Consider the following 115,343-nt stretch of genomic DNA (forward strand, 5'->3'; position numbering starts at 1 on the left):
TCTTCATAGTTGGCAATCGCCAGGTAGCGATACATCTCTTCGACCTGGGCCACGCTCAAGCCGACGTCCTTCAACACTTGCAGGTCCTGAACGCCATCGACTTGCTCGGAACGTTTGTAGGCGCGCATCGCCAGCAAGCGTTTAAGTGCGCGCTTGACCGGTTTTTCATCGCCCGCTGTCAGCAGGTTCGCCAGGTACTTCAGTGGAATACGCAGGCTGTCGACATCCGGGATCACCCCGTTCATGCCCACGGTGCCGGCAGTGGCGGCGTTCTGGATCGGCGACAGCGGCGGCACGTACCAGACCATTGGCAAGGTGCGGTATTCCGGGTGCAGCGGCAGTGCGAGTTTCCAGTCCACGGCCATTTTGTAGACCGGCGAACGCTGGGCGGAATCAATCACCGACTGCGGTACGCCATCGGCCAGGGCCTGGCGAATCACTGCCGGGTCATTCGGATCGAGGAAGATCTCCAGTTGTTTCTCGTACAGGTCTTGCTCATTGGCGGTGCTCGCCACTTCGCTGATGCGGTCGGCGTCATACAGCAGCACACCGAGGTAACGGATACGCCCGACACAGGTTTCGGCGCAAACAGTCGGCATCCCGGCTTCGATACGCGGGTAGCAGAAGATGCACTTCTCGGACTTGCCGCTTTTCCAGTTGAAATAGATCTTCTTGTACGGGCAGCCGCTGATGCACATCCGCCAGCCACGGCATTTTTCCTGGTCGATCAGCACAATGCCGTCTTCTTCACGCTTGTAGATCGCCCCGCTCGGGCACGACGCTGCGCACGCCGGGTTGAGGCAGTGCTCGCACAGGCGCGGCAAATACATCATGAAGGTGTTTTCGTATTCGCCGTAAATGTCCGCCTGGATCTTGTCGAAGTTCTTGTCCTTGCGGCGCTTGGCGAATTCGGTGCCGAGGATTTCTTCCCAGTTCGGGCCCCATTCGATTTTCTCCATGCGCTTGCCAGAGATCAGCGAACGCGGGCGCGCAGTGGGCTGATGCTCGCCCAGCGGCGCGGTATGCAGGTGCTGGTAATCGAAGTCGAACGGTTCGTAGTAATCGTCGAGGCTCGGCAGGTCCGGGTTGGCGAAAATATTCGCCAAGACCCGGAATTTACCGCCGATGCGCGGGTTGATCGTGCCGTTGGCATTGCGGATCCAGCCGCCCTTCCACTTGTCCTGGTTTTCCCATTCTTTCGGGTAACCGATGCCGGGTTTCGATTCGACGTTGTTGAACCAGGCGTATTCCATGCCTTCGCGGCTGGTCCAGACGTTCTTGCAGGTAATCGAACAAGTGTGGCAGCCGATGCATTTGTCCAGGTTCAGGACCATGCCGATTTGTGAGCGAATCTTCATCTCAGTTCTCCTCGATGTCGGTCGGCAGTGGACGCGGCAAGGCATCGCCGTCTGTGCCATCGAGCCAGTCAACTTTGGACATTTTGCGTACCACGACAAACTCGTCGCGGTTGCAACCGACGGTGCCGTAGTAGTTGAACCCGTAGGCCTGCTGTGCATAGCCGCCGATCATGTGGGTCGGCTTGAGCACTACCCGGGTAACCGAGTTGTGGTGGCCGCCACGGGTCTTGGTGGTTTCCGAACCAGGCACGTTCACGATCCGTTCCTGGGCGTGGTACATCATCACCATGCCGTCCTTGACCCGCTGGCTGACCACCGCTCGTGCGGTCAGCGCACCGTTGGCGTTGAAGCATTCGATCCAGTCGTTGTCTTCAATGCCGGCGCGTTTCGCGTCGTTCTCCGAGAGCCAGACAATCGGCCCGCCGCGGCTGAGGGTCAGCATCAGCAGGTTGTCGCTGTAAGTGCTGTGGATGCCCCATTTCTGGTGCGGAGTAATCCAGTTCAGGACGATTTCGGTCTCGCCGTTGCTGCGCTTGCCTTTCACCCCTGCAATGGTGCGGGTGTTGACCGGCGGGCGGTAACTCATCAGTTGCTCGCCGAATGCCTGCATCCACGGGTGATCCTGGTAGAACTGCTGGCGACCGGTGATGGTGCGCCATGGGATGGCTTCGTGAACGTTGGTGTAGCCGGCGTTGTAGCTGACGTGATCGTCTTCGAGACCCGACCAGGTAGGGCTGGAAATGATCTTGCGCGGCTGCGCCTGAATGTCGCGGAATCGGATCGCCTCGTGTTCCTTGGATAACGCCAGGTGGCTGTGATCGATGCCGGTAAATTCCGACAACGCAGCCCAAGCCTTGACGGCGACGTGGCCATTGGTTTCCGGCGCCAGGGACAGAATCACTTCAGCAGCATCGATCGCCGAGTCGATTTTCGGCCGGCCATGACTGATCCCGGCAGCCCCTTCGCGGTGATTGAGCGCACCGAGGAATTTCACTTCGGCGTCGGTGTTCCAGTTGATGCCCTTGCCACCGTTGCCGTGTTTTTCCAGCAATGGCCCCAGCGAGGAAAACTGCTTGTAAATGTTCGGGTAATCACGCTCCACCACATGCAGGTTCGGCGCGTTCTTGCCTGGCACCGGGGCCACGCCGGCGCTTTTCCAGTCGGTGCCGCCAAAAGGTTGAGCCAGTTCACCGACGCTGTCGTGCATCAGCGGGATGGTCACCAGGTCCTTCTCAACGCCCAGATGCCCTTCAGCCATGCTGGAAAAGGCCTTGGCGATGCCTTTGTAGATTTCCCAGTCGGAACGCGATTCCCACGCCGGGTCGATGGCGGCCGACAACGGGTGAATGAACGGGTGCATGTCCGAGGTGTTCATGTCGTCCTTTTCGTACCAGGTCGCGGTCGGCAAGACGATGTCGGAATAGACGCAGGTCGAGGACATGCGGAAATCCAGTGTGGTGACCAGATCGAGCTTGCCGATGGCGCCCTCGTCCACCCATTCGGCTTCTTCGGGTTTGCAATCCCCGACCTGGCCGATGTCTTCGTTCATCACCCCATTCTTGGTGCCGAGCAGGTACTTGAGCATGTACTCGTGGCCCTTGCCCGAGGAGCCCAGCAGATTGGAACGCCAGATAAACATGTTGCGCGGGAAGTTCACCGGGCTGTCCGGCTGTTCGCAGGAGAAGCGCAGCGAGCCGTCTTGCAGCGACTTGACCACGTAGTCTTTCGGGTCCATGCCGGCTGCCGCGGCATCGCGGCAAATGTGCAGCGGGTTGGTGTTGAGTTGCGGTGCGCTGGGCAACCAGCCGGCGCGTTCGGCACGGATGTTGTAGTCCAGGGCATGCTCGGGAAACTGTGATTTATCGGCCAGCGGCGAGAGCACGTCGTGCATGCTCATTTTCTCGTGGCGCCATTGCGAACTGTGGGCGTAGAAGAAGCTGGTGCCGTTCATCTGCCGTGGCGGACGGTTCCAGTCCAGGCCGAACGCCAGGGGCAGCCAGCCGCATTGCGGACGCAGTTTTTCCTGACCGACATAGTGCGCCCAACCGCCACCGGTCTGGCCGACACACCCGCAGAGCATGAGCATGTTGATCAGCCCGCGGTAGTTCATGTCCATGTGGTACCAGTGGTTCATCGCCGCGCCGACGATGATCATCGAGCGCCCCTTGGTCTTGTCGGCGTTATCGGCGAACTCGCGGGCGATCTGGATCGCTTTCTCGCGGCTGACGCCGGTGATCTGCTCCTGCCAGGCCGGGGTGCCGGGTACGCTTGCATCGTTGTAGTCCTTGGCGACGTTAGCGCCACCCAGGCCACGATCGATCGCCAGATTGGCGGCCGACAGGTCGAACACAGTGGCGACTTTGGCCACACTGCCATCGGCCAGTACCACGTTGTGCACCGGCACGCGGCGGTATTGCACGGCATCGCCAGCGACGTGCTGGAAGTGCTCGTGGGACTCGCCGGCAAAATACGGGAACGCCACTTCGGCAACGTCATCGCCGATCAGGCTCAGCTTCAGATCGATCTCACGCCCTTCGCCGCCTTCACGAGGCAGGATGTTCCACTTGCCCTTCTCGCCCCAGCGATAACCGATGGAGCCCTGAGGAGAAACCAGTTCACCGCTGACATCCAGCGCGATGGTTTTCCATTCCGGGTTGTTTTCCTGGCCGAGGTTGTCGGTAAGGTCCGAGGCGCGCAAGAAACGGTCCGGCTGGTAACCGGCGCCCGGCGCCTTGTCGACCATTTGTTTGAGCAGCACCAGCACCGGCAAATCGGTGAAGCGCTTGGCGTAGTCGGTGAAATACGCGCTCGGTTTGTCCAGGTGAAACTCTTTGAAGATCACATGATTGAACGCCTGGGCCAGCGCCGCATCGGTACCCTGCTTGGGGTTGAGCCACAGGTCGGTGAGCTTGGCGACTTCCGAGTAGTCGGGGGTGATGGCGACGGTCTTGGTGCCCTTGTAACGGACTTCGGTAAAAAAGTGCGCATCGGGGGTACGGGTCTGCGGGACGTTGGAGCCCCAGGCAATGATGTAGTTGGAGTTGTACCAGTCGGCCGATTCCGGCACGTCGGTTTGCTCGCCCCAGACCATCGGCGAGGCCGGTGGCAAGTCGCAGTACCAGTCATAGAAACTCAGGCACGCACCGCCGATCAGCGACAGATAACGCGAACCCGCGGCATAGCTGACCATCGACATGGCCGGAATCGGCGAGAAACCGACGATCCGGTCTGGGCCGCATTGCTTGATGGTGTAGACGTTGGACGCGGCAATGATCTCGTTGACTTCCTCCCAGTTGGAGCGAATGAAGCCCCCCATGCCGCGCTTGCTTTTATAGGAGTCGGCCTTGGCCTTGTTCTCGACAATGCTGGCCCAGGCTTCCACCGGCGCCATGGTCTGCCGCGCCTCGCGCCAGAGCTTGAGCAACGGCTTGCGGATTTTCGGGTACTTGAGGCGGTTGGCGCTGTAGATGTACCAGCTGTAACTGGCGCCACGCGGGCAACCGCGGGGTTCGTGGTTAGGCAAATCGTTGCGGGTGCGCGGGTAATCGGTCTGCTGGGTTTCCCAGGTGATCAGGCCGTTCTTGACGTAGATTTTCCACGAGCACGAGCCGGTGCAGTTCACCCCATGGGTGGAACGCACGATCTTGTCGTACTGCCAGCGCGAACGGTAGACGTTCTCCCAGTCGCGAGACTCTTTGCGAGTCTCTCCATGACCATCGGAAAACTCGTTTTGCTTGCGATTGAAAAACCGCAGTTGATCCAGTAAATGACTCACGGTGTGTCCTCTCAGGCTTGCTGCGGGGTTCTGCGCCCCGCCCACGCAATGGTTGGATTCAGGTCGTCTCAGCAGGGTGTCGCGGCGCCTTTGCGCGCGTACCACCACCAGGTCACCACGATGCAGCTCAGGTAAAAAACGACGAACATGTAGAAGGCCATCTCAGGGCCGCCGGTCTGGGCCATCGAAGTGCCGAAGGATTTGGGAATGAAGAACGCACCGAAGGCGCCCATGGCCGAACTGAAGCCCAGGACGGCGGCCGATTCCTTGCCGGCATCCTTGAGCGCCTGTTCACGCACGGCTGGCGATTTCCCGGCCGAGGCTTTTTCGTGCTGCGTGCGGAAGATCACCGGGATCATCCGGAAGGTGGAGCCGTTGCCCACGCCAGTGGTGATGAACAGCAGCATGAACAGGCCGAGGAAGCCGTAGAAGCTGCCGCCCGCGCCGTTCTGCGGCAAGAAGTGCATCACGCCGAAGACCATCGCGATCATCGCCACGAAGTTCCACAGGGTCACTTTCGCGCCACCGAGCTTGTCCGCCAGCCAGCCGCCCAATGGCCGTACCAGCGCACCGACCAATGGGCCAAGGAAGGCGAATTTCAAGGCGATGACATCCGGAAAGGAGGTTTTGATCAGCAGCGGAAACGCGGCGGAAAAGCCGATGAACGAACCGAAGGTCGCCAGGTACAACCAGCACATCAGCCAGTTGTGCTTGCGCTTGAAGATCACCGCCTGTTCGCTGAACGAGGCCCGGGCGCTGGACAGGTCATTCATGCCGAACCAGGCCAACACTGTCACCAGGACGATAAATGGCACCCAGATGAACCCGGCGTTCTGCAGCCACAACTGACCGCCGTCCGGCAACGCTTGCGGCGAGCCGCCCATGAAGCCGAACACACCGAAGGTAATCACCAGCGGCACGCAGAACTGCATCACCGAGACGCCCAGGTTGCCCAGTCCGGCGTTGAGGCCCAGAGCTGTGCCCTGTTGGGACTTGGGATAGAAGAAGCTGATGTTGGACATGCTCGAGGCGAAGTTGCCGCCACCGAAACCGCAGAGCAAGGCAATCACTACGAACACGCTGTATGAGGTGCTCGGGTCCTGCACGGCGAAGCCCATCCAGATCGATGGCAACAGCAGCGACGCGGTGCTCAGGGCAGTCCAGCGCCGGCCGCCGAAGATCGGCACCATAAAGGAATAGAAGACCCGCAAGGTCGCACCGGACAGCCCCGGCAATGCCGCCAGCCAAAACAGTTGGTCGGTGGTGAAGCTGAAGCCGATGGCGTTCAAGCGCACAATCACCGTGCTCCAGACCATCCACACCGCAAAGGCCAACAACAGCGCAGGAATGGAAATCCACAAGTTGCGAGTGGCGGTCTGTTTGCCGCTACTTCCCCAGAACGCGGGGTCCTCGGGGCGCCAGTCATGAATGACCGGGCCTTTGTCAGGCGTTTGCAGAACGGACATGTTCTTCTCCTTGGGCAATGCTGGAAATCGGGGACGGGATCAGCAGCGGCTCTTTACCAAGCACCGGGCTTTTGCGTATTTCGCTGAAGTACATCCAGGTGAGGGAGACCCAGACCACGCCGTACATCAACATGAAGCAGGAAGAGCGCACGCCGGTGAGGTCCACCAGGGCGCCGAACAGGATCGGCAGCACGAAACCGCCCAGGCCACCCGCCAGGCCGACGATGCCGGACACCGCGCCCATGTTTTTCGGGTAGTCATTGGCGATGTACTTGAAGACCGAGGCCTTGCCGAATGCGAAGGCGATGCCCATGACGAACAGCAGCACGGTGAACAGCGCAGGGCTCAGGCCAATGTGGAAATCCAGCGGGCCGTCGATGGTCTGCACTTGCAGTTGGGTCTGGGGATACGAGAGCAGGAACAGGCAGATCCAGCTGACCCACAACACCCACCAGGTCACGCTTTGCGCCCCCCAGCGATCCGACATCCAGCCGCCGACGGCGCGCAGTACGCCGCCGGGCAGGGAGAAACAGGCCGCCAGCAGCGCCGCGCTTTGCAAGCTGAAACCGTATTCCTGCACGTAGTACTTGGTCATCCACAGTGCCAGGGCAACGTAGCCGCCGAAGACGATCGAGTAGTACTGGCAGTAGCGCCACACCGCAGGATCTTTCAGTGAGCGCAGTTGCTCACGCAAGCTGGCGCCCGTGGCACTGCGATGGCCCTTGTTTTCTGAGGTCAGGAACCAGAACAGCAGCGCAGTGATAAACAAGATCGCACTGAAGACTTTCGGCACCAGCTGCCAGCTGCCGGCGGCGATCAGCGCCGGGGCCAGGAACTTGGTCACCGCCGACCCGGCGTTACCGGCACCGAAGATGCCCATGGCGAAGCCCTGGTTCTCCTTGTCGAACCATTTGGCGACGTAGGCAATCCCCACGGAAAACGAGCCACCGGCCAGGCCGACGAACAAACCCAGTACCAGGAACTGCCAGTAGGCGGTGGCGTGACTGATCAAGTACAGCGGCGTGACGCAAGTCAGCATCAGCAGGAAAAACACGCTGCGCCCGCCAAATCGGTCGGTCAGCAACCCCAGCGGCAAACGCACCAGCGAGCCGGTCAGCACCGGGGTCGCGGCCAGCAGGCCGAATTGGGTTTCGTTGAGCTGGAGCAATTCCTTGATCGGCACGCCGAGCACGGCAAACATCATCCAGACCATGAAGCACACAGTGAAGGCCAGCGTGCTCATGCCCAGCACCAAGCCTTGTCGTACACGCGGTTGGGTCACAATGCTCTCCCGTCAATTAGCCATGGCGGCAGACTAGAGAGGCAAACCCCGCAAAAACTTGACCCAGGTCAACGATGCCCATGTGGGCCTAAGCCTATGCTTAGCCCGCCTACCTCCAAGGAGGTAGTGCTAGAAAACCTTGAAAACCTTTATTTATCAGCTTGTTAAGGGTTTCAACCCACGCTTTTGCCGACAAGGAACTGTCGACAACTCTTTAGAGGTAGCTCGCCCAGGAACGGCGGCAAAACCCCACGCTGGAACGTGCATGCTCTGTTTTCTTATCGCTTTCCCGGACCTGCGCCGATGATCCGCTGGTTGCGCAGCTCCCTGCCCGCTCGCGCCGGGCTGGCGGTGATCCTGATCGCCGTGCTGGCGCTCGCCAGTTCATTGAGCGCCGGGCTGATCGCCTGGTTCAGCCAGGGCGATGCCGCTGCCATCAACACCGCAGGCTCGGTGCGCATGGAGACCTATCACCTGAGCTGGAAACTCGCCGCTGGCGTCGCCGACGAAGAAATCACCACCATCATCGACAGCCTGCAAAACCGCTTGGACAGCCACTCTCTCAAAGCGGTACTGGAAGATGGCCCGACCACCGCATTGCAACTCAGTTATGGGCAAATCCAGCAACACTGGAATGAGGATTTGCGTCCGGCACTGGAGCGCGGCGATGCGGCGGCCTTTCAGGCCCAGGCGCAGTCCTTCGTTGAGCAACTGAACCAGTTCGTCGATCTGTTGCAACGCCAAAGCGAACAAAAGCAAGGCTGGCAACAGGCGATCCAGGGCCTGGCCCTGTTCACCACCATGATCGTCCTGCTGCTCGGGCTCTACGAACTGCAGTACGGCGTCGTTACCCCTTTGAAGGAGTTGGTGGATGCAACCCAGCGCTTTCGTCGCGGCGACTTCAAGGTGCGGGTCAACCATCAGTCCGAGGATGAGCTGGGCCAGTTGGCCATGAGTTTCAACACCATGGCCGAGACGATCGAAGAGTCGCATCGCACCCTGGAAAGTCAGGTCCGGCAAAAAACCCTGAACCTGCAACAAGCCAATGCCGCCCTGGAGCTTCTGTATCAAAGCAGCCGAAGCCTGGCCACACGCCTGGCCAATGCCGAAGGCCTGGATGAGTTGATTCGGCGCTTCCAGCAACGCCTGCCCGGCTTGCGCCTGTCGCTGTGCCTGCAGGGACAAATGCAGGCACCGGCCCAGCAGTTGCTCGCCCTGCATGGCGCAAACATCCGGGAAGTCTGCGCCAGTAGCGACTGCGCCACGTGCCAGAGACACCCTAAAACCAACCCGCAAATCTTCAGCATCAGCAACCAGGGCAGTGAACTGGGGGAGCTCAAGGCGCACTTTGTCGACGGGCACCCCATGCAAGCCTGGGAAACCCAACTGATCCAGGCCCTGGCCAATCTGATCGGCACCTCGCTCTCGCTCAAGCGTCAACGGGAACAGGATCATCGCCTGCTGCTGCTCGAAGAACGCACGATCATCGCCCGCGAGCTGCACGATTCACTGGCCCAGGCCCTGTCCTACATGAAGCTGCAAGTCAGCCGCATGCAAACCCTGATGCGCCGGGGCGAACCGGTCCAGACCCTGGAAACCGTCACCAGCGAATTGCGCGAGGGACTGAACAATGCCTATCGCCAGTTGCGCGAGTTGCTGACCACGTTTCGCTTGCAGATTCACGACGCGGGACTGGTACAGGAACTCAAGGACACGGCCGAGGAGTTTTCCCGTCGCGGAGAATTCCAGGTGCACCTGCACGTCGACACGCTGGCCTTTCAACTATCGGCCAGCGAACAAATCCACATTTTGCAGATCACCCGCGAGGCGCTCTCCAACTGCCTGCGCCACGCCCATGCGCAAAACGCCTGGCTGCAACTGCGCCAGGACGGCGAGACTGTCAGGTTGTCGGTCGAAGACGACGGGCGTGGGTTCAGCGGCAACGTCGACCAGCGCGAACACCACGGCCTGAACATCATGGATGAGCGGGCTCGCAGCTTGCGCGGCCAACTGCAGATATTTTCCAGGGAGCCCCAAGGCACCCGTGTCCAACTGGAATTCCACCCGGAGTTTCTCGGGCAGCAAACAGAAGGTAGCGCCACATGACCCCGTCCCCACAACACAAAATCCTGCTGGTAGACGATCACCCGATGATGCGTCACGGCATTCGCCAGATGCTCGAACTCGAAGATGATTTTCTGATCGTCGGCGAAGCCAGCCAGGGTGAAGAAGCACTCAGTCTCATTGAGCCGCTTCAACCGGATCTGGTTTTGCTCGACAACAACATGCCGCAAATGAATGGCATCGAAACCCTGCGCCGACTACGAGCCATGCACTACACCGGCAAAGTCCTGCTGTTTACGGTATCGGACGCCGAAGACGATATTCGCGATGCGCTGCGCCTGGATGCCGACGGCTATCTGCTCAAGGACATGGAGCCCGAATTGTTGATTCAGTACATCCGCGATGCCCTGAACGGCGCGCTGGTGATCAGCCCGGGACTGACCCAAGTCATGGCGCAAGCGCTGCGTGCTCCTGCGCGTCAGGCCGTGGTGGAACTGACCGAGCGTGAGCGTCAGGTGCTGAAAACCATCGCCAGCGGCTTCAGCAACAAGGTCATCGGGCACAAGCTGGGCATCACCGAAGGCACGGTCAAGGTTCACGTCAAGAATCTGTTGCACAAACTCGGCTTGCGTTCGCGAGTCGAGGCTGCGGTGTGGGCCATGGAACATCTGCGCAACGCCGGCTGACGGGTATTCCTCTTTGGAGGTAGGCCTGCAGAGGCATAGGTCATCGAGCCTGCGCTCTCTACTATGGTCGTCAGCGGAGGTACGCCATGCTGACTCACCCTTCCATCGTTTTAACGTTGCGCCGTCATCATCTGTTCAGCCAACTGCCGGAGAAAGTCTTCGAGGAAGTCTGCGGCCTGGCCATGCTCAAGCGCCTGAGTTGTCACAGTACGCTCATGCATCAAGGGGATCCGGCCAGGCGTTTTTTCCTGCTGGTCAACGGCCAGGTCAAGTTGTACCGGCTCACCGGCGAAGGCCAGGAGAACCTGGTGGAGATCATTCAGCCCGGCCAGACTTTTGCCGAAGCCTTGCTGTTCAGCCAGGCTCGTCTGTATCCGGTGAGCGCCACCGCGCTGAAGGACAGCGTGCTGGTGAGCATCGACGGCAACCATTACCGCAATGCCCTGGAGGACCAGCCGAAAGTCTGCCTGGCCATCCTGGCGAGCATGAGCGCTCACCTGCACCTGCGTCTGCGCGATATCGATACCTTGACCATGGCCAGTGCGAGCCGTCGGGTGATCAATTTCCTGTTCCAGGAACGCCACCCGGTGACCGGCCAGATTGTCTTGCAGATGTCCAAACGCCTGGTGGCGTCGAAGCTGGGAATTCAGCCGGAAACCTTTTCGCGGATACTGCATCGCCTGGTGGAAAGCGGCCTGATTGCCATGGAACGACGCCACATCAGCATCCTCGCCGAAGAGGAACTGGCCGCTTTCCAATAGTCGGAATTGACCGTCATCAAGGCGTCCTGCCATGCCTCTTGCACACTGACAGAGCCCATCCACGGAGAGTGCAAATGCCCCATTCAACCCTGCCTTTGGTTTACTCCTGCTCAGGCTGCTCCAATGTCGCCCAACTGGCCAACACCCTGGCCGTGCGTCTGGATCGCAGTGGTCTCGCTGAAATGTCCTGCATCGTTGGTGTCGGCGGGCATGTGACAGCGCTGGTCAACAAAGCGCGCTCGGGGCGCCGGATCTTCGCGCTGGACGGCTGCCCGCTGCAATGCGTCGAGAACTGCCTCAAGCAACATGGCCTGCACGCCGACGTGCACCTGATTCTCAGCCATTACGGGCTGCGCAAACGCCATGGCGAGGACTGCACGCAGGCGCAGAGTGATGAGTTGTTTGAAGGGATCAGGCGGTTGATTGCCAGTGATGCCCGGCAGCATGAAAACCGTCAGGCAAGGATGGTCTGATGATCAACGCAATTTAACGCTTGCGCGTAATGATCGTTCCCAAGCTCCCGCGTGGGAATGCATCCCGTGACGCTTCGCGTCACCAGTGCGCAGGACTTACGCCTTGCGTCGACAGAGGGACGCGGAGCGTCCCCGGCGGCATTCCCACGCAGAGCGTGGGAACGATCAGTGTGGGAACGGCTGCTGTTGCTTTGGCATTTGATCTTGATCTGCCCCGTTGGAAGGCCCACAGAGCAGGACCGAACGATGTCGATTACCCCGCCGCCAAGCCCTTCCCCGCCCGCTCCAGATTGCGCCACAACCACACAGGCAGAACATCGGGATCAAGGCTGTCGATCAGGTTCTTCAGCGCCAGCCCCAGTTCGGTATCACCCTCGATGACCAGTCGCCGACGAAAGAACAACGTGTCCGGATCTTCCTGACGGCTGGCCAGCAATAAAAATTCGCGCCAGTTACCGCTGATGGTCACGTTCGCCGTAGCATGCTCGGCAATCCGCAAGCCCTGACGACTGAGCGTCAGGTACCAGGACAAACCCAGGTCCGGAATCCGCAAGCACAGCCAACGCCCGCGCAGCACTTCGAACTCGCCCTCGCGCAATGGCTCGGCGAGGCAGCGATTCAGCGCCTGCTGCAACGCCAGGCGCTGCACGGCAAAAGGCACCCGGCGCACCAATGGCAACAACCGGTCGGCACCTTTCAACAGCCACTTCTTTCGATTCAGCACAGGCCAACCTCCTCGACGCGCAGCATGCCGGCCTGACCATGCCAATAGCCATTGCAACCTTCGACGAACAGCGGCGGCGTTTCGCCCAGACGAACCCGTTGATAGGCCGCGATCACTTCGTCCATGCCCTGAGCACGAGGGCTTAAGCGCAACAGATCGGCACCGCAGGCCACCAGTCCGGCGTAATCGGCCAGCAGATTGGTCACCTCGGCCGACATCGTTTGAATACCGTTAAGGGTAAACAGTGGTTGCCCCTCCTGGCTGGTCAGCGCCAGGCCATCGGGGTAGTTGATGCAGCAGAACCGGCAGTCGTCCTTGGGCCGGTTTTCTGCACGGGCAGTGAAACAGCGGGCGGAATAGGCCAACGGCAGATGCCCATAGGCGAAGATTTCAACTTCCGGCACTGCACGGCCCAGTTCACGCACCTGCCCGATCACGTCGCTGATAAGGGCCGCCGAACACTCCACGGGCGGCACCCAGCGAGTCATTCCGCTGTCGAGCAATTGCGTCAATGAGTGGCCGTTGTACAGGTTGAGCGCCGGGCCGCCCACGAAAGGTAACTTGCGCTCGGCCAAGAACTGCACCGCACCCATGTCGTTGGCCTCCACCAGCAACTGGCCGTTGTCGCACAGCCGGCGCAGGCTGGAGAGTTCGGAGGCCGCCTCGATCAGCGTCAGGCTGGAAAGCACCAACTGTGCCTGGCTGCATTCCTGTAACTCGCGCCCCAGCCCCAGCCATTGATCCAGGGAAAAGGCCCGGCGTTTGGAGCACACGGTTTCCCCCAGATAAATCACGTCCAGGGGCAAGGTCGACATGTCGGCGTAAAAGTTGCTGAGTTGCTCTTTGTCCCAATAAAACAGGACCGGTCCCAGGCTGAGCTTCATGTCGCGTCCCTCATTGCCATGATCGATGATAAGCGCCCAGGGTGGTCTGGCTGCCTTCGGACAAACCGGCCAGCACCTGACGCCATTCTTCCTTGACCCGAAAACTGCCTGGCGCGCCACGGTGAGCGTCCAATGCCGCGCGCCAGACCCGGGTGACTTGTTCGACATACGCCGGGCTGCGTTGGCGGCCCTCGATTTTCACCGCTTCGACGCCGATGGCTGTCAGTTCCGGCAGCAAGTCCAGGGTGTCGAGGCTGGTGGGCTCCTCCAGCGCATGAAAGCGCTTGCCATCGACCAGAAAACGGCCTTTGCACAAGGTCGGGTAACCGGCCGATTCGTCTGGGGTGTAGCGATCGATCAGCACTTCGCTGAGGCGCGCGCTCAAGCCTTCGGCGTCCTCGCTCCAACGCACGGCTTTGGCTGGCGAACAGACACCGCACAGGTTCGGCGACTCACCGGTAATGTAGGAAGACAGGTGGCAACGCCCTTCGGCCATGATGCACAAGCTGCCGAAGCCAAAGACTTCGATGGGCACCGGGCTGCTGGCGGCGACTTGACGCACCTGCGCCAACGACAACACCCGTGGCAATACCGCGCGACGAATGCCGTAGCGCTGCGCATAAAATTCCAGCGCCGCGGCATGGGTTGCCGAACCCTGAACCGACAGATGCAGGGCCAATTGCGGGTGACGCTGACTGGCATAGTCGAGCACCCCGGGGTCGGCGGCGATCAGCGCATCCACGCCAAAATCGGCGGCACGATCCACCGCCCGCTGCCAGCGCTCCCAACCTTTGGGTTGCGGGTACGTGTTGACCGCGACGTAGAGTTTGCGTTGATGCTGGCGAATGTGAGCGACGGCGGCGTCGAACTGCTTGTCGTCCATGTTCAGCCCCGCGAAATGCCGGGCGTTGGTGTCATCGCGAAAGCCGACATAGACGGCATCGGCACCTTGGCGCACCGCCGCTTTAAGCGCAGGCAGGTTCCCTGCCGGGCAGACCAGTTGCATGGGTAATCCTCATGAAAAAACGCGTCTCGACCATCGCCCGGCGCTTGTGGCGCGCCGTTCGAAAAAAGCGCTGCCAGTCTAGCCAGACCGGCAGGCACAGCCTTGACGGCAATCAATTGCCATCACTGCATCAGGTCGGCGAAGGACAGGAACATCACGTTGTCGTGCTTGAGCACTTGCTGCTCACACTCGATCACCGCCAGCCCGTCGGCCCAGCACGCGGCGGTCAACATGGCCGAGCTTTGCTGAGGGTGCAGTTCCACACTCAACTGGCCATCGGCGCCGGGCGTCAATCGGGCCCGCAGGTACTGCCGACGCTTGTTACGCTGCAACCAGTCGAACCCGGCGGGTACAGCCAACGGCACTGGCAGCACGTCAGTCACACCCTGGGCCCGGAGCAGGAACGGACGCACCACCACCAACGCGGTAATCAGCGCCCCTGACGGGTTTCCCGGCATGCCGATCCAGGGTTTGCCGGCCACTTTACCAAAGGCCAGTGGCTTGCCCGGCTGGATGGCCAGCCGCCAGAAATCCACGCTGCCCAGCTCCTCGATGGCCTGCTTGAGATGGTCCTCCTCGCCCACCGACACGCCACCGGAACTCAACAGTAAGTCGCACTCCGAAGACGCCAGGCTCAAGGCATGCCGGCTGGCCGCCAACTCATCGACCATGACGCCATAGTCGTGCACCTCGACGCCCCAGCCGCGCAACAACGCGGCGAGGCAATACCGATTGCTGTTGTAAATCTGCCCCGACGCCAAGGGATCGCCCGGCTCACGCAGTTCGTTACCGCTGCTGAGCAGGCACACCTGCAACGGCCGATAGACCTCGACCCGGGCGATCCCGGCGCCGGCCAGCAACCCCAGCTCTTGTGCGCGCAGGCGCTTGCCGGCCTTGAGCAACAGGCTCCCGCGGCGAACTTCCTCACCCTCCTTGCGTACGTGATCGCCAACGGCTATGGGCGGGAACCAGACCCGCTCGCCTTCGACCCGGCAGCGCTCTTGCGGCACGACGGTATCGGCACCCGGTGGTAATGGCGCGCCGGTAAAGATCTGTACCGTTTGTTGCGCGAGCAAGGGCGAGCACGCCTGATCCCCCGCCGCAATTCGGCCGCCAATCGTCAAACAGCCACCTTCCGCCGGCAGGTCGGCAGCCCTGAGGGCATAACCATCCATGGCACTGTTGTCCCAGGCAGGGAGATTCACCGGGCAATGAATGTCCACCGCCAGCACCCGCCCCAAGGCTTGATCCAGACGAACCATTTGCGCCAGGGGTGGTGGCGGCGCCTGGTCGAGCAGACGGCTGATGGCCTCGTCCACCGGCATCAGGTTGCCGAGGTCGCACACCCGGCCGCTCATGAGCGTGTCTCGCAGGCGTCGATGACCCGCTGTGCTTGCGCTTTCAAATGCGGGGCGAAGTTACACGGGCCGGTGCGACTGTCCAGTTGCTCGAGCAGAATCTTGTTCCAGGCAGTCCGGCAGGCACCCGGCGAGCCAGGAACGCAGCACACCAGTACACCGTTACTCATCCCGGCCAGTGCCCGGGACTGCAGACTGGACATGCCAATCTCCTCCAGCGACACCTGGCGGAACAATTCGCCGAAGCCTTCCACATGTTTGTCCAGCAGTGGCAGCACCGCTTGCGGTGTGTTGTCACGAGCGGTGAAACCGGTGCCGCCAGTCATCAATATGACTTGCACCCGGGGGTCGGCGATCCACTGGGAGACCGTTGCGCGGATCTGATAAATGTCGTCCTTGACCAGGCCACGATCGATCAGCACATGCCCGGCCGTTTGCAGCAAATCCGCCAGGGTCTGTCCTGAAGTGTCGGTGTCAAAGGTGCGCGTATCGCTGATGGTCAGCACGGCAATGTTCAGGGGTTCGAAACTGCGTTGCGTCAGATGGGCCATATCCAGGCTTTCCCGTAGATGAGGGTATGGCCCAAAGCCTGAACCGGAATAGCGAACGAGCCTATTCCTCCAAGGAGGTACCTCGTCGGGGTCTATGGATTAATGGGGGACTCAAGCCCGTAGCAGCTGCCGCAGGCTGCTACGGGGGAACTTACTCGTCGCTCAAGGCGCCAAGCGGCGCCGTTGCCATGCACCATCTCGCAACCGGTAATCGAGACGGTCATGCAAGCGGTCGGCACGGCCCTGCCAGAACTCCAGACGTTCAGGGTGCAGGCAATAACCGCCCCAATGTTCGGGGCGCGAGACGGTCTGGCCAACGAAGCGCTTGATGGTCTGCGCCAGCATCGACTCCAGCGCGGCACGACTGGCCAACGGACGGCTTTGCGGTGAAGCCCAGGCGCCCAGGCGACTGGCCATCGAGCGGGAATCGAAGTATGCATCCGAGAGTTGCGGGTCGAGCCTGGACACCCGGCCTTCGATGCGCACTTGACGCTCCAGCCCCGGCCAGAAAAACGTCATGGCGGCATAGGGATTGGCGGCCAGTTGCCGCCCCTTGTCGCTCTGATAATTGCCGAAAAAAGTAAAACCTTCATCGCTCAAGCCTTTGAGCAACAGCACACGGCAGTGCGGCCGCCCTTCATCATCGACCGTCGCCAGCACCATGCTATTGGCCTCGACAGGTGCGCACTCGGTGTCGCGGGCCTGTTGCAGCCATTGCCGGAACATCGCCAGTGGATCGTCCAGCGCTGCCTCATCTTGCAGGCCATTAAGGGTGTAGTTACGGCGCATTTGGGCCAGGGACAGGGGCATGACGGTGATCTCCGGAAGGTTTTGCGCAGTGTGCGAGGCACTGCGCGATACCACCTTGACCGCCATCAACACCGAGCGTCGACACGGCAGCGCCCTGACCTACTTCAGACGCAGGCGTCGCGCCAGTTTGTGCAAATTGCTGGGGTCGACTTCCAGCATCCGCGCGGCGCTGGCCCAGTTGTCTCCGGACAGGCTCAGGGCCTCGAGGATCTTCTTGCGCTGGCAATCATCGACGGCTTCGCCCAGGGGCTGGAACGGCAGATCAACCGTAATGTCCCGGGATGGCTCGACCTCTGCCCCCGATGCTGCCACCGGGCTGTCGAGATCGAGAACCTCTGGCTCCAGCGTCATGATCGATGTGCGACTCGTCCCGCGACTGAGCTGCTTCAATGCGGCCCGACTGATGACGTGCTCCAGTTCGCGCACATTGCCCGGCCAGGTGTATGCCAGCAAAGCTCGCTCCGCCGCCGGCGACAAACGCAAACCTCGCAGGCCGAGCCGCGCCCGATTGAGCTCCAGAAAATGCCCGGCCAGCATCAACACATCGTGACCACGCTCGCGCAGCGCTGGAATCGGCACCGGGTACACCGAGAGGCGGTGATACAGATCGGCGCGAAACAAGCCATCGCGGATGCTGTCCGGCAGGTGCCGATTGGTGGCGGCGATGATGCGCACATCGACGTGCAACGGCTTGTCGGCGCCCAGGCGCTGGATCTCGCCGTTTTGCAGGGTGCGCAGCAATTTCGCTTGCACACTCAAGGGCAACTCCCCGACTTCATCGAGAAACAGCGTGCCACCGTTGGCGGCGTCGAAGCGTCCGGCACGGTCACTCGTAGCACCGGAAAAGGCGCCTTTGACATGCCCGAACAACTCACTCTCTGCCAGCGACTCCGGCAAGGCTGCGCAGTTAACCTGTATCAGCGGTTTGTGGTGGCGCCTTGAAAGACGATGCAAGCGCCGTGCGAACAGCTCTTTGCCGACGCCGGTCTCGCCCAGCAGCAATACCGGCAGATCGGAATCGGCCAGTACATCCAGCTCATTGAGCAACTGATGCAACACCTCACTTTGCCCAAGGATCTCGCCTTCTCCGACGGGCACGCGCAAGTCCTGAGGATCGCTGCGGGACAGGCGCAAGCTGCGGTTTTCCTGCTCCAGGCGGGTGACCCGCACGGCGGCTTCGATCTGCAAAGTGCAACGCTTGAGTTCTTCCCGCGCCCGGTTGTCAAAGGTCCCGGCGTGCAGCGCATCGAGGGTGATCGCGCCCCAGATCCGCCCCTCGACATAGAGGCTCACGCCCATGCAGTCATGCACCGGCAGCGGTTCGCCGACATGGTTGTCGAGCAAGCCGTCGTAGGGGTCCGGCAGGCGGCTGTCGGGCTCGAACCAGGTCGGCTCGCGCGACGCCATGATTGCCGCCAGCCGAGGATGCTGGGCAATGACGAACCGGCGCCCCAACGCTTCATGAACCAGCCCCACCGTTGCAACGGGCCTGAGGCTGTCGTCATCCAGACGCAGCAAGCCCACGGCGCCACTGTTGAAGTATTCGCGCAGGGTCTGGACCAGTCGTTGCAACCGCACGGCATTGGGCAACTCGACGATCAGGTCGGCCGCCAGGCTTTCTCGCAGCATGGTAGTCATCACCCTCTATGGTTGTATTTACCCTGAAGCATCAGGGTGAATATCACCACAACTAAAAATTAATCCATGTTTTTCAATACGTTAAAAATGGCATGCCGAGTGCAACGAGCCTGGGGAACCGTTGAAACCCAAACAAGGAACCCTGATGAGCCAGCCCCTATTGGAACAAAGCCTCGGCCAACTGGCCTGCGACATTCCCGGTGCCACCCGGATCTTTCACACCTTCAAACTGGACTTCTGTTGCGGCGGGCATAAAAGCCTGCGTGAAGCGGCCCTTGGCAAAAACCTCGATCCGGTCCTCATTGCCGACGCCCTGCAGATTCTGCAAGACGCCGGCGAAACCCAGCACGACTGGCGCAACGAACCGTCGGAACTGCTGATCGCCCACCTTCTGACGCGCTACCACGCCCGCCACCGCGAGCAACTGCCGGAGCTGATCCGACTGGCTCGCCGCGTCGAGCAGGTCCATGGCGCGCGCAGCAGTTGCCCCAACGGCCTGGCCGATCTGCTGACAGACATGCAGCAGGAACTCGAAGGCCACATGCTCAAGGAAGAACAAGTGCTCTTCCCGATGTTGCAACAAGGCGTTGGCCCTCAGGCCGCACCGCCGATCCAGGTGCTGCGTTTCGAACACGATCAACATGGTGAAGCGCTGGAGAAGATGCTCGCCCTGACCAATCACATCATCCCGCCCGCCGATGCCTGTAACACCTGGCGTGCGCTCTACCGTGGGCTGCTGGAGTTCAAAGACGACCTGATGCAACACATCCACCTGGAAAACAACGTGCTGTTCATTAATGCCCTGAACCCCCGCCATTGATCGATTACCGGCCACCCCCAACCCGCGCCATCCAACCGGATGACGCGGGTTTTGTTTATGAGGGACGTATTGCGATCAGCCGTGCCAATAGAACATGGCCTTGGCCAGGATCACGATCAACACCATGTGCCCGAGAATGCTGCGGCGAATCCAGCTTGCGCGGGTCGCGGTCAGGCGCCCGTGGGTCAGCCAATAGGCCAGCAGCAAGTAATGACCAATGATGCTCAAGGCCAACAGGATTTTCAGGCTCAGCAACGTACCAAAACTGCTGGCCAGCGGCTGACTCAATGCGCCACGGTACTGCCACGCCAAACCGATGCCGGCGCCATACAACAGCAACACCACGCCGTGCAGAACCTTACGCGAACGCAGGGCAATCGCCTGATCCGCCGTCACTTGCGCAATCTCCGTCAACGGCTGGCGGGCGCGATGCCAGATGACCACCTCGAAAAACAGCGTGCCAATGAAGGCGATTGCCGCCAGCAGGTGTGCGACCAGAAAAAACGGATACATCAGTGGTAGCCTCTGTCAGTGTGCGTGCTCATCCCGGATGACCGTCAACCCGGGCCCGCAGCAGCATCGGCCCGTAGCGCCAGGCATACAGCGCAAACGCCAGCGCCCAGCACAGACCGGCCAGCCACAATGCGGCCAACGGGAAGAACAGGATCAACACCACCCGGCTCAGACACGCCAGGTTGAGCAGAATGAAGGCCAGGGTCATGCCCGATGGCGGTTCCAGGGGGCGACCGGTGTGGCCGAGGCTGACCCGCGCGATCATCGCCAGCACCAGGCCAGCCATGGCCCCGATGGTCAGGCAATGCACCGCCAGACTCGGGTTAACCGGCACACCGAAATGCCACAGCGCCATCCCGAGACACGCCACCGCCAGCCAGCCATAGGCCAGATGCAGCGACCACAACAACGGCACGCGCCAGAGTGCCCGGTCATGCCAGCGCACCAGGCGCACCAGATGCCCTGCCGCCAGCACCGCGAACAGCAGGCCCACCCAGACATTGGGGTTGAGCGCCGGTCCTGCGGCATACAACAACGCCACCAGCGGCGAACCGACCAACAGCAGGCGATCCAGCCAGGGCCAGGCGGCAACGCCTTCAACCCGACCAAGGCCGCGCTGGGTGAAGAACGGAATGACCCGCCCGCCGATCAACCCCATCATCGCCGCCACCAGCCAGAGGCCGCTCAGCACGCCCTGGCGTTGCCAGCCTTCATGCCCCTCGACCAAGCCATACAGGGACAACCCGTCGGCCCCGGCCAACAACAGCAGAACCACCACAATCGGGTAGTTACGTTTCTGCCGCACTTTCCACAAGGTGAAGCCCATGAGTACCGCCACCGCCAACGGGAACGCCAGTTCCAGCACGGCGAGCAACGGCCATGGCGCATTGGCCAGCCAGACCACCCGCGCCAACAACCACAGCAACGCCAGCGCGGCCAACGGTTTGCTGCTGAGGCCGGGGCGACCGGTCCAGGTCTGCACCGCCGTCAACAGAAAGCCCGCGATAATCGCCAACCCGAACCCGAACAGCAATTCATGCCGATGCCAGCCCAGCCAACCGCCCGCCGGCTGCCAGTTGGAAATCGAACCACTGAAGGCCGCCAGCCAGAGTGGAATGACCAGCACTGCCAAAAGGCAACCGGCGAGGAAAAATGGCCGAAAGGCCAGCCGAAACAGCGGCGTGATTGCCATCGCTTTACGGCGGTCAAGCACTTGCATAAAACCACTCCTCTACCTTGTTGCCGACCTGACACCAACCCGCAGGCGCCGAGGTAAATCCAGGGGCAATCATCGGGTATTACCGATCCATTGCCGTTGTCGCAGATCAAGTGTGCAAGGGGCGTGCCCTGATGCTTTCTCGTATTCCTGTGGCGAGGGAGCTTGCTCCCGCTCGGGTGCGCAGCAGCCGTAAAACCGGCGAATGCGTTCTATCAGACATACCGCGTAGATCGATGTTGGGAGTGCTTCGCACTCCAGCGGGAGCAAGCTCCCTCGCCACAGGGCATTCCGGATCAGGGTACAAATGACCATTAAAGGGTTATTTTAACCCTAATCCTCAGGGTCTTTTTTACCCTCACGCCTGAGAACCCCGCTAAATAAAGGCCTCCAAGCCTGGCCCATGTCTTGCTCAAGCTTGTGGAAATCAAACAAACCGATCCCAGGAGTCGTCATGAAAAAAGTCATCCAGCCACTGGCCTGGTTCGTGGTGTTGACCTCAATCCTGGCCGTGGCCAGTGGCGTTTCCCTGGGCCTCGTCTGACTTGATCACCAGCCCCCCTTCTCAATCTTCAGGATGAATTCTCATGGTGCTTCACCGCGTCCATCACCAGATTCTGCGCAGTCATCATCTGTTCGAGCCGTTGAACGAAGAACAGCTGGACGAATTGATGAGTACCAGCCAATTGCTGAGCATCGACAAAGGCGAGCCGTTGTTCCGTCAGGGCGAGCCGGCCGATGCGTTCTACTTCGTGATTGCCGGCGCGGTAAAAATCTACCGGCTGACACCGGATGGGCAGGAGAAAGTGTTCGAGGTCATCAGCGAGCGGCAAACCTTCGCCGAGGCGATGATGCTGATGGACACCCCAAACTATGTGGCCTCGGCCGAAGCGATCTGCCCCACCCAGCTCTATCGTTTATCCAACAGCACCTACATGCGCCTGCTGCAGAGCAATAGTCGGTTGACCTTCGCACTACTGGGCAAACTCTGCGTTCGCTTACATCAACGGGTCAACGAAATCGAAACCCTGTCGCTGAAAAACGCCACCCACCGGGTCGTGCGTTATCTGCTGACGCAACTGGTGCGCCAGCAAACCGTTGACTGCCAATTCGAACTGCCGATGGCCAAGCAACTGATTGCCGGGCATCTGTCGATCCAGCCAGAAACCTTTTCGCGAATCATCCGCCGCTTGATCGATGAAAACATCATCACTCAGGACGGCCGTCAGATCGCCATTCTTGATCGTCTGCGCCTGGAACAGTTCGAGTGAGTGCCATGCCCGTCTGCCTGTATTGCCAACATGCCAACCCTTCACAAGAAACCGAGTGCCACCAATGCGGCATGCCCCTGCCGGCACTGGCTGAACACGCCGGGGAACGTCGGCAGCGCCGATTCATGTGGTTCTGCGTTGGCCTGACGGTCTTTTGCGTGGTGATGTTTTTCTGGCTGCCGCGCAGCTGAAGATCGCACATATCCCTGTAGCAGCTGGCGCAGCCTGCGTTCGGCTGCGCAGCAGTCGTAAATCCTGAGCCCACGGTACGACTGAAACACCGCGTTGTATGGTTTTGCGACTGCTGCGCAGCCGAACGCAGCCTTCGGCAGCTGCTACAGGGACGCAGGTGGTCAAGGACATCACAGTTGGGTCAGCTGGCGGTACAACTGCGGCAAGCGCAGGGGCAGTTGTTCGGGCTGGCGGATCAAGGTGTAGCCATTGGCGCCGAACATGTACGGCAGGTAATCCCCGGCCTCGCGATCGATCGTGATACAGAACGGCGTCAGCCCCTGACGCCGTGCCTCCAGCACCGCCTCGCGAGTATCTTCAACACCGTAGCGCCCTTCATACAGATCCAGATCATTCGGTTTGCCATCCGTCAGCAGCAGCAACAGTTTGCTGCGCCGCTTGCTCGTGCCCAATAGTTGCGTGGCCTGGCGAATGGCAGCCCCCATGCGTGTGTAATACCCCGGTTTGAGACCTTGAATACGACCTCGGGTGGTGTCGTCATAACGCTGGATGAACGACTTGAGTTCCTGCATGCGCACTTGCTGACGACGCAACGAGGAAAACCCGTACAGGGCGAAATCATCACCCAGCACCGACAAGGTTTCGCCGAACAGCAGCAGGCTGTCGCGGATCACGTCGATGACACGATGCTGATCGTTCAGGTGGGCGTCAGTGGACATCGACACGTCGGCCAGCAACAGGCACGCCAGGTCGCGGCGAGTCTGCCGCTGCTCCATGAACAAACCGCGTTCGGCGCACTGGCCATGCTCGCGCTCAACGTGAAAATCCAGCCAGGCCTGCATGTCCAGCTCTGCCCCCTGAGGTTGTTGGCGTAACCATTGACGATCATTGCGCAGGTGCTCGAACTGACGCCGCAAACGGTGCGCCGAGGCCTTCAAGCGTAGCGGCAGCGGTTGCGCCTCACAGTCGCGGGGCACCAGCATTTGCAGGTTGACGAAGCTGTCCTGCATCCGTTGTTTGCGATAGTCCCACTCCGGCAACTTGATGCCCTCGCCGAGGGGAATATCGTCGACATCGGCCGGTGGTAAATCCAGATGCAGCTTGAGACCGCCACCCTTGCGCAGGCGTGTGCGCGACAGCGTCAACTCATCCAGGTCGTCGGCGACTCGGGCAGCGTCCGGGTCTTCGCTGTCATCCGACCAGCGATCCAGGTCCACGTGCTCGGTCCAGCTGAACAGGTTCTCCAGACGCACCACCAGCAACCCGCCTTCACGGGTGCTTTCATCGATCCGCGTCGCGCGCTTACGCCCGCCTTTCTGCTCGCCGGGTGGCGTGGTCAAAGACTCTTCGGACTCATCGCCCAGATCGGCAGCCTGGGGACTAGCGAGATTTTGCGGCGGGTACAACCACAGCGGCAACGGCCACGCGGCCCGTTCGCTGCGAGGAAAATGCTCGACACTCCCGGGCTCGCGCAACGCCTGGCATAACGCCCGTTCCAGTGCCGCTTCGCTGGCGTTCAACGAGGCCGGATCGGGGCGCAATTGCAGATGGGCATCGACCAGTCGTTGGTAACGAACACGTAGCGCTGGATAGCGTCGCAGCAGCTGTTGCGTCCAGCGTTGATTGTCCTGGCCCCAGTGGCGCATCGGCCCGGCCTGCGCCGCCAGCAACGCGAGCCAGCGATAGAGTTCCTCGTTCAACGCCACTTCAGGAAACACCGCCAAGCTCGACGGCAGCCGCAAATTGCTCGCGTCGCACCACGCCAACGGCACTTGTTTGCAGGTGCCGGCGATCTGCTGCAACACGTTGCGGCGCAGCAGCAGGTCGCGGTCGCTGGCCGCTTCCACACCGACACCATTGGCACCGCCCATGGCGCGGAACAACAGCGCCAGCGGGCGTTGCTGGCTGGCCAGTTCAACCCGTGCTTCAGGGAAGTCCGGGCTGGCGCGCCGGGTGATGAAACGATGCCAGACACTGCCTACCCACTCTTCCAGTTCGACGGTAAACGCCATGATGCTTGCCCTTGCTGGAAACCAAAAAAACGGCCCGCTGTATCAGCCGGGCCGACCTTTTCTAGCTATTGCACTCGTTCATGAAGGCACAACCGCAGCCGGGGCGCGCAAGGCTGCGCGGCCACGTTGCTTGAAGCTGAACAGGTAACAGATCAGCCCGGCGAAGAAGCCGAGACCGGCACCCAGACGCGCCCAGAACAGCACTTGCAGATGCTCGACCGTGGACATGAATGGCAAGGCACTGCCATCGACAGCCCAGCGCTGCAACATCACCTGTACGACACCGGCCGCGGTGAGGAACAACGTGATCATCACCATCGACAGGGTCATCAACCAGAAGCCCCAGATTTCGAGGGTCTGCGAACGCTCGTCACCGGCTTCACCCAGCCCGCGCAAGCGTGGCATGGCGTAGCTGATCAAGGTCATCACGATCATCGCGTAAGCACCGTAGAAAGCCAGGTGACCGTGCGCTGCCGTCAGTTGCGAACCATGGGTGTAGAAGTTGACCGGCGCCAGGGTATGCAGAAAGCCCCAGACACCCGCACCGAAGAACGCCGTGACCGTAGTCCCCTTGGCCCACAGCGTGGCGGCGCGGTTCGGGTGTTGCCGACGACGGTTCTTCACCATGCTGAAGGCAAAGATCACCATGGCCAGGAACGGCAGCGGTTCGAATGCGGAGAAGATCGAGCCGACCCACAGCCAGACCTCGGGCGCACCGATCCAGAAGAAGTGGTGACCGGTGCCGATGATCCCGGTAATCAGCGCCATGGCGATGATCACGTAGAGCCATTTCTCCACGACTTCCCGGTCGACACCGGTGATCTTGATCAGCACGAAGGCGAGCATCGAGCCCATGATCAGCTCCCACACGCCTTCCACCCAAAGATGCACCACCCACCACCAGTAGAACTTGTCGCGGGCCAGATTACCGGGGTTGTAGAAGGAGAACAGGAAGAACACCGCAAGGCCGATCAACCCGGTCATCATCACCATGCTGACGGTGGTCTTGCGACCTTTGAGCAAGGTCATGCCGATGTTGTAGAGAAAGCCCAGGCACACCACCACAATGCCCATCTTGGTGATGGTCGGCTGCTCCAGGAACTCCCGGCCCATGGTCGGCAGCAGCTCGTTATGCGTCAGTTTGGCCAGGCCCGCATAAGGCACCAGCAGATAGCCGAGAATCGTCAACACACCAGCAGCGGCGAATACCCAAAACAGAATGATCGCCAGCTTCGGGCTGTGCAGTTCGCGGTCGGCCTCTTCCGGAATCAGGTAATAGGCGGCGCCCATGAAGCCGAACAGCAACCAGACGATCAGCAGATTGGTGTGCACCATCCGCGCCACGTTGAAGGGAATGATCGGGAACAGAAAGTCTCCGATCACGTATTGCACCCCCATGATCAAACCGAACAGCACCTGACCGAGAAACAGCATCAGGGCAAACACGAAGTACGGTTTGGCCACGGCTTGCGAGGCGAATTTCAGATGCGGATTAGCGATGCTCATCTCTTAGCCCTCCTTGTTTGGCGGCCAGCCATTGGTGTTGATGTTCGAGCTCCATTTGAGGAACTCGGCGATGTCATCCACCTCTTGCTCGCTCAACTTGAACTGCGGCATCGCTCGTCGGCCCGGTACGCCCAGCGGCTGCATTTTCATCCAGGCATGTAGAAAAGGTTTAAAGCCCTCCTCCCCGCCGCGCCGCTGGAATACGTTGCCCAGCTCTGGCGCAAAGTAGGCGCCCTCGCCCAGCAACGTGTGGCAGCCGACGCAGTTGTTTTGCTCCCAGACCGTCTTGCCGCGAATCACTGATTCGGTTAACTGCGCTTCGTTGCTGCGCACTGGAAAGGTCTGTTCCGTGTGATAGGTCAAGGCCAGGAATATCAGGAAGAAAAAGACGCTTCCCCCGAAGTAGATATTCCTGGCCATGCCTTTGGTGAAGGTCTCTGACATGGTCGCTTCCTCTTTGCTTGGCGTGCTCATGATAGAAAGCGAGGGGGTAAAACCTGCTTGATGGCGATCAAGAAAGGCAGATGGTTTTGGTCGGGTATCAGGGCCAACCTGTAGCAGCTGCCGAAGGCTGCGTTCGGCTGCGCAGCAGTCGTAAACCCTGCCTCCTCAATCATCCTGAAACACCGCGGCGTCTGACTTTGCGACTGCTTCGCAGCCGAACGCAGCCTTCGGCAGCTGCTACAGGGTTCGCATAACGACTTAGCGGAACGACACCAGCGTCAGCCCCACTACTGCCGCCAACACCAGCGCCCAGCTCACCATCAACCGGCGCCACAATCGCGGCGCATGGCGCATCTCCATGAAGCCATCGGTGATCAGCCAGGCCTTGCCAACCGCCACCAGCAAAATGGCAATGGACAACAGCCACGTCGCGCCGACTTGTGACAACACAACGGTGCACACGCTTAATGTGGCCAACGCTGCCCAGCAGACGAGCAACAACCTGGAAGCCGACATCAGAACCTCCGTCAATTCAGCACGTACACCAGCGGAAACAGCACGACCCAGATCAGATCGACCATGTGCCAATACAGCACGCCCGATTCAAACCCGCTGCGGTTGGCGGCGTTGTACAGGCCTCGACGGCAGCGCTCGGCCAGCCATCCGAGAATGACCATGCCGAGCAATACATGGAGAAAATGAAAACCGGTGAGGATCCAGTAGAGGGTGAAAAACGTGTTGTGCTCCATGCCCAGCCCCGAGGCCAGCAAGTGCCGGTATTCGGTAAGTTTCAACACCACGTAGACGCTGCCGGCAAGCAACGCGGCCAGCAGAAGTACGGCGCCGTGGCGGGACCGGGAACGCCTGACCTGCTCCTGAGCCAGCGCGGCGAACAGCCCGGCGGTGAGCAGGCTCAGGGTCATTGCCAGGCCGGTAGAGGTGTTGAGCAATTGACGGCTTTCACCGAACAACTGCGGCTTGAGTGCCTGGGTCACGGCGAACGCCAGAATCAGGATGGCGAACACCGACAACTCGGCCAAAATGAAAAACCACATCGCCAGATCGCCCGGCAGGTGGCCACGCGCAACGCCCCTGGACTCAGCCGAAGTGGACATCAACCACGCCCATCAGCGCCGCAACCGTCAGCGGATCATCGCTCAGCGGCTCGGCCAGGCAAGCCATGCACGCTTCACGCGGGCTCATGCCGGAGCGGATCATTCGCGCAGTAAAAATCAGCAGCCGTGTCGAGGCGACTTCCTCAAGATCATGTTGATCCAGCCTTCGCAGGGCCTGCCCCAGCCTGACCACTTGCGCCGCCAGCGCGCTGTCCACCTGCGCTTCCCGGCTGACAATACGCTCTTCGTCGGCCACCGGCGGATAGCCGAAACGCATCGCCACGAAACGTTGTCGGGTGCTGGGTTTCATGCCTTTGAGCAGGTTCTGGTAGCCGGGGTTGTACGACACGACCAGCATGAATGAGGACGGCGCCTGCAACACTTCGCCGGTGCGCTCCAGGAACAACTCGCGACGATCATCGGCCAGTGGGTGCAGTACGACCACCGTGTCCTGCCGCGCCTCGACCACTTCGTCCAGATAACAAATGCCGCCTTCACGCACCGCGCGGGTCAGCGGCCCGTCCTGCCACCAGGTGCCTTGGGCGCCAATCAGATGACGGCCAATCAGGTCGGCGGCACTCAGGTCGTCATGGCACGCCACGGTGTACAGCGGTAGCTTCAGCCGATGGGCCATGTGCTGGACGAAACGGGTCTTGCCGCACCCCGTCGGGCCTTTGATCAGCACCGGCATGCCGTGTCGCCAGGCTTGCTCGAACAGCGCCTCCTCATTATTGAGCGGTTGATAGAAGGGTTCGCAAGACTGGATTCGGTCCATGGGCTGTCTGTTCCAAAAGCGGATTCAAGCCACACGCTACGGGCGCCTGCGACAACCTGGCAAGTGACATGGCCGGCAAACTTGATCGCGGTCAAGCAAGCATTGGCCTGCTCGGGCATAGCCTTGCACGGCACTAAGAACCTGCGTTCTGCGCTGCCGTTCCAGCACATCGCAAAGGTCTTGCCTGAGGAGAAATGGAATGCTGATCAGCAATAGAAAAACGTTTGCTCTGACTGTCGCCACATTGTGGTCGGCGCTGGCCCTTGCGGTGACTCACGCAGCCAGAGCCGAGGAACCCGCCACTGCTGCGGCCAGCCCGCTGATGGTCAAAACCGCCGGAGCGCCCGACATGAGTCAGGCCGAGTTCGACGCGTCCAAGGAAATCTATTTCCAGCGCTGCGCCGGCTGCCACGGCGTGCTGCGCAAAGGCGCCACGGGTAAACCACTGACGCCGGACATCACCCAGTCTCGCGGCCAACCGTATCTGGAGGCGTTGATTACCTTCGGTTCACCAGCGGGCATGCCGAACTGGGGAACATCCAATGCGCTGACCAAGGATCAGATCACGGCCATGGCCAAGTTCATTCAGCACACACCGCCCACGCCACCGGAATGGGGCATGGCCGAGACGCTGAAAACCTGGAAAGTGCTGGTCAAGCCCGAGGATCGTCCGAAGAAGCAACTGAGCAAATTCAATCTGCCGAACCTGTTTTCGGTGACGTTGCGCGATGACGGCAAGATTGCCCTGATCGACGGTGACAGCAAGAAAATCGTCAAGCTGATCGAGACCGGTTACGCGGTGCACATCTCGCGCATTTCTGCCTCCGGTCGCTACCTGCTGGTGATTGGTCGAGACGCCCGGATCGACATGATCGACCTGTGGCCGGTGGAGCCGACCAAGGTCGCCGAAGTCAAAGTGGGCATCGAGGCGCGCTCGGTGGAGACCTCCAAGTTCAAGGGTTACGAAGACAAATACACGGTCGCCGGCTCCTATTGGCCACCACAATTCACCATCATGGATGGCGAAACCCTGGAGCCCAAACAGATCGTCTCGACCCGCGGCATGACTGTCGACAAGCAAGAATATCACCCGGAACCCCGGGTCGCGGCGATCATCGCCTCCCACGAATGGCCGGAGTTCATCGTTAACGTCAAGGAAACCGGCAAGGTCATGCTGGTCAATTACCAGGACATCAAAAACCTCACCATCACCTACATCGATGCCGCCCCTTTCCTGCATGACGGCGGTTGGGACAGCACCCATCGCTACTTCATGACCGCCGCCAACAACTCCAACAAAGTCGCCGTGATCGACTCCAAGGATCGCAAGTTGGCCGCCCTGGTGGACGTCGGCAAAACCCCTCACCCGGGTCGTGGCGCCAACTTTGATCATCCTGTCTACGGCCCGGTCTGGGCCACCAGCCACCTGGGAGACGACGGTATCTCGCTGATCGGTACCGACCCGGCCAAACACCCGCAATACGCCTGGAAACAGGTCGCCTCGCTCAAGGGCCAGGGCGGCGGTTCGTTGTTCATCAAAACCCACCCCAACTCGCGCCACCTGTATGTCGACACCACCCTCAACCCGGACGCCAAGCTGAGCCAGTCGGTGGCGGTGTTCAACCTCGACAAACTCGACGCCGGCTACACCGTGCTGCCCATCGCCGAGTACGCCGGCATCAAGCAAGGCGCCATGCGGGTCGTGCAGCCGGAATACAACAAGGCCGGCGATGAGGTCTGGTTCTCCGTGTGGAGCGGTCAATCAGAGGAGTCGGCACTGGTGGTGATCGACGACAAAACGCTGAAGCTCAAATCGGTGATCAAGGACAAACGCCTGATTACCCCCACCGGGAAATTCAATGTCTACAACACCCAACACGACATTTATTGAGCTCCATCAATGCAAGGAACGACCATGAAAAATACTCTGCTTTCACTGTTCGCCCTGACCGCTGCGCTGAGCGTGCAGCCGGTTGTGGCCCAAGATGCGCAGGAACTGTTCAAGAGCAAACCCTGCGCCGCCTGCCATTCCATCGACACCAAGCTTGTCGGCCCGGCGCTCAAGGATGTCGCGGCCAAGAACGCTGGCGTACCCGAGGCCGTCGACACCCTGGCCAACCACATCAAGAACGGTACGCAAGGCAACTGGGGCCCGATACCAATGCCGGCCAACCCGGTGACGGATGATGAAGCGAAGACACTTGCAACTTGGGTCCTGAGTCTCAAATAGCCAACGGAGGGCGCCATGATGGTTCATCGACACGCAGTGGTTCTGGCGGCCCTCCTCCTTTTTTGCGCGACCTCGGTTGCGGCGCCGAACGCCAAGCGTCAGGCCCAACTCGAGCACCTGCTGGCCCAGGATTGCGGCGCCTGCCATGGACTGCACATGACCGGCGGGCTGGGTCCCGACCTGACGCGCGCAACGCTGGCAGGCAAGTCCCGCGACAGCCTGATTGCCACCGTCACCCAAGGTCGCCCCGGCACCGCGATGCCCGGTTGGGCCCCGTTGCTCAGCCCGGACGACATTCGTTGGCTGGTAGATCTTCTTCTCCAGGGATATCCCGCACCATGATCCGTTCAATCCTGCTGTCAGCGGCGACCGGGCTGTTGTTGTCCGCCTGCGCTCAGTCACCCTTGCGTGGTACCGGCGATCTGGGCGTGGTGGTGGAGCGCGCCACCGGCAGCGTGCAAATCATCGAAAGCGATACCCGCACGGCACTGGCCCGACTCGAAGGCTTCGGCGATCTGTCCCATGCCTCGGTGGTGTTTTCCCGCGACCAGCGTTATGCCTATGTGTTCGGCCGCGACGGCGGGTTGAGCAAAATCGACCTGCTGACCCAACGCATCGACCATCGCGTCATCCAGGGCGGCAACAGCATCGGCGGCGCCATCAGTCAGGACGGCAAGTTGATCGCAGTCTCCAACTACGTGCCCGGCGGCGTGAAGGTGTTCGATGCCGTCACTCTGCAACAGGTGGCCGATATTCCCGCGACACCGCTCGCCGATGGCAGCAAACGCTCACGGGTGGTCGGCCTGGTCGACGCGCCCGGTCAGCGTTTTGTGTTCAGCCTGTTCGATACCGGCGAGATCTGGACCGCCGATTTCAGTCAGGGCAGCACGCCACGGATCAGCCGCTTCACCGGCATCGGCCAGCAACCCTACGACGCGCTGATTACCCCCGATGGTCGCTATTACATGGCTGGGCTGTTCGGCGAAGACGGCATGGCGCAACTCGACCTCTGGCACCCCGAGCGCGGGGTGCAGCGAGTGCTCGGTGATTACGGACGCGGCCAGGCGAAGTTGCCCGTCTACAAGATGCCGCATCTGGAGGGTTGGGCCGTTGCCGACAACCAGGCCTTCGTACCCGCCGTCGGCCGTCATCAGGTGCTGGTGATGGATTCCCGCACGTGGCAGCAGACCGCTGCCATCTCGGTGGCCGGTCAACCGGTGTTCGTCACGTCGCGGCCGGACGGTCGGCAACTGTGGGTCAATTTCGCCTACCCGGACAACGATCGGGTCCAGGTCATCGACACCGAAACCCGTGCCGTAGTCGCCGATCTGCGACCGGGGCCGGCGGTGCTGCACATGGAATTCACCGCGCGCGGCGACCAGTTGTGGCTGTCGTTACGCGATGGCGATCAGGTTCAGGTCTGGGATCCGTACAGCCTGAAGCAGCTGAGCACCCTTCCCGCCACCGCGCCGAGCGGCATCTTCTTCAGCAGTCGCGCGCAGAAAATGGGCTATTGAAATGAACCTCGACCTGCTCAGCCGCCAACTGATCGACCGCTTCCAGCACGGCATGCCGTTGTGCCCGGAACCTTACAAGGAGATGGCCCGGATTCTCGGTTGCCGCGAGGCCCAGGTGATGGATTGTCTGGAAAAAATGGCTCAGGCCGGCCCCCTCTCACGCATCGGCCCGGTGTTCGAACACAGCCGCGCCGGGGCCAGCACCCTCGCCGCCTTCGCCGTGCCCGCCGAACGTCTGCAACAGGTCGCCGAGCGCGTCAGCCAGTATCCCGAGGTCAACCACAACTACGCACGGGAGCATTTCTACAACCTGTGGTTTGTGCTGACCGGGCCTGATCGCCCCCACATCGAACGTGTTCTCGAACAACTTGAGAACGAAACCGGCCTTGTTCCGCTGGATCTGCCGATGTTGACCGCTTACCGCATCGACCTCGGTTTTGCCTTGGGAGAAGGCCCATGAAGCCGGGATTGAGTCCCGAACAGACACAGGCCTTACGAAGGCACCTGGAAGACGGATTACCGCGTGTTTCGCGCCCCTATCAGGCCCTCGCGGAACGGATAAACGCCGACGAAAACCAGGTGCTCGCGCAGATGCACCAGTGGCACGAACAGGGGCTGTTTCGCCGGGTCGGCCTGGTGCTCAACCATCGCGCCCTGGGCTTTACCGCCAACGCCATGCTGGTGCTGGATGTTCCGGACGCGCTGATCGACGAAGTCGGCCAGCGCCTGGGGCGAGCGTCCGGTATCACCCTCTGCTATCAACGGCCACGGCGCCTGCCGCAGTGGCGCTACAACCTGTTCTGCATGGTTCACGGACGCCAACGCGCGCAGGTCGAGGCGCAGATCCAGGCGTTGCTGGGAGAACACTTGCTGAGTGACCTGCCCCATCAACTGCTGTTCAGCACCCATGCCTTCAAACAATGCGGCGGACGCTTTGTCGCCTCCTCAACGGGAACCAAGCCCCATGGATGATCTTGACCGTCGGTTGATCAACCGCTTGCAACTGGGCCTGCCACTGGTGCGTAACCCCTGGCAGGCGCTGGCCAGCGAACTGGACAGCAGCAGCCCTGAATTGCTCCACCGCCTCCACGAACTGCTCTGTGAAGGAATACTCACGCGCTTCGGCCCGATGTTCGACATCGAACGCCTCGGTGGCGCCTTCACCCTCGCGGCGCTGGCCGTGCCGGAAGAACGGTTCGAAGAGGTCGCCGAGCAACTGCATGCCCTGCCTGAAGTGGCGCACAACTATCGACGCGAACACGCCTGGAACATGTGGTTCGTGCTCGCCTGCGCGACCGAACAAGACGTCACCGAAACCTTGCAATACATCGAAACCCTGACCGGTTTGCCGCTGCTCAACTTGCCTAAAGAGGAGACTTACCATGTCGGTCTGTACTTCCCGGTCTGAAGACACCCTGGCGCACCGGCTGATTGAACTGACCCAGGCCGGCTTGCCGCTGCTGGATGACCCATGGGCCTGGCTCGCCGAACAGCTGGACCTGAGCATCGAATCCACCCTGGATCTGCTCAAGCGCCTGCAGGCCGAGGGCGCGATCCGGCGCATCGCCGCTGTCCCCAACCACTATCGCCTGGGCTATCGCTACAACGGCATGACCGTTTGGGATGTGCGCGACACCGACATGCCGCGCCTCGGCGCGCTGATCGGCGCACAGCCTTTTGTCAGCCACTGTTATCGACGCCCGCGACGAACCGCGTGGCGCTACAACCTGTTCGCCATGGTGCACGGTCGCAGCCGCGAGGAAATCGACAGTTACCGCGAACACCTGCGCTACTTGCTGGGCGACGCCTGTGTCGCCGACGAGATGCTGGTGAGCAGTCGCATCCTGAAAAAAACCGGTGTGCGTTTAATGCCGCTCAGTTCAACGCATACCTTGTAGCAGCTGGCGAAGCCTGCGTTCGGCTGCGAAGCAGTCGTGAAATCAGGCGATACGGTGTTTCAGATAAACCTTGCACACAGGTTATACGACTGCTGCCCAGCCGAACGCAGCCTCGCAAGCTCGACAGCTGCTACGGGCATCAGGCTTGCGTTTGCTTATTGCTTCGCGCTGAACACACCCTGACTCAAGGAGAGTTGCATGTTGAGGATCAGCCAATACCTGCGTGCCCTGACCGGCCAGGTGCCCGCCCCCAGAACCAGCCCACCGGGCAGCAACCGGCCGCCGGTGGTGATCTGGAACCTGCTCAGGCGCTGCAACCTGACCTGCAAACACTGCTACGCCACGTCCGCCGACAGCGTCTTTCGCGACGAACTGGATACGCCCGCCGCGCTGACCGTGATCGACGATCTGCACGATGCCGGCGTGAAGGTATTGATTCTTTCCGGCGGTGAACCCCTGCTGCGTGACGATCTGTTTGTGCTCAGCGCCTATGCCCGCACAAAGGGTTTCTTTGTGGCTTTGTCCACCAACGGCACATTGATCGATGAGCAGAACATCGCGCAGATCCGCGCAGCGAATTTCGATTATGTCGGGATCAGCATCGACGGCCTGGAAGCCACCCATGACGCCTTCCGCCAATTGAAGGGCAGCTTCGCCAGTTCCATGCGGGCGATCCGGCTCTGTCGCGAACAGGGCATTCGCGTCGGCCTGCGCACCACCCTGACCCAGGAGAATCATGCGCAGCTGCCGCAATTACTGGCACTGATGCGCGAATACGACGTGCAGAAGTTTTATCTGTCGCACCTCAACTACAGCGGTCGCGGCAAACGCAGCCGCCAACTCGACGCCCGGCAGCAGATGAGCCGCGAGGCGATGACGCTGATCTTCAAACGGGCCTGGGAGGACATCCAGCACGGTCGCGACAGCGATTTTGTCAGCGGCAACAACGATGCCGACGCCATTCTCCTGCTGCAATGGGTAGGCCTGCATCTACCCGAGCATTACCGGCGCCTGGAACACATGCTCCGCGCCTGGGGCGGCAACGCCTCGGGCAGTGGCATCGCCAACATCGACAACACAGGCGAAGTGCACCCCGACACCTATTGGTGGCAGCACTCGGTGGGCAATGTCCGGCACACGCCGTTTCGCACGCTGTGGCTGGACCGCCCGGACGCCTTGTTGCAGCAACTGCGCGCGCATCCTCGCGCCGTGGGTGGCCGTTGTGGCCAATGCCGCTGGCTCAGCATCTGCAACGGCAATACCCGCACCCGCGCCTGGGCCGAGGGTGATCTCTGGGGCCAGGACCCCGGTTGCCACCTCAGCGATGAAGAAATCGGCGTGTCGCCCTTACCGACCATCCCTTGCGTCATGCACTGAAGCACCCGCCTGGCGAGCCATCTGACAAAGGATGGGGCCGGCCCACCTGATGAAGTACCAAGGACGTCCCATGCATCCATCGATTATTTTACCGGCTGCACTTGAGTCCCCGTTCAGACCGGGCGAAGTTGCCCTGGTCGGCGCTGGCCCCGGCGATCCACGCTTGCTGACCCTGCGCGCCTGGAGCCTGTTGATGCAAGCCGACGCCGTGGTTTACGACCGCCTGATCAGCCCCGAGCTGCTGGCATTGATCCCCCTCACCTGCGCCCGGCATTACGTCGGCAAGGCCAGCGGCTGCCACAGCCTGCCTCAGGATCAGATCAACGAACTACTCGCCGACCTCGCCGATCTGGGGCAGCGTGTGGTCCGGCTCAAAGGTGGCGACCCGTTCATCTTCGGCCGTGGCGCCGAGGAACTGGAGTACCTGCTGCAACGCAACATTGACTGCCAGGTCGTCCCCGGCATTACTGCCGCCTCCGGGTGTAGCGCTTACGCTGGCATTCCACTGACCCATCGGGAGCTGGTCAACTCCTGTCGATTCATCACCGGGCACCTGCAACATGATGGTGAGTTGCAATTACCCTGGAGCAGCCTCGTCGACAGCAGCCAGACCCTGGTGTTTTACATGGGGTTATCCAATCTCGGGATTATCGCCCAGCGCTTGATCGAAGCTGGAATGCCCGCCGAGACACCGGCGGCGCTGATCAGCAATGGCACGCGTCCCGACCAGCATGTTGCACGAGGCAGGCTGCACCAATTGCCGACCCTGGCGCGGGAATGCCCACCTGGCATTCCGACGCTTGCGGTGATCGGCAAAGTGGTCGATCTGTTCGCTGCCCAACAACAGGAATTCCCGGCGCGCTTTTACCCCGCAGCGCTGCAACGCCAGCGCAAGGTGGCGATATGAGGCGCATGGTGCTTGGCCCATTGTTATGGATCGGTGCGGCTCACGCCGGTGCAGCGACTCCGCCCTCCGACGTGGCCGCCAACCTCTACCAACAGCATTGCCAGAGCTGCCATGGCGCCAATCGTCTCGGCGGTACGGGACCGGCCTTGCTGCCGGAAAGCCTGAGCCGGATCAAACCCGACGAAATCCGCAGCGTGATCCAGGACGGTCGTCCCGCGAGTCAGATGAGCGGGTATGCCAACGTGTTCAACGCCACGCAGATCGACGCGTTGGTGGACTACCTCCAGCAACCACCCGCCACCCCAACCACCTGGAGCAACGATGACATTCGCGGCAGTCATTCGATTCTCGCCGATATCAACAAACTGCCCGACACACCCCAGCATCGCGCCGATCCCCTGAACCTGTTTGTGGTGGTGGAAGCCGGTGATCATCACATCGACATCCTCGACGGCGACCGCTTTGAAGTGCTGGCTCGGTTCTCTTCGCACTTTGCAGTGCATGGCGGGCCGAAGTTTTCGCCGGACGGACGCTTCGTCTACGTGGCTTCTCGCGATGGCTGGATCAGCCTGTATGACTTGCATAACCTGAAACTGATCGCCGAGGTCCGCGCCGGGCTCAACACCCGCAACCTCGCGGTGAGCAAGGACGGCCGATGGGTGCTGGTGGGCAACTACCTGCCTGGCAACCTGGTGGTGCTCGATGCCCGTGATCTGTCATTGGTCAAAACCATTCCGGCGATCGGCCAGGACGGTACCGCGTCACGGGTCAGCGCGGTCTACACCGCGCCGCCACGGGACAGCTTCATCGTAGCGCTCAAGGACGTGAAGGAAGTCTGGGAACTGCCCTGCACCGGCACACCGGATTTCGAACCGCGACGGATCCACGCCGAAGATATGCTGGACGACTTTTCCTTTTCACCGGACTACAAGCAACTGCTGGCCACGTCGCGCGCGGCCAAGGGCGGTCAGGTGATCGACCTCGACAGTGGCAAGGTGGTCACCGACATTCCACTGCCGGGCATGCCGCACCTGGGGTCCGGGACCTACTGGAAACGTAACGGTGAGTGGGTGTTCGCCACGCCGAACATCAGCAAGGGCCTGATCTCGGTCATCGACTTCAAGACCTGGAAACTGCTCAAGGAAATACCGACCCTGGGGCCGGGCTTCTTCATGCGCAGCCACGTCAACTCGCGGTATGCCTGGACCGACGTGTTCTTCGGCCCCGACAACGATGCGATCCACCTGATCGACAAACAGACCCTGGAAATCGCTCACACCCTGCGCCCGATGCCCGGAAAGACCGCCGCCCACGTCGAATTCACCCGCGACGGTCGCTACCTGCTGCTGAGTATCTGGGCCACTGACGGTGCGCTGATCGTCTACGACAGCAACACCCTCAAGGAGGTCAAACGCCTGCCGATGAACAAGCCGTCGGGTAAGTACAACGTGGGCAATAAAATCGAGTTTGCCGAGGGTACGTCGCACTAGATTTTGTGTCTGAACATCGAAATACACATTGCACTTGTGGCGAGGGAGCTTGCTCCCGCTGGGGCGCGAAGCGGCCCTAAAAGCAGTCACTGCGTACATTCAGATTAAACGCAGGTGCTGATTTTACGACTGCTACGCAGCCGAGCGGGAGCAAGCTCCCTCGCCACAGGGTTTGTGTTCACCTCTTCAGCTCAGGGTATAACCGTTATCGACTTTCCAGTCCTGACCATAAACACCCCGCGCGCCTTGAGACAGCTGAAAAACAATCACGTTGGCCACCGCAGACGCATCGAGGAAATGACCGGGCAGCAGACGTTTGCCGAGGGTGCCGGCAACGTCGTCGAGTTCCCCGTCGCTCAACCCCAGGTTGTCCCACATCGAGGTCGCGGTCGGCCCCGGGGAGACCAGATTGATGCGCACGTCATAACGCGCGAATTCCACCGCCAACGTGCGCGCCTGCGCCGCCAGCGCGGCCTTGCTGGCAATGCAGGCGGCCAGACCGGGAAAACTCGAGCCGGTCAGGAAGCTGCCGACAAACACCACCGAAGCCGGACTCGCCAACTCCCCGCGTAACGCCGCCAGGGTATTCAACGCCCCGGCGCCGTTGACCGCCCACTGACGCTGGAAGGCCGGCATGTCGAGGCTATCGGCCATTTCGGCGATACCCGCGTTGGGCACCAGATAATCCACCTGGCCCAGTGTCGATGCACGTTGGGCCAGCGCCTGCAGGTCATCCTGACAGGTCACGTCACCGGCACACCATTGCAAGCACTCGCCATAGATCTGCTGCAAGGCCGGCAGTTCCCCGATTTTCCGTGACATCGCCAGCACCTTGACCCCGCGCGGCAACAGCGCCGCACACAGGGCCAGGCCTATCCCGGAACTGGCACCCGTGACCACCGCCAAACGATCCTGAAACTCGGTTCTCATCATTTCCTCCTGGCATCGCGGACGCCAGCACTGGGGACTTCAAACGGTACGTGAAAACCGGCCTTTTTGATCAGCGCCCAAATAGGCATCAAACGCCATCGCCGCGCTGCGCATCATCAAATGCCCGTGGGGCAACAACACCAACGCGTCTTTGTGAATCTGCAGCAAGCCATCGCGAACATGCTCGTCCAGTTGCATCAGCGCATCGGCAAAGTAATCGGTAAAGCAGATGTCATGACCCGCTTCAAACTTGCCGAAGTCGATCCGGCCGTGGCACATCAGATCGCTGATCACTTCACGGCGCAGACGATCATCGGCGCTCAACCGGTAACCCCGATGCACAGGCAACAAGCCTTGATCAATGCGGGCGTAGTACTGCGATAGCTCCTTGACGCTCTGGCTGTAGCTGTCGCCGACCTTGCCGATGGAGGACACCCCGAGACCGATCAAATCGCAGTCGGCATGGGTGGAATAACCCTGGAAATTGCGTTGCAACGTGCCATTGGCCCGGGCCAACGCCAACTCATCGTCCGGCAAGGCAAAATTGTCCATGCCGATATAGATATAACCGGCCTCAGTCAGACGACGGACAGTCAGTTCAAGCAATTCCAGTTTGCGCTCCGGTGGCGGCATGTCGGCCGAACGAATCAGCCGTTGTGCGCGCACCAGTTCCGGCAGATGGGCGTAGCTGTAGGCGGCAATCCGGTCCGGACGCAGCGCGATGATTTTGCCGAGGGTGACATCGAAACTCTCCACGGTTTGCAATGGCAGGCCGTAAATCAGATCGACACTGATCGATTTGAATCGCGCCTGGCGTGCCGCAGCGACCAGCGCATAGATTTGCTCTTCACTTTGCTGCCGATTGACCGCTGCCTGCACGTCGGGATCGAAGTCCTGTACGCCAAAGCTCAAACGATTGAACCCCAACTGACGCAACAACTGGATCTGTTGCGTACTGATGGTGCGAGGGTCGACCTCGATGGAAAACTCATGGTCATCGCTGTCATCCATGTCGAATGCCTGGTGCAGGCAGTCCATCAGGTCAGCCAGTTGCTCGCCGGTCAAATAGGTCGGCGTGCCACCTCCCAGGTGCAGTTGCGTGAGTTTGCGAGTGCGGTCGAACAAGGCAGCTTGCATCACGATTTCGCGCTTGAGGTACGTCAGGTACTCGACGGCGCGGTGGGTTTTCCGGGTAATGATTTTGTTGCAGGCGCAGTAGTAACAAAGGCTCTTGCAGAATGGGATGTGGATGTACACCGACAGCGATTTTGGCGTTGTCGCCTGGTTGCTGTCCGAGGCCGCACGCTGATAGTCATCGACGGCGAATGCCTGATGAAACTGCGGCGCGGTCGGGTAAGAGGTATAGCGCGGCCCCGGGAGGTCATACTTTTCGACCAGGGCGCGATTGAAATCAAATGAAGTTGTCATGATCAATCCATTCGTAATGGGGTTCATGCCCCGCACCGTCCGAATCCTTTTCAAACAGGTTGCAGACGGCATCCACGTGCGGCCGACCGGCCGGAAGAATGCTGATGAAGCGGTCAGACAGTTCGATCAACCCGTCACGGCTCAATTGCTCCAGCACAGGCCAGGCGGTGAAAAAGTACTGGCGAAAAATGACTCCATGACGCCTCTCGATTGCCTGGATATCCAGCTCCAGATCACACGCCAGGCGTTCCATGACCATGTGCCTGACCTGATCCCCTTCCTCACAGCGCCAGCCACGACTCGTCGGCAGTTGGTCCATGTCCAGTTGCTGCTGGTACCGTTCCAGTTCGTCGGTGTTTTGCGCATACAAACCGTCGATCTGACTGATAGCGCCCAAACCGAACCCGATATGGTCGCAATGCCCGTGACGGGTAAACCCCTCACAATTGCGACGTAATCGACCGCGCTCCTGAGCAATCGCCAAATCGTCATCGGGTCGGACAAACTGCCCCAGGCCAATGTAGTGATAACCGGCGCCGATCAAATGTTCAAAGCAGATCCGGCGCATGGCGCCTTTATCTTCCTCGCTGCAAAACGCCCCGATTGTGTCTGCAGTCTTTGGCCGATAGCGTTGGGGTGGCCGGGCATAGTCAAACACCAGCAGCCGGTCCGGCTCCAGTTCGATGATGGTCGCCAGTTTCAGCGCAAAACTTTCTGGCGTCTGCCAGGTATGGCCATAACCCAGATCGACATTGATGGATCGATAGCCGAAGGTACGAGCGGCATCGATAAGCGAATGGATCGGTGCCGGATTCTGGTAGCAGGCCACCGACATCGCACGGTCGGCACCGATGTCCGGAACGCCGATGCTGACATGGTTGAACCCCAGGTCACGCAGCATGCCCATGGTCGACCAATCCGTATGGTGAAGGTCCACTTCTATGCTGTAGTCACCGCACTCATGTCCAAGAAAGTTGAATCGGCCACGAAGGTGATTCATCAGCCGTCTCAGTTGGGCGATGGCGGGTGTTCCGCCCCCCAGATGGAACTGCTCGACCCGCTGCCCGGCTCCCAGATGACAACCGACGAGGTCGATCTCATGTTGCAGACGCTGAAGATAGTGTTCGACACCACTGTGCTCGCATGAAGTTTCGCGAGGGGACCACAAGGCACGCTTGAGGTTAGAAGGCAGTTGCACGTTCAGCGACAGCGGACGGCACTTCTGACGGCTGACGCGCAATGCACGATGCAAATCCAGAGAGCCGATGCCGTCGTGAAATTTTTCAGTGTCGACATGGCCGTTGGGGTCGAGCACGCCTTGATCGCACCGGACGTTCAGCTCTCCAGGGCTGTGAAACGAATTGAGCATAACGGGTCTCCGAGACTGGCTGCGGACCGCCAGTGTCGGAGCCTGGCGACCCATGCTCCTTGATTTGCATCAAGCGCGAGCAAAGTGCTTGTCGCGCAACGGACACCAGGCATGCCCAGTCACCACGTCAGGTAAAACATCCACTTGGCCAACAGCACAATGACAACCATGTGGCAGAACAGGCTGCCATGGATGAAATGCAGGTATCGAGCACTCATCCGGCCACTTTTGAACAAAAACATGGCGACCAGGAAATGCAGCAGTACGCTGACGGCCACCACGATTTTCAACATCAGCAACGTGCCAAACGATGAGGCCATTGGTGTGGCAAGGACCGGTAAATAGCGCAGCCAGACCATCCCCAACCCGGCACCGAACAACACCAGCAAGACCCATGGAATCAAGGTGCGTGCACGTCGACCGACACCCTGCTCGACCAGTAACATGACCTTGACCGGCAGTTGTTTGCGGATACTTTCAAGGAACAGGACTTCGAAGAATACCGTGCCGATGAAAATCATCGCGGCAAACAGGTGCAACGTCAGAAACAGCGGATAGAGCATGGGATTCTCGCTCTCAATACAGCTGAACACGTTCCACTCACCGCGAGGGAAACGTCACTCCCATCGTTGCGCCGCCTCGCGATCACTGTGGCGAGCCTCGACCCAATGGGAACTCTCGGCCACCTGTTCTTTCTTCCAGAATGGCGCTCGGGTTTTCAGGTAATCCATTACAAACGCACAGGCATCAAAAGCCGCTTGACGATGACTGCTGCTGACGCCGACAAAGACAATGGGGTCTCCCGGTTGCAGCGCGCCGATTCGATGGATCAGCACCAGTCCGAGCAACGGCCAGCGCTGCCGGGCTTCGTCGGCGATCTTGCCCAGGACCTTTTCGGTCATACCGGGGTAATGTTCAAGAAACATCCCGGCGACTTCTTGTCCGACGTTGGTGTCACGTACATACCCGACAAAACTCACCACGGCACCGACATTCAGGCTCAAAGCCTGCAGGGCATTGATTTCGGTGCCGGGTTCGAAGCGCTCTGTCTGCACTCGAATCATCGAATCACCCTCCCGTTACGGTTGGGAAAAAACCCACTTCATCACCGTCTATCAACGGCTCATCGAGCCCACACATGTCCTGATTGCGGGCACACATGAGGTTCTGTTCGGCCAGCACCTGCCAGACGCCAGAACGATGTATCAGGTGCTGACGCAACTGATCGACAGAAGTGAAATCACCTTCAATCGTTTCATCGTCAAGGCCAAGCGTTTCGCGGTACCGCGAGAAATACAAAACATTCAGCTTCATTGTTGCGGCGCCTGATACCAGCCACTTTTACCACCCTGCTTCTCCAACAGCCGCACCGATTCGATACTCATGCCCCGGTCCACGGCCTTGCACATGTCATACAGGGTCAAGGCCGCCACACTGGCGGCGGTCAGTGCCTCCATCTCGACGCCGGTCTGTCCGGACAGCTTGCACCGAGAAACAATGCGTACGCGTTGGTCACCTTCAAAACTCAACTCAACGTTAACACTGCTCAGAAGCAGCGGATGACAGAGCGGAATCAACTCGCTCGTGCGTTTGGCCGCCTGAATGCCGGCGATCCGCGCTACCGCAAATACATCACCTTTAGGGTGAGCACCACTGGCAATCAGTTGTCGGGTCTCGGCAAGCATATGAACCCATGCCTCAGCCACGGCTTCTCGGGACGTCACGCATTTATCCGTAACATCGACCATTCGCACGCGTCCCAGTGAGTCGAGGTGAGTCAGCATCAATTCAGTCATGAGCAATAAGCCTTGCGCTACCAACAGTCGGTTTCAGCGCAGAATACAGCGCAGGCCGACACAGGCGGTTGACGTCAATCAAGTAATCCAGACAAGGCCATTCCTACAACCTTGCGTAAACCTGGATGTCGAGGACGGACCTGGAAAAAAATCTAAGCGGGACCCGATTTCCAACGAGCAAAATTTATGTAACTCATTGTTGTTAAATATAATTTTAAAAAAATCACTCACATTTTCCTGGCGTCTGCCGATGGCTTTTTTACCGGACCCAGGGAGCTGCAGGAATGAGGAACAACCAACCCGTTACGCAACGTGAGGTCGCGCTTGCACCTCAACAGAAACTCATCTCGACAACAGATGCTCGAGGAGTCATCACTTACTGCAATGACGCCTTCGTAGAAATCAGTGGCTTCGACAGAGCCGACCTGATTGGCGCACCGCAAAATATCGTCCGCCATCCCGATGTGCCTCCTGCCGTATTCGCCCATATGTGGGGCGCTCTTAAGCAAGGCAACCCGTGGATGGGCATTGTCAAAAACCGCTCCAGAAACGGTGACCATTACTGGGTCAATGCCTACGTCACACCGATTTTCGAAGGCAGCCAAGTGGTTGGCTATGAATCAGTCAGGGTCAAACCCACTGCCGAACAAGTTCACCGCGCCGAATCCCTCTACAAGCGCATCAGTCAGGGCAAGGCGGCCATCCCCGCGCGTGACAAGTGGCAACCGGCCCTGCTTGGCTGGCTGCCATTCCTGGCTATGGGCTTGGCGGGGGCTTTGAGTGGTGTCTTACTCAACACCTTCCTGGCCATTGCCATCACCGCAGCAGTCTCTGCACCGCTCGGACTGATCGTCACGCGCTGGCAAAAACAGGGGACATTACGCTTGCTACAGATGGCTGAACCCTCCACCTCCGATCAACTGATCGCGAAAATGTACAGCGACGAGTGTGGCCCTCAGGCACGCCTTGAAACGGCCTTTGTGAGCCAGGCCGCGCGCCTGAAGACCTGTCTTACACGTCTGCAGGACACTGCGGAGCAACTCAGCGGACTAGCCGGGAGGTCCGACGTATTGGCCGCCGACAGCTCACGGGGTCTTGATCGCCAGCGTGTCGAAACCGAACAAGTGTCCGCAGCGGTCAATCAGATGGCGGCGACCACACAAGAAGTCGCCAGCCATGTCCAACGCACCGCTGACGCCTCCCAAGAAGCTAACTTGCTGACCGGACGCGGACGCGATGTGGCCCGAGATACCCGCGAAGCGATCCAGCGACTGTCCGCAGTGGTTGGCGAAACCGGGCAGACGGTCGCGCAGTTGGCCAAGGACAGCAATGAAATCGGAACCGTGGTCGATGTCATCAAAGGCATTGCCGATCAAACCAACCTACTGGCCCTGAATGCCGCGATCGAAGCTGCCCGCGCTGGTGATATGGGTCGAGGCTTCGCCGTGGTGGCGGACGAGGTGCGTCAGTTGGCGCAGCGCACCTCTGAATCCACGACGCAAATCCATGGCCTGATAACCAAGCTCCAGATGTCTTCCGATAACGCCGTGCAAACAATGGAAAGTGGTCGCCGTCAGGCCGAAGAAGGTGTGACGTGGGTGCTTGAGGCAGACAAAGCATTGGTAGGTATCAGTGAAGCGGTCGCCAACATCACTGATATGACAACCCAAATTGCAGCGGCCACTGAAGAGCAAACCGCCGTTGCAGAGGAAATCAGCCGTAATATCACCACCATCGCGCACCTGGCAGATCAGACATCAGAGCAGGCCCATCATTCGGCAGAGTTAAGCAAGGAGTTGACCCGGACGGCCAATACTCAGTACTCATTGGTCGAGCGCTTTAATCGATAACCAGAGGTGTTTGAGCTGACCGAAGAAGCTCGTAGTTGACCGGCGAAAATACGGGAGAGCACCGACCTCAAGTGGTTTGCGCCACAATCGGCATGGGGACGGCCTTCATAGGTCGTTCCCCTGCCACACTACCCGGCTCATCGAGATTGGCACCATGGTTCATGCCAGATGCAAGTTTTCTCTCTTGCTGAATGCCGAGCGTGCCATGCCACAGTCCATCAAAAATGCTGAAGCGAAATTCCGTCGTCCGGTGCTGGCCATTCTGGTGGTTTCTCTGGTCACCAGTTGGGTGAGCAGCAGAAAGTCGCCGATGCCTTTTTTGCCGCAGGTCGACACAGCAGCGTTTTACCGTACGCCAAGTCATTAATGCCCGGGCATTGGACTGCGTGGACGTTTTACATCGCGTTTTCGCCTTACCGCGTCAGGGCTGATAATGCAGCTCGATTGAGGCAATCGGGGCGTACGCAGTAATAGACTGATTTCCTCTGCGCTGACCGCTCTGCTGAAAAAGTGGCCCTGAATTTCATCGCAGCCGTTTTCACGCAGGAAGGTTTGCTGCTCTTCGGTTTCGACACCTTCGGCTATGACCTTGAGGTTCAGTTGGTGCCCCAACGAAATCACTGCGGTAGCGATGGCTTTGTCGTTCTCGTTGTCGGGCAGATCGTGCACGAAAGACTGGTCGATCTTGAGTCTTGCGATGGGGAAGCTTTTCAATGCCGCGAGGCTGGAGTAGCCGGTGCCGAAGTCGTCGATCGACAGACTGATCCCCATTGATTGCAGTTCCTTCATTTTGCTGATGGCTTGCTGAAGGTCTTGCATGATCAGACTTTCGGTCAGCTCCAGCTCAAGGTACATCGGGTCCAGTCCGGTCTCTTGCAAGGCATGCCTCACCCGGTCGATCAGGTCCCTTTCGATGAACTGGCGTGCTGAAATATTCACCGACATGGTGATCGGCGGCCAGCCCGCATCCTGCCAGTCCTTGTTCTGTCTACACGCGGTATGAATCACCCAATCGCCTATGGGCACGATCAACCCGGTCTCTTCGGCCTGCGGAATGAATTTGACTGGAGACACCATGCCGAGTTCGGGATGCTGCCAGCGGATCAGTGCTTCTACGCCGATAATCTGACCTGACTGCAAATCCACCTGTGGCTGGTACAGCAGCAGGAACTCGTCATGGTTGAGTGCGTTTCGTAGCCCGTCTTGCATGGCGAGCTTGCCCTGATCCTTGTTATTCATCTCGCTCGTATAGAACTGGTAACTGTTGCGACCCAGTTCCTTGGCCCGGTACATGGCGGCGTCCGCATTGCTGAGCAACGTGTCGGTATCGCTGCCGTCGGCTGGGTAGGTGGCCAACCCCATGCTGCAGGTGACGTGGAGTGTATGCCCGCTGAGCTGAATCGGCTGCAGGATGGCTTCCTGGATCTTGTGCAGGGCTGGAGTAACGCCGTCGAGGTCTGAGGGCTGGTCGAACAGGATGATCACAAACTCGTCGCCACCCAGTCGCACGACGGTGTCGGTGCGGCGCACACACTCCTGCATGCGCTGGGCGACGGTTTTCAGCAGTACGTCTCCAGCGCTGTGCCCAAGGCTGTCATTCACCAGTTTGAATTTGTCCAGATCGAGAAACACCACCGTCACCAGCCGGCTGTAGCGCTGGGCATAAAGTATTGCCTGCTTGAGACGGTCTTCGAGCAGTGTGCGATTCGGCAGCCCGGTCAGTGCGTCATGGTCGCCCATATAGCGAATGCGCTTTTCGGTCAGTTGGCGTTCTATCGCAATACCGGCAAGAGGTGTCGCCATGTCGATCAGTCGCGTCTCGGTCGAGCTAGGGCTGCGGACGGTGTTGGAATACAAGGCAAACGTACCCAATACCTTTCGCTCATGGGACAGAATCGGCGTCGACCAGCAGGCGCGAAATCCATAGGGCGCAGCGGCTGATCGGTACTCCTCCCACAGCGGGTCCAGCTCGATATCCGTGACGATGACCGGTTCTCGTCGATACACCGCGGTGCCGCAAGAGCCGACGTTTGGACCGATCGCAATCCCGTCAATGAGCTGGTTATAGGCTTTCGGCAAACTGGGGGCAGCCCCGTGCAGCAGGTGTTTGCCATCCTCATCCAGCACCAGGATGGACACCATCATCCCCTCCAGTTGGGACTCGACCAGGTGAGCCAGACTCTCGAGGACTTCTGCAAGCTCGGTGCTCCTGGCGATCAGCTCCAGGACATGACCTTGTCCGGCACGGATGATGGCTTCTTGCTCTAATCGGTTGTTTTGCAGGGCGAGCCGCTCTGTGGCGATACTCAATTGGACCGTCTTTTTTTCCAGCTGAAGACGGTCTTTGAGGAATTGATTCACCGCGCGAGCCATGTTGCCGATCTCGTCTTTCCCATGTTCCACCATCATCAAATGCGTTTTGTCAGTGCGTTCCTGACGCAATTGCCGGCTTATTTCATTCAGGCGCACAAGCACATGACGGCCCATGAAGACCCGGGTCACGAACCAGGCGAACACCAGACTGGCGCCCAACATGATCAGCACCCATTGCTGGCTACGATTTGAGGCCTCGACCAGGCGCTGCACGGCTTCGCGATAGTCTTCGGTGTAAGCACTGGATTGCGCACGGGCCACCGCGACCAGAACCCCGGCCTCATTCTTCAACTCCTCATTGAAGCGCTGGATGACGCTGTGCTGATTGATGAGTCTCAGGCGCAGGGAGAAGAGATCGGGCGTTTCCCCATCAGCGTCGGGTAACTTGCCAGCGGCGCGTGACAGGCGCTCATATCGGATCCGCAGCCGTTGCACGGCATCACTGTCATTAGCCTGCGGCAGATCGAAAAGTAACACCGCCAGTTCCAGGCTGGACCGGGACTTGGTCGCGGTTAACCGGGCAGCGTGATCCTCCAGGGCTTGCTCGAAGGTGACCTCGGTCTGCAACAGGCTTTCTCGCAGTTGCGCAACGATGTTGGCGGTATTGCGGAACATCTGACTCGACTGATGCATGTCGAGTATCGCCTCGCCACTGTTCGCGGCAGTCAGCTCCTGCACCAGTTGATCAAGGGCTTCAAGCTGTTCGACGGTCGCCGCATAGCTTGAACGCAGGGCGTCGGGGGAACGGGTTGTCAGAAGCTGATCGGTCTGGCGTTCGATCAGCAAGGTCCGCTGCACCATGTCTTGCCCATTTTGCATGCGCACCAGTCGTTCATCCGTCAGCTGGCGGGTGGCGCTGTTTGACGTGCGCAACGCGTAGACCGCTGTGGCACCACCCGCCAGGATCAGCAGCGCCAGCGTCAGGAACGCCAGTGTGAACTGTGCGCGCAACGACTGCGGCAATAGCCGGCGTCCGAGCCGGGAAATAACGTCCAATGTCAGGGATTCCATTGGTGGCGATAAATGTCTCGATAACCATTGTCAGGGTCGTACTGGAATTTCTTCCCGCCGTCGAAAGCAATATTGTCGGCATTGACCAAGTGAATCGGTGCTACGAAGCCGCTCACCGGCTGCCCTGCAAACAACCGGTTCAATTCATCCATCACTTGCCAGCCATGCAGGTTGAGCGGCTCGGCCACGGTGACGGTCTGGTAGGTTTTTGCCTGTATGCGCAAGAAAGCCGAAGCGCTGCCATCACCGGCAGATAACAGACTGATGCCGTCACTGGGCATTGCGGCGTTGGTCAATGAGGCAATCGAGTAGTCGAAATAGATATCGTTGATGGCCAGCGTGTGGGTCCAGCGCTTGCCATAGCGCTGAAGCAGCTCCTTGGTGAGCGCCGGCATCTTCTCGCCACTTTCGGAGATCGCCACATCGCGCACTTCCAGCAACGTACATTCTCGACAGGCCCGAATGACGTTTTCCATGGCCTTGGCTTTCGCCATGGCGATGCTGTACTTGGAGTCGGTCAGGATGACCACGCCGGCGTGTCCGTTTGACTGTGCCACTGCCGCCATGGCCGTGAGGCGAGCCACTTCGAGCGGGTCGGTCGTGACGTTCATGGCCACCGGCGTGCCGTCAATCGGCCCGGGGCGTGCCCCGGCGTGCCAGCCAACCACCGGCACATCCCTGTTGGCGAAGAGGATCAGCGCCGCATTGTTCTCAAGGGCATCGGAACCGCACAGAATGAGGCCGTCGGGTTTCTCTGCCAGCGCATCGGAGAAAGCCTTTGCGCGCCCGGCCGATGATCCAGCGCCATCGAATATCTTCAGCGTCCAGCCCATCGCCTTGGCTGCCTCGCGAGCGCCCTGCGCGACACCGACGATGCCTCCGTTACGCAAATCCTCTGCGACAAGGGCGATGCTCTTGCCCCGCTGGGCTTTCGGGCCGGATTCTGGGCCGCTCCAGCGAACGGCTTCAAGGGTGGCCCTGGAAACGATTTCCTGCGCTTGAATCACCGTTACCGTGGCGTTTTCGACACCTGCCGCGGTTGGCAGGTTCTGGCCGTATCCGGGCGTTGCCGTGAAAAGACAGAAAACCGTAATTGAAGCCATCCGGAGTAGCCAGGGCCTGAGTAACCAGGGCCCGATCAGACAGGTTCGATCACCGTATGTAATGCCGGGTGTGGAGCCGATGGCGCGATCATAGTCTGGCATGGCGTCCCTTCTTGCCAAGAGTGCAGCGTTCACTATCCGAAAGGATAGTCGGTTCTGCTGTCATCAGGTCTTCGGTGGTTAAAAGTGCGCGAACTTTAGTTTTACAGTACTCATCCTTTACGCAACTTTGAAAGATGCTCTTCATAAGCACGACTGAATTCGCGCCTGAATAAATTGCGCGGGTACTCACTTTTTAGAATAAAGCCTATAACCAAAGATACTAAATAATGACCTCCGATCACCGATCTTGAAACGCCTCGGTGTTCACCCCACTGGTCGGAGAGTTTCTTGACAAGAATTGAACAGCGCTAACACTTCCTTGAATTGTAAGGATTAGAGATAACGCCAAAGAGGCGTTGGGCAAAAGGTTAATCCGCTGGAAACGGATTCAGTCGTACGTTGCGTTATGTATTCGAGACGGCCGACTGACGCCCAAACACGAGGCAGAGGAAGCCGTGCATGGCAATCACGCAAAACAACCGTTTGGTGCAGGTCAACTGCCCCCTCGGCGGCGATGTCCTGCTGCTGCGGAGCATGGAAGGCAACGAAGAATTGGGGCGGTTGTTCCACTACGAATTGAACCTCACCTCCGAAGACCGGGCGATCACGTTCGACCATTTGCTGGGCAAGCCGATGGGCCTGACCCTGGAACTGCACGACGGCGGCAAACGCTACTTCCACGGCATTGCCTGCAGCTGTCGACAACTGACCGGCCATGGCCAGTTCGCCGGCTACCACGTCAGCCTGCGGCCCTGGTTCTGGCTGCTCACGCGCACCTCGGATTGCCGGATTTTCCAGAACAATACGGTGCCGGACATCATCAAGCAGGTGTTCCGCGACCTCGGTTTTTCCGATTTCGAAGACAGCCTGAGCGGCAGCTACCGCCAGTGGGAATATTGCGTGCAGTACCGCGAAACCAGCTTCGATTTCGTCAGCCGCTTGATGGAACAGGAAGGGATCTATTACTACTTCCGCCATGAGCAAGCGCGTCATGTACTGGTGTTGGCCGACGCCTATGGCGCCCACTCCACGGTGGCAGATTACGACTCAGTGCCGTTCTACCCACCCGATCGGCAAATGCGCGAGCGCGATCATTTCTACGATTGGCAACTGACGCGGGAAGTCCAACCCGGTTCGCTGGAGCTCAACGATTACGACTTCCAGCGCCCCCGCGCCAACCTTGAGGTGCGCTCCAGTGTGTCGCGCAGCCACAGCAACGGCGACTACCCGCTCTACGACTACCCCGGTGAATACGCACAGAGCAACGACGGCGAGCACTATGCGCGTACCCGCATCGAAGCCATCCACAGCCAGTTCGAGCGCGTACAACTGCGCGGCCGTGCCCGCGGACTGGGCTCCGGCCACCTGTTCTCGCTGACCGGCTATGAGCGCGAAGACCAGAACCGCGAATACCTGGTGGTCAGCGCGCGCTACCACATCCACCAGGAGCCCTATGAAAGTGGCACCCAGGATCTCTCCGAGCAGTTCGTGGGCGAACTCGCTTGCATGGATGCCAGCCAGGTTTTCCACCCCCTCCCCCTGACCCCCATGCCGATTGTCCGAGGGCCACAGACCGCGGTGGTGGTCGGCCCCAATGGCGAGGAGATTTGGACCGACCAGTATGGCCGGGTCAAAGTGCACTTCTACTGGGATCGCCACGACCAATCCAACGAGAACAGCTCCTGCTGGATGCGCGTCTCCCAGGCCTGGGCCGGCAAGAACTGGGGGGCGATGCAGATCCCGCGAATCGGTCAGGAAGTGATTGTCAGTTTTCTCGAAGGCGACCCGGATCGGCCGATCATCACCGGCCGCGTCTACAACGCCGAACAGACCGTGCCCTACACGCTGCCGGCCAATGCCACCCAGAGCGGCGTGAAGAGCCGTTCAAGCAAGGGCGGCTCACCGGCCAACTTCAATGAAATCCGCATGGAAGACAAGAAAGGCGCGGAGCAACTGTTTATCCACGCCGAGAAGAACCAGGACATCGAGGTCGAGAACGACGAGACCCACTGGGTCGGCCACGACCGCAGCAAGAGCATCGACAACGACGAAACCGTGCACGTCAAACACGACCGCACCGAAACCGTCGATAACAACGAGACCATCACCATTGGCGTCAACCGTACGGAACGCGTCGGCAGCAACGAGACCATCAACATTGGCAGCAACCGCACGATCAGCGTCGGCGCCAACGAAACCGCGACCGTGACCCTGCAGCGCACCCATGCGGTAGGTATCAACGAGACGATCGCCATCGGCGCAGCGCAGGAAGTTGTCATCGGTGCCTTTCAAACGGTGAATGTCGGGGCCTACCAAAACGTCAATGTGGGCCTCTACCAGTCGACCAATGTGGGCGCCAACCGCTCGGTGGACGTGGGTGCCAATCTTTCAACCACGGTAAAGGCAAACGAATCGCGCAAGGTCGGTGCAGGACGCACGACCGATATCGACAACAACGATGCGCTGACGGTGGGCAAGGACCTTGTCATCGATGCCGGTGACTCGGTGACCATCACCACCGGCAAAGCCAGCATCGTCATGAAGAAGGACGGCACCATCAGCATCCGCGGCAAGGACATCACCATAGACGGCTCTGGCGCGATCAACATCAAGGCCAACAAGAACGTGGTGATCAAGGGACGCAAGATCCTGCAAAACTAGGAGTCACGCGTATGACGGTTCAATACCCACTACCCACCCAGGCCCGCATCGATGGCGTGGTCATCGGCGTCCTGCTCGACCTGCCGCAAGCCAGTGCGCCCCTGGTGACCTACCCCGGTTGCCCCGAGGAACAGAGCATCGCCGCCCGCAGCACCACCCTGCTCGCCCCTGCAGACATCGGCACCCAGGTGGCGCTGATGTTCGAAGATGGCGACCCTTTCCGCCCGCTAGTGATCGGCCGCCTGCTTGGCCAGGCCGCGGCGCCCGCACCGGTTGCCTGCGTGCAACTGGACGACCAGCGCCTGGAATTGAGTGCCGAACGCGAGATCGTGCTGCGTTGCGGCAAGGCCAGTATCACCCTGACCCGCGCGGGCAAAGTGATTATCCAGGGCGCCTACCTGTCCAGCCGCTCCAGCGGGGTCAACCGCATCAAGGGTGGTTCGGTGCAGATCAACTAGACAGGTATTCGGCCCATGGAACTGCTCAACGCCAGCAAACTGCTTGCTGCCTATACCCAGGGCATGGAGCCCGATGGCCGCGAATCCCTGGTGGTGGTGGCCAAAGGCACTTTCAATCTGCCGCTGGACGGCCGCGCGGCGACCCTCGCCGACAGCCAGCAACCGCTGCTGATGGCCGATACCTTCCTCGGCGAGCCTGGTCTCAGCGCCCCGCTGCAGGAAATGGACTTCGCCCCGGTCAAGCCATTCTGCGATGTGCTGGTGCGCGGCAAGGCCTATACCCCAGGCGGGCGGCCCGTGAGGCAACTGGCTGCGGGCATTCGCGTCGGTCAGATGAGCAAAGCCTTTTCCGTCCTCGGCCCTCGGCAGTGGCAACCGGGGCTATTGGGCGTTTCTCCCGGCTTACCGCAACCCTTCACCGAGCAGCACATCTCTTATGCCCAGGCCTTTGGCGGCAGTCATCCGATGGCCAAAGACTCCGAAATGCGTCACTGCTACCTGGACAATCCGACCGGTTGTGGCTGGTTCCCACGCCGCATGGGTAGTGCTGACATCATTGGCATGCCGATGCCGAACACCGAGGAATTGGGCAAGGCGATCGACAGTCCCTCTGGCGACTACCGCCCGATGGCCCTCGGCCCCATCGGCCGCAGCTGGCCGCAACGGGCCCGCTTCGCCGGTACTTATGACGAGACCTGGTTGGCCGACTGCTTTCCGTTTCTGCCGGGTGATTTCGACCGCCGCTACTTTCAGGCGGCCCCTGACGATCAGCAGATCCAGTATCTGCGAGGCGGCGAGGACGTGCTGCTGCTCAACCTCACGCCCCAGGAGCGCGCGGGCTTTCGCATCCCCGAAATCGACGTGCCGGTGACCTTCTTCCTGAAAAAAGGCGGTCATGAGACTGTGCAGGCGGTGATCGATACCCTGCTGATCGACACCGATGCGCTCCAGGTGCAGCTGACCTGGCGTGTCGCCCGTCCGCTACGGCGCAACATGTTCGAGATCGCTCAGGTGCTGGTCGGCACGATGTCCACGGGCTGGTGGCGCGCCCGTGAACTGGGCAAGGATTACTACCCGTCGCTCTCCTCCCTGGTAAAAAACAAGCACGCACCCGAGGAGACGGACTGATGACCGCGCTTTGCATCATCGGCTCCGGCATGGTCAGTGCTGTCGGCCTCAGCGCACCCGCGAGCTGCGCGGCGATCCGCTGCGCCATCGACAATTTCCAGGAAACCCGCTTTATCGACCAAGGCGGCGAATGGCTGATTGCCGCCAGCGTGCCTTTGGAACAGCCCTGGCGCGGCCGCACCAAGCTGATCAAGATGGCCGCCCGGGCCATCGCCGAGGCGCTGCAAAGCACCCCCAACGTCGACCCGGAAAAGACCCCGCTGCTGCTGGGGGTGGCGGAAGTCGAGCGCCCCGGCCGCCTCGATGGTCTCGATAAGGGGCTGCTGCACGCCATCGAAGCCGAACTGGGCCTGCGCTTTCATCCCGGTTCCAACGTCATTGCCCGTGGTCGGGTCAGCGCTGCCGTGGCCCTGCTGAATGCACGCACGCTGATCTACCAGGGCGGCCATCGCCATGTGCTGATTGCCGGCGTCGACTCCTTCCTCAGCGGGCCGACGCTGGCCGCTTTCGAAGCACGCGAACGCCTGCTCACCAGCCAGAACTCCAACGGATTTATCCCCGGCGAAGGTGCCGCCGCCGTGGTGCTGGCCGCCCCTGTTGCCAGCAAAGAGCCGCAATTGGCCTGCATCGGCCTGGGGTTCGGTATGGAGAAGGCCACGGTGGAGGCCGAAGACATTCCCCTGCGCGCCGACGGCCTTACTCAAGCCGTACGCGCCGCCCTGAGCGAAGTCGGCTGTGGGTTGGAGCAAATGGATTATCGGCTCACCGACATCTCCGGCGAGCAGTACTACTTCAAGGAAGCGTCCCTGGCCCTGAGCCGCACCCTGCGCGTGCGCAAGGAGTTCTTCCACCTCTGGCACCCCGCCGACTGCATCGGCGAAGTCGGCGCCGCCATCGGCCCGGCGATGCTCGCCGTGGCCCTGGCCGCCAGCCGCAAGGGCTATGGCGAAGGCCCGAATATCTTCTGCCACTTGGGCAACGACGCCGGCGAACGCGCCGCCGCGATGCTCAGTTACCAGACTGTGAGGGCTGCGTGATGGCGAATGAGGTCTTTGCCAACAATATGGAGATCTCCTGCAAGGCGGCGGATGGCAAGTCGGTGGCCTGCTTTCCGGATGTCTGCTTCACCCCGCCCCAGGCGCCACCCACGCCAACAGGAGTGCCCATCCCCTATCCGAATACCGGTATGGCCAAGGACACGACCAAGGGCAGTCGTACGGTGAAGATCAGTGGTAAGGAAGTGATGCTCAAGAACAAGAGTTACTTCAAGACCAGCTATGGGGATGAAGCAGGCTGTGCGCCGAAGAAGGGTGTGATCACCAGCAAGATCAAAGGCAAGGTCTACTTCACTTCCTGGTCGATGGATGTGAAGTTCGAGGGGGAGAATGTGGTTCGACATATGGATATGACGACCCATAACCACGCTTCCGATCCGGGTAATACTGTACCTTGGACATACTTGGACCGCATGGCGCTCGGCATGAAGACGGGCCAGTGCAACAACGAGATCGACGCTGCAAAGAAGGCCTGCGGGGACGATCTGAACCGGAAGGCGACCTGCCCGCCTGAGGGCCAGCAGGTGGCCGATGAGCGCAAGAAATTTGACAGGGAGCGCAGGGGTGGGGCGAACAAACAGACGCTGGATAATATCCGTAAAGACATTAGGCAATTAGAAAGGCGGCTGGGCGGCGCCTCGCAGAGACCCTGCCAGCGGGCAATGCGTTGCTTTCTCACCCCCTACGACAGCGGCCATTGCTGTCCCGGCCAGACGCCCGACCACCTCATCGAAGTGAAATGCATCGTCGAGGCCGGAGCGGACCGTCAGAGTGGTGGAAAAAGACCGGGCTGGGACAATTACGACTCCAACAAGGCACCCTGTCTGTGCGCCGAAGGCGAAGCGGCCACGGTTAGCACTCACGGGGTGCTCTCGGCAAGACGCAAGGTGGCGATGAAGGCCCGTGGATCTAGCGAGATGAGCCTAGATGAAGCCGCAACCATAGGTGCGAAATCAGCCTCCACCACTTTCAAGGGCTGCTCGGAAGCATGCCTCAAGGCACAACTCATGGACTACCATCAGGAGGCGCGGACCGACCCGAACGCGACCTTACGCCCTTCCTCTTACGGGATGGGGAAAACAGGCAGGGCGAAGAAAGGCGTGCTGGCGCGGTCCACCGCGTTAATGAACGGTTAGATAGGGAGATCGCCCCCCATGCCATTACAGATTCCAAGACAGATTCCTGGCATGACGCTTGTCGATGCACGGCTCGTCGCGCCCGGCAGTGGCGCCTTGATCGTCTCCGTCGATGAGCTGTTTCAACAGGACGAACCCAATGCAGTGCTCAGCTGGCTGGAGGCCGGTAAGCTAACCTCCATTCCTGTCGAGTGGAACGCCTGTTCGGTCGATATCCGCCAGATCCGTCCCTATCCACAAGCCATCTATCTGGGAGAGGCTGGGCAGCTCGTTCGGTTCGACGGCCAGAGCTTCCATGAGCTTCCGTCCATCGAGGGGGTGGAGCCGCAGGGCCCGCTACGCTCAATCAGGACCATAGGCGCGGATTTTACACTGGTGGTGGGTACGGTCCTACAGGTGTACTGCAGCCGCGACTGGACCCTCTGGGAAGCGGAAACGATTCCCTTACTACCAGGCGAACAAGCCTTGGATCTGGCCGTGGAAGCGGTGGCGGCCTTTTCCAGCGATGAGCTGTATGCCGTCGGCTGGCAAGGATTGCTCTGCCGACGAACAGCAGCCGGCTGGGAACGCCTGGACGCCCCGACCAACCTGGACCTTTTCGATCTAGTCTGCGCCGAGGATGGCTCGGTATATGCTGTGGGCGACGAGGGCGTCATTCTCAAGGGACGCGGTGATGTCTGGACCCTGATCGAGCAGGACGAAACGTGCGAGAAGCTGTGGGGTGTCGCCTCTTTCGCCGGGCGCGTGTTCGTATCCGATATGCGTCGGCTCTATGAAATCGTCGGCAATGAACTGATTCCCCTCGCGCCACCCGATGATGAGGTATTCCCCTCCTCCACTTACCGCCTGAGAACCACTGAAGAGGGGCTCTGGTCGGTCGGAGGCAAGGAATTGTTCGAGTTCGACGGCCAGCGCTGGAAACCACTGCTGAGCTTCTTCGACCAGTGAAGGAGACTTAGGGGGGAGGGACTCCCACGGTAGGCGCTCGGCAATTTTCCGCTCCTCTTCCTAAACACCTAGTGGAAATTGGAAAGGTCGTTGAAACCTAGCAACAAGGTGGTTTCAGGCAGTGGCAGTTGCCGAGGTGCACGAGAGAGTCGCTTCGCTTTGCTTTTCCGCCTGTGTTAGACCTGAAGAGATCACGTTTCTGGTGAAATACGCCGACTCCGCTATCCCAGTTTAGCCATGAAGCAGATGACCTTCGTCGGTGCTGAGTGCGCCGCCAAGCGCAAGCAGACCCGCAAGGAGTTGTTCCTGATCGAGCCGCACTACTCGACAGGTGAAGGCGGTCATCCGGGTTATCCGCTGATGGCAATGTTGCACATGCATCTTGGGCGCAGGTTATATATCCAGATAACATTTAAACGCTTTCAATTTTAAAATACGCCACTCCATAACTGAGAAGTCCCTATTGAAAATAGTCTCCTTGGTGATCGATCAACACGCCGACGAAGCCGGTTTTCTCGTCGATCTTCGTGACCATGCCGTGTGTGCCCCGCACTACAGCCTGAACGACCTGCACACCCTTGAACGGCGTATCGAGGCCCATCTCGATGGCCTAAGGGTCGCCGGTTCAGCCGGTCTGGAGACTCTGCTGCAGTTCCGGCCGAATACCCGCGCAGAAGTCTTTGCCGCCGTCGTGCTAGCCTTCGAGTCCGGCAATAGCGTCGCACTCTACAAGCTCAGTGTACATCTGCACGAATACCCCGAAGCCGAGCGCTTTTTCTCGGCCGCACTCGGTTGGCTGGAGTGGGAACTGATCTCGCCCTGGATCGACCGCATGCTCGCCTCCCCTGAACCCCTGTTCCACCGCCTCGGCCTGGCCGCCTGCGGCATGCACCGCTACGACCCTGGCCCTGCCCTGCTTACCGGACTTTCCCACGCCGACCCAAGCGTGCTGGCACGTGCCGCCCGCACTGCCGGCGAGCTGCGTCGTCGTGACCTGATGCCGACAATTCGTGCCCACCGTCTACACCCGGATCCAGCCACGCGCTTCTGGGCCAATTGGGCCACCGCACAGATGGGCGATGAGCACGCCCTGGAACCGCTGCGCCAGTTCGCCGAGCAACCGGGCGAGTTCCAGTACCGCGCGCTCTGCGTATTGCTGGCCTGGCAAAAGCGTGAAAACAGCATCGCCTGGATACGCCAATTGATAGAGAACCCTGAGCAACAGCGCATCGGCATCCAGGCCATCGGGCTGCTGGGCGATCCGTTCAGTGTGCCCTGGTTGATCCAGCAGATGAGCGACCTGTCTCATGCCCGCGTCGCCGGCGAAGCCTTCAGTCTGATCACTGGCGCTGACCTGGGGCTGCTCGACCTGGAATTGCAGGACATGCCGGATTTCGATGCCGGCCCGAACGACGATCCTGAGGACGCTAATGTCGCCATGGACCCCGATGAAAACCTGCCCTGGCCCGACCCGCAATTGATTGCCGCCTGGTGGCGGGCCCATGGAGGCGATTTCCAGGCGGGCATGGGCTATGTGCTGGGGCTACAGCAGAGCGAGAGCAGTTACCGGCGCGCCCTTGTCCAGGGCCAGCAACGCCAGCGTATTGCGGCCGCCTTCGGCGTTGCTCGCTGGCGACCAAACGAAGTGCTGTTCCCCACCAGCGCACCCGCCTGGCGGCAAAAGATGTTGTTGGGGGAGCCGGCGTCGCCCGTTCGGCCCCTCTGAGATTTTGCCAAAATAGAATGCAGCCCCTAAGCCAGACAGTTTGGAAATACTTAAATGGTTGGGCCTTTTCGTGCTGGCATTCATTCCGCAGTTTGTCGACCCGCACCGCGGCTCAGTGAGTATCCAGATGCTCGTGTACGGCGTTTGGTTTGCTGTACTTACGGCAGCTGGATTCGCGCTCATGGACGCTTTCGCCACTACACTTTCCGGTTTTCTACGCCATCGGCCACGACTTGTGAATGGTCTGAACGTGGGGGCAGGACTGACGTTTGTGGCATCGGGGGTATCGATCGCGGCGCTCAGCCAAAAATAGAGCAAGGGACTCGCCCCGCCGAGCACCCTACGCGCGCCCACCTCGTATGGCTTTAATCACCCACGCCGATCGGTCGTGGCGTTTCATAATTCTTAAGGTTTGATTAAGGACTTTAAAGGTCGCCGGCGGACAGACTTTCCCTAACGATCAGGAGAGCCGCCATGAACCCGCAATCGGTGAATTCAGACCATCCATGTGAACTTGCGAGACCGCTGGGCGCCCTGTCCAGCTGGCAAGAGCGCCGCGCCAAGGAACTGATGCTGCGTGATATGGGCAGTTGCGTTCGCATCAGCGAGATTGCCGAACACTGCAACCTTTCGCGCAGCCATTTTTCCCGGGCGTTCAAAAAAAGTACCGGACACTCACCCCAAGGTTGGCTGGTGAGGATGAAAATCGAAAAAGCCAAAAGCCTGCTGATCACCTCGATGCCGATCACCGACGTCGTCTATGAATGCGGTTTCGCGGACCACTCGCATTTCACCCACACCTTTAGCCGGCTGGAAGGGATGACACCCAAGGCCTGGCGGCGGGCCGTTGATCACGTGATCACAAACCGACGTCCCAACACACCAATGATTGATCGAGACATATCCGACAGGAGAATCCCCGATAGCGTGGTCGACGGCTTGCGACAACTTCGCGCGCAGGCGCTGCACGCGTGAACTGATCGAGGCCAACAGAACGAACTCCTCCCCTTTGGCCGCTCATGCGGCCTTTTTTTATCCGACGCTGGCCGCCGCGATCGGCAGATTGAAACAGATCCTGGCGCCCTGCTCGCTGTCCTGGACCACCAGCGTCCCGCCGTGCGCACCGATCACTGACCTGCAGATGGCCAGCCCCATCCCCATGCCGCTGCCTTTGGTGGTGTAGAACGCATCGAAGATTTGCTCGCGCTGTGGTGCGTCAATTCCCGGCCCATTGTCCTGGAAGCAGACTTGAACATGATCGTCCTTGACCGCTGAGCCGATGATGATGCGTCCATCTGGCAACCCGGCTCCGGCGATGGCTTCCTGCGCATTGGTGATCAGGTTGAACACCACTTGCTGGATCTGCACCGCATCGACCCAAACCGGGCATTGCGCATCAAGCCGGGTTTGCAGTTGCACGTTGCGGTTCGCCAGATCGGTGGCGGTCAGGCGCACGACCTCACCGATCAACTCGTCGATCTGCACCGGTAGCCGTTGCAACGGCGCCTGTTTGGCGAGCGCGCGAAGTGCCTGGACAATATCGGCGGCGCGGGCGCTGTCTGAGCGAATGTCTTCCAACCCCTGAATCGCCTCTTCCAGATCGGGCTGATCGCGCTTAAGCCAGCGCAGGCTCGCCGAGGCGTTAGACAAGATGCCCAGCAGCGGCTGGCTGATTTCATGGGCAATCGAAGCAGACAACTCGCCCATGACTTTAAGGTGCGAGCTACGCGCCAGTTCTGCCCGGGAACTGCGCAAGTCCGCTTCCATTTGCGCACGCAGTCGGGTGTCTTCGACCAGCTGCGCATACAGCCTGGCGGTATGCAGTGACACGGCGGCCTGGGAGGCGAGTATTTCCAGCATGGTCAGGCGCTCGGCGCTGAACAGCTTGGGGACCAGGCTGTTTTCGAGATAGACCAGACCGATCAATGTGCCTTGTCTGAGCAACGGCAGGCACAACATGGAACGCGTCTGGCGCTGTAGGAGGTCGGCGCTGTAGGCCTCGGGACAATCTGCCCGGGCATCGTCGAGCACCAGAGTGTTGCGGGTGCGCTTGCTGGCGTTGAGCACCGAGGCAGGCGCCATCTGTTCGAGCGGCTGCCCGGTGTCCAGCGCGACCCGCACGTTGCCGGCCTCGACAGAAGCGGTTGCCGCGAGTTGCAGCTCGGCGCCGCTGACAATCATCAGAACGCCATGATCGGCACCCGCCTGAATCATCAGGTGGTTCATCAGGGTTTCGACCAGTCGTTCCAGCAATACCTCTTGCGAAAGTGCGCGCGCCGCCTCGATTCCCACTTCAAGATCGAGGCGGACCTGGGTCACAGGCCGGACAGGTTCGAACGACGACTCTGCGCTCAGAAACGGGTGCAAGGCTTCCAGCTGGCGGGCCTTGCTGTTGGCCCCCCAGAGGTTGTAACAGTCGCGCGCGACGCGCAGGTGGTGATTGGCACCCGACACCAGCCCGTTAGGTAAGCAGATATCGGCTAGCTGTTCATGCGCCAGCGCCTGCTCGTGGATGAAACCGGCCGCTGCAGCAGCGATCTGGGACTGATCAAAACAGCGGATGGCAACCAGCTCCTGACCGCGTAAACGGGCGATGACCCCTTCGATCAGCAGCAATTTGTTGCGAAAGGTTGCCGGGTTGAGCTCGACCCATGACAGAAACCGCAGACGTTGCCGTTCGAGTTGTTCCAGTTTATCGGCCACCTCCCCCGGTGCCTGCGCACTGCCCAGCGCCAGGCTGTAGAACAGGTAGTAATCGGCGAGATTGATGTGCGCCGGAATGGACCAGGTCAGCGCGGCCGCCTCTTCGAAACGCCGCAATGCGTAAGGGATATCGCCGTAGTAAAACGCGGACATGCCTGAATACAGCCACGTCCAGAACAGAGTCGGCTGTGACACGCTGGTGCGGTCGATGGGGCCGAAACGGTCATGTTCAGTGCCGTCCAGTTCGGTCAGCGGCCGGTGCTGACGCCCATCGCGCAGATCGCTGGCGTACGCCTGTTGCGCCAGCAGGATGCGTTCGATGTCGATATAGTGAAACTGACGCACCCAGGCCAGGCCATGCTCCAGTTCGCTCAACACTCGTTGTAAGGGTTCGCCCATGAACAACAGATCGGAGCCGATGTGGTTGCAGGCATAACAGGACATACCCAGGTCACCGCCGGCCTGACCGCACTCGAATGCTGCGAACGCCTTCTGTCGGGCGTACGCCATCGGTCGGGTCCACGGGCTGACTTGATCAAGCGCCACCAGCGTACCTGTGCGTCCGGCTTCGTAGCCGTGTTTGTCAGTGAGTTCAAGGGCCACTTCAGCGAAGGACTGCCCGTCCACATACTCGCCATAGCGCTCGGCAATCATCACGCCAAACCAGGCAAACCCATAACCGCTGCTCGGCGTGGTGCCATGCATCAACGTAAGTTCGACCATTTTCGCCAAATGCAGAAAACGAATGTCGTCGTTGACGAAGAACGAGGAAATCAACGTGCTGAGCAACTCCATGGCCACTTCGACAAGCGGGTCTTCGGCCTTGGGCAAATGCACCAGATCGGCGATGCGGCGCGCGCCCACGAGTGCGCGTACCTGGGCAAACACGAGGTTCAGCTGATCGTGCGAGGGCTTGCGCTGCAGGGGAATATCCAGCAGGGCCAACCCGGTCAACGCCTCGGTTATCGCACCCTCGTAATCGGAGTGCAACGTGCGCAAGGTGGCCCGTAACCGATAGGTTTTCGCGCGGTCGAGCGCTGTGGTGGCGTGATTCAGGCAGTCGTCGAGGCGGTGTTGGGCGCTGGCCAGATCGGCCAGCAGCATGTCACATTCGGCAGTCAGCCATTGGGTGGCAAACGCCTGAGTGTAAAGGCTCGACCAACCGGTCTGCCCGAGCAGACGCTCGGCCGTGCGCAGATAGCCCACGGCCTGCTCGACAGCCGCGGTGTCCCTGGCACGTTCGGCAGCTTCGACCAACAGCTCGACGAACGCGGCACGGCGATGCGCCTCCAGTTTATCCACGTCAATACGCTGAACCTGGCTGGCGACTTCAAATACACGCTCATGGATCTGCTCACCCCACTGATCAAGCATGGCGACGGCGATACGGGCATGCTCGGCGGCGCGTCCCGCTGGCGCAGCAAGCCGACAGGCTGCCTCAAGTACACGGTCGTGGGGAAACACCAGTTGCTCGCGCTCACGCAACAGAAAACCGGCATCGACCAGACTTTGCACTTCACGGTTGATCTGTTGCTGATCACACGGTAACAACCGGTGCAGCAGCGATTCATCACAGCGCCCGCCGACATATCCGGCCGTGCGCAACACTTCGCGTTCCATCGGTGCCAGCCGTTCGAATCGCTGCACCATCAAGTCCGCGACGTTATCGGCATAACGGTAACCATCCACCTCCTCCTGGTTCCAGACCCAGCGGCGACCGTGCACGTCGAAGCACACCAGACGTTCATCGATCAACGCGCGCAACACCTGGCTGATGAAAAGAGGGTTGCCGGCCGTCTTGTAGTGCACGACTGGTGCGAGCGACTCGATAGCCTCGGGGTCGGTGTCCAGTTCAGCGGCGATCAGTTCCGCGACTGCTGGCACCGATAGTGGACCCAGCATGACGCTTGTACAGGGTAACGATTGCCCATGCTCCAACACCTGCAGCAATCCACCCTCACGCTGGAGGGACTGCGATTCGGCCTCACGGTACGCCAGAATGAGCGCCAGATGCCGGGGCGGCCGGGCGATGAAGGCTTGCAAGAACGACAGCGTCGAGTCGTCGGCCCACTGCACATCATCTACGAATAGCACCAGGGGTCGTCCCGGCTGAGCGAAGACTTCCAAAACATCGAGCAGCGTTTGATTGGCGCGATCAAGCGCATGCCGGGCCGGCATGTTCGGCAGTTCAGGCGCGACACCGATGACCAGCTCGGCCTCGGGCGCCAGCTCCGCCAGGAGTTTACCCCGTCCCTTGAGGCGTTCGATCAGTTGCTCGCCCAGCGTCTCCAGTTCCAGAGCCGGCTTGCCCAGCAGTTGGGTCATCAGCGACTTGAGGATCTCTGCCAATGGCGCAAAGGGAATTTCCTGCTGCAGCAGATTGCTCTTTCCGCTGGCCCAGTAGCCGGGCGCCAAGGGCCGGACACCCTGGTGGATCAGCGTCGACTTGCCGGCACCCGGCGCGCCACCGACCAGCAGGACCCGGGCGATGCCATCGCTGCGCACCTGACTTATCTGCTCGATCAACTGCATGCGTTCGGCCTCGCGGCCGAACAGAACATCACCGCGGGCCGCAGAAGGCAACGCATCGAAGGCGCCCAGCCGAAACCCATCGATGCGCTCGTGCTCCAGCCACTGCTGTTGGCACCAGGCCAGATCCGCGGCCATCGACTCTGCGCGCTGATAGCGGGCACCCGGTTCCTTCGCCAAGCCTTTGAGCAGCACTTGGCAGATGCCTTCCGGCAGATCGGCAACATGGATTGCCGGTGATTGCGGTTGCACGGCGGCGTGCACGTGCAGCCATTGCGAGGGGTCGCGGGCGGTGAGCGGCAGTCGGCCGGTCAGCGCTTGATAGAGGATTACGGTCAGGGCGTAGATATCGCTGCGCGCGTCAAAACTGGCGGCATCGCGCCGTACCTGTTCGGGCGCCAGGTACGGCCATTGTTCCAGACCGGGCAACTCAGCGGTGGGCGCCTCTGCGGCATGACTGTGAAAACCCAGGAGTCTGACCGAATCGGCGGTTTCCACCATCAAGTGGTGGGGCAGCAGGCTGGCATGGCGCACACCCGCGTTCTGCGCGCTGGCCAGCGCGTTGGCCGCCGCCACGGCAATGGCCAACAAGCGCCCCAGCGGCAGCCCGGCGTCACCGATCAGATCCATCAGCGGCGTCCCCGACGCGGGATAGATCAACAAGGGCCCCTCGGCCGAGCGGATAAACGCGACAGGTGCAATCGCCCATGCCGGATCCAGGCGCAGATGAAAATCGCGCTCCAGCCGCTGGCACGTGGCGGGCAGCTGAATCGGTGCCCGGGCGGCAAGCCAGTGTGTGCCCGACGGCCGGTCCTGAAGCGTGAACCAGGTCAGGTCATTTTCCCGGCGCAGCATGGAGAAGGTGCAGCGTTCCAGCCAGGCTTCATCGTGGACGACCTCAAGACTGCGGGAACCGGATGATGAGAGAGGACGGCTGGACATGAACAATCACCGCTGAAGATTCGTTTCGGGCTGAGCCCTGGAGTATACGCAAGGCTCTGGCCCAACGGCTGCATGCCGGTAATCCTGTCCGTAATCGGCACCATGATGGCTGTCTTGCTGCCCCGTTGCCGATGGTTTTTGCGCACTGAAATCACGGTGTGTTATCCCTCGGGATAATTGCATTATGCGGGGCCGTCCCCTAGCGTGTACCTCTGATGAATCGATGCTCCGGCGTCACTCTCCATCCACGCAGTGCAGAGGAACGCATGATCCGACTCGGCCAAGCCACTATTTCCCTGGAGCGGCGCGAAGCCTTTCTTGATGGACGGCCGCTGCGTGTCGGGGGCCGGGCGTTCGAAATCCTCTCGGTGCTGATGCACGCCGATGGCCGGATTGTCAGCAAAGATGAATTGATCACACAGGTCTGGCCCGACACCGTCGTCGAGGAAAACAATCTGCAGGTGCAGATTTCCTCGCTGCGCAAGCTGCTCGGGGAAAAAGAACTTATCCAGACGGTCCCGCGCCGAGGTTACCGATTATTGAAAAAACGTGAACCGCCCCTGCCCCTGTTCCATCCGGTGGCACCGGGCCCTTTGGCGCCAGAGGATCAGGAGACGATCGATCCTGACAGCGTGCCGGTGTTCATCGTCGACGATGAAGCGAGCGTGCGTACAGCTCTCAGCCGACTGCTGCGGGCTGAAGGCATCGCGCACCGGATATTCGCCTCGGCCGAAGAATTGCTCAACGCTGACCTCGACACCGGCCCCGCTTGCCTGTTGCTTGACGTCAGTCTGCCCGAAACGACAGGCCTGGAACTTCAATCGGCGCTCGGACAGCGCGGGCATCCGTGGCCGGTCATTTTCATGACCGGTTTCGGCACCATCTCGATGTCGGTGCAGGCCATGAAAGCAGGTGCGGTCGAATTCCTGACCAAACCATTCAACGACGACCAGTTGTTGGACACCCTGCGCGCCACCCGTCAGCGTGCAGCGACGGCGTTCGAGCAATGGCAACGCATACAAAGCGCCCGTCAAAGGGCTGCCCTGTTGACCCCCCGTGAGCGCGAAGTGCTGCCGCTGATCGTCGCGGGTCTGTCCAACAAGCACATCGCCAACCAGCTGGGCACCAGTGAAGTCACCGCCAAGGTCCATCGCAAACACATCATGGAGAAAATGCAGACACGCTCGCTGGTCAATCTGGTCAAGCTGTATGGTTTGATCAGCACGGAGCCAGCGTTTGGCATGCAGGGTTCTTCATGACTACGGAGACTGGCTGCGCCCCCGAATCATCCCGTAGCGCCATGATCATCGTCTGCATCGTGGACGACGATGCGTCCGTACGCAAAAGCCTGGCCAATCTGCTCCGGTCGGCCGGATACCGTTCTCGGGTGTTCGCCTCGGGCGAGGAATTCCTGGCCCTCGAAAACTTCGATGACGTTGCCTGCCTGCTGTTGGATCTGAAAATGAACGGCCTGTCAGGGCTGGACGTCATGCGCGCGCTGACGCTCAAGGGCAGAAAGTTTCCAGTGATTTGCATGTCGGCACACTGGGATGAAGCCACACTGGCCGAATCCAGCCGCTATGAGCCCATCGAATGCTTGCGTAAACCCTTCAACGGCGATGCCTTGCTAAGCGCCGTCGAGTTTGCGCTGCAACGTGAGCGATGAACAATCACGTGTTGGACGGTGATTGCGGCGTATCAGGATTGAGTTGCTGACGCCTGAATTGCCCTGGAGGCTGGCCGTGGATCTGGCGGAAGCGTCGCGAAAAATAAGCCTCGTCAGCGAAACCGCACAACCTTGCCACCTCCCCCACTGGTCGTGTCCCATTGAGCAAATAATTGCGTGCCGCGTGCATCCTGCGCTCGAGCACCAGCTCAGTGAAGGTCTTGCCGATTTCCTTGCGCAACCAGTGCGTCAGGTATGTCGGTGACAGGTAAGTCGCAGCAGCCACCTTGATCAGGTTGAGGTCGGGATCGGCAATGTTCTTGCGCAAGTATTCGGACATCCTGCTCAGCGCATCGCGTCGGCTGACTTCGGCGGCATTCTCTTCGGCCAACCGTTTGAGCGGCTCGGCATACAAGGCACAAACGCTCCCCACCAGTTGCAGCAACAACCCCTTGAGCATCTCGCGAGTGCCGAACTGACGGTTTTCATCGAGCACGCGCATCTGTTCGATCAGGGCACAGACTTTGCTGAAATCTTCATCGGACAGAATGAAATCCAGATGCTCCTGAAAGCGGAACGGCGACAACTCGGGTGCCAGCAGAATCGAGACTTCCTCCAGGTCCATCGGGTCGCACTGCAAATGCGGCAACAGGAAGGTCTGGGAAAAGTTGATCACCATGAAATTGCTGTCGGCCGGATGCGGAATCACGTGCACGCGATGCGGCAGGATGAAGGCCAGCGTGTTGCGCGGAAACGGCCGCTCGACGTTGCCGATGTGCTGCACGGTATCGCCACCGAGGTTGACCTGGATCTGGAAATACTCATGGCGATGCGGGCTGGTTTCGGCGCGCCGGCCCTTTTTGTCGCGGATGTAAAAGTCCGTCAATTCGCTGCGTTGCTGCATGACGTAAGTGGGTACTCGACTCGGTGACGACATCGCCTGAGGATCCTCGACAGGTACATGGACAGGTTGTCGTCGCGCCGCGACGCAGGCGGCGACCGCAGTGATTGTGAAGGCAGACACCGCTGGCTTCAACATGTCATAGGATGACAATGAAACACAGAGAACTAATTGTATCCGTGTGTGATGTGTCGCCTGTCCAAAAAAATAAGAGCACACAAAAATATTTAATCCTTTAAAAACATCAACTTATTAAGTGAATAAAGCATAACGAAGGAAATGAGCCGATTTGATTTCTCTTGGACACCTGCATGAATAACCTTTTACAGGAGAAAAAACGATCTAACGCCTCCGTTGATTTTGAGAGGTTGTACGACCACTGTAATAACCAATGCAGCCCGACCCTTCCAAAAACAATCAAAAGGTGCGCTCGTGATGAACCTGCTTTTTTCCCTCGCCAACCCTCCCCCGACCGAGCCAGTCCGAAGGCGTATCTGAGCGCCTGACAGTAGCTGTCCGCGCCCTCATTCAAGTAGCGATTGCCCTGCCCCGGCACTGGGGGCATCGGCTTCGGCTGCGCGCGAACATCTCGATTCTCCTAACAATAAGAAGGTCTACCCATGTCGAATTCGCAAACCTCCCCGTCCACCGCGCCGTCGGTGAGCGCCGGCGCCCGGGACGCCCTGTTGCCTCAGCGACTACCGACGCGTCGGCGCTGGTTCATGCTGTCATTGCTGCTGATTGCGACCATCATCAACTACATCGACCGCGTAAATATCTCGATTGCCGCACCGTTCATGGCCAAGGACCTGGGCCTGGACAAGATCGAAATGGGCCTGATTTTTTCCGCGTTTGCCTGGACCTACGCACTCGCTCTGGTCCCCGCCGGGTTCATCGCCGATCGCTTCGGTTCCCGGTTCACCTACGGGGTGTCGCTGATCAGTTGGTCGACGGTCACCGTGTGCCAAGGCTTTGCCACTGGGTTCGCTTCGCTGTTCGGGCTGCGCCTGGCTGTCGGTGCCATGGAGGCTCCAGCGTTTCCGGCCAACAGCCGTGCGGTGACGGTATGGTTCCCGGCCCGTGAACGGGGCCTGGCCAGTAGCATTTACGTGTGCGGCCAGTATCTGGGCACGGCATTGTTTACCGGCATGCTGTTATGGCTGGCCACGACCTATGACTGGCGCCATGTTTTCTACAGCACCGGGATACTCGGCATTGTGTTTGGTGTGATCTGGCTCTACGTGTACCGCGATCCGCTGAGCTGCAAGAACGTCAGCCAGGAAGAACTGAAGTACATCGAAGCCGGCGGTGGACTGGTCAAGAGCAGTCAGGAGCGCACCCGGTTCAACTGGCGGCAGATCGCCGAGCTGTTCAGCTATCGGCAGATCTGGGCGATTTGCATCGGCAAGTTCGCCAGCACCTCGGCGTTGTACTTCTTCCTGACCTGGTTCCCGACGTACCTGATCGAAGAACGCAAGCTGACCATGATCAAGGCCGGGGTCTTCGCCGTGCTGCCGTTCGTAGGTGCAACGGTCGGCATTCTGCTGGCAGGCATCGTCTCCGACTTGCTGATCCGTCGTGGTTACTCAATGTCCTTCGCTCGCAAGTTGCCATTGGTGGTCGGCTCGATGCTGGGGATGTCGATTGTGCTGGTGAATTTCACCGACTCGAACGTGATCTGCATTGCCGTTCTGACCATGGCCTTCTTCGCCCAGGGAATTGCCTCCTCGTCGTGGGCGGCGGTGTCGGAAGTCGCGCCGAAGGAGTTGATCGGATTGACCGGGGGGGTCACCAGCCTGGCTGCCAACATCGGCGGGATCGTCACCCCGATTGTGATTGGCGGAATCGTCCACGCAACAGGCTCGTTTGCCTACGCCTTCTGGTTCATTGGCGGCGTGGCACTGATGGGCACCTTGTCCTATTCGTTGCTGCTCGGTCGCTTGTATCGCATCGAACTCAAGGCGCGCTGAGCCAAGAAACCGTTTTTCTCCAACACGAGGCGGCTTTCGTCCAACTTTGCAAAAGATTGCCGCCGTACGCTGACGCTTCAAACAGGACGACTACAAAAATGACGATGACCGAGTACGTGTTTACCCCGGACCTGCCCGTGACCTTGCCGGTTGCCGCCAGCCAGCAACGCTTTCCCGTTGGCCGAGTATTTTGCGTCGGCCGCAACTACCCTTGGCCAGACACCCAAGGCCAGTCCCGCCAGCCGCCGGTGTTCTTCATGAAACCGGCGAGCAACGTGGTGGACGCGACGGGCGAAGTGACTTTCCCGCCATTGACCGAAGAGTTTGTCCACGAAATCGAATTGGTCGTGGCTATCGGCGAAGGCGGCGCCAATATTCCGGAGAGTCAGGCGCTGGCCTATGTCTGGGGCTATGCCGCCGGTCTCGATCTGACCCGTCGTGATGTCCAGCGCGCGGCCAAAAGCAATGGTTTGCCGTGGGAAGGCGCCAAGGTGTTCGACGGCGCCGCGCCGATGACCGCCATCGTGCCGGTGACTCGCGCCGGACACCCGGACGGCGAATTGTGGCTGAACGTCAACGGCGAAGAGCGCCAACGCGACAGCCTCGACAGCCAGATCTGGTCGGTCAGTGAAATCATCAGCCGCATCTCGCAATCGGTAGCGCTCCGGGCCGGTGACTTGATCATGACCGGCAGCCCGGCGGGCGTTGATGCGCTGCAACCGGGCGACATCATCAATGCCGGGATCGACGGCATCGGCCAACTGGAAATGCGCGTCGGTCAGCGACCTTGAACCCGACGTACGCTCTCGTGAATTGAAAAAAGGAGATAACAACATGTCCAGTCCTTTGAAAGTGGCCCTGGTCACCGGCGCCGGCAGCGGAATCGGCCGCGCCGTGGCGCTGGCTCTGATGGCAGACGGATTCACCCTGGTGTTGGCCGGTCGCCGAGCGGAGCCTTTGCAGGCCTTGGTCGAATTGGCGCTCAGCGAAGGACACGAAGCGTTGGCGGTGCCCACTGATGTGCGCGACCCGGTCAGTGTCGATGCGCTGTTTGCCACCATCACCGAGGTATACGGACGCCTCGACGTGGTGTTCAACAACGCCGGGGTCAACGCCCCTGCAGTGCCGCTCGATGAGCTGACGTTCGAGCAGTGGCGAAACGTGATCGACACCAACCTCAACGGCGTTTTCCTCTGCGCCCGTGGTGCCTTCGCACTGATGCGCCGGCAACAGCCACAGGGCGGACGCATCATCAATAACGGCTCGATCTCGGCGCATACCCCACGCCCCTTCAGCAGCGCCTACACCGCCAGCAAACATGCGGTGCTGGGGCTGACCAAATCCCTGGCCCTGGACGGGCGTGAATTCAACATCGCCTGCAGCCAGATCGACATCGGCAACGCCTTGACCGAAATGTCGGTGCGCATGACCAAAGGCGTACGCCAGGCCAACGGCACCATCGCCGTGGAGCCGATGGTGGACGTCAAACATGTGGCCGATGCCGTGCGCTACATCGCCGACCTGCCGCTGGAAGCGAACGTCCTGAACATGACCGTCATGGCCAGTGCCATGCCGTTTGCCGGTCGCGGTTAAACCGGCCTTTTTTATTCCGCTACACGAGGTTTACATGAAGCCAGAAGTCTTGCAGCTCAGCCCGATCCTGATCCCTGAAATCAACGCGCGGCTCGATGAGCTGTTTACCGTCAGACGTTACTTCCAGCAGGCCGACAAGCAGGCTTATTTGCAGGAACACAGTGCGAACATTCGCGGGGTGATCACCGGCGGGCATACCGGAATCAGCCAGGCGCTGATGGCGCAACTACCGAAACTGGAAGTGGTGGCGGTCAATGGCGTCGGCACCGATGCGGTGGATCTGGCTTACGCCCGGGATCGCGGAATCCGCGTAACTGCAACCATCGGAGCGCTGACCGAAGACGTCGCCGACCTGGCCATCGGATTGTTGATTGCCGTGTGCCGGAGTCTGTGCACCAGTGATCGTTATGTGCGTTCGGGCCAATGGCCCCATAGCCCGACACCGTTGGCCCCGTTGCCGTTGGCGCGTCAGGTGTCGGGCATGCGCATCGGGATCGTCGGCATGGGCCGGGTCGGCCGTGCAGTAGCGACCCGGGCCGCAGCGTTTGGCTGCCCGATCAGTTACACCGATCTGCAGCCGATGAGCGACGTGAACCACACGTTCATCGCCGATCTGAAGCAGCTGGCCAGCAACAGTGATGCACTGATTCTCGCGGCCGCTGCCGACAAGGCTGAAGCCATCATCAATGCCGAGGTGCTGCAGGCACTGGGCAAGGACGGGTATCTGATCAACGTGGCGCGCGGCAAGTTGGTCAACGAGGTCGATCTGGTGACGGCGCTGGCCGCTGGCGAGATCGCGGGTGCGGCACTGGATGTGTTTGTCGATGAACCGAACGTCCCCGAGGCACTGTTTAGTAACGAGAACGTGGTGCTGCAGCCCCATCGCGCGAGTGCGACGCTGCAGACTCGCACGCGAATGGGAGAGATGGTGGTGGCGAGCCTGGTGGACAGTTTCGCCGGGAGAATACCGCAGGGGTCTGTGACTGACTGAACGTTGACCGCCGAGGAGACGTTGCGTCCCCTCGGCGGTTCGGTGTCAGGTAAACAGCCACGTCGACGCCCACTAAAGCAGCACGCTATGGCCTACGGCTAAAGCTCTGTGGTTTGGTGAACATCGAGAGGACGAGGTGGCGTCCTATCCACCAGGCTTGTTTGCTTATTGGCTGGTTCAGTTTTCCCCGCATGGTCAGGACGGATCTTGAACCAGATGGAGTACATCGCTGGCAGGAACACCAGCGTCATGATGGTTCCGACGAACGTGCCTCCGATCAACGTGTAGGCCAGCGTCCCCCAGAAGACGGAGTGTGTCAGGGGAATGAATGCCAGGATCGCCGCCAGCGCTGTCAGCAGTACCGGGCGGGCACGCTGGACCGTGGCTTCGACCACCGCGTGAAACGGATCCAGCCCTTCTTGGGCGTTGTGATGGATTTGCCCAATCAGAATCAGCGTATTGCGCATCAAAATGCCTGAAAGGGCGATTAGACCTACCAGAGCGTTGATACCAAACGGCTGCTGGAAGATAAGCAGTGTCGGCACCACACCAATCAACCCCAGTGGCGAGGTGAGGAACACCATGACCATCGCCGAGATCGAACGTACCTGCAGAATAATGATCAGCAGCGTCATGGCAATCATGATCGGGAACAGCGGCAACATCGCTTTACCGGCTTTGCCCGACTCCTCGATTGCACCCGCCTGCTCGATCCGGTACCCGTCAGGCAGCTGGTCGATGACCGGCTGCAGCTCTTTCATGATCACGCTCGAGACGTCCGGTGGCTGCAGGCCTTCGGCAATGTCACCGCGCACGGTAATGGTCGGCGTGCGGTCACGACGTCGGAGGATCGGATCCTCCATACGAACATCGACCTCTCCCACCTGAGACAGCGGAATCCGCTGACCCGCCGTGCCCACCAGCGTAAAGCCTTCTATCCTGGCGGGATCGAGCCGGATATCACCCGCTGCGCGACCGACCACCTGCACCGAGCGAATGTCCTCACGAACTGCGGTGATCGGTACTCCGGTCAACAGGAATTGCAGTTGCTGCGCGACTGAGTTTGACGTCAACCCCACCGCCTCCAAGCGATCCTGATCCAGGGCGAAATGCAGCGTCGGCGTCAGTGGCCCCCAGTCAGTGTTGACGGTTCTCATCATCGGGCTCGACTGCATCACGTCCAGCACCTGGCCCGCGATCTCGCGCAATTTTGACGGATCAGGCCCCATCACCCGATAGGCAACAGGGAACGGCGAATATGGACCAAACACAAGCTGAGTCACCCTGACACGCGCTTCTGGGGCAAGTCCCTCAGCAGCGGCCTCGCGGAGACGGAACTTGAGGGCCTCGCGCTCCTCCTGGCTGTCCGTCAGCACCACAATCTTCGCAAACGATGGATCAGGGAGTTCCGGCGCCATCGCCAGATAGAAACGCGGCGCGCCTTGCCCGATATAGGCCGTGACGATTTTTGCCTCACCCTGCTTTTGCAGCCAGGCCTCTATCTTGGCGGTGGTGGCGCTGGTCTGCTCAATGGAGGTTCCATAAGGCATTTGCACTTCAATCAATACCTCTGGACGGTCCGAGGTAGGGAAGAACTGTTTCTTGACCAGGCTCATGCCGAGAATCGCCACGCCAAACATTGCGATAACAGTACCGGCTACCAGCCATTTGCGAGCGATGACACGCGTCAACACCTGGCGGAAGCGGTTGTAATTTCGGGTGTTGTAGATGGCCGCATGACCACCCTCCACCTTCTTGATGTTCGGCAACATCTTCACACCCAGGTACGGGGTAAAAGCTACCGCAACCACCCAGGAGGCAATCAGGGCAATGCCCACGATCCAGAACATGTTGCTGGTGTACTCGCCGGCTGTCGACTGCGCGAAACCGTTGGGCATAAAGCCGATAGCCGTCACCAGCGTACCGGAAAGCATCGGCGCGGCTGTATGACTCCAGGCGTACGCGGAAGCTTTGATGCGGTCGTAGCCCTCTTCCATTTTCACCACCATCATTTCGATAGCAATGATGGCGTCGTCCACCAACAGTCCGAGCGCCAGAATCAACGAGCCAAGGGTGATACGGTCAAAGTTCTTTCCAGTGGCCGCCATCACCACAAACACCACAGCCAACGTCAACGGCACAGCCGCAGCGACCACAACGCCTACACGCCAGCCCATGCTGAGAAAGCAGACAAGCATCACCACAAGCAGCGCGACGAAAAACTTGACCATGAACTCGCCGACGGCCGAACTGATATTTACAGATTGATCGGTGACCTTGGAGAGCGTCATGCCCAACGGCATGCCTTCATTGATCTTGACCGTCTCCGCGTCCAGCGCCTTGCCCAGGTCAAGACCGTTCCAACCCTCACGCATCACGATCCCCAGCAACAAGGCCTCTTCACCGTTATTACGCACGAGAAAGGTTGCCGGATCTTCATAACCACGTTCGATCGTCGCCACGTCCGAGAGCTTCAGCGTCCGCCCCTGAACCGCAATGGGTGTGTCACGAATCTTCTGCACCTTATCGAAGGCGCCATCCAGCCGAAGAAAAACCTGCGGCCCGTCGCTTTCGATCGAACCGGCAGGCGTGAGCACGTTCTGATTATTCAGCGCGGCAAAGATGTCCTGAGGTGATACGCCCAAGGTGGCCAGCCGATCATGGGAAAAGGAAACAAAGATGCGCTCGGGTTGCTCCCCAATGATGTTGACCTTCTTCACGCCCGGCACATGCAACAGTTGTTGGCGCAACGACTCTGCATCACGTACCAACAGTCGCTGCGGTTCGCCTTTGGCTTTCAGGGCGAACAGTGCAAATGTCACGTCCGAAAACTCGTCGTTGACCATTGGCCCAATGACACCCGCCGGCAGCTTCCTGGCCTCATCGTCGAGCTTTTTACGCGCCTGATAGAACTCCTCCTGCACTTGCGAGGGCGGCGTGCTATCGCGCAGTGACACCATGGTGAAGGCGAGGCCAGGACGGGTGTAGGTTTCCGTGCGGTCGTACCATTTCAGTTCTTGCAGGCGCTTTTCAAGTGGCTCTGCTACCTGATCCTGCATCTCCTGCGCCGTGGCGCCCGGCCACGCGGTAATGACCGTCAACTGCTTGACCGTAAACGGAGGATCTTCCGCACGCCCCAGCTGGAAGAACGACAGGATGCCCGCAACAGCGATCAGGAAGATCAGAAACACCGTGATGGAGCGCTCGCGAACGGCGATCGCGGAGAGATTGAAGCGCCCCTCGCTCATGGATGACTCCCTGCGACCTTGACGCCATCCGGTTGAGCCAGCCTCACCTCCTCACCATCGCGCAGCAGATGCGCGCCTAACGCTACAATCTGCTCGCCGACCTTGAGATCGCCTGCGACTCGCGCTGCGTCGTCGCTCAAGCCCAAGATTTGAACAGGTCGCCAGGCCACCTTCGCAGGTGTACCGGCAATGACCCACACGCCAGTGCCTTGGCCTGGGTCATAAACGGCAGCGATCGGCACTTGTAGCCCCTGCCCTTGCGTGGCGCCTTCAGCGATCCGAAGCGTGACGGTCGAACCTAGCGGTGCATTGGCCAGCGCGCCCTCAAGCACATACCGCGCCTCGAAGGTGCGTGTCATTCGGTCGGCCGAGTCAGAAAGCAACCTCAGCTTCGCTGTAACAGCACCCGTGGTATTGCCATAAAGCGTCGCCTGCGCGGTGGATCCTGCTGCGGGGCGTAGCGTCTCGGGCAGATGCACGATGGCTTCGCGCTGCCCCGCCCGCGCCAGTCGAACCACGGGCTGCCCCGGGCTGACGACTTGCCCGGGCTCGGCGAGCGTCTCCACCACTACGCCGTCGGAATCCGCAAACAGCACCGCATAACCAGAAGCATTGCGGGCTACATCAGCCTGCGCTTCAGCGGCGCTGAGCTGCGCCTTTGCGGTATCCGCTGCGGCTTTGATCTGGTCGTAAGCCGATGCGGAAATAGCGCCTGCGGCGACCAGGTCGCGATATCGCGCCTCGTCATCTGCAGTCTGCTTGGCTCGGGCCCGAGCGGCGATGACCGACTCTTGCTGTGCTCGCGCCTGCAACCCCAGGTCGATTGGGTCGAGACGCATGAGTGGCTGACCGCGCTTAACGGTCTGACCGGTGTCAACCAGACGCTCAAGCACCTTGCCTGATACCCGAAAACCCAGATCGCCCTGGACGCGGGCAGCCACGACGCCCGTGAAAGAACGTGAGACGTCGGACGAACCCTGAACCGCAGAGGACCTCACCAGAGGGGCATGCGTACGTGGATCTTCAACGGTGGATGAGTCGCCACACGCCGTCAGGACGAGAGGCAACAAGCAAGCGGCAATGGGGACAGGTCGAAGCCGGCGCATAGGTTCCCTTACTTAAACAAATAGGACTGGCGCTTCATTCTCAGTCTAGTGACTATATCTGTCAATGGTCACGAATCATGAAGTACTGCCCCCCATGATCCCAGCACTAGCGTTGCCGAATACTGCTGGCCAACCTCGAGCTCAGTCCAAAGAGCGTCGATTGACAGATAGTGACCATAACGTAATATGGTCACAAACATCCTCAATTGAAGGTACCTCAATGCCTCCCCTCCGCCCCATTGCTCTCTTGGTGAGTGCCAGCTTGATGACAGGTTGCGCGGTCGGTCCGGACTATCACCGTCCGGACGCCCCACTGTCGGACCATTACTTGGGGCAGTCTTCTGTCGAACAGAGGCCTGGGGCGACGCCGGCCAGTCTTGTCGCCTGGTGGGAAGGCTTTGGTGATCCGCTGTTAGCCGACTTCGTCTCCAAGGCACTTGAGCAGAACCTGGATCTGGCGCAGGCGTCGGCGCGAGTCACGCAGGCGCGGGCCGGACTGGGCGCCGCAAATGCCGCTTTACTGCCCTCGGGGAACATCAGCGGACAGGCCGCGCGCTCCTACCAGTCAATCGAGACGCCGCTCGGCCAGGTGTTGAACTCAACGCCTGGCTATGATCGGTACGGAAGTTCCTACGAGGCCAACCTAGATGCCAGCTGGGAGGTAGATGTCTTTGGCGGATTGCGCCGCGGACGCGAGGCTGCTCTGGCCGAGTACCAGGCTTCCCAGGCGGGCGTCGCTGCCACACGATTGGCCGTCGCCGCGCAGACCGCCGATATCTACATCACTATCCGCGGACTGCAGACCCGGCTGGACATTGCGAACCGACAAGTCAAAACACAGCAGGAGCTACTAGAGAAAGTCCAATTGCTCTACAGCAAGGGGCTCGCCGCCAACTATCAGGTTCGCCAGGCCGAGGGGGCGCTATCGCAGGTCCAGGCGACAGTGCCGGTCCTGCAGACCGGTCTCGATGCTGCCATGAATGCGCTGGATGTCATGCTCGGCACGCCGCCAGGCACTCACCGCACACAACTGGCCAGTGCGGGGAGCATTCCTGTAGCGCCGCAGTTAAAGACGATGGGAACGCCGGCCGATTTGCTGCGCCGCAGGCCAGACCTCATTGTGGCTGAGCGCCGTCTTGCGGCTTCAAACGCACGCATCGGGGAGGCGATTGCTGAGTACTACCCGAAATTCTCCCTCAGCGCATTGCTGGGTAGTGCTACGGCTGTATCCGCAGGCAATCTTTTCACCAGCGGCGCCAGCCAGTCAGCGGGCGTACTGGGCCTGCGCTGGAGACTCTTCGACTTCGGTCGCATAAACGCCCAAATCGACCAAGCCAAGGGACAGGAAGCCGAAACCCTGGCCGCTTACCGTCAGTCTGTGCTGCGCGCCACCGAGGATGTGGAGAACGCGCTCTCCTCACTGGTGAATCGGGAAGCTCAAGCAACCACCCTCACCGGGGGAGAGGCGTCTCTGACACAGGCTCGCCAATCGTCGTTCATTGCCTATGAGAAAGGCACAGCCAGCCTGATCGATGTCCTGCACGCCGACGAGACGATGCTGCAGGCTTCCGATGCTCGGGCACAAGCACGAACGGAATCGGCACGGGCGGCGGTCGCGGCATTCAAGGCCCTCGGTGGTGGCTGGCAGCCTCCTGAAACTCAGCCTGTTGCGACACGATGATTTAACCAGGTGACGTAGCACTTGATGCACGCACCTCCCCCCTCTTTCAGCTACTACCCAATCCGAGAGTGGGTTCGCTCACCGACTGACGCGGTCAGCAGCCAATTGCTCAATAGAAACCAACCGGAGTAAAGCGAAATGAAGTCGAACGAAAATTCCTGGGTACTCATCACCGGCGCATCAAGCGGATTTGGCGAGGAGTTTGCCCGGCAATATGCAGCGCAGGGAAAATCGCTCGTTCTGGTAGCAAGAAGGCTGAGCAAGCTCGAAGCGCTATCGGCGCAGTTGCGCGAACGCTTCGGCGTTGATGTGATCGTCGAACAAGTAGACCTGTCCTCGATCCCGGCGATCATCGGACTGCATGAGCGACTCAGCGAACGCAATATAGTGATCGATGTGCTCATCAACAATGCGGGTCATGGATTGCAGGGGCCTTTCCTGGATCAACCTCTGGATGAGTCCCTGACCATGATTGATTTGGATATCGCCAGCCTGACAGCCCTGACACGCCTTTTCGCGGCCGACATGCGAGCCCGCAAACGTGGGCACATCCTGATGGTCGCCAGCTTGCTGTCCTTCCAGGGCGTGAAGAATTTCGCCGTTTACTCTGCCGCGAAAGCCTATGTTCTTCGCTTCTCTGATGCGCTTCATCGCGAACTGAAAAATGACGGCGTCGTCGTTACCGCACTGTGCCCAGGAATGTCGGATACCGGATTTGCAGAAAGCGCCAAGCAAAAGATCACGCCGGTCTTGAAAAGGGTGATGATGCAGCCCCAACCCGTCGTACGTGCAGGAATCCGTGCGCTGCAAGCCGGACGCATGAGTGTGGTGCCCGGTTTTGGCAACAAGGCCATTACTGTCTTGACTTGGGCCACACCTCGTCGGCTTCATCAGGGCCTTATGGCGCAGGTGATGGGAGTCTGAGGGGGCGACAAAGAGGCCTTTTACCTCAGGGGAAAGGCCCGAGATGTGTTCCTAAAGGTCGGGAGGCAACGCGTGCTCCCGACAGGACATTCATCGTGTAACAGCACTCAATTAGAAGCGGTAACTCACAGACGTACCGAGCCCGTTCGCACTGTTCTTAAATTTGGCACTGTATGCACCTCTATTCGCAGAGGCGTCGTTGATCTGCACGCTCTCCTCCCATAGGTAGGAATAAGCAACATCGATCGTGACATTGTCCGCCGGAGTCCAGCCAGCACCGAAGCTGATAACCTTCCGGTCACCCGTAGGAATACGTGGTCCACGGTTGGTGTTGTTGGTGGGAGACTGGTCGACCGAGAAGCCTGCGCGAAGTACCCATTGGCTGTTCAATTTGTACGCCGTGCCGATAGCGTGAGCCCACGTATCATGCCAGTTCTGTTCTTCGGTAATCGTGCCCAGCGAGCCGCTCAACAAAGGGGGTAAACCCGTGTTCTCGATGGTTAATTCTTTAAAGCGACTCCAACGTGTCCAGGTACTCCCCAAATATAGAGTCCAGTCATTATTGAGCTGATGAGTCACCGAGAAATCCACTGACTCTGGGGTATCCACATCCAGTGAAGCGTCATAACTCCGACCGCTGACCCCCAACACGCTAAAGATGCCGTCGGTGACCTTGGTCTTGGCGTCCAAGTGGTAACTGACCTTGGAATGGTAAGTCATGCCCAAGCGAGTTTGGTCTGTAGCCTGCACCAGGATACCGGCGTTGAAACCGAGGGCCGTGTCATCGCCCGTGCTTTTGAGTTTTCCGTCATTGCGACCTGGGCTAAGTGGATTGGGCACCATCCCGGACAGCTCACCGGTGATGCGGTTGATGGTCGGACCGAACCCGATCGAAACTTTGTCGTTGAAGGCATAGCTGATGGTGGGCTGGAACGTAAGGGTCGTGACCTCACTTTTGTTGGCGTAGTAACGCCCGGCAAAACCGCTGCCATAGTCAGTCATCAGACCGAAAGGTACATAAAAACCTACACCGAACGCCCAATGCTCATCGATGGGTTTGACGTAGTAACCCATAGGCACTGTGGTGGTTGGCACCATGTCGCCGTCTTCCTGACCTCCGAATGTACTGCGGGTTTGGCTTATGTCGGTCTTCGCGAATAGAGTCGCCGCGCCCACGCTGACCTGCTCTCTTTTCAATCGAGACATACCCGCCGGATTACCGAAGACCGTGCTCGCATCTTCAGCGGATGAGGAGCGCCCGGCAAACCCGGACCCCATCCCACTGACGCTTTGTTCATTGAGAGCGAAACCGCTTGCAAACACATTTGAAGATGCGAGCACGACAGCGAGGCCAAATGGGCTCTTGAGCAACATTTTTTTCATTGTTTGAACTCTATGGGATCACTGAGATGAAGCAGTAGAAGTAACGGCTCACCATATTTATTCATGTGACCAATTCAGTCAATGGTCACAACGCGAATAAATGAAATGCCCTTCGACGACTGGAAGAAGGGCAAAGTGAAAAGCCGTTTTGGTGATGTGTCGCTTACACAGGCATGACGTAAAACCGTTAGCCGAAGGTCAAGGCATGAGGCTACGCAAAATGAGGTTGGCGGTGAGCGTGGGCGCCTCCTCGACATAATCGAGGTTGTACTGCAGGAGTAAAGGATTGACGAAAGGCCGCAAAGCCAGATGTATCGCTTCTACTGTTTCGTCCAGGGGAGTCTTGCGTTCAAATTCGCCGATCTCTCGCCCCTCCCGCACGATTTGCAACACGAAGCGTTTGATCTGTGCGTCATAAGCCTGCGTACTGGGCCAGCTTTCCGACGCCGCAAATGCTGCTATGTCATAGAGTTTTCGGTCGTTAAAGAACAGATTCACGCCTGTGGCGACCACAGTTTTGACCAATCGTCGAAAGCGTTCCGTCGGCGACAGGTCTTCTACATTGATCGCCTGCTCCACAGCCGCGACGATTTCTGCCAGACAATTTGCACAGATGGCTTCACCGATCGCCTGCTTGGAATCAAAAAATTTGTAGATGTAGGCCTTGGAAAACCCAATGGCCCTAGCCAGGTCGGAAACCGTGGTTTTGCCGTAGCCGTACTGACTGAAGTGTTCGTTGGCCGCCGCAACAATCTGGTCTCGAATGTCGTGATCGGCTGGGCCACGGGGGCTGGGCGAAGCTGAAGATATTGATGGCTGATTCATGGGAACAGCTTACTCACCCAATCGCCGACTGACAACTTGTGACCGATAAGATATCTAGTCACGAATCGGCCATTTTGAACGACTTTTTCGAGCGCCCACAAACTTCATCACTTGAGCCGGTCGACAGTGGCTGCCTCGAGGAGTTGTTGCAGCGCGACACACGACTGATTTATTGGAGAACATTATCTGATAGTCCTTCAGTGGTGAGCGCTGCCGCCGAGACTGGTTCGGGGAACGGAACTGCGAACGAAGGTGTCATCTGTATTAGGCACCATGGTGTCGCAATCCTGTTGGGATAGAGAGGTGGTTTTCATGAACAATATTATCTACATCGTCGGGGCAGTTGTGATTGTCCTGGTTATTCTGTCGTTTGTCGGCCTTGTATAGCCTTAGCTGCCAGCTGAGAACCGTCCTGATGGCGCCTGCCTGACAGGGTGTATTTATGTTGCTACCCCCTGCCCTCGCAACATCGCAATATCCCGCTTAGGGGGTACGCCAAACAGACGGCTGTATTCGCGGCTGAACTGCGATGGGCTTTCATAGCCGACCTGGTAGGCTGCGCTTGATACTTCCTGATGCTCGTTGAGCATCAATCGCCTCGCCTCGTTCAATCGCAACCACTTCTGGTACTGCAACGGGCTCATCGAGGTGAGCTGGCGGAAATGGTGATGAAAGGTGGGTGTACTCATCTGCACTCGCGCCGCAAGTTCTTCGACGCGAAGCGCCGAGGCGTAATTCAACTTCAGCCAGTCGATGGCTTTTGCGATGCGATAACCCTGGCCATCGACCGAGGTAATCTGCCGCAACCTGGCAGCCTGATCACTCTTCAAGAGACGATAGTGAATTTCGCGCTGAATCAGGGGCGCAAGCACAGGGATGGCTTCAGGCTCATCGAGTAGCGCCAGCAAGCGCTCGAACGACGCCAACATGGCAGGCGTTACTGAACCAATCCCGACACCTTTCACCACTGATCGATCACGGGTTGGCGGCAAGTCACCCTGCACTATCAGCTCAGCCAACATGCGTAGATCGAGCTTCAAAGTCAGCCCCAGGCATGGCTGCTCCGAGCTTGCCACCAGCACCTCAGAATTGGCGGGCAAGTCCAATGAGGTGATCAGAAATCGCGACGTGTCATACGGGTAGCCCTCGCCACCTACCCACAACTGTTTCTCACCTTGGACAACGAGGATGATGCTTGGCTCGACCATGCAGACGACGGGCGGCGACGGATGTTCGCGCCTGAAAAAGCCCAGGCCCGCAATGGGCGTTCCGTAGTCACCTGGTTTCGGGATCTGCTCGCCAATGATCCGCACGAGCGTTTCTTGTGGCGACAGGTGTTGAGCAGCAGTGTCGTGTTTGATCGTCATGTTCGCCTTGTACCTCTTCGCTGAACTCTAACTCGCCCGCTCGTGACCGTCCTGCAAAAAAACAGAGACTCATAGAATCAGGCAAGTAATCCAGTGCAATGCACTACAGGGAGTCTGGGCAGAGCCGGAAAATGTTCATCCGACAAAGCCATTGAGGACTCTCCCATGCTTGTACAAGCCTATGGTGCTCATGCGGGCGACAAGCCCCTTGAACCGTTGCAAATCATTCGCCGCACACCCGCCACCCATGACGTTCAGATCGATATTGCCTTTTGCGGCATCTGCCATTCGGACTTGCACCAGGTGCGCGCCGAGTGGGCGGGCACGCAATTTTCGGGCAAGAAAATCGGCGTGGTCGGCATTGGTGGCCTGGGCCACATGGGCATCAAGCTGGCCCACGCGATGGGCGCCCACGTTGTGGCGTTCACTACATCCGAATCCAAGCGCGAAGCGGCGAAGGAGATGGCCGCGCATGCCAAGAGCTTCGACTTCATCCTCAACACCGTCGCAGCCCCCCCCCCACGATCTCGATGCCTTCCTGGTTCTACTCAAGCGCGATGGTGCGCTGACCCTGGTCGGTGCGCCCGCCTCGCCGCATCCATCGCCCAATGTGTTCAACCTGATCATGAAACGACGAACGATTGCCGGCTCGATGATCGGCGGTATCCCCGAGACACAGGAGATGCTGGATTTCTGCGCCGAGCACGGCATCGTCGCCGACATCGAGTTGGTCCGGGTCGATCAGATCAACGAATCCTATGAGCGGATGCTCAAGGGCGACGTCAAGTATCGCTTCGTGATCGACAACGCCACATTGGCTGGCTAAGCGAAAGGCGCCAGCGAACAACCACTCATCAAAAGGACTATCCAGTGAAAGGCATTTTGCTTGCCCTAGGGCTGCTTGTTACCTCTTTTTCTTCAACGGGAGCCGATCTGTCGAACGGCGCGGACAACTTCTACAAAAGCGAAAAAGTGACGGTAGAAAAGGTCACCTTCAAGAATCAATACGGCATGAAGGTGGTGGGCAATCTGTTCATCCTGAAGAACCTCAATCCTCAATCGAAGAATGCCGCGATCATTGTCGGTCATCCAATGGGGGCAGTGAAGGAGCAGAGTGCAAACCTCTACGCCACAAAAATGGCCGAGCAGGGATTTATCACACTGTCGCTGGACTTGTCCTTCTGGGGTGAAAGTGAGGGCACGCCTCGCCAGGCCGTTTCGCCTGATATCTACGCCGAAGACTTCAGTGCCGCCGTGGACTTTCTCGGCTCTCGCCCATTGGTCGATCGTGAACGTATCGGCGTCATCGGTATTTGCGGCAGTGGCAGCTTCGCCATCAGTGCGGCCAAGATCGATCCGCGTCTGAAGGCCATCGCCACCGTCAGCATGTACGACATGGGCGCCGCCAATCGTAATGGCCTCAAGCACAGTGTAACGATCGAACAACGCCAGCAAATCATTCGCGAAGCGGCGCAGCAGCGCAACGCCGAATTCTGGGGTGGCGAAGTCCGCTATACCAGCGGCTCACCACTGAAGCTAACCGGCAACGCCGTGGGTGACGAGTTCTACGATTTCTATCGCACACCACGTGGTGAGGTCACCCCTGCCGGCGCATCGGCGCAGACAACCACCATGCCGACGCTGACCAGCAACGTGAAATTCATGAACTTCTATCCGTTCAACGACATCGAGACGATCTCCCCTCGCCCACTGCTGTTCATTGCTGGCGCCCGGGCACACTCACTCGAGTTCAGTGAGGATGCCTACAAACGCGCGGCAGAACCTAAAGAACTGCTCATCATTCCAGATGCCGGCCATGTGGATCTTTACGACCGGGTCAACCTCATTCCATTCGCCAAGTTGACCACATTCTTCAAAAGCAACCTGAAGTAGCCTGAACAGTGCCCTGGCCGGGCATCCGTTCTCACGCGCGGCCTCGTTCCCGGGGCCGCGACGCTTCGCGCATTACAGGATTCAATCAATGATCCAACACACGCTCTCAGGCCCGCGAAAACCTGAACAATCATGGGGTGCCGTATTCGCCATGTCGCTCGCCGCCTTCGTCCTGGTGGCATCGGAGTTCATGCCCGTCAGCCTGCTGACACTGATTGCCGCCGATCTGCATATCACCGAAGGGCAAGCGGGCCAGGGCATTTCAGTCTCCGGGCTGTTTGCGCTATTCGCCAGCCTCCTGACCGCTTCGGTGGCGGCGCGGGTCGACCGCAAGCCACTGCTGTTGTCCCTGACTCTGCTGATGATCGTTTCGGGAACCGTGGTCGCGTTCGCGCCGAACTACTGGGTGTTCATGGCCGGCCGCGCGCTGATCGGCGTGGCAATTGGTGGCTTCTGGTCATTGTCGGCGGCAACTGCCATACGCCTGGTGCCCGACGACCAGATCGCTCGCGCCATGGCAGTCGTCAATGGCGGCAACGCTCTGGCGACAGTGATTGCAGCACCTCTGGGCAGTTTTCTCGGAGCCTTCATCGGATGGCGCGGTGCATTTTTGTGCGTCATCCCGGTCGCGGTAATCGCCAGTCTCTGGCTTTGGGCGAGCCTTCCTGCGATGAAGTCGCAAAGCGGTTCAGGCACTGGAAATGTTTTCAGGCTGATGAAAAGCACACCGGTCACGTTAGGCATGACGGCGGTCAGTGTCTTTTTCATGGGCCAGTTCATGCTATTTACCTACCTGCGCCCGTTCCTTGAAACGGTCACGCACGTCAGTATTTCCATGCTGTCACTGATGTTGCTCGTCCTCGGCCTGGCAGGCCTCGCGGGAACCTTCCTGATTGAAGCATTCTTGAAAAATGGCCTGCATCGCACCCTCATCGTCATCCCGATATTGATGGCGGCGATCGCACTGGCACTCGTTTCGTTCGGCAGCTCTGCGACTACCACCACCGTCTTGTTGGGCCTCTGGGGGCTGGTTGCGACCGCGGCGCCGGTGGGATGGTGGACATGGCTGGCCAGAACATTGCCAGAGGATACTGAAGCCGGAGGCGGCTTAATGGTGGCGATCATCCAACTGGCCATTGCATCCGGCGCAACCGTTGGCGGGCTGGTATTTGACTCGAACGGCTATCGAGCGACTTTCGAGTTGAGCGCCACGCTGCTGGGCGTGGCGGCAGTTCTTGCCTTCCTGGCGGCACGCGCTGCCTCGCGAGAACCTGTTGCATCGGAGAGCATCGCTTGAAAAAACACAAGACATGCCAAGGCGAGTCTTGTGTTCCCTGTGGGGCAATCGGTTGCAGACTGGACGGTAAAATCAGCGTGCGCTGTCGATGATTTGGCCACCGTCAGGCGTCAGGCTATACCCCGTCAAAAATTGCCCATCCTTGCTGGCGAGAAACAGCACCACCGGTGCGATGTCCTCTACGGGTGATCCATAACGGCCAAGTACGTTAGTGGGTGCAGGCACATCGGCCGCAGTACCCCAAGCGTCTGCGACCGGCATGACATTGTTCACCGTTCCTCAAAGGGCCGTGGACGTTGATTACTAATTCAGGGGCAGATGAATCGCTGCTGGCGCCGTTCCGGGCAAACAAAATGATCACCCTTGAAATAGCTGACAGCCGACTGTTCTATGTACAGGCTCAAGGGACAAGCTTTCTTCTCTCGATGGGGACAGACAAGACAATGCTTGTACGTGTCTCACCGTACGCGTTGATCTTCGCAATGATATTTTCGATATCGGCCATTGACCTGGCATAGATCCTGATCAGGTAGGAGTCGTTACCCGTGACGTGCAGGCACTCAACGACTTCGGGTATGTCGTTGAGCGTCGCTATCAATTTGGATTTCGCAGGCTTGAGGGTGGTCATGCCGACGACAGCAGATATGCCGAACCCTAGTTTGGTTGGATCTAACTGAGCGCTATATCCCTTGATGACCCCAGAATCTTCGAGCTTTCGCAACCGATCAGTGGTGGCGGGAATAGAAAGACCTGCGTGCTTGGACAGCTCCGTGATGGAAATGCGACCAAAGTCCTGCACCTTCCCCAAGATTTTGATGTCTATACGGTCCATGTAAGCTCCCACAGCAAAAAGTATAAATTTTAATGAAAAGCACCCGGTTTTCATTAAAAAATAATGCACCAAAATAAAGCAGAGTGCTAGTCTATTTGCAGCCCGGTAAAGCCTAACAAGAACCCGGGTAATCAATAGCTCTGAATCCTTAGCGTTACGCACTGCATAATAAAATATTCTCCTCCAGGGATGGTGTTCGTATGGAAGATGAAAAAATAAAGTGTGAAAAAAAATCCTATCCATCATTCGCGAATTATATTGGAACGCAAGTCCTAAGTTTTCGTGATTTCAAGATGGATCAGATTTTTATGTATTTGGCTGGCGTCGCCCTTTTCTCGGTGGGGGCCAAGTTTTTCATAGTCAGTCAACTGGGGACTGACCCATTAGATGTCCTGATCATCTCGATAAATAAAATACTCATGCTCGGAATGGGCGTTTGTTCGGGTATCGTTTCTCTATTCTTTCTGCTGTGGTGGATGCTCTGGAACAAGAAATATCCTCCGATAAGCCCATTTGTTACAACCACACTTACAGGTCTGTTGATTGACCTCTGGTCCGTGCTGGGGCTTGGAGAGTATTTGATTGTCAGAGTGAATGAGTACACGATATTGGCGATGGGTCTGGTGCTGTGTGCTTATTCGTCTGCACTGATTATCATGAGCGGTATTGGTATCAGAATCATGGACCTTGTGGTGCTTACCATGGTGTCCAAATGGGCGTGGTCATTCACCAAAGCCAAAATGATAATTGAAATTGGCATCTTTTCAACCGGATGGCTTCTAGGCGGGCCCTTCGGTATGGGAACCATTGCATTCTTGTTGGTCATAGGCCCTCTTATACAGCCATTCATGAATATAAACGCCAGGCGTTTTTCACTTAAGAATTATGGATTGACCAGCGTTTCTTCCGCCTATCAATAACTACTAGGGGATTGCTGCCACTGTGGCGGCGGGATTGTTTCGCCTCGACTATTTAAACCGATGATATTGACAGCAACTTCCGTAAAATGAGGAGTGAGAGATGGACACTACAAAAAATAAAAACTGGACCTTGGAAAGCACGCCTGCAAAGTTGGAAGAAATACTCCCGAACGGCGTTGTAAAGTGTCATCTTTCTCCCCGAAACTGTGTCATTCAGGAGGGTAAAGTAGGTTTTTGCAAGGTGCGCGGAAACAGAGGCGGCCGGTTAGTTACATTGAATTATGGCAAAGGCGTTCACAGCACCGAAGAGACCATCGAAACCGAGGCGGTATTCCACTTTGCTCCCGGAGAGCGAATCCTTTCCCTAGGCAATATCGGCTGCATGCTTAACTGCGGCTACTGCCACAATTGGAAGACCTCTCAGGCCAAGTATGTGACAGACAAAGATGTTTACTACTATACGCCTGAACAGGTTGTAGAAACCGCCTTAAAGCATGGTATACGCGTTATCTCCTGGACGTATAACGACCCTGTTGTCTGGCATGAATTCATCCTCGATACGGCAAAGCTGGCAAAGGAAGCGGGCTTAATCAATTTATATAAATCAGCTTTTTTTATCAGTGAAGAAGCCATTGATGAACTATTGCCCGTCATCGACATATTCTCGATTTCGCTAAAGTCCATCTCCCCCGAATACTATCGAAAAGTCACAACAGGCTGGGTAGAGCCCGTTCTGGCTGGCATCAAGAAAGTATACGATGCTGGTAAATATGTTGAAGTCAGCACCTTGATGGTTACCGATATCAGTGACGATGAGGATACCGCCAGGAAAATCAGCCAGTGGGTACTGGATGAACTGGGCCCGAATGTACCGCTCCACTTTGTAAGGTTTCACCCTGATTATAAAATGAGTAATAGCATCAGGACGCCCGTGGATAGACTCCTGAAGGCCCGGGACATTGCCCGGAGCATGGGGGTTGAGCATGTTTATCTGGGTAACGTAAATGATGTCGAGGGCACCAATACCAACTGCAATAATTGTAACGCTCTACTCGTTACCCGCTACGGTTTGAATGCTGAACTGATCGGATTGGATAGCAACGGTTGCTGCACCCGTTGTGGGCACGACGCACACTTCAAGTTACTGGGCGAACACAAAGCGAACATGCCTGTTGAACTGCGAGAGGCTGCATTGACCTCTTACGAGAAGCGAAAGTTCGAGTGGCATGGGGATATCGTATCGCTGCACGCCCAAGTGCTGAATACTGAAGACTTTGAACAGACCGTCTACCTGCGGCGCAACTATACCGACGGGCTCAACAGTGATTGGAAATCACTGACATTGCGGCCGTATGAAAGCTATCGATTTATTATTGCCAAGGCACGAATTGATGAATCAGGCCCTGAAGTCTGGCTTCCCAAGGGGGTGAACTCAAATCTTCATGAAGTATTCGACAGGGCTCACTTCCCAACCGAGTCGATTGAAGAGATTGGTATTTCGCAAAACGACATCACGCCGACCATTGGGTATGAAGGCAAGCAGAACATGTATGAGCAGGTTATCAAACTGGTGAGCAAATCATGAGCGTGTCTACTGAAATACTCCACATCAGGGTCGATGACCGAGAGGCCCACCCATCCGTGACGCCTATTTATCAGTGCAGCGCTTTTAGCGCTGACTCGGCGTTCTTCTACTCGAGAAAAGCCAATCCCAATGTGACTGAGCTGGAACAGGTTGTCGCTGCACTGGAAGGAAGCGAATACGCCTTGGCCTACAGCACCGGAATGAGTGCCATCTACATGGTGCTGGAGCTGCTGAAACCTGGTGGGTCGCTGGTGATCAACAAATATATCTATGGCTGTTCTTATAAGCTGTTTCAGCGATATGCGGCACGTATCGGTGCGAAACTGACGATTCTGGATCTCACCACGGAAAGTGGATTGAAAGAGTTGCCGTCGGACGTGGACATGGTCATTTTCGAAACACCGACCAATCCCTTTCTGAAAGACATTGATATTCATGCGGTCAGCAAGGCGGTTAAGCAAAACAACCCACACGCTCTGGTGGTCGTTGACAACACGTGGGCCACTCCGATATTTCAAAAGCCTCTGAACTTCGGCGCGGATATTTCTCTGTACAGCGCAACGAAGTATTTCTCCGGGCATAGCGATGTCATGGGTGGCCTGGTACTCGTCAACAATGAAATGATTTATACGCGCCTCCTCGAAGGCCGCTTTTACTCAGGCTCAATATTAGCGCCTAATAGCGCATGGCTGCTTCGCAGAAGCATGCAAACATTTAACCTGCGCATGGAGAAACACAGCAACACAACCTCCAGCATGCTCAACTATCTACGGGAACTGCCCTTCATTGAGCATGTATATTATCCACGAGTCGATGGTAAACAATTGACCGGCTACGGTGGCATTGTGTTTGTTGATATTCGGCCCGATCTGGTCCCCTTTTACAAAACCTTCACCAGCTCCCTCAAATGGTTTGGAACGGGTACGGGCATGGCCTGTGTCACGTCAATGGTTGCGCAACCCTTTAGTGGAAGCCATGCCTCGATGACTGAGCAGGAAAAAGCGGATATGGGGATTGAAAAGGGGTTGGTACGATTGTGTTTTGGTTTAGAGGCCCTTGAGGATCTTAAAGAGGATCTGCTTCAGGCATTTGTGGCCATGGAAAATATGGCCAATCAAAAAAGTGCACTTAAACCTGCGTAACAGATGTTAATCATGAGCAACGAGCCTTCAACGGCTCGTTGCTTTTTATGGAGAAGCGAGATTGCCCAGCGTACTCGAAAAAACGATATTCGAAGACCCTACTCTGAACGTTATCCATCTTCTAAATTCCATTTCCAGTGAAAATCCAGAGGCAATCTCTCTGGCTTCCGGTCGACCTGACGACGAGCAATGCGACCTGTCCCTCATCGATAAAGGGCTGGCCAGCTATGCACGATACGCCGTCAATCCGGAACACTCGCTTGCGACACTACTTTGCCAATATGGAAAAACCACCGGAATTATCAACGGCATAATAGCCGAACACTTGCAGGTGGATGAAGGCATAAAAATTTTCAACCCTGAAAGTATTGTCGTGTGTATGGGGTTTCAGGAAGCTGCGACCTTGACACTGCTATCAATTTTTGAAGGAGGTGGTGTTTTATTAGTGCCTGACCCTGTGTTTTCCGGAATAACGGGGATTGCGAAATTATTAAGAATAAAAATTGTACCCGTTCCCGAGGACACCTTCCTCGATCCATCTGCCCTGCGCAAGGTAGCTGAAGATCTTGAGTCCAGGGGGAAAAGGTAAAAGCGCTGTACGCGATTTCAGATTTTAGTAACCCTACTGCTAACAGCCTTTCCTATGAAAACAGAAAGGCCATGCTCTCCTTGGCCAATGAAATGAATTTTTTTATCCTGGAGGATAATGCCTACAGCTACTTCAGGTACGAGGGAGATAAAATCCCCTTGATGAAGTCAATCGACAGTAGTCGAGTATTCCTTCTTGGCTCTTTTGCAAAGTCAATTTTTCCGGGATTGCGTATGGGCTACGTAGTCGCCCCGGAGAGCGCTGGGGTGATTTCCTTTAGCGCCAGGTTATGTAAAGCCAAAAGCTTGATCACCGTCAATACACCTGCCCTGTGCCAGGCAATTGTCGGAGGTTTGCTGATAGAGAACAATTACTCTTTAAAACAGCTTAATCAACCAAGAGTGTTGTCTTACAGGCAAAAAAGAAACCATATGATTGAATGCCTTGAACGTGAATTCCCGGTCAAGGCTGGTTCTGAAAGAAGTGTCACCTGGAACCATCCAGAGGGAGGTTTTTTCATCAATGTACAGTTGCCCTTCACCTTTGAATATTTTGAAATGTGCGAGTGCGCCAGGAACTTCAAGGTTATTGTATTTCCCACTTCCTTGTTTTCGCTGACGAATCAGGCTGTCACTCAGGTCAGATTGTCGTTTAGCAATGCGACAGAATCAGAAATCAAACAAGCGATAGGTAGCCTCAGGGCGTACATTGAATCCAGAATTCAGTAAAGCATCCTCCCGTCAAACCGTAGGGGATTGATGCCAAGGCTTACTCATCAGCCAATAAGAAATAAGCCTTGCCTCATTTCCCTATTAAGCTGCTGTGGCGAGCATAACGCCAGTGGCTACTTGGTAGGCACCCAGAATGGTGATGGTTGACCCGGAAAAATAGTTGATCAACCTGAGCTTTGATTGGGAGATTCTGGTCTTGAATATGGAGGAGAATCCGCTCAATCCCAGCCACCAGACAGCCGAGCCTAGAAATATACCTGTCACCATAGGCAGCACTGAGTGCTGACCGCTTTGATCATTAGCCATGCCATCGCTCATGGCAGCAAATATCGCAATAAACGACAGGATGGTCATTGGGTTCGACAGTGTCAAAAACAGTGTACTCAAGTAGGCTTTTAACAGGTTGGCTCGTTCACCCGCCAGGGCTGTTGAGCTCGCTTTCGATTTTATTGTTTGATAACCAATGTACGCGAGGAACATCCCCCCCAAAATACACAACCATGGCTTAAAGCTAATGAGTGTCGCTATGATGACTGTGATTCCCAGCGCACCGACAAATCCATAGATCGAATCGGCTGTGGCCGCCCCTAACCCTGTCGCGAAACCTGCTCTCCATCCAAGCGCAAGGCTCCTCTGTATGCACAACAGCCCAATGGGTCCCACAGGGGCTGCGATACAAAGCCCAATGATCATCGACTTAATGAAAATCAACATAAATGCACCTCCGCAATTGATGCTTAAAGGTTAGGAGAAGTACATTTTTTTATGAATTAATTATTAATTCCCATAGAGGCTTTTTCGATAATTTTGTAAGTAGTATTCTTATCTTTCCTTCATTATTAAGGTGCACTCTGTGATGAGCCTTACTAAACACGATCGGGATGCCATTCGCCTTCGACGATGACGCCGGCCAGGACGTTGCAGGCATTCCTGGACGACTTGGGTTTTGAAGGGCTTTGGATAAGAGGTGCGTTGGCGCATGGCGATCCGCTTGTGAGGCCAAAAATGGTGTCCACTGGGTCCATCCATATGACAGGATAGTTCGCGCAACTTGCACCGGGATCTGTTTACCAACGCATTCAAGATCGGCCCGCAATCCCCAGAACCGCTCATGCATTCAGCCTGCGTCGCCTTCGGCATGGAGCGTCTGCTGTTGTCGCTGCTGGCGCAGATTGGAAATCCCGACACACTGCTGGCTCTTTTACGCGATGTGTTGGGCGACCATCGCGGCAGCCGCGAGACAAAGGAATGTGAATATGCGGCACTGGTTTGACGCAGGGGTGGCGAAAAGAATCGCCATCGTCTCGTTTCCATTGATGGGGACGATGGTCGGCAATTTATTGATGATGCTTGTCGACAGGCTATGCCTGGCACACTACTCACAAGATACGCTGGCCGCCTCCGGTCCAGCAGTATTCACGAGCATGGCGATCATCGCTTTCTTCTGTAGCACCGTAGGCGTGTCACGTTCCTTTATTGCACAAGCGAATGGTCGATCGGGGCTCAGCGAGGCTTGGAATGAAGCCGCACTGGGACTGCTCCTTGGTATTGCCTGCGGTGCCCTGCTGTTTGTCGCCGCTCCGTTGATCGCGATGATCCCACAGCTCAGCTCCCGCCCACCGCAGATTGTCAGCCTCGAATCGCAGTACATGCTCTGGGCGGCGATCTTCGGCGGCGTAATGACGATCGACACAGCGCTGTCCTCATACTTCAACGGTGTGGGTCGAACCCGCGAAACGCTCATGGTCGGCATCGTTGGTCAAGTAGTCGACTCAATCTTCACCGTCGGCCTGGTCTTCGGAAAGTTCGGGCTGCCCGAAATGGGAATGGCCGGAGCCGCTATCGGTACGTTGATCGGCACTCTGTCCATGCTGACGTGCTACGCAGTAATGCTGCCTCGAGAAATCTGGCTTGAGTTGATGAACATCTTCATTGCCCGTAGCGAGCGCCTACTGCCTCGGCTGTTTTTCCGGCTGCGTAGAGGTGTTCCCAGTGGCTTATCCGCCGGGGTGGATCAGCTCGGCAACACTGCATTCATCTGGATAGTCGCAGTACTGGGCTCTAGCGCGCTGGCGGCAAACAACGTCAATCTGACGATCAATTACCTGGGCATCATCCCGATCATCGGTTTGGGTATTGGTTGCAGCATTCTGTGCGCCACTGCAGTGGGCAAGGAGCAATACACTGAGTTGGCAACGATCCTACGGGTGACCGTGACCATCGAGCTGTTCTACGTACTGCTGGTTTCCACCGTTCAAATCACTTTGCCACAGGTCTTGCTCAAGGCTTTCGGCGACCTGGGGCACAACCCGGAGATCGTCGCCCTGGCCATCGATACACAACGCGTACTGTGGACATTCTCCGCCGCCTTTGTCTTCTCTATGACGGGTGCAGCCGTCTTGGAGAGTATTGGCATGGCCAGATTTTCGCTGGTCGTGCGCCTGATTCTGATGTGGTTTATAAGCATTCCGTTGATCTATTACGTCGCAATGAGCAATCGCGATGTGCCGTCGTCGCTGATGACATGCTGGGTCATCGGTTCGGTGTTCGAATTTTCGATTGGCGCAATTTATTTCTGGCGAATCGCCAAAGCCATTCGAGGGGCCGAAAACCGTCTTCACGCCGATCCTCATCCGGCGAGCGAGAGCGCCCTATGAACCTGAATGAAGTCATTCGTTTCGCACCTTTAGCGATCAACTGCTTTACAGGAAGTCTGGCACAACTATCCAGACGAGGCGGTGTCCTCATCAATGAAGCACAACTGCTTGAGGCCAGCGACGGCTACCTCTGTACCGCGCAGGCCTCGATGAATGGGGCATGCCCGAATACACCTTCGCGATTGAAAACGTCGGGCTTCGTGCTTGCAAGGCATTAGGCGGCAGAGTTGACCCACACGACTACGCCGGCGTGCTCGAGCAGTAGCGTCTTGAGTTGCGTGACCCAATCTGTACCGATCGCCAATCGCGCCAGTAGCTAAATAGAGGAGCTGCTTGCATACCCAGCAAGGAATCAGGCTTCCTTCAACAACCCTCGCACCATCGACCTCAATTGCAGAAGAACCATTCCTGCTGGTCGATTTCCGGGCTCCCGTTGGCAAGTTCTCAAACCCTGTACTACTGTCATTTCGTGCTGGATGCTCGGGATCGTGGACGTTCGATCTCCCCCAAGGTCATGGAATGAAGACCCCATCGTGAACACACACGTGTTCCAACCGCTGTGCATACGACGTGTACGACGAGCCTAATGTGGCTCCGGTTCACAGGGAGGTGCTTATGGTGGCTTCAGGTCTAAAGCCTCGGCAGCAAATGCTGAGTATTCGCCAATGCATTGATACAAAGCACTCTGCTTTTCTCCCCTACCTCCCCTGGCATCCCCACTCCAGATTTCAGCCCGCTAAGTACCAGTAACTGAGCATGCGCAGCGTGCACTGCCTGAGCATGTGCCTGGTATGACTGGCATTATAGGAATGATTGGTAGTGCAATGGATCCAGGGGCTATGAATGGATTTCGCTCTGCGAGATCAATGCACTGCCAAGGCAAACAAGCAGTGGTCATTATATACATCAGGAGTGATCGCATAGTGAGTAACATAACTGTATTCAAGTTTCGGGGACAGTATTTAATTGCTCTATGGATGTGCGTCACCAGCGGTTTATGCATTTTTTTAGGAGGGATATGGATTAAGCGTGACGGTGCATTAGGAGGCGGGATATTTTTATTAATATCCTTATCTTTAACCATATTAGTTGGAGGATTGATCTTAGCTGGACGCTCAGTTCTATCCATTGATGATCAGTGCTTATCCAGACAAATTTTTGGTAAAACCTGGCAAAAAATAAAATGGGAAAATGTCAGCTTAATTACTGCCTTCCCTGTATCTAGCATGCGCGGACTTAATGCCAGAGGATTTAATATATATCCTACAACAAAACCAACATTCCGGATTACTCCATCAGGGAAGATCACATTCACCGACCAGCTTGAAAACATTTCAGAGCTCATCGCTCTTATAAACGACTACGCCAGCCAGAAAAAAATACCAATTAAAATCAGAAAAACATTGTTCGACGAGCTAAAACCCTCAGACAAATTATGAATAATTTCAATATAACAAGCCGACACTCCTGAGGCTTCTGCTGGAGTGCAAATCGCCCAACAGCCAGCAGTACACTGGGCAGAAAAATGATGGCACGGGTGTCTATTATTATCGGGCACTCTCCGGGATTTGGGCGATTTATCTCGGGAGATTCGATTGGCCTTGCGGGTGGGATTAATACGTACGTCTATGTCAGCGGCAATCCGTTAAGTTACAAAGATCCGCAAGGTAAATGGCTAGTCGGTGCAGTAACCGGTGCAGTTATTGGCGGGATCAGTGGCTATGCTAGCGCGTTTGAAATCGGTGGCGATGAGACTGATGCTACTTGGGCTGCTTTATCGGGGGCGCTAGCTGGCGCTGCAGTCGGCGCGATTGCGCCTGAAAGCCCATGGGCTCCTGCTGCAACCAGTGCTGCAGGCGGAGCTGTAGGTGATTGGGCTGGTCAAAAGTTATCGAATCACGCTAAAAGCAAAGAGAATGCTTGTATCCCTCAAGGTAAGGTAAATTGGGGGAGAGGTAGTAGGCGCGGGTATCGGCAGCGCGATTGCCGGCTTGGCGCAGGGCAAAGGAATCGCCGCTGCCATCCTCAGTGGAGAACTAGGCTTTATGGGCGGCGCTGCAGGAGCCGGCATCTGTAATCAGCTTGGAAAATAATTCCACCATGAATACTTGGCACGATAAGACGTTTGGCAGGACCGGCATATGGATTTGGCTTCCTGGAATAAGCCCTATTGTTCTTTTGGGAGTTTTTATTTTTCTTGCTTCTCCATACTATTACCTACAGGACTTTATAGGAGGTGGGATATTATTAGGCCTGCCTGCTGCTTGGGGTATATTCTACATTTCCCAGGTCCGAACAGTACTGCAAGAAATTTCGCTGGATGATGATCGTATTTTAGGGAGGTTGTATTTCGGTAGACACATAGAGATCAAGGCGCCTGACATTAAGTCAATATCTTATTATCCGATGACGTGGAAAATTCGACAAGTCAACCTATTTGACCGAAATAAGCCCGGCATCAATATTGAGCTTCACAATGGCAGAATACTGCGAATAAATGCAAAAACCGAAGGGTTCGCCAGTTTAGTAGAAACATTAAAGGCGCTTGCTAAAGCATCCGACCAAATTTTTTGCAGCCTATAAAATAACTGTGATTTCTCCTCAGCACCACTCATATGGTGTCGTTCATAAATGTCGCAATTCCAAATCCAATAACGGGTACAGTTTTTGGCTGGTCGGGAACTGCTAGCTTAGATCGACATGGGAGCTGGTACGAGAGTGTATTAGGTGCAGGATTTGGAAAGTCTGCTAATATTATATATTGGAAGTATTACTACATATGGAATTCGTACATAATCTCATAACACCTGCCCCAGCAACATCCATGACTGCTATCATCAACAACGTCAATACTCCTCAGTTTGGTACGCAACAGTAGTGTGGTCGACAGGGTGATAATCATGATGCTCATCAGATTTTTATGCACTCGCTCCCTGACCTTCTTAGTCTTGTTGTTCGGACTTGGATTGGGATGTGTGTCACTCTCTCAGGCTTCGGCATACGGAAACTGCCCTCCCGAAATGAATAGCCAAGCAGGGTCTTTTTTAGTTGATGCGCGCGGAGATTGGCCCTCCCTTTTCAAGCATCAGAGAGTCTTCGTTTCTTGTGATGATGGTGAGCTTGGCGAGGGCTATTCTGAAGCAGTGGCGAACCTCTTCGCCCAAGGATGGAATCAGTTCGATACATTTGTTGCACTTGCAAAAATACACCCTGACTTTCAAAATTGGGCGATACGACATATCGATGCATTGTCTCAGATGACGACCTAAATAGAATCATATTAAATTCCAATACATGCATTAATAATGCAACGGTGGAAAAACTTTGCAGGGTTATTCGACAGAGTGCTGAAAATGCCCTGATGGAATCTGCACGGATGCGACGATAAAATTTGGGGATAGGTTCTACGCCTATGTCAGCGGCATCCTTGCTGTATGACGCCAACGGCAATATGACCAGTGACGCTCCTGGTACGGCGCGCCGACTTTGTATCGTTACAAAGGAAATTAACCGATGAGCATTCCAAACATTAAGATCTTCATGATTGCAATTTCGTGCCTATTGCCGCCATTGACTGCATGGGCCAAATCACCCTGTGATGGTATTGACCGACGTTTAAACTTATCTGAAATACCGAAGCTACGCATAGAGGTGGGACATCAATTAAATGTCGACAACGTAGAGATTTTACAATCTTTTAAAAGCCTTAGCTGGACGATTTTGTATGCAGCCTCAGATGAGACTGACCCTGCATTTTTATTTTATTCAGACAACCCAATCAACCATCACTTTATAACTCTATGGAGTGGCGGAGCGAAGCCTGATGAGGAGCAAGCTATTAGTTCATGGCTTCAGAAAAACGCCAAAGGCATTCCTACCAATCTAGCGCAATGTTTTGTATGGCATGTGACGAAAGATCGAGACATGTAAACAAATCTCCGCTCGAAAAGCTAAAACATCTTTCCCCATGCTGGGGGGGGGGGGAAGATCGATAATTTAGGCCACATCAAACAAGGTCAAGCCCGACTCCCCACATTGCTTTACGGTGAGGGCGGCAGTTGTCAAATATACGCCCCCAAGCGACAATCAGTTGCAATGGCAGCTAATGCACCCGATTAGCCCCGGAACTCCGCATTCCACCGATCGCCTTGGTGACACAACAAACACCATGGATAGAACCAAAAACATTATCAGCCCTGATGGAACTGAAAGAATTACAGCATCTGTTAGTCCATCGAATGACTTGTTTGACGACGAATGAGAACACCCTGCGTACGGGGGTAATTCTCCAGGAAAGATACTTCATTGATCTATTGAAAGGTGGTGCGCCATGATCATAAAAAAGTCGACACTTGAATTTTTGTTTACGCTACTCACACTTACAAGCTTAGGCATGCCAGCTTCGGGGAGTGATAGTTCACCCCATTGCCGAGAGGCAGTCATGATGTTTTTAACCACTCCAGAAAAGCGTACTCTTATTGCATTATCAGAAGCTAGCGAAACTGAATGCTGGTCGGTTATCGAGCAGTCGAACAGCAACCTCAACCAATTGATGCATTTGGTTGAACAAGGAAATGATTGGAGCGCTCAGTATTTAGTTGAGCACTTAAGAGTGCTAGATGGCGGAAATTTAGAAGACTCACTTATAGCGCTGGGGCTATTTTCTGACCACCATATGGAACGCTTATTGATTTTCGCGAAGAAAGGACAGCTCTCAAAGCAGGAACTCAGTGACACCTTAACCATGCTTCCACTTTCATTGAGTGATAATCCAGCGGGCCAATTGGATTATCTAAAAGCAAGAAGAAATCGAGTGATGCGTGTAACGAGAAAAAATCTATCTGAGCAAAAGACTCTAGCACTAAGCGCTATCGATAATTTTGAGTCCGAGATCAGGTCAAAAAACCCGCAACTCATTGAAAATCCTCAGCATTAGATTAGTGCTTTCATCACCCCCAAGCTCTACATCAAACTGGGCCGAGCCTCAATGTAACCACCTTGAAGGTTCGCCAGGCCAGAAAGACTGCTGTAAGAGAATTCTCGCCAGCAGCCAAGGCAGTGAGACGATCCTCTCTTCGAGCGGTTCGAGGATTAATCCCCTTTCGCATTTTCAGTCAAAGGCATATGTACATCTCCTCGTCTCGATCGATTGAGGAGAGATGTACGGGTTCCAGCAATGCGTCATCTATCTGAAAACCGGCATGCCCTGGGACCGGATTTCGACGTACGTTTTAATGTACAAAAAAGCGTGGCTGGGGGTGGTTCTCAGTAGAAATCACTGGAACGAAAAAAAGAGGCAAAAGCCTCTTTTTTCAATGCTGACAACAAAATACCGCGCAAAAAAAACGCCACTCAATGAGTGGCGTTTTTCTGTATTTGGAGCGGGAAACGAGACTCGCATCTAGCGTCCTACCCATTGAAATCTAAGGGTTTTCTTTTATTCCTGCTGCAGGAATGGACTTGATTCTGGACTTGTTTTCAGGGTGTATCAAGAGCAAAAAAGGAGTGAATCCACGCCATGCTATTGGAGCCTACCTATAGCCAACTGACGATTTTTGCGGCTACGAGGCCAGCTTTGAACTTGGTGTCATCGAACTTGTGCCGCCATGGATCAAGCTGCCAATAGGGAGTGCGCTGACCGCGATTCCCCTGGCTCAGAAGCAGTAAGCGTCGAGCCTTGATATCGCGATTGATCTGATCGCGAGATTTACCTGCCAGCCTGGCGAAAACCAGCAGCGGCAAGTTACTCGAAACCTCAAACGTGGCCGACATTTCAGCTCGTTCACGCTGGATGTCAGACACGTGAGATTTGTGAGGTTTTTCTGTCCGTATCGGTGCAGGTACGGCAGGCGATCGGTTGCGCCCAAGGGGGGCTTTCTCGCTACTGACCAGCATCGTCGATGCGACGGTCGCCGGTACAAAGCTTCGGTAGCTGAGCCACAACTGCACTTGCCTTCGGATTTGAACGTCACCTAAATCGTCGAGCATCGAATTCAATAGCAGCTCGTCCTCACAGTCCAGAATCTTACGTGCAGGTTGACCGATTTCCAGATCAAGAGGTCAACAGCGACAGCGCGATCACGGCCTTCCAAGACGTGACTCCAAGCAGCAACAAATCCCGGTGCAATGAACATCCATGTTTTCACTCCAATAGTTCCCGTAGTCGTACACCTCACCGACCATCGACCGCTACAAGATCGATAGCACCAGTCCTGCTGCAGCGATGTACTCCGAGCAACGGGCAATACCTGCCCTCCCTTTTATCGCCTTCCGACCAGAAACCCATAGAGGGGACTTGCGCAACCAGTATTATGGTATACCATCATACGCACAGACACTCTTACCCTTACAACGGAGCAGCTCATGAGTTTCGAAATTCGCAAGATCGTCAGCTATGTCGAAGAAACCTTTATCGAAGGCGGCAAGGCTGCCGACAAGCCCGTGACCATGGTCGGGCTGGCCGTGGTGATGAAAAACCCTTGGCTGGGTCGCGGCTTCGTCGAAGACCTGAAGCCGGAGATCCGTGCCAATTGCTCCGACCTCGGCGCGCTGATGGTTGAACGCCTGGTGGGCATCATCGGCGGCGCCGAGAAGATCGAAGCTTACGGCAAGGCCGCGGTGGTTGGCGCCGATGGCGAAATCGAGCACGCCTCTGCCGTGATCCACACCCTGCGCTTCGGCAACCATTACCGCGAAGCGGTCAAGGCCAAGAGCTACCTGAGCTTCACCAACAAGCGCGGCGGCCCGGGCACTTCGATCCAGATTCCGATGATGCACAAGGACGACGAAGGCCTGCGTTCGCACTACATCACCCTGGAAATGCAGATCGAAGACGCGCCGCGCGCCGATGAAATCGTCGTGGTACTGGGTTGCGCCGATGGCGGCCGCCTGCACCCACGCATCGGCAACCGTTACATCGACCTGGAAGAACTGGCGGCCGAGAACGCCCAGTAATCCGATCAGTCACCACAACAAAAAAGGCATGCAGGAGCGCTCCATGATTCGGCTCACCGCTGAACGCACCCCGGCTGGCACCAGTTACCTGGCGACCGGCCAAGGCCAGCCCGTGGTTTTGATCCACGGCGTGGGCCTGAACAAAGAAATGTGGGGCGGCCAGGTCGTTGGCCTGGCCACAAAGTACCGTGTGATTGCCTACGACATGCTGGGCCATGGCGCCAGCCCGCGCCCGGAAAGCGGCACGCCCCTGCTGGGCTATGCCGACCAGTTACTGGAGTTGCTCGACCATCTGCAATTGCCTCAGGCAACAGTGATCGGTTTTTCCATGGGCGGGCTAGTGGCGCGGGCGTTTGCCTTGCATTACCCGCAACGCTTGCAAGGCCTGGTGGTGCTCAACAGCGTGTTCAACCGCAGCCCCGAACAGCGTGCCGGCGTCATCGCGCGCACCGCTCAAGCGGCCGAGCATGGCCCGGATGCCAACGCCGAAGCTGCGCTGTCGCGCTGGTTCAGCCGTGAATACCAGGCGGCCAACCCGGCGCAGATCGCCGCGCTGCGCCAGACCTTGGCGGGCAACGATCCGCAGGGCTATCTGACCACGTATGAGTTGTTCGCCACCCAGGACATGTACCGCGCGGAAGATCTGGGCAGCATTCAGGTGCCGACACTGGTCGCCACCGGCGAACTGGATCCCGGCTCGACACCGGAAATGGCCAAACAACTGGCCGAGCGAATTCCCGGCGCGACCGTTGCCGTGCTCGCCGAGCAGCGGCATATGATGCCCGTAGAATCGCCGCGCCTGGTCAACCAGCTGTTGCTGGAGTTTCTCGACACGGCAAACGCCCGACAAAACCAAATAAAGGGGATCGTTGCATGACACTCGCACGCTTCCAGATGTGCATCGGCGGTGAATGGGTCGATGCCCTCTCCGGCAAGACTTTTGAAAGCCTGAACCCTGCCCTGGCGCAAGCCTGGGCTGAATTACCCGATGCCGACGAAGCCGATGTCGAACGCGCCGTGCAGGCCGCGCAGACGGCTTTCGACAGCCCGGCCTGGCGCGGCTTGACCGCCACCGCTCGCGGCAAACTGCTGCGACGCCTCGGTGATCTGATCGCTGAGAACAAAGAACAACTGGCGCAGCTGGAAAGCCGCGACAATGGCAAGCTGATTCGCGAAACCCGCGGTCAGGTCAGCTACCTGCCGGAGTTTTTCCACTACACCGCGGGTCTGGCCGACAAACTCGAAGGCGGCACCCTGCCCCTCGATAAGCCCGATCTGTTTGCCTACACCGTGCATGAAGCCATGGGCGTAGTCGCGGCGATCATTCCCTGGAACAGCCCGCTGTACCTGACCGCGATCAAACTGGCGCCAGCTCTTGCGGCAGGCAACACCATCGTGATCAAACCGTCCGAGCACGCCTCGGCGACCATTCTGGAGCTGGCTCGCCTGGCGCTGGAAGCCGGGATTCCGCCGGGGGTAGTCAACGTCGTCACCGGTTACGGCCCAAGCACCGGCGCCGCCCTCACCCGCCATCCGCTGGTGCGCAAGATCGCCTTCACCGGTGGCGCCGCGACCGCACGGCATGTGGTGCGCAGCAGCGCGGAGAACTTCGCCAAGCTGTCGCTGGAGCTGGGCGGCAAATCGCCGAACATCATCTTTGCCGACGCCGACCTCGACAGCGCGATCAACGGTGCGATTGCCGGGATCTATGCGGCGTCCGGCCAGAGCTGCGTTTCCGGCTCGCGACTGCTGGTGCAGGACGACATCTACGACGAATTCGTCTCGCGTCTGGTTGAACGCGCCAAGCGCATCCGCATTGGCAACCCGCAGGAAGACAGCAGCGAAATGGGCCCCATGGCCACCGCGCAGCAATTGGCGGTGGTCGAAGGCCTGGTGGCCGATGCCATCGCCGAAGGTGCGCGCCTGCGCCTGGGCGGCAAGCGTCCAAAGAATCTGGGCGATGGCTGGTTCTATGAGCCGACCCTGTTCGAGTGCGACCGCAACTCGATGAAGATCATGCAGGAAGAAGTCTTCGGCCCGGTGGCCTCGGTCATCCGTTTCAAGGACGAAGCCGAAGCGCTGGCGATTGCCAACGACTCGCAGTTCGGCCTCGCCGCCGGCATCTGGACCCGCGACCTGGGCCGCGCCCATCGCCTGGCCCGGGACGTGCGCTCCGGGATCATCTGGGTCAACACTTACCGTGCGGTATCGGCCATGGCGCCAATCGGCGGCTTCAAGAACAGCGGCTATGGACGCGAAAGCGGCATCGATTCGGTGCTGGCCTACACCGAGCTGAAAACGGTGTGGATCAACCTGTCTCAGGCGCCAATGCCTGATCCCTTCGTGATGCGCTAGGAGACCGCCGACATGATCGAACCCGGCATTTATAAAGACGTCATGAGCTCGTTCCCTTCCGGAGTCACGGTGGTTACCACCCTGGACCCGGACGGCGGCATCGTCGGCATCACCGCCAGCGCCTTCAGTGCGCTGTCGATCGACCCGGCACTGGTGCTGTTCTGCCCCAATTATGCCTCCGACACCTACCCGATCCTGCGCGACAGCAAGCAGTTCGCGATTCATCTGCTGTCCGCCGACCAGACTGCCGAAGCCTATGCGTTTGCCGGTAAAGGCAAGGACAAGGCCAAAGGCATCGACTGGCACCTCAGCGAGCTGGGCAACCCGCTGCTGGGCAAAGCCACCGCGATTATCGAGTGCGAACTATGGCGTGAGTACGACGGCGGCGATCACGCGATCATCGTCGGCGCGGTGAAGAACCTGATTCTGCCCGAGCAACCGGTGACGCCGATGGTCTATCACAAAGGCAAGCTGGGCCCGCTGCCCACCCTGGCCTGACGTCTACATTTGGGCTGCGTCTAACCACCCCCCGGTGCAGCCCTTTTTTACTTCTATTATGGGAGCCGGCATGAGCCCAGCAGCCTTGCAACTGTTCCGCCAGCAGGCCTACATCGACGGCCAATGGCTGGATGCGCCCGATGGCACCTGTCAGGACATTTTCAACCCGGCCACCGGCGAGCTGATCGGCCGAGTGCCGAACCTCGGTGCCGCCCAAGCTCGTCAGGCGATCGACGCCGCCAACAACGCTTGGCCGGCCTGGCGCGCACTGACCGCCAAGGAACGCAGCCAGACGCTCAAGCGCTGGCATTCGCTGATGCTCGAAAACGCCGACGCCCTGGCTCAAATCCTCACCCTGGAACAAGGCAAACCCCTGGCCGAAGCCAAGGGTGAAATTCTCTACGCCGCAAGTTTCATCGAGTGGTTCGCCGAAGAAGCCAAGCGCATCTACGGCGACACCATTCCCAGCCACAAAGCCGATGCGCGCATTGTGGTCAGCAAGGAACCGATCGGCGTGGTCGCGGCCATCACCCCGTGGAACTTCCCGGCGGCGATGATCACCCGCAAGGCCGGCCCGGCGCTGGCGGCCGGTTGCCCGTGCATCGTCAAACCGGACCCGGAGACACCGTTCTCGGCGCTGGCCATGGCCGCGCTGGCGGAACAGGCCGGGATTCCTCCGGGCATTTTCAACGTGATCACCGGCGACGCCGTGGCCATCGGTGGCGAACTGACTGCCAGCCCATTGGTGCGCAAACTGTCATTCACCGGCTCCACTGCAATCGGAAAGTTGTTGATGGCTCAGTGCGCGCCGACGCTGAAAAAAGTCTCGCTGGAACTGGGGGGCAACGCGCCCTTCATCGTGTTCGACGATGCCGACCTGGAGCGTGCCGTGGAAGGCGCGCTGATCGCCAAGTTCCGCAATGCCGGGCAGACCTGCGTCTGCGCCAATCGCTTCCTGGTGCAGAGTGGTATTCATGATGCTTTCGCCACGCGCCTGGCCGAACGCGTGGTGCAACTGAACGTGGGCGACGGTTTTGAGGCAGGCGTCACCCAAGGTCCGCTGATCAACGAACGCGCGGTGGCCAAAGTCGAAGACCACGTGCAGGACGCCCTCGCCCAGGGTGCACAACTGCTTTGCGGTGGCGACCGCCATGCGCTGGGCCACGGTTTCTTCCAGCCAACGGTGCTGGCCGGCGTAACCGGTGAGATGAAAGTCGCTCAGGAAGAAACCTTCGGCCCGCTGGCCGCGGTGTTCCGCTTCGACACCGAAGCCGAGGCCGTGCACCTGGCCAACGACACCGAGTTCGGCCTCGCCGCCTATTGCTACACCCGCGACCTGGGCCGGGCCTGGCGCATGAGCGAAGCGTTGGAGTACGGCATGGTCGGGATCAACGAAGGACTGATTTCCACCGAAGTCGCGCCGTTCGGTGGCATTAAGTCCTCGGGGCTGGGCCGCGAAGGTTCCAAGTACGGCATCGAGGATTATCTGGAACTCAAATACACCCTGATGGGCGGGCTCGACGACTTTGGGAGCACACAACGATGAGCAACGAAAAGTATGAAAAAGGCCTGAAAATCCGCACCCAGGTGCTGGGCGAAGCCTACGTGAACCGCTCCATCGAGAACGCCGACGACTTCACCCGGCCACTGCAGGAAATGGTCACCGAGTATTGCTGGGGCCACGTCTGGGGCCGTGAGGGTTTGTCGCTTAAAGAGCGCAGCATGATAAACTTGGCGATGATTTCGGCCCTCAACCGGCCGCACGAACTCAAGCTGCATGTACGCGGTGCCTTGCGTAACGGGCTGAGTCGTGAACAAATACGCGAAATTCTGCTTCAGGTCGGTATTTATTGCGGTGTCCCCGCTGCCGTAGACAGTTTCCGGCTCGCCCGTGAAGCCTTCGCCGAAGCCGATGCCGAGGCCTCCAGTTAACCCTTGGCTGCTGTGATGACCTGAGCACGATGATCCTCGATCGACGTGCTCTTTTTGCATGGACAGCCACACTCAGAGCGGACCCCATGAAACGCCTGCCACTCGACGACAGCTTCAAGGTCAATCGCAACCCCGTTACCCTGCGCGAAATCGTGCTGGATAAACTGCGTAGCGCCATCATGAACTTCCAGCTCCTGCCGGGAGACCGACTGGTCGAACGCGATCTGTGCGATCGCCTGGGCGTCAGCCGCACTTCCGTACGTGAAGCCTTGCGTCACCTGGAATCCGAAGGCCTGGTGGAGTTCGCCGACGCCAAGGGCCCACGGGTCGCGATCATCACCCTGGCCGATGCCGTCGATATCTATGAGCTGCGTTGCGTGCTCGAAGGCCTGATCGTTCAGCTGTTCACCCTGCGCGCCAAAGCCAAGGACATCAAGGCCCTGGAAAAAGCCCTCGAGGAAAACCGCAAGGCCCTCAAGGAAGGCGAACTGCAACAGGTCATCGATTCGGTGCAGGGTTTCTACGACGTGCTGCTCGAAGGTTCCGGCAACCATGTCGCCGCCACCCAGCTGCGCCAGTTGCAGGCCCGCATCAGCTACCTGCGGGCGACCTCGGTGTCCCAGGAAAACCGTCGCGGCAGCAGCAACCAGGAAATGGAACGCATGGTCGAGGCGATCAAGAGCGGCGATCCGCTAGCCGCTCACCAGGCTTGCGTCGACCACGTGCGCGCCGCCGCTGCTGTGGCTCTCGATTACCTGAAACGCAAACAGGAAGAAACCGGCGCGATCCCAGAGATCACGCTGCCCATCGCCCTTAAAGAACCGCGCATAGGTCGCTAATCATGTTCAGCCCGAGCTTTTGTCCGAAGTGTGGCGGCAGTGACCTGGGTCAGCAGCTACCGCCGGGCGATACGCACGAGCGCCTGATGTGCCGCGGTTGCGGCTACATCCATTACATCAATCCGAAAATCATCGCCGGTTGTATCATCGAACAGGACGGCAAGTACCTGCTCTGCCAGCGCGCGATCCCGCCGCGCCCTGGTACCTGGACGCTGCCGGCCGGCTTCATGGAAGCTGGCGAGACCACCGAGCAGGCAGCGCTGCGTGAAGTCTGGGAAGAAAGCGGTGTGCGCGCGGAAATCCTCTCGCCCTACTCGATCTTCAGCGTGCCGAAGATCAGCGAGGTGTACATCATCTTCCGCGCCATCGCGCTGGAGATCACCGGTCAGTATGGGCCGGAAACCCTGGACTACAAATTCTTCGCGCCCGAGGACATTCCCTGGGACAGCATCTATTATCCGGCGATCCGGCAGATCCTCGAACGCTATATCGAGGAACGCCAGGCCGGGGTCTACGGCATCTACATCGGCAACGACGACAGCGGCAAAATTCACTTCATCCGCTGATATCCCCTAGGGCGCCACGCCTTCGACAATGATCACTTCGGCCCGAGCCACGCCCTCGCGGTGCCGTTTCGCCTCTTGATATTGCTCGCTGTGGTAACAGGCGAGCGCCTGCTCGTAAGAATCGAATTCGATGACCACGCTGCGTTGCGGCGTGCGGCGACCTTCCATCGCTTCGCTGCGCCCGCCCCTGGCAAGCATCCGCCCGCCATATAACGCGAAGGCCGCCGGTGCCCGCTGGGTGTATTGGCTGTATTGATCGGGGTCGGTGACATCCACGTGAGCAATCCAGTACGCCTTCATAGTGACCTCTTGGTTTATTTTGTATTATGGTATACCAATAAATATACCCACCCAACACTGAGAGTTCCAGCATGGCCTTCAACAGCATCGAAGAAATCATCGAAGACTACCGGCAAGGCAAGATGGTGCTGCTGGTCGATGACGAGGACCGGGAAAACGAAGGCGATCTGCTCCTCGCCGCCGATCGCTGTACCGCCGAGGCTATCAGCTTCATGGCCCGCGAAGCACGGGGCCTGATCTGCCTGACCTTGACCGATGAACACTGTCAGCGCCTGGGGCTGGAGCAGATGGTGCCGAGCAATGGCAGCGTGTTCAGCACCGCGTTCACCGTGTCTATTGAAGCCGCCGTCGGTGTGACCACTGGCATCTCCGCCGCCGACCGTGCACGTACCGTCGCCGCGGCGGTTGCCGCCGATGCCGGGCCCGCCGACCTTGTGCAACCGGGTCATATCTTTCCGTTACGCGCCAAAGAAGGTGGCGTACTGACCCGCGCCGGCCACACAGAAGCCGGTTGTGACCTCGCCCGCCTGGCCGGTTTCACCCCGGCGTCGGTGATTGTCGAAGTGATGAACGACGATGGAACCATGGCCCGTCGCCCGGACCTAGAAGTGTTCGCCCGCAAACACGGGATCAAGATTGGCACCATCGCCGACCTGATCCATTACCGCCTGAGCACCGAACACACAGTGGTGCGCATCGGCGAGCGCGAATTGCCGACGGTGCATGGGACTTTCCGGCTAATCACCTTCGAAGACCGCATCGAAGGCGGCGTACACATGGCGATGGTAATGGGCGACATCCGCCGGGACGAGCCGACGCTGGTGCGGGTGCATGTGATTGATCCGCTGCGTGATCTGGTTGGCGCCGAATACAACGGCCCGTCCAACTGGACACTATGGGCGGCCCTGCAGCGAGTGGCTGAAGAAGGTCGCGGCGTAGTGGTCGTGCTGGCCAATCATGAGTCGTCGCAAGCGCTGTTGGAACGCGTGCCTCAACTCACCCAGCCGCCGCGACAGTTCAGCCGCTCGCAATCGCGCATCTATTCTGAAGTAGGGACCGGAGCGCAGATTCTCCAGGATCTCGGGGTGGGCAAGTTGCGTCATCTCGGCCCACCACTGAAATACGCAGGCTTGACCGGTTACGACCTGGAAGTGGTAGAGAGCATCCCTTTCACCGAATGAGTCCGGGGCTGGCCCCTTTACCCGCGCAGTTCACTATTGGGTGGCCTGACGGCAAAAAAACCGCTTTTGGCTGATAACCGGTAAGGCAAAATGCTTGCACAAAGCTTGGAATACCATAATATGATATTCCATAGACCGAACGCTTCAGCCAAAAGCCCCGGCAGGGAAAAGCACAAACAACAGCTCTTGGCACGGTCGCCTTTAAGGCCAGATGGACCTACTGCTCCCGATAGGCGGGCGACAAAAGCCCGCTTAAAAACACAACAATGAGGGCGTGAAAATGGTGTTGAAGAAAAGTGCAACCGCAATACTGTTCGCGGGCTTACTGGCCACGGTCAGCCATGTGGCAATGGCGGCCGAAAGCGTCAACTTCGTCAGCTGGGGCGGTACCACCCAGGATGCGCAGAAGCAGGCCTGGGCCGATCCGTTCAGCAAGGCCACCGGCATCACCGTGGTCCAGGATGGCCCTACCGACTATGGCAAACTCAAAGCCATGGTCGAAAGCGGTAACGTGCAGTGGGACGTGGTCGACGTCGAAGCTGACTTCGCCTTGCGCGCAGCCTCCGAAGGTTTGCTCGAACCCCTCGATTTCTCCGTGATCCAGCGCGACAAAATCGACCCGCGCTTCGTCTCCGATCATGGCGTCGGTTCGTTCTTCTTCTCGTTTGTGCTCGGTTACAACGAAGGCAAGCTCGGCGCCAACAAACCTCAGGACTGGTCCGCGCTGTTCGATACCAAGACCTACCCCGGCAAACGCGCCCTCTACAAATGGCCAAGCCCTGGCGTGCTCGAATTGGCACTTCTGGCCGATGGTGTAGCTGCCGACAAACTCTATCCGCTGGACCTGGATCGGGCCTTCAAGAAGCTCGACACCATCAAGAAAGACATCGTCTGGTGGGGCGGCGGCGCGCAATCGCAACAGCTGCTGGCGTCGGGTGAGGCGAGCATGGGCCAATTCTGGAACGGCCGGATTCATGCCCTCCAGGAAGATGGTGCACCGGTGGGTGTGAGCTGGAAACAGAACCTGGTCATGGCCGACATTCTGGTCATTCCAAAAGGCTCGAAAAACAAGGCCGCGGCCATGAAATTCCTGGCCAATGCCAGCAGCGCCAAAGGACAAGCTGACTTCTCCAACCTGACCGCCTATGCGCCGGTCAACGTCGACAGCGTGGCACGCCTGGATTCAGTGCTGGCCCCTAACCTGCCGACAGCCTACGCCAAGGATCAGATCACTCTTGATTTCGCGTACTGGGCCAAGAACGGTCCGGCCATCGCGACACGGTGGAACGAATGGCTGGTCAAATGAAAATGACGGCAACAGCGTCCCGTCAACCTACACCGACCGGGAGCGCCGCTGGCGCTGCCGGGGCGGTTCCCGGCAAGGCGGCTGCGATGAACCAATCTCCTTCCCTGGCGCAGCGCTGGCGCGGTTCGAGCAACCTGATCCCCGCTCTCCTGTTCCTCGGTCTGTTCTTTCTGGCGCCGTTGATCGGCCTGCTGCTGCGGGGCGTGCTGGAGCCGGTACCGGGCCTGGGCAACTATGAACAACTGTTTGCGAACTCGGCTTACGCCCGGGTCTTGATCAACACCTTCTCGGTGGCCGGACTGGTAACGCTGTTCAGCTTACTGCTGGGTTTTCCGCTGGCCTGGGCAATCACGCTGGTGCCCCGTGGCTGGGGCCGCTGGATGCTCAACATCGTGCTGCTGTCGATGTGGACCAGTCTGCTGGCGCGGACCTATTCCTGGCTGGTGCTGTTGCAGGCCTCCGGGGTGATCAACAAAGCGCTGATGGCGATGGGCATCATCGATCAACCCCTGGAAATGGTGCACAACCTGACCGGCGTGGTGATCGGCATGAGCTACATCATGATCCCGTTCATCGTGCTGCCGTTGCAGGCGACCATGCAGGCCATCGACCCGATGATTCTGCAAGCCGGTTCGATTTGCGGTGCCAGCCCCTGGACCAACTTCTTCCGGGTGTTCCTGCCGCTGTGCCGGCCGGGGCTGTTCTCCGGTGGCCTGATGGTGTTCGTGATGTCTCTTGGTTACTACGTGACCCCGGCCCTGCTGGGCGGCGCGCAGAACATGATGCTGCCCGAATTCATCATCCAGCAGGTGCAGTCGTTCCTCAATTGGGGACTGGCCAGCGCCGGCGCAGCCTTGCTGATCGTGATCACGCTGGTGTTGTTCTACTTCTATCTGAAGCTCCAGCCGGAATCCCCGGTTGGCGCCAGCAACGCGAGGTAAGCCGTCATGCTCCTGACCCCCAATGCCATGAGCCGCCGGATGCGTTTCGGCCTGTACTTCACCACCGGGCTGATCGCGTTGTTCCTGCTGTTGCCGATTGTGTTCATCGTGCTGCTGTCCTTCGGCTCCTCCCAGTGGCTGGTGTTCCCGCCACCGGGCTGGACACTGAAATGGTACGGCCAGTTCTTCTCCAACGCCGACTGGATGAACGCCGCCATGGCCAGTCTCAAGGTGGCGGTGCTGACTACGATCTGCGCCGTAACCCTGGGCTTGCCGACCGCGTTTGCCTTGGTGCGCGGGCGCTTCCCTGGCCGGGAAATGCTCTATGGCCTGTTCACCCTGCCGATGATCGTGCCGCTGGTGATCATCGCGGTGGCGGTGTACGCGCTGTTCCTCAAGCTTGGTTACACCGGGACGATGTTCGCTTTCGTGGTTAGTCACGTGATTGTCGGGCTGCCGTTCACCATCATCTCGATCATCAATTCGCTGAAGCTGTTCGATCAGTCGATCGAGGATGCGGCGGTGATCTGCGGTGCCTCGCGCCTGCAAGCGGTGTTCAAGGTGACCTTTCCGGCGATTCGTCCGGGCATGGTCGCCGGTGCGCTGTTCGCGTTCCTGGTTTCCTGGGATGAAGTGGTGCTGAGCGTGATGATGGCCAGCCCGACCCTGCAAACCCTTCCGGTAAAAATGTGGACCACCCTGCGCCAGGACCTGACGCCCGTGATCGCCGTCGCCTCGACGCTGCTGATCGGCCTCTCGGTATTGGTCATGGTCATCGCCGCCGCCGTTCGCCGGCGTAATCAAATCAGCGCCTGAGCGCCCAGGAGAACGACATGAGTGCCGTCATCAAAGATTCCGCGCAGCAGCACGACAAACCACTGGTCAGCCTGCGCAACCTGAACAAGTACTACGGCGACTTCGCCGCCGTGGACAACATCTCGCTGGACATCAAGGACGGTGAATTCCTCACCTTCCTCGGCTCCAGCGGCTCCGGCAAAAGCACCACCTTGTCGATGCTCGCCGGCTTCGAAACCCCGAGCAGCGGCGAGATACTGGTCAACGGTCAATCGCTGGTCAACGTGCCGCCGCACAAGCGCGACATCGGCATGGTGTTCCAGCGTTATTCGCTATTCCCACACCTGTCGGTGCGCGACAACATCGCGTTCCCGTTGTCGATCCGCAAACTGGCCCCCGCCGAACGCGAGCGCCGGGTCGATGCCATGCTCAAACTGGTACAGCTTGAGCAGTTTGCCCATCGCCGCCCTTCACAACTCTCCGGTGGTCAGCAACAACGGGTAGCGATCGCCCGGGCGCTGGTCTATGAGCCACGTATCTTGCTGATGGACGAACCCCTCGGCGCCCTGGATAAAAAGCTGCGCGAAGACTTGCAGGACGAACTGCGCCAACTGCATCGGCGACTCGGTATCACCATTATCTACGTGACCCACGATCAGGAAGAAGCCATGCGTTTGTCTCAGCGCATCGCGATCTTCAGCCATGGCAAGATCGTGGGCCTGGGCAGCGGTTATGACCTGTACCAGAATCCGCCGAATGCGTTTGTCGCTTCGTTCCTCGGCAACTCGAATTTCCTCAAACTCAAGGCTCAGGGCAATGCGGTGGCTTCGTTTGAAGGCCAGTCGTTGTCGATTCGCCTGACAGCCGGTTTGCAAACCGATCAGGATGTATTGCTGATGGTGCGTCCGGAAAAAGCCCTGGCCCTGAGTGTCGAACAAGCGAGTCAAGAACCATTGGCGGCGGGCTGGAATGAAGTCTCGGCCAAGGTGGTGGAAGTGCTGTTCCTTGGCGAAAGCCAGACCTGCAGCGTAGTGACCTCGGGCGGCACGTCGATGACCGTCAAGGCCCTCTCTGCGGCCGGCATGCCACTCAAGGCGGGCGACCCGGTGCGCGTGCGCTGGGCGACGGCAGACGCTTGCGTTTATACCGAATGGGCTGAAAGTGATCTGAACAAAGCCGCTGGCGCTCACTGATGCAAAGGCCCACCAAGGTGGGTCCGATTTTCGCGTATCACCCTCGGGTCACCACAGCGTCGGGCTGCGGTGACCCTTTTTTATGCCGAGGATTGGTGATCATCCGCGACACTTCGTAAATAACGAACTATCGATAAGGAATAATCGATTTTTCTTCCTCGCAATTCCCCCGCTAGCATGAACCTGTCGGCTCCAGAACACGTCCAGACAGGGAGAACGACATGCAGCCTATGAACATCGGCGAACCCTGGATGTGGGTCGCCTTCATCGCCTTCGTCCTGGCCATGCTGACTCTGGATCTGTTTGTCTTCGGCGGGCGCAAGGCACATCGGGTGTCGGTGCGTGAAGCATCGTGCTGGGTCATTGCCTGGTGCGCGCTGGCGCTGGCCTTCGCGGGATTGCTCCGGTGGTACTTGAATGGCGAGTTCGGACCCGAGATCGCCCAGCGCAAAATGCTGGAATTCCTCACGGGGTATCTGATCGAGCAGTCGCTATCGATCGACAACATGTTCATCTTCGTAATGATTTTCGGCTACTTCGCCGTGCCGCCGGAGCTGCAGCGCCGAGTGCTGCTGTACGGTGTGCTCGGGGCAATCGTGATGCGCGGGGCGATGATTCTCGCCGGCGTGTGGCTGGTGTCGCAGTTCGCGTGGGTGCTGTATGTGTTCGGTGTATTCCTGATCATCACCGGGATCAAAATGCTGGTATTCGCCGGTCACCGGCCTGACCTCGATAAAAACCCCTTATTGCGCTGGATACGCGGCCATCTGCGCGTTACCAACGGGCTTCATGGCGAGCATTTTTTTGTGGTGCAAGACGGTCGGCACTGGGCGACGCCGATGTTTCTGGTACTGGTGCTGATCGAAGCCAGCGACCTGGTGTTTGCGATCGACAGCATCCCGGCGATCTTCGCCGTCACCACCGATCCATTCATTGTGTTCACATCGAACATCTTCGCGATCATGGGTTTGCGGGCGTTGTATTTCCTGCTGGCCGACATGGCTGACCGCTTTCACTTGCTCAAATACGGTTTGGCGACCGTATTGGTGTTCATCGGCACCAAGATGACGCTGATGCCGTGGCTTCACATGCCAGTTGAATGGTCACTGGCCGTTGTCGGCGGGATCATCCTGACTTCGGTGCTGTTGAGCCTGATCATGAGTCGCAAGGAGGATCGAATGCGATCCCTGTAGAAGCTGATGCGGGCTGCGGCAGCTTCTACAGGCTTGATGCCCTACATTGTCAGTCGGCATAGCCCAGCTGCGCCGCCCTGCTCTGCCGGGTTTGCCCACGCGTCGCCAGGCAATAATAAAGCGGACACGTCACCACCAACCCCACCAGCCACGAAAGATCCGCCCCCTCGACCATATTGGCATACGGCCCGACATACAACGATGTATTGGCAAACGGCAGCTGCACGATGATCCCGATGAAATACGCAACGATCGCATGCAGATTGAAGCGTCCATAAATCCCGCCGTCAGCCCGGAAGATCGACGCGATGTCGTAGCGGCCGCGCTTGATCACATAGAAGTCGATCAGATTGATCGAAGCCCACGGCACCAGTACCAGCAACAGCGCCAGGATCAAACCGATGAACTGCGAGATGAAATCCGCCGAAGCGCCCAGCGCAATAACACAGCAACCGGCCAGCACCCCGCTCGACAACACCACCCGCAGCTTGATGCTCGGCGTCCACTGGCTGGCGAAGGTCTGGATCGAAGTGATGATCGACAGCACCGCGCCATACAGATTCAAGGCGTTGTGGCTGATGATGTTGAGCAAAAACAGCACCATCAGGATCGGTCCGAGCCA

General features: G+C 58.4%; 107 protein-coding genes and 3 pseudogenes (2 of these 110 running past the window's edge). 69 read left to right on the forward strand and 41 right to left on the reverse strand.

Annotated elements, in window-relative coordinates; all coding sequences use genetic code 11:
* The 4 genes from narH to F475_RS19925 form a co-directional block, all read right to left on the reverse strand.
* On the reverse strand, nt 1-1,358 hold the 5' portion of the coding sequence (narH, locus tag F475_RS19910; RefSeq protein ID WP_018927811.1) for a nitrate reductase subunit beta. It extends 181 nt beyond the left edge of the window; the window shows 1,358 of its 1,539 coding nt (coding positions 1-1,358); the start codon lies at nt 1,356-1,358; its stop codon lies beyond the left edge, outside the window.
* 1 nt (nt 1,359) lies between these two features.
* Complete coding sequence (locus tag F475_RS19915; RefSeq protein ID WP_111454554.1) at nt 1,360-5,133, reverse strand: nitrate reductase subunit alpha; 3,774 nt, start codon at nt 5,131-5,133, stop codon at nt 1,360-1,362.
* 68 nt (nt 5,134-5,201) lie between these two features.
* A complete protein-coding gene (locus F475_RS19920) occupies nt 5,202-6,599 on the reverse strand; it encodes a NarK family nitrate/nitrite MFS transporter (RefSeq protein ID WP_111454555.1) in 1,398 nt (465 codons plus the stop codon).
* A complete protein-coding gene (locus F475_RS19925; protein ID WP_111454556.1) occupies nt 6,577-7,881 on the reverse strand; it encodes a nitrate/nitrite transporter in 1,305 nt (434 codons plus the stop codon). The genes F475_RS19920 and F475_RS19925 overlap by 23 nt, the downstream gene beginning before the upstream one ends.
* Nucleotides 7,882-8,184: 303 nt before the next feature.
* Between F475_RS19925 and F475_RS19930 the strand changes: the two genes are divergently transcribed.
* From F475_RS19930 to F475_RS19945, 4 genes are all read left to right on the forward strand, one after another.
* Nucleotides 8,185-9,987: a HAMP domain-containing protein gene (locus tag F475_RS19930; RefSeq protein WP_086945724.1), complete on the forward strand. Its 1,803-nt coding sequence runs from the start codon at nt 8,185-8,187 to the stop codon at nt 9,985-9,987.
* The gene (narL, locus tag F475_RS19935) at nt 9,984-10,631 is read left to right on the forward strand and encodes a two-component system response regulator NarL (protein ID WP_018927806.1); all 648 of its coding nucleotides are present in this window, start codon (nt 9,984-9,986) and stop codon (nt 10,629-10,631) included. The genes F475_RS19930 and narL overlap by 4 nt, the downstream gene beginning before the upstream one ends.
* An 86-nt stretch (nt 10,632-10,717) precedes the next feature.
* Complete coding sequence (locus tag F475_RS19940) at nt 10,718-11,392, forward strand: Crp/Fnr family transcriptional regulator (RefSeq protein ID WP_111454557.1); 675 nt, start codon at nt 10,718-10,720, stop codon at nt 11,390-11,392.
* A gap of 74 nt (nt 11,393-11,466) precedes the next feature.
* A complete protein-coding gene (locus F475_RS19945) occupies nt 11,467-11,865 on the forward strand; it encodes a putative zinc-binding protein (RefSeq protein ID WP_111454558.1) in 399 nt (132 codons plus the stop codon).
* Nucleotides 11,866-12,118: 253 nt separating this feature from the next.
* On the opposite strand, the gene F475_RS19950 is transcribed toward F475_RS19945, so the two are convergent.
* The 7 genes from F475_RS19950 to norR form a co-directional block, all read right to left on the reverse strand.
* Nucleotides 12,119-12,589 carry an SCP2 domain-containing protein gene (locus tag F475_RS19950; RefSeq protein ID WP_019649068.1) on the reverse strand — a complete coding sequence of 157 codons (471 nt, stop codon included), beginning with the start codon at nt 12,587-12,589 and terminating at the stop codon, nt 12,119-12,121.
* A complete protein-coding gene (locus tag F475_RS19955) occupies nt 12,583-13,473 on the reverse strand; it encodes a U32 family peptidase (protein ID WP_111454559.1) in 891 nt (296 codons plus the stop codon). The genes F475_RS19950 and F475_RS19955 overlap by 7 nt, the downstream gene beginning before the upstream one ends.
* Nucleotides 13,474-13,483: 10 nt before the next feature.
* Nucleotides 13,484-14,479, reverse strand: coding sequence for a peptidase U32 family protein (locus tag F475_RS19960; RefSeq protein WP_064617223.1), 996 nt, complete (start codon nt 14,477-14,479; stop codon nt 13,484-13,486).
* 122 nt (nt 14,480-14,601) lie between these two features.
* Nucleotides 14,602-15,837: a gephyrin-like molybdotransferase Glp gene (gene glp / locus F475_RS19965; protein ID WP_111454560.1), complete on the reverse strand. Its 1,236-nt coding sequence runs from the start codon at nt 15,835-15,837 to the stop codon at nt 14,602-14,604.
* Nucleotides 15,834-16,388, reverse strand: a complete 555-nt coding sequence (gene moaB / locus F475_RS19970) for a molybdenum cofactor biosynthesis protein B (RefSeq protein WP_018927799.1) — start codon at nt 16,386-16,388, stop codon at nt 15,834-15,836. Before moaB ends, glp begins: the two co-directional genes overlap by 4 nt.
* Before the next feature lie 162 nt (nt 16,389-16,550).
* A complete protein-coding gene (gene pdxH, locus F475_RS19975) occupies nt 16,551-17,198 on the reverse strand; it encodes a pyridoxamine 5'-phosphate oxidase (protein ID WP_064621247.1) in 648 nt (215 codons plus the stop codon).
* A gap of 99 nt (nt 17,199-17,297) precedes the next feature.
* On the reverse strand, nt 17,298-18,827 hold the full coding sequence (norR, locus tag F475_RS19980) for a nitric oxide reductase transcriptional regulator NorR (RefSeq protein WP_111454628.1): 1,530 nt from the start codon (nt 18,825-18,827) through the stop codon (nt 17,298-17,300).
* Nucleotides 18,828-18,981: 154 nt separating this feature from the next.
* On the opposite strand from norR, the gene ytfE reads away from it, so the two are divergent.
* Nucleotides 18,982-19,656 (forward strand): iron-sulfur cluster repair protein YtfE, encoded by a 675-nt coding sequence (gene ytfE, locus F475_RS19985; RefSeq protein WP_028940883.1) that lies wholly within the window; start codon nt 18,982-18,984, stop codon nt 19,654-19,656.
* 75 nt (nt 19,657-19,731) lie between these two features.
* Here the strand turns inward: ytfE and F475_RS19990 are convergent, their stop codons facing one another.
* Nucleotides 19,732-20,169, reverse strand: a complete 438-nt coding sequence (locus F475_RS19990; RefSeq protein WP_028940884.1) for a membrane protein — start codon at nt 20,167-20,169, stop codon at nt 19,732-19,734.
* A gap of 28 nt (nt 20,170-20,197) precedes the next feature.
* Nucleotides 20,198-21,388 (reverse strand): NnrS family protein, encoded by a 1,191-nt coding sequence (locus F475_RS19995; protein ID WP_111454561.1) that lies wholly within the window; start codon nt 21,386-21,388, stop codon nt 20,198-20,200.
* Between the two features lie 584 nt (nt 21,389-21,972).
* On the opposite strand from F475_RS19995, the gene F475_RS20005 reads away from it, so the two are divergent.
* The gene (locus tag F475_RS20005; protein ID WP_018927791.1) at nt 21,973-22,656 is read left to right on the forward strand and encodes a Crp/Fnr family transcriptional regulator; all 684 of its coding nucleotides are present in this window, start codon (nt 21,973-21,975) and stop codon (nt 22,654-22,656) included.
* A complete protein-coding gene (locus tag F475_RS20010) occupies nt 22,653-22,847 on the forward strand; it encodes a hypothetical protein (protein ID WP_018927790.1) in 195 nt (64 codons plus the stop codon). The genes F475_RS20005 and F475_RS20010 overlap by 4 nt, the downstream gene beginning before the upstream one ends.
* Nucleotides 22,848-23,018: 171 nt before the next feature.
* Here the strand turns inward: F475_RS20010 and F475_RS20015 are convergent, their stop codons facing one another.
* The 6 genes from F475_RS20015 to F475_RS20040 form a co-directional block, all read right to left on the reverse strand.
* Nucleotides 23,019-24,860, reverse strand: coding sequence for a nitric oxide reductase activation protein NorD (locus F475_RS20015; RefSeq protein WP_111454562.1), 1,842 nt, complete (start codon nt 24,858-24,860; stop codon nt 23,019-23,021).
* Nucleotides 24,861-24,938: 78 nt separating this feature from the next.
* Complete coding sequence (locus tag F475_RS20020; protein ID WP_111454563.1) at nt 24,939-26,366, reverse strand: cbb3-type cytochrome c oxidase subunit I; 1,428 nt, start codon at nt 26,364-26,366, stop codon at nt 24,939-24,941.
* 3 nt (nt 26,367-26,369) lie between these two features.
* Entirely contained in the window at nt 26,370-26,810 is a 441-nt protein-coding gene (locus F475_RS20025; protein ID WP_018927787.1) for a cytochrome c, read from the reverse strand.
* A 258-nt stretch (nt 26,811-27,068) separates the two neighbouring features.
* Nucleotides 27,069-27,326 (reverse strand): cytochrome C oxidase subunit IV family protein, encoded by a 258-nt coding sequence (locus tag F475_RS20030; RefSeq protein WP_111454564.1) that lies wholly within the window; start codon nt 27,324-27,326, stop codon nt 27,069-27,071.
* 11 nt (nt 27,327-27,337) lie between these two features.
* Complete coding sequence (locus tag F475_RS20035) at nt 27,338-27,925, reverse strand: cytochrome c oxidase subunit 3 (RefSeq protein WP_064617213.1); 588 nt, start codon at nt 27,923-27,925, stop codon at nt 27,338-27,340.
* Nucleotides 27,909-28,691 carry a CbbQ/NirQ/NorQ/GpvN family protein gene (locus F475_RS20040; protein WP_370695265.1) on the reverse strand — a complete coding sequence of 261 codons (783 nt, stop codon included), beginning with the start codon at nt 28,689-28,691 and terminating at the stop codon, nt 27,909-27,911. Before F475_RS20040 ends, F475_RS20035 begins: the two co-directional genes overlap by 17 nt.
* A 208-nt stretch (nt 28,692-28,899) precedes the next feature.
* On the opposite strand from F475_RS20040, the gene F475_RS20045 reads away from it, so the two are divergent.
* The 11 genes from F475_RS20045 (at nt 28,900) to F475_RS20095 (ending at nt 38,119) form a co-directional block, all read left to right on the forward strand.
* A complete protein-coding gene (locus F475_RS20045; RefSeq protein ID WP_111454565.1) occupies nt 28,900-30,591 on the forward strand; it encodes a nitrite reductase in 1,692 nt (563 codons plus the stop codon).
* Between the two features lie 24 nt (nt 30,592-30,615).
* Entirely contained in the window at nt 30,616-30,930 is a 315-nt protein-coding gene (locus tag F475_RS20050; RefSeq protein ID WP_019649087.1) for a c-type cytochrome, read from the forward strand.
* Nucleotides 30,931-30,945: 15 nt separating this feature from the next.
* A complete protein-coding gene (locus F475_RS20055) occupies nt 30,946-31,272 on the forward strand; it encodes a cytochrome c (protein WP_018927781.1) in 327 nt (108 codons plus the stop codon).
* Entirely contained in the window at nt 31,269-32,447 is a 1,179-nt protein-coding gene (locus F475_RS20060) for a cytochrome D1 domain-containing protein (protein WP_111454566.1), read from the forward strand. Before F475_RS20055 ends, F475_RS20060 begins: the two co-directional genes overlap by 4 nt.
* Nucleotide 32,448: 1 nt before the next feature.
* Nucleotides 32,449-32,907 (forward strand): Lrp/AsnC family transcriptional regulator, encoded by a 459-nt coding sequence (locus F475_RS20065; protein ID WP_111454567.1) that lies wholly within the window; start codon nt 32,449-32,451, stop codon nt 32,905-32,907.
* Entirely contained in the window at nt 32,904-33,419 is a 516-nt protein-coding gene (locus tag F475_RS20070; protein WP_111454568.1) for an Lrp/AsnC family transcriptional regulator, read from the forward strand. The genes F475_RS20065 and F475_RS20070 overlap by 4 nt, the downstream gene beginning before the upstream one ends.
* The gene (locus tag F475_RS20075) at nt 33,412-33,855 is read left to right on the forward strand and encodes an Lrp/AsnC family transcriptional regulator (protein ID WP_086945734.1); all 444 of its coding nucleotides are present in this window, start codon (nt 33,412-33,414) and stop codon (nt 33,853-33,855) included. Before F475_RS20070 ends, F475_RS20075 begins: the two co-directional genes overlap by 8 nt.
* Nucleotides 33,830-34,345, forward strand: coding sequence for an Lrp/AsnC family transcriptional regulator (locus tag F475_RS20080; protein WP_018927776.1), 516 nt, complete (start codon nt 33,830-33,832; stop codon nt 34,343-34,345). Before F475_RS20075 ends, F475_RS20080 begins: the two co-directional genes overlap by 26 nt.
* A 198-nt stretch (nt 34,346-34,543) precedes the next feature.
* Nucleotides 34,544-35,722: a heme d1 biosynthesis radical SAM protein NirJ gene (gene nirJ, locus F475_RS20085; RefSeq protein ID WP_111454569.1), complete on the forward strand. Its 1,179-nt coding sequence runs from the start codon at nt 34,544-34,546 to the stop codon at nt 35,720-35,722.
* A 70-nt stretch (nt 35,723-35,792) separates the two neighbouring features.
* Nucleotides 35,793-36,629, forward strand: a complete 837-nt coding sequence (gene cobA / locus F475_RS20090; RefSeq protein ID WP_018927774.1) for a uroporphyrinogen-III C-methyltransferase — start codon at nt 35,793-35,795, stop codon at nt 36,627-36,629.
* Entirely contained in the window at nt 36,626-38,119 is a 1,494-nt protein-coding gene (locus tag F475_RS20095; RefSeq protein WP_111454570.1) for a cytochrome D1 domain-containing protein, read from the forward strand. The genes cobA and F475_RS20095 overlap by 4 nt, the downstream gene beginning before the upstream one ends.
* Nucleotides 38,120-38,305: 186 nt before the next feature.
* Here the strand turns inward: F475_RS20095 and F475_RS20100 are convergent, their stop codons facing one another.
* The 7 genes from F475_RS20100 to moaC all read right to left on the reverse strand — a co-directional run bounded on the left by F475_RS20100 (nt 38,306) and on the right by moaC (nt 43,630).
* The gene (locus F475_RS20100; RefSeq protein WP_111454571.1) at nt 38,306-39,049 is read right to left on the reverse strand and encodes an SDR family NAD(P)-dependent oxidoreductase; all 744 of its coding nucleotides are present in this window, start codon (nt 39,047-39,049) and stop codon (nt 38,306-38,308) included.
* Nucleotides 39,050-39,088: 39 nt separating this feature from the next.
* A complete protein-coding gene (gene hemN / locus F475_RS20105; protein WP_111454572.1) occupies nt 39,089-40,477 on the reverse strand; it encodes an oxygen-independent coproporphyrinogen III oxidase in 1,389 nt (462 codons plus the stop codon).
* Nucleotides 40,461-41,846 (reverse strand): coproporphyrinogen III oxidase, encoded by a 1,386-nt coding sequence (locus F475_RS20110; protein WP_111454573.1) that lies wholly within the window; start codon nt 41,844-41,846, stop codon nt 40,461-40,463. Before F475_RS20110 ends, hemN begins: the two co-directional genes overlap by 17 nt.
* 119 nt (nt 41,847-41,965) lie before the next feature.
* On the reverse strand, nt 41,966-42,409 hold the full coding sequence (locus F475_RS20115) for a CopD family copper resistance protein (RefSeq protein WP_018927767.1): 444 nt from the start codon (nt 42,407-42,409) through the stop codon (nt 41,966-41,968).
* 54 nt (nt 42,410-42,463) lie between these two features.
* Complete coding sequence (gene moaE, locus F475_RS20120; RefSeq protein WP_018927766.1) at nt 42,464-42,910, reverse strand: molybdopterin synthase catalytic subunit MoaE; 447 nt, start codon at nt 42,908-42,910, stop codon at nt 42,464-42,466.
* A 4-nt stretch (nt 42,911-42,914) separates the two neighbouring features.
* Nucleotides 42,915-43,160, reverse strand: coding sequence for a MoaD/ThiS family protein (locus F475_RS20125; RefSeq protein WP_018927765.1), 246 nt, complete (start codon nt 43,158-43,160; stop codon nt 42,915-42,917).
* A complete protein-coding gene (moaC, locus tag F475_RS20130) occupies nt 43,157-43,630 on the reverse strand; it encodes a cyclic pyranopterin monophosphate synthase MoaC (protein ID WP_026286545.1) in 474 nt (157 codons plus the stop codon). Before moaC ends, F475_RS20125 begins: the two co-directional genes overlap by 4 nt.
* Nucleotides 43,631-43,926: 296 nt before the next feature.
* On the opposite strand from moaC, the gene F475_RS20135 reads away from it, so the two are divergent.
* Both F475_RS20135 and F475_RS20140 read left to right on the forward strand, forming a co-directional pair.
* Nucleotides 43,927-45,492, forward strand: a complete 1,566-nt coding sequence (locus F475_RS20135) for a PAS domain-containing methyl-accepting chemotaxis protein (RefSeq protein ID WP_111454574.1) — start codon at nt 43,927-43,929, stop codon at nt 45,490-45,492.
* Nucleotides 45,493-45,646: 154 nt separating this feature from the next.
* Nucleotides 45,647-45,859, forward strand: coding sequence for a hypothetical protein (locus F475_RS20140; RefSeq protein ID WP_111454575.1), 213 nt, complete (start codon nt 45,647-45,649; stop codon nt 45,857-45,859).
* On the opposite strand, the gene F475_RS20145 is transcribed toward F475_RS20140, so the two are convergent.
* Nucleotides 45,856-48,876: an EAL domain-containing protein gene (locus tag F475_RS20145; protein ID WP_111454576.1), complete on the reverse strand. Its 3,021-nt coding sequence runs from the start codon at nt 48,874-48,876 to the stop codon at nt 45,856-45,858. The genes F475_RS20140 and F475_RS20145 overlap by 4 nt on opposite strands.
* Entirely contained in the window at nt 48,864-49,883 is a 1,020-nt protein-coding gene (locus F475_RS20150; protein ID WP_018927759.1) for a substrate-binding domain-containing protein, read from the reverse strand. The genes F475_RS20145 and F475_RS20150 overlap by 13 nt, the downstream gene beginning before the upstream one ends.
* Before the next feature lie 657 nt (nt 49,884-50,540).
* Here F475_RS20150 and F475_RS20155 point away from each other — a divergent pair.
* The 10 genes and pseudogenes from F475_RS20155 to F475_RS20200 all read left to right on the forward strand — a co-directional run bounded on the left by F475_RS20155 (nt 50,541) and on the right by F475_RS20200 (nt 60,168).
* Entirely contained in the window at nt 50,541-52,742 is a 2,202-nt protein-coding gene (locus tag F475_RS20155) for a type VI secretion system Vgr family protein (RefSeq protein WP_018927758.1), read from the forward strand.
* Nucleotides 52,743-52,753: 11 nt separating this feature from the next.
* The gene (locus F475_RS20160; RefSeq protein ID WP_111454577.1) at nt 52,754-53,200 is read left to right on the forward strand and encodes a DUF6484 domain-containing protein; all 447 of its coding nucleotides are present in this window, start codon (nt 52,754-52,756) and stop codon (nt 53,198-53,200) included.
* Between the two features lie 15 nt (nt 53,201-53,215).
* Nucleotides 53,216-54,328, forward strand: a complete 1,113-nt coding sequence (locus F475_RS20165) for a DUF2169 domain-containing protein (RefSeq protein WP_111454578.1) — start codon at nt 53,216-53,218, stop codon at nt 54,326-54,328.
* Complete coding sequence (locus F475_RS20170; protein ID WP_111454579.1) at nt 54,325-55,365, forward strand: hypothetical protein; 1,041 nt, start codon at nt 54,325-54,327, stop codon at nt 55,363-55,365. The genes F475_RS20165 and F475_RS20170 overlap by 4 nt, the downstream gene beginning before the upstream one ends.
* Complete coding sequence (locus F475_RS20175; protein ID WP_086945744.1) at nt 55,365-56,519, forward strand: PAAR-like domain-containing protein; 1,155 nt, start codon at nt 55,365-55,367, stop codon at nt 56,517-56,519. Before F475_RS20170 ends, F475_RS20175 begins: the two co-directional genes overlap by 1 nt.
* Before the next feature lie 18 nt (nt 56,520-56,537).
* On the forward strand, nt 56,538-57,467 hold the full coding sequence (locus F475_RS20180) for a hypothetical protein (protein ID WP_064617155.1): 930 nt from the start codon (nt 56,538-56,540) through the stop codon (nt 57,465-57,467).
* Between the two features lie 237 nt (nt 57,468-57,704).
* A pseudogene (locus F475_RS20185) lies at nt 57,705-57,851 on the forward strand (IS5/IS1182 family transposase); the annotation flags it as partial.
* A gap of 79 nt (nt 57,852-57,930) precedes the next feature.
* Nucleotides 57,931-59,193 carry a TIGR02270 family protein gene (locus F475_RS20190; RefSeq protein ID WP_111454580.1) on the forward strand — a complete coding sequence of 421 codons (1,263 nt, stop codon included), beginning with the start codon at nt 57,931-57,933 and terminating at the stop codon, nt 59,191-59,193.
* 61 nt (nt 59,194-59,254) lie between these two features.
* Nucleotides 59,255-59,506 (forward strand): annotated as a pseudogene (locus F475_RS30785) (LysE family translocator); the annotation flags it as partial.
* Nucleotides 59,507-59,667: 161 nt separating this feature from the next.
* The gene (locus F475_RS20200; protein ID WP_018927751.1) at nt 59,668-60,168 is read left to right on the forward strand and encodes a helix-turn-helix transcriptional regulator; all 501 of its coding nucleotides are present in this window, start codon (nt 59,668-59,670) and stop codon (nt 60,166-60,168) included.
* Nucleotides 60,169-60,225: 57 nt separating this feature from the next.
* Here the strand turns inward: F475_RS20200 and F475_RS20205 are convergent, their stop codons facing one another.
* Entirely contained in the window at nt 60,226-65,280 is a 5,055-nt protein-coding gene (locus F475_RS20205; RefSeq protein WP_111454581.1) for an ATP-binding sensor histidine kinase, read from the reverse strand.
* Between the two features lie 353 nt (nt 65,281-65,633).
* On the opposite strand from F475_RS20205, the gene F475_RS20210 reads away from it, so the two are divergent.
* Nucleotides 65,634-66,626, forward strand: coding sequence for a response regulator (locus F475_RS20210; RefSeq protein ID WP_018927749.1), 993 nt, complete (start codon nt 65,634-65,636; stop codon nt 66,624-66,626).
* 41 nt (nt 66,627-66,667) lie between these two features.
* Nucleotides 66,668-67,033 carry a response regulator transcription factor gene (locus tag F475_RS20215; RefSeq protein ID WP_019578533.1) on the forward strand — a complete coding sequence of 122 codons (366 nt, stop codon included), beginning with the start codon at nt 66,668-66,670 and terminating at the stop codon, nt 67,031-67,033.
* A gap of 4 nt (nt 67,034-67,037) precedes the next feature.
* On the opposite strand, the gene F475_RS20220 is transcribed toward F475_RS20215, so the two are convergent.
* On the reverse strand, nt 67,038-67,970 hold the full coding sequence (locus F475_RS20220) for an AraC family transcriptional regulator (protein WP_026286543.1): 933 nt from the start codon (nt 67,968-67,970) through the stop codon (nt 67,038-67,040).
* Between the two features lie 584 nt (nt 67,971-68,554).
* Here F475_RS20220 and F475_RS20225 point away from each other — a divergent pair.
* The 4 genes from F475_RS20225 (at nt 68,555) to F475_RS20240 (ending at nt 72,488) form a co-directional block, all read left to right on the forward strand.
* Nucleotides 68,555-69,904 (forward strand): MFS transporter, encoded by a 1,350-nt coding sequence (locus F475_RS20225; protein ID WP_019649133.1) that lies wholly within the window; start codon nt 68,555-68,557, stop codon nt 69,902-69,904.
* Between the two features lie 98 nt (nt 69,905-70,002).
* Entirely contained in the window at nt 70,003-70,695 is a 693-nt protein-coding gene (locus F475_RS20230) for a fumarylacetoacetate hydrolase family protein (RefSeq protein WP_111454582.1), read from the forward strand.
* A 43-nt stretch (nt 70,696-70,738) separates the two neighbouring features.
* Entirely contained in the window at nt 70,739-71,497 is a 759-nt protein-coding gene (locus F475_RS20235) for an SDR family oxidoreductase (RefSeq protein WP_111454583.1), read from the forward strand.
* 34 nt (nt 71,498-71,531) lie between these two features.
* Complete coding sequence (locus F475_RS20240) at nt 71,532-72,488, forward strand: 2-hydroxyacid dehydrogenase (RefSeq protein ID WP_111454584.1); 957 nt, start codon at nt 71,532-71,534, stop codon at nt 72,486-72,488.
* Nucleotides 72,489-72,586: 98 nt separating this feature from the next.
* On the opposite strand, the gene F475_RS20245 is transcribed toward F475_RS20240, so the two are convergent.
* Together F475_RS20245 and F475_RS20250 are read right to left on the reverse strand one after the other, a co-directional pair.
* The gene (locus F475_RS20245; protein ID WP_111454585.1) at nt 72,587-75,736 is read right to left on the reverse strand and encodes an efflux RND transporter permease subunit; all 3,150 of its coding nucleotides are present in this window, start codon (nt 75,734-75,736) and stop codon (nt 72,587-72,589) included.
* Nucleotides 75,733-76,842 (reverse strand): efflux RND transporter periplasmic adaptor subunit, encoded by a 1,110-nt coding sequence (locus F475_RS20250; RefSeq protein ID WP_018927741.1) that lies wholly within the window; start codon nt 76,840-76,842, stop codon nt 75,733-75,735. The genes F475_RS20245 and F475_RS20250 overlap by 4 nt, the downstream gene beginning before the upstream one ends.
* 220 nt (nt 76,843-77,062) lie before the next feature.
* On the opposite strand from F475_RS20250, the gene F475_RS20255 reads away from it, so the two are divergent.
* On the forward strand, nt 77,063-78,523 hold the full coding sequence (locus tag F475_RS20255; protein WP_019578526.1) for an efflux transporter outer membrane subunit: 1,461 nt from the start codon (nt 77,063-77,065) through the stop codon (nt 78,521-78,523).
* A gap of 138 nt (nt 78,524-78,661) precedes the next feature.
* Complete coding sequence (locus F475_RS20260; protein ID WP_111454586.1) at nt 78,662-79,447, forward strand: SDR family oxidoreductase; 786 nt, start codon at nt 78,662-78,664, stop codon at nt 79,445-79,447.
* A gap of 111 nt (nt 79,448-79,558) precedes the next feature.
* Here F475_RS20260 and F475_RS20265 read toward each other — a convergent pair whose 3' ends face one another.
* The 3 genes from F475_RS20265 to F475_RS20275 form a co-directional block, all read right to left on the reverse strand.
* Complete coding sequence (locus F475_RS20265; protein WP_018927738.1) at nt 79,559-80,830, reverse strand: OmpP1/FadL family transporter; 1,272 nt, start codon at nt 80,828-80,830, stop codon at nt 79,559-79,561.
* Nucleotides 80,831-81,028: 198 nt separating this feature from the next.
* On the reverse strand, nt 81,029-81,655 hold the full coding sequence (locus F475_RS20270) for a TetR/AcrR family transcriptional regulator (RefSeq protein ID WP_018927737.1): 627 nt from the start codon (nt 81,653-81,655) through the stop codon (nt 81,029-81,031).
* A 440-nt stretch (nt 81,656-82,095) separates the two neighbouring features.
* On the reverse strand, nt 82,096-83,022 hold the full coding sequence (locus tag F475_RS20275; RefSeq protein WP_111454587.1) for an AraC family transcriptional regulator: 927 nt from the start codon (nt 83,020-83,022) through the stop codon (nt 82,096-82,098).
* A gap of 165 nt (nt 83,023-83,187) precedes the next feature.
* Here F475_RS20275 and F475_RS20280 point away from each other — a divergent pair.
* From F475_RS20280 to F475_RS20290, 3 genes and pseudogenes are all read left to right on the forward strand, one after another.
* Nucleotides 83,188-83,848: pseudogene (locus F475_RS20280) on the forward strand (zinc-binding dehydrogenase).
* 44 nt (nt 83,849-83,892) lie between these two features.
* Nucleotides 83,893-84,915 carry an alpha/beta hydrolase gene (locus F475_RS20285; RefSeq protein ID WP_026331598.1) on the forward strand — a complete coding sequence of 341 codons (1,023 nt, stop codon included), beginning with the start codon at nt 83,893-83,895 and terminating at the stop codon, nt 84,913-84,915.
* Nucleotides 84,916-85,003: 88 nt separating this feature from the next.
* Nucleotides 85,004-86,212 (forward strand): MFS transporter, encoded by a 1,209-nt coding sequence (locus F475_RS20290; RefSeq protein WP_177431121.1) that lies wholly within the window; start codon nt 85,004-85,006, stop codon nt 86,210-86,212.
* 72 nt (nt 86,213-86,284) lie between these two features.
* Here the strand turns inward: F475_RS20290 and F475_RS20295 are convergent, their stop codons facing one another.
* Both F475_RS20295 and F475_RS20300 read right to left on the reverse strand, forming a co-directional pair.
* A complete protein-coding gene (locus F475_RS20295) occupies nt 86,285-86,473 on the reverse strand; it encodes a short-chain dehydrogenase/reductase (RefSeq protein ID WP_111454588.1) in 189 nt (62 codons plus the stop codon).
* A gap of 139 nt (nt 86,474-86,612) precedes the next feature.
* Nucleotides 86,613-87,044: an Lrp/AsnC family transcriptional regulator gene (locus F475_RS20300; RefSeq protein WP_019578517.1), complete on the reverse strand. Its 432-nt coding sequence runs from the start codon at nt 87,042-87,044 to the stop codon at nt 86,613-86,615.
* Between the two features lie 200 nt (nt 87,045-87,244).
* Between F475_RS20300 and F475_RS20305 the strand changes: the two genes are divergently transcribed.
* From F475_RS20305 to F475_RS30795, 5 genes are all read left to right on the forward strand, one after another.
* Nucleotides 87,245-87,964, forward strand: a complete 720-nt coding sequence (locus F475_RS20305) for a YitT family protein (RefSeq protein WP_018927730.1) — start codon at nt 87,245-87,247, stop codon at nt 87,962-87,964.
* 100 nt (nt 87,965-88,064) lie between these two features.
* On the forward strand, nt 88,065-89,549 hold the full coding sequence (gene amrS, locus F475_RS20310; RefSeq protein ID WP_018927729.1) for an AmmeMemoRadiSam system radical SAM enzyme: 1,485 nt from the start codon (nt 88,065-88,067) through the stop codon (nt 89,547-89,549).
* Nucleotides 89,546-90,691 (forward strand): PLP-dependent aspartate aminotransferase family protein, encoded by a 1,146-nt coding sequence (locus tag F475_RS20315; protein ID WP_018927728.1) that lies wholly within the window; start codon nt 89,546-89,548, stop codon nt 90,689-90,691. Before amrS ends, F475_RS20315 begins: the two co-directional genes overlap by 4 nt.
* Before the next feature lie 61 nt (nt 90,692-90,752).
* Entirely contained in the window at nt 90,753-91,280 is a 528-nt protein-coding gene (locus F475_RS30790) for an aminotransferase class I/II-fold pyridoxal phosphate-dependent enzyme (RefSeq protein WP_256597204.1), read from the forward strand.
* A 14-nt stretch (nt 91,281-91,294) separates the two neighbouring features.
* Nucleotides 91,295-92,008: an aminotransferase class I/II-fold pyridoxal phosphate-dependent enzyme gene (locus F475_RS30795; protein ID WP_256597220.1), complete on the forward strand. Its 714-nt coding sequence runs from the start codon at nt 91,295-91,297 to the stop codon at nt 92,006-92,008.
* A gap of 84 nt (nt 92,009-92,092) precedes the next feature.
* On the opposite strand, the gene F475_RS20325 is transcribed toward F475_RS30795, so the two are convergent.
* Nucleotides 92,093-92,725 (reverse strand): LysE family translocator, encoded by a 633-nt coding sequence (locus tag F475_RS20325; RefSeq protein WP_018927726.1) that lies wholly within the window; start codon nt 92,723-92,725, stop codon nt 92,093-92,095.
* Nucleotides 92,726-93,062: 337 nt separating this feature from the next.
* Between F475_RS20325 and F475_RS20330 the strand changes: the two genes are divergently transcribed.
* The 9 genes from F475_RS20330 to F475_RS20360 all read left to right on the forward strand — a co-directional run bounded on the left by F475_RS20330 (nt 93,063) and on the right by F475_RS20360 (nt 99,604).
* Nucleotides 93,063-93,284, forward strand: coding sequence for a hypothetical protein (locus F475_RS20330; RefSeq protein ID WP_064617124.1), 222 nt, complete (start codon nt 93,063-93,065; stop codon nt 93,282-93,284).
* Nucleotides 93,268-94,668, forward strand: coding sequence for an MATE family efflux transporter (locus tag F475_RS20335; protein ID WP_064617123.1), 1,401 nt, complete (start codon nt 93,268-93,270; stop codon nt 94,666-94,668). Before F475_RS20330 ends, F475_RS20335 begins: the two co-directional genes overlap by 17 nt.
* Nucleotides 94,665-94,886: a hypothetical protein gene (locus F475_RS30245; protein WP_146602943.1), complete on the forward strand. Its 222-nt coding sequence runs from the start codon at nt 94,665-94,667 to the stop codon at nt 94,884-94,886. Before F475_RS20335 ends, F475_RS30245 begins: the two co-directional genes overlap by 4 nt.
* 573 nt (nt 94,887-95,459) lie before the next feature.
* The gene (locus F475_RS30250) at nt 95,460-96,107 is read left to right on the forward strand and encodes a hypothetical protein (protein ID WP_146602944.1); all 648 of its coding nucleotides are present in this window, start codon (nt 95,460-95,462) and stop codon (nt 96,105-96,107) included.
* Nucleotides 96,108-96,196: 89 nt separating this feature from the next.
* Nucleotides 96,197-96,745, forward strand: a complete 549-nt coding sequence (locus F475_RS20340) for an RHS repeat-associated core domain-containing protein (protein ID WP_225609262.1) — start codon at nt 96,197-96,199, stop codon at nt 96,743-96,745.
* Between the two features lie 23 nt (nt 96,746-96,768).
* Nucleotides 96,769-97,251 carry a hypothetical protein gene (locus F475_RS20345; protein WP_086945761.1) on the forward strand — a complete coding sequence of 161 codons (483 nt, stop codon included), beginning with the start codon at nt 96,769-96,771 and terminating at the stop codon, nt 97,249-97,251.
* A 317-nt stretch (nt 97,252-97,568) separates the two neighbouring features.
* A complete protein-coding gene (locus F475_RS30255; protein WP_146602945.1) occupies nt 97,569-97,937 on the forward strand; it encodes a hypothetical protein in 369 nt (122 codons plus the stop codon).
* A gap of 244 nt (nt 97,938-98,181) precedes the next feature.
* On the forward strand, nt 98,182-98,598 hold the full coding sequence (locus F475_RS20355) for a hypothetical protein (protein WP_018927722.1): 417 nt from the start codon (nt 98,182-98,184) through the stop codon (nt 98,596-98,598).
* A gap of 400 nt (nt 98,599-98,998) precedes the next feature.
* Nucleotides 98,999-99,604, forward strand: coding sequence for a hypothetical protein (locus F475_RS20360; protein WP_111454590.1), 606 nt, complete (start codon nt 98,999-99,001; stop codon nt 99,602-99,604).
* Between the two features lie 599 nt (nt 99,605-100,203).
* On the opposite strand, the gene F475_RS31160 is transcribed toward F475_RS20360, so the two are convergent.
* Nucleotides 100,204-100,665: a hypothetical protein gene (locus F475_RS31160; protein ID WP_371924367.1), complete on the reverse strand. Its 462-nt coding sequence runs from the start codon at nt 100,663-100,665 to the stop codon at nt 100,204-100,206.
* 366 nt (nt 100,666-101,031) lie between these two features.
* Here F475_RS31160 and F475_RS20375 point away from each other — a divergent pair, with 366 nt between their 5' ends.
* The 8 genes from F475_RS20375 (at nt 101,032) to F475_RS20410 (ending at nt 107,812) form a co-directional block, all read left to right on the forward strand.
* On the forward strand, nt 101,032-101,622 hold the full coding sequence (locus tag F475_RS20375) for an amino acid synthesis family protein (RefSeq protein WP_018927718.1): 591 nt from the start codon (nt 101,032-101,034) through the stop codon (nt 101,620-101,622).
* Nucleotides 101,623-101,665: 43 nt separating this feature from the next.
* Entirely contained in the window at nt 101,666-102,499 is an 834-nt protein-coding gene (locus F475_RS20380) for an alpha/beta fold hydrolase (RefSeq protein WP_064617118.1), read from the forward strand.
* Nucleotides 102,496-103,977: an aldehyde dehydrogenase gene (locus F475_RS20385; protein WP_111454593.1), complete on the forward strand. Its 1,482-nt coding sequence runs from the start codon at nt 102,496-102,498 to the stop codon at nt 103,975-103,977. The genes F475_RS20380 and F475_RS20385 overlap by 4 nt, the downstream gene beginning before the upstream one ends.
* A 12-nt stretch (nt 103,978-103,989) precedes the next feature.
* Nucleotides 103,990-104,475 carry a flavin reductase family protein gene (locus tag F475_RS20390; protein WP_018927715.1) on the forward strand — a complete coding sequence of 162 codons (486 nt, stop codon included), beginning with the start codon at nt 103,990-103,992 and terminating at the stop codon, nt 104,473-104,475.
* A 70-nt stretch (nt 104,476-104,545) separates the two neighbouring features.
* The gene (locus F475_RS20395) at nt 104,546-106,021 is read left to right on the forward strand and encodes an NAD-dependent succinate-semialdehyde dehydrogenase (RefSeq protein ID WP_111454594.1); all 1,476 of its coding nucleotides are present in this window, start codon (nt 104,546-104,548) and stop codon (nt 106,019-106,021) included.
* Nucleotides 106,018-106,407, forward strand: coding sequence for a carboxymuconolactone decarboxylase family protein (locus F475_RS20400; protein ID WP_008059553.1), 390 nt, complete (start codon nt 106,018-106,020; stop codon nt 106,405-106,407). Before F475_RS20395 ends, F475_RS20400 begins: the two co-directional genes overlap by 4 nt.
* Nucleotides 106,408-106,493: 86 nt before the next feature.
* On the forward strand, nt 106,494-107,246 hold the full coding sequence (locus tag F475_RS20405; protein WP_018927713.1) for a GntR family transcriptional regulator: 753 nt from the start codon (nt 106,494-106,496) through the stop codon (nt 107,244-107,246).
* A 2-nt stretch (nt 107,247-107,248) separates the two neighbouring features.
* Entirely contained in the window at nt 107,249-107,812 is a 564-nt protein-coding gene (locus F475_RS20410; protein WP_018927712.1) for an NUDIX hydrolase, read from the forward strand.
* 6 nt (nt 107,813-107,818) lie between these two features.
* Here the strand turns inward: F475_RS20410 and F475_RS20415 are convergent, their stop codons facing one another.
* Nucleotides 107,819-108,112: a DUF1330 domain-containing protein gene (locus F475_RS20415; RefSeq protein WP_018927711.1), complete on the reverse strand. Its 294-nt coding sequence runs from the start codon at nt 108,110-108,112 to the stop codon at nt 107,819-107,821.
* Between the two features lie 71 nt (nt 108,113-108,183).
* On the opposite strand from F475_RS20415, the gene ribBA reads away from it, so the two are divergent.
* From ribBA to F475_RS20445, 6 genes are all read left to right on the forward strand, one after another.
* Nucleotides 108,184-109,293 carry a bifunctional 3,4-dihydroxy-2-butanone-4-phosphate synthase/GTP cyclohydrolase II gene (gene ribBA / locus F475_RS20420; RefSeq protein WP_018927710.1) on the forward strand — a complete coding sequence of 370 codons (1,110 nt, stop codon included), beginning with the start codon at nt 108,184-108,186 and terminating at the stop codon, nt 109,291-109,293.
* 280 nt (nt 109,294-109,573) lie between these two features.
* Nucleotides 109,574-110,599, forward strand: coding sequence for an ABC transporter substrate-binding protein (locus F475_RS20425; protein ID WP_018927709.1), 1,026 nt, complete (start codon nt 109,574-109,576; stop codon nt 110,597-110,599).
* A complete protein-coding gene (locus F475_RS20430; RefSeq protein WP_032833935.1) occupies nt 110,596-111,540 on the forward strand; it encodes an ABC transporter permease in 945 nt (314 codons plus the stop codon). Before F475_RS20425 ends, F475_RS20430 begins: the two co-directional genes overlap by 4 nt.
* A gap of 6 nt (nt 111,541-111,546) precedes the next feature.
* Nucleotides 111,547-112,356, forward strand: coding sequence for an ABC transporter permease (locus F475_RS20435; protein WP_111454596.1), 810 nt, complete (start codon nt 111,547-111,549; stop codon nt 112,354-112,356).
* 17 nt (nt 112,357-112,373) lie between these two features.
* Nucleotides 112,374-113,528 carry an ABC transporter ATP-binding protein gene (locus F475_RS20440; RefSeq protein ID WP_018927706.1) on the forward strand — a complete coding sequence of 385 codons (1,155 nt, stop codon included), beginning with the start codon at nt 112,374-112,376 and terminating at the stop codon, nt 113,526-113,528.
* Nucleotides 113,529-113,749: 221 nt separating this feature from the next.
* A complete protein-coding gene (locus tag F475_RS20445) occupies nt 113,750-114,721 on the forward strand; it encodes a TerC family protein (RefSeq protein ID WP_111454597.1) in 972 nt (323 codons plus the stop codon).
* A 49-nt stretch (nt 114,722-114,770) separates the two neighbouring features.
* On the opposite strand, the gene F475_RS20450 is transcribed toward F475_RS20445, so the two are convergent.
* A protein-coding gene (locus tag F475_RS20450; protein WP_111454598.1) for a cytosine permease crosses the window boundary here: on the reverse strand, nt 114,771-115,343 show its end. 834 nt of this gene lie beyond the right edge of the window; only the last 573 of its 1,407 coding nucleotides appear in the window; its start codon lies off the right edge, out of view; the stop codon is at nt 114,771-114,773.

Source organism: Pseudomonas sp. URMO17WK12:I6, from assembly GCF_003253625.1.
Taxonomy (GTDB): Bacteria; Pseudomonadota; Gammaproteobacteria; order Pseudomonadales; family Pseudomonadaceae; genus Aquipseudomonas.

What these genes read in the sequence shown, in the direction of transcription:
- F475_RS20340 (WP_225609262.1), top strand. Translation starts at nt 96,197, where the DNA reads ATGGCACGGGTGTCTATTATTATCGGGCACTCTCCGGGATTTGGGCGA.
- F475_RS20345 (WP_086945761.1), top strand. Translation starts at nt 96,769, where the DNA reads ATGAATACTTGGCACGATAAGACGTTTGGCAGGACCGGCATATGGATT.
- F475_RS20375 (WP_018927718.1), top strand. Translation starts at nt 101,032, where the DNA reads ATGAGTTTCGAAATTCGCAAGATCGTCAGCTATGTCGAAGAAACCTTT.
- F475_RS20305 (WP_018927730.1), top strand. Translation starts at nt 87,245, where the DNA reads ATGGAAGATGAAAAAATAAAGTGTGAAAAAAAATCCTATCCATCATTC.
- F475_RS20215 (WP_019578533.1), top strand. Translation starts at nt 66,668, where the DNA reads ATGATCATCGTCTGCATCGTGGACGACGATGCGTCCGTACGCAAAAGC.
- F475_RS19960 (WP_064617223.1), bottom strand. Translation starts at nt 14,479, where the DNA reads ATGCAACTGGTCTGCCCGGCAGGGAACCTGCCTGCGCTTAAAGCGGCG.
- F475_RS30245 (WP_146602943.1), top strand. Translation starts at nt 94,665, where the DNA reads ATGAACCTGAATGAAGTCATTCGTTTCGCACCTTTAGCGATCAACTGC.
- F475_RS20315 (WP_018927728.1), top strand. Translation starts at nt 89,546, where the DNA reads ATGAGCGTGTCTACTGAAATACTCCACATCAGGGTCGATGACCGAGAG.
- F475_RS20250 (WP_018927741.1), bottom strand. Translation starts at nt 76,842, where the DNA reads ATGCGCCGGCTTCGACCTGTCCCCATTGCCGCTTGCTTGTTGCCTCTC.
- F475_RS20275 (WP_111454587.1), bottom strand. Translation starts at nt 83,022, where the DNA reads ATGACGATCAAACACGACACTGCTGCTCAACACCTGTCGCCACAAGAA.
- F475_RS20295 (WP_111454588.1), bottom strand. Translation starts at nt 86,473, where the DNA reads ATGCCGGTCGCAGACGCTTGGGGTACTGCGGCCGATGTGCCTGCACCC.
- F475_RS20300 (WP_019578517.1), bottom strand. Translation starts at nt 87,044, where the DNA reads ATGGACCGTATAGACATCAAAATCTTGGGGAAGGTGCAGGACTTTGGT.
- F475_RS20160 (WP_111454577.1), top strand. Translation starts at nt 52,754, where the DNA reads ATGACGGTTCAATACCCACTACCCACCCAGGCCCGCATCGATGGCGTG.
- F475_RS19955 (WP_111454559.1), bottom strand. Translation starts at nt 13,473, where the DNA reads ATGAAGCTCAGCCTGGGACCGGTCCTGTTTTATTGGGACAAAGAGCAA.
- F475_RS20335 (WP_064617123.1), top strand. Translation starts at nt 93,268, where the DNA reads ATGCGGCACTGGTTTGACGCAGGGGTGGCGAAAAGAATCGCCATCGTC.
- F475_RS20135 (WP_111454574.1), top strand. Translation starts at nt 43,927, where the DNA reads ATGAGGAACAACCAACCCGTTACGCAACGTGAGGTCGCGCTTGCACCT.
- ytfE (WP_028940883.1), top strand. Translation starts at nt 18,982, where the DNA reads ATGAGCCAGCCCCTATTGGAACAAAGCCTCGGCCAACTGGCCTGCGAC.
- F475_RS20065 (WP_111454567.1), top strand. Translation starts at nt 32,449, where the DNA reads ATGAACCTCGACCTGCTCAGCCGCCAACTGATCGACCGCTTCCAGCAC.
- F475_RS20405 (WP_018927713.1), top strand. Translation starts at nt 106,494, where the DNA reads ATGAAACGCCTGCCACTCGACGACAGCTTCAAGGTCAATCGCAACCCC.
- F475_RS20400 (WP_008059553.1), top strand. Translation starts at nt 106,018, where the DNA reads ATGAGCAACGAAAAGTATGAAAAAGGCCTGAAAATCCGCACCCAGGTG.
- cobA (WP_018927774.1), top strand. Translation starts at nt 35,793, where the DNA reads ATGCATCCATCGATTATTTTACCGGCTGCACTTGAGTCCCCGTTCAGA.
- F475_RS20260 (WP_111454586.1), top strand. Translation starts at nt 78,662, where the DNA reads ATGAAGTCGAACGAAAATTCCTGGGTACTCATCACCGGCGCATCAAGC.
- F475_RS19940 (WP_111454557.1), top strand. Translation starts at nt 10,718, where the DNA reads ATGCTGACTCACCCTTCCATCGTTTTAACGTTGCGCCGTCATCATCTG.
- F475_RS20055 (WP_018927781.1), top strand. Translation starts at nt 30,946, where the DNA reads ATGATGGTTCATCGACACGCAGTGGTTCTGGCGGCCCTCCTCCTTTTT.
- F475_RS20225 (WP_019649133.1), top strand. Translation starts at nt 68,555, where the DNA reads ATGTCGAATTCGCAAACCTCCCCGTCCACCGCGCCGTCGGTGAGCGCC.
- F475_RS20255 (WP_019578526.1), top strand. Translation starts at nt 77,063, where the DNA reads ATGCCTCCCCTCCGCCCCATTGCTCTCTTGGTGAGTGCCAGCTTGATG.
- F475_RS20155 (WP_018927758.1), top strand. Translation starts at nt 50,541, where the DNA reads ATGGCAATCACGCAAAACAACCGTTTGGTGCAGGTCAACTGCCCCCTC.
- F475_RS20200 (WP_018927751.1), top strand. Translation starts at nt 59,668, where the DNA reads ATGAACCCGCAATCGGTGAATTCAGACCATCCATGTGAACTTGCGAGA.
- F475_RS20060 (WP_111454566.1), top strand. Translation starts at nt 31,269, where the DNA reads ATGATCCGTTCAATCCTGCTGTCAGCGGCGACCGGGCTGTTGTTGTCC.
- norR (WP_111454628.1), bottom strand. Translation starts at nt 18,827, where the DNA reads ATGCTGCGAGAAAGCCTGGCGGCCGACCTGATCGTCGAGTTGCCCAAT.
- hemN (WP_111454572.1), bottom strand. Translation starts at nt 40,477, where the DNA reads ATGACAACTTCATTTGATTTCAATCGCGCCCTGGTCGAAAAGTATGAC.
- moaC (WP_026286545.1), bottom strand. Translation starts at nt 43,630, where the DNA reads ATGCTGACTCACCTCGACTCACTGGGACGCGTGCGAATGGTCGATGTT.
- F475_RS20100 (WP_111454571.1), bottom strand. Translation starts at nt 39,049, where the DNA reads ATGAGAACCGAGTTTCAGGATCGTTTGGCGGTGGTCACGGGTGCCAGT.
- F475_RS19945 (WP_111454558.1), top strand. Translation starts at nt 11,467, where the DNA reads ATGCCCCATTCAACCCTGCCTTTGGTTTACTCCTGCTCAGGCTGCTCC.
- F475_RS20145 (WP_111454576.1), bottom strand. Translation starts at nt 48,876, where the DNA reads ATGGAATCCCTGACATTGGACGTTATTTCCCGGCTCGGACGCCGGCTA.
- F475_RS20270 (WP_018927737.1), bottom strand. Translation starts at nt 81,655, where the DNA reads ATGAATCAGCCATCAATATCTTCAGCTTCGCCCAGCCCCCGTGGCCCA.
- F475_RS30255 (WP_146602945.1), top strand. Translation starts at nt 97,569, where the DNA reads ATGATGCTCATCAGATTTTTATGCACTCGCTCCCTGACCTTCTTAGTC.
- F475_RS20165 (WP_111454578.1), top strand. Translation starts at nt 53,216, where the DNA reads ATGGAACTGCTCAACGCCAGCAAACTGCTTGCTGCCTATACCCAGGGC.
- F475_RS20245 (WP_111454585.1), bottom strand. Translation starts at nt 75,736, where the DNA reads ATGAGCGAGGGGCGCTTCAATCTCTCCGCGATCGCCGTTCGCGAGCGC.
- F475_RS20125 (WP_018927765.1), bottom strand. Translation starts at nt 43,160, where the DNA reads ATGAAGCTGAATGTTTTGTATTTCTCGCGGTACCGCGAAACGCTTGGC.
- F475_RS20435 (WP_111454596.1), top strand. Translation starts at nt 111,547, where the DNA reads ATGCTCCTGACCCCCAATGCCATGAGCCGCCGGATGCGTTTCGGCCTG.
- F475_RS20025 (WP_018927787.1), bottom strand. Translation starts at nt 26,810, where the DNA reads ATGTCAGAGACCTTCACCAAAGGCATGGCCAGGAATATCTACTTCGGG.
- F475_RS20020 (WP_111454563.1), bottom strand. Translation starts at nt 26,366, where the DNA reads ATGAGCATCGCTAATCCGCATCTGAAATTCGCCTCGCAAGCCGTGGCC.
- moaE (WP_018927766.1), bottom strand. Translation starts at nt 42,910, where the DNA reads ATGATTCGAGTGCAGACAGAGCGCTTCGAACCCGGCACCGAAATCAAT.
- F475_RS20015 (WP_111454562.1), bottom strand. Translation starts at nt 24,860, where the DNA reads ATGGCGTTTACCGTCGAACTGGAAGAGTGGGTAGGCAGTGTCTGGCAT.
- F475_RS20050 (WP_019649087.1), top strand. Translation starts at nt 30,616, where the DNA reads ATGAAAAATACTCTGCTTTCACTGTTCGCCCTGACCGCTGCGCTGAGC.
- F475_RS19920 (WP_111454555.1), bottom strand. Translation starts at nt 6,599, where the DNA reads ATGTCCGTTCTGCAAACGCCTGACAAAGGCCCGGTCATTCATGACTGG.
- F475_RS20415 (WP_018927711.1), bottom strand. Translation starts at nt 108,112, where the DNA reads ATGAAGGCGTACTGGATTGCTCACGTGGATGTCACCGACCCCGATCAA.
- amrS (WP_018927729.1), top strand. Translation starts at nt 88,065, where the DNA reads ATGGACACTACAAAAAATAAAAACTGGACCTTGGAAAGCACGCCTGCA.
- F475_RS20325 (WP_018927726.1), bottom strand. Translation starts at nt 92,725, where the DNA reads ATGTTGATTTTCATTAAGTCGATGATCATTGGGCTTTGTATCGCAGCC.
- F475_RS20290 (WP_177431121.1), top strand. Translation starts at nt 85,004, where the DNA reads ATGATCCAACACACGCTCTCAGGCCCGCGAAAACCTGAACAATCATGG.
- F475_RS20385 (WP_111454593.1), top strand. Translation starts at nt 102,496, where the DNA reads ATGACACTCGCACGCTTCCAGATGTGCATCGGCGGTGAATGGGTCGAT.
- F475_RS20075 (WP_086945734.1), top strand. Translation starts at nt 33,412, where the DNA reads ATGGATGATCTTGACCGTCGGTTGATCAACCGCTTGCAACTGGGCCTG.
- moaB (WP_018927799.1), bottom strand. Translation starts at nt 16,388, where the DNA reads ATGGCCCATCTGACGCAACGCAGTTTCGAACCCCTGAACATTGCCGTG.
- F475_RS20265 (WP_018927738.1), bottom strand. Translation starts at nt 80,830, where the DNA reads ATGAAAAAAATGTTGCTCAAGAGCCCATTTGGCCTCGCTGTCGTGCTC.
- F475_RS30250 (WP_146602944.1), top strand. Translation starts at nt 95,460, where the DNA reads ATGACTGGCATTATAGGAATGATTGGTAGTGCAATGGATCCAGGGGCT.
- F475_RS20005 (WP_018927791.1), top strand. Translation starts at nt 21,973, where the DNA reads ATGGTGCTTCACCGCGTCCATCACCAGATTCTGCGCAGTCATCATCTG.
- F475_RS20395 (WP_111454594.1), top strand. Translation starts at nt 104,546, where the DNA reads ATGAGCCCAGCAGCCTTGCAACTGTTCCGCCAGCAGGCCTACATCGAC.
- F475_RS20045 (WP_111454565.1), top strand. Translation starts at nt 28,900, where the DNA reads ATGCTGATCAGCAATAGAAAAACGTTTGCTCTGACTGTCGCCACATTG.
- narL (WP_018927806.1), top strand. Translation starts at nt 9,984, where the DNA reads ATGACCCCGTCCCCACAACACAAAATCCTGCTGGTAGACGATCACCCG.
- F475_RS20440 (WP_018927706.1), top strand. Translation starts at nt 112,374, where the DNA reads ATGAGTGCCGTCATCAAAGATTCCGCGCAGCAGCACGACAAACCACTG.
- F475_RS19990 (WP_028940884.1), bottom strand. Translation starts at nt 20,169, where the DNA reads ATGTATCCGTTTTTTCTGGTCGCACACCTGCTGGCGGCAATCGCCTTC.
- F475_RS20115 (WP_018927767.1), bottom strand. Translation starts at nt 42,409, where the DNA reads ATGCTCTATCCGCTGTTTCTGACGTTGCACCTGTTTGCCGCGATGATT.
- F475_RS20205 (WP_111454581.1), bottom strand. Translation starts at nt 65,280, where the DNA reads ATGCTGCGCCGGGAAAATGACCTGACCTGGTTCACGCTTCAGGACCGG.
- F475_RS20425 (WP_018927709.1), top strand. Translation starts at nt 109,574, where the DNA reads ATGGTGTTGAAGAAAAGTGCAACCGCAATACTGTTCGCGGGCTTACTG.
- F475_RS19995 (WP_111454561.1), bottom strand. Translation starts at nt 21,388, where the DNA reads ATGCAAGTGCTTGACCGCCGTAAAGCGATGGCAATCACGCCGCTGTTT.
- F475_RS20390 (WP_018927715.1), top strand. Translation starts at nt 103,990, where the DNA reads ATGATCGAACCCGGCATTTATAAAGACGTCATGAGCTCGTTCCCTTCC.
- F475_RS20140 (WP_111454575.1), top strand. Translation starts at nt 45,647, where the DNA reads ATGGTTCATGCCAGATGCAAGTTTTCTCTCTTGCTGAATGCCGAGCGT.
- ribBA (WP_018927710.1), top strand. Translation starts at nt 108,184, where the DNA reads ATGGCCTTCAACAGCATCGAAGAAATCATCGAAGACTACCGGCAAGGC.
- F475_RS20230 (WP_111454582.1), top strand. Translation starts at nt 70,003, where the DNA reads ATGACGATGACCGAGTACGTGTTTACCCCGGACCTGCCCGTGACCTTG.
- nirJ (WP_111454569.1), top strand. Translation starts at nt 34,544, where the DNA reads ATGTTGAGGATCAGCCAATACCTGCGTGCCCTGACCGGCCAGGTGCCC.
- F475_RS20080 (WP_018927776.1), top strand. Translation starts at nt 33,830, where the DNA reads ATGTCGGTCTGTACTTCCCGGTCTGAAGACACCCTGGCGCACCGGCTG.
- F475_RS20360 (WP_111454590.1), top strand. Translation starts at nt 98,999, where the DNA reads ATGATCATAAAAAAGTCGACACTTGAATTTTTGTTTACGCTACTCACA.
- F475_RS20095 (WP_111454570.1), top strand. Translation starts at nt 36,626, where the DNA reads ATGAGGCGCATGGTGCTTGGCCCATTGTTATGGATCGGTGCGGCTCAC.
- F475_RS20175 (WP_086945744.1), top strand. Translation starts at nt 55,365, where the DNA reads ATGGCGAATGAGGTCTTTGCCAACAATATGGAGATCTCCTGCAAGGCG.
- F475_RS20235 (WP_111454583.1), top strand. Translation starts at nt 70,739, where the DNA reads ATGTCCAGTCCTTTGAAAGTGGCCCTGGTCACCGGCGCCGGCAGCGGA.
- F475_RS20030 (WP_111454564.1), bottom strand. Translation starts at nt 27,326, where the DNA reads ATGTCGGCTTCCAGGTTGTTGCTCGTCTGCTGGGCAGCGTTGGCCACA.
- F475_RS20180 (WP_064617155.1), top strand. Translation starts at nt 56,538, where the DNA reads ATGCCATTACAGATTCCAAGACAGATTCCTGGCATGACGCTTGTCGAT.
- F475_RS20240 (WP_111454584.1), top strand. Translation starts at nt 71,532, where the DNA reads ATGAAGCCAGAAGTCTTGCAGCTCAGCCCGATCCTGATCCCTGAAATC.
- F475_RS20355 (WP_018927722.1), top strand. Translation starts at nt 98,182, where the DNA reads ATGAGCATTCCAAACATTAAGATCTTCATGATTGCAATTTCGTGCCTA.
- F475_RS20380 (WP_064617118.1), top strand. Translation starts at nt 101,666, where the DNA reads ATGATTCGGCTCACCGCTGAACGCACCCCGGCTGGCACCAGTTACCTG.
- F475_RS20220 (WP_026286543.1), bottom strand. Translation starts at nt 67,970, where the DNA reads ATGTCGTCACCGAGTCGAGTACCCACTTACGTCATGCAGCAACGCAGC.
- F475_RS20035 (WP_064617213.1), bottom strand. Translation starts at nt 27,925, where the DNA reads ATGTCCACTTCGGCTGAGTCCAGGGGCGTTGCGCGTGGCCACCTGCCG.
- F475_RS20430 (WP_032833935.1), top strand. Translation starts at nt 110,596, where the DNA reads ATGAAAATGACGGCAACAGCGTCCCGTCAACCTACACCGACCGGGAGC.
- F475_RS20445 (WP_111454597.1), top strand. Translation starts at nt 113,750, where the DNA reads ATGCAGCCTATGAACATCGGCGAACCCTGGATGTGGGTCGCCTTCATC.
- F475_RS20410 (WP_018927712.1), top strand. Translation starts at nt 107,249, where the DNA reads ATGTTCAGCCCGAGCTTTTGTCCGAAGTGTGGCGGCAGTGACCTGGGT.
- F475_RS20070 (WP_111454568.1), top strand. Translation starts at nt 32,904, where the DNA reads ATGAAGCCGGGATTGAGTCCCGAACAGACACAGGCCTTACGAAGGCAC.
- pdxH (WP_064621247.1), bottom strand. Translation starts at nt 17,198, where the DNA reads ATGCCCCTGTCCCTGGCCCAAATGCGCCGTAACTACACCCTTAATGGC.
- F475_RS19930 (WP_086945724.1), top strand. Translation starts at nt 8,185, where the DNA reads ATGATCCGCTGGTTGCGCAGCTCCCTGCCCGCTCGCGCCGGGCTGGCG.
- F475_RS20110 (WP_111454573.1), bottom strand. Translation starts at nt 41,846, where the DNA reads ATGCTCAATTCGTTTCACAGCCCTGGAGAGCTGAACGTCCGGTGCGAT.
- F475_RS20210 (WP_018927749.1), top strand. Translation starts at nt 65,634, where the DNA reads ATGATCCGACTCGGCCAAGCCACTATTTCCCTGGAGCGGCGCGAAGCC.
- glp (WP_111454560.1), bottom strand. Translation starts at nt 15,837, where the DNA reads ATGAGCGGCCGGGTGTGCGACCTCGGCAACCTGATGCCGGTGGACGAG.